The organism is Tatumella morbirosei, assembly GCF_000757425.2.
GTDB classification, from domain to species: Bacteria; Pseudomonadota; Gammaproteobacteria; order Enterobacterales; family Enterobacteriaceae; genus Tatumella; species Tatumella morbirosei.
Map to the genome: position 1 here is coordinate 173,015 of NZ_JPKR02000005.1, position 115,343 is coordinate 288,357.

Consider the following 115,343-nt stretch of genomic DNA (forward strand, 5'->3'; position numbering starts at 1 on the left):
AAGGTCGGTATAACCTCCCGCGCAAACCTAGTCTTATTGCCAGAGAAGGTTATGATCTCTTCCCTTTGTTCAGTCCCGGTGTAAAGTGGAGTTTCCGGCTTTTCTTTCTCTCATTAAATGAGGTCATCCGGCATGAAAAAGACACGTTATACGGAAGAACAGATAGCTTTTGCGCTGAAACAGGCAGAAACCGGCACCCGGGTCGAGGAAGTCTGCAGAAAGATGGGGATTTCTGAGGCGACTTTTACAACTGGAAGAAGAAATTCGGCGGCATGGGGGTGACTGAATTACGCCGTCTGAGGCAGCTGGAGGAGGAGAACCATCGTCTGAAACGTCTGGTTGCTGATCTGAGTCTGGACAAGGAAATGCTGCAGGATGTCATCCGAAAAAAGTTCTGAGGCCGGTGCAGAAGCGTGAGGCCGTGGAATATCTGCTGGCAGCGTACCGTATCGGGGTTCGCCGGGGATGCGAACTGATGATGCAGAGCCGTACGGTTTACCACTACCGCAGTTGCCGTGACGACCGGGCGCTGACGCAGCGAATAAGGGAAATTGCTGAGACCCGGATACGCTATGGCTGTGAGCGTATTCATATCCTCCTTCGCCGTGAGGGCTGGCGGGTTAACCATAAGAAAACCCACCGGATTTACTGCCTGGAAGGACTGAATTTACGGTCAAAACGTCCCCGCAGGCATGTCACCGCCAGGCACAGGAAATCACGGCCGGAAGCGGTTACTGTGGATCAGTGCCGGAGCATGGATTTCGTTGCTGATAATCTGTTCAACGGACGCCGGATCTGGGCGCTGACTGTAGTCGATAATTTTAGTCGTGAATGTCTGGCGATCGAGGTCGGCCAGGGGTCCCTCAGTGTCAGCATAGTTGTCACCCCTCCTGATAAATCTATCTGAGGGCATAGAGAGTGACACATGAAACGTATTTCACCGGAGCGTAAGACTGCAACACTGGCAAAACTGTTACCCCCCTACAATATGACTGTGGCCGCTGTTGCACAGATGGAGGGAATATCCGAAGCTACCCTGTATAACTGGCGTAATCAGGTTAAATCAGAGGGGAAACCGGTGCCCGGCGCAGAAAAAAACAGTGAACAATGGTCAGCAGAGGCGCGCTTTGCCGCGATAGTCGAAACCGCCACGCTTTCTGAAGCTGAAGTGGCAGAATACTGCCGTAAAAAAGGCCTTTATCCGGAACATCTGGTTCAGTGGCGGCAGGGATTTTTACAGACTGAAAATCCCGGTGATAAAGCGGCGCTGAAACAAAGTCTGAAAGAAAATAAACAGCTGAAAAAAGAGCTGGTACGCAAGGAAAAGGCACTTGCGGAGGCGGCAGCCATACTGGTGCTGCGAAAAAAGCTCAGGGACTACTACGGGGAAGCCGACGGGGACGACTGACCCCGTACAATGAGCGACAGCAGTTTATTCTGTGGATAAATGAAGCGGTAACGTCGGGTGCACGACGGGCTGTCGCCTGCCGGGAAGTCAGCATCAGTCTGCGTACCTGGCGACGATGGATGAATAATCTGCGTGACGGCAGACCTGAAGCCATCAGGGCGGAACCCTTTAACCGGTTATCTCCTGAGGAAGAACGCCGGATACGGGATATCTGCCATCAGCCGGAATATGCCAGCCTGCCGCCGTCACAAATCGTGCCACGGCTGGCGGATAAAGGTATTTACCTGGCAGGTGAATCCACGTTTTACCGGATACTGCGACGCTGTGGTGAAGTACACCGGAGAGGACGTCAGACTCGTCAGCAAAAGGCCGCAGCCCCGACAACCTGTACAGCTACCGGACCCTGTCAGGTCTGGTCATGGGACATCACATGGTTACCATCTGTGGTGCGTGGTCGCTGGTATTATCTGTATATGATAACTGACCTGTACAGCCGGAAAATCACCGGGTATGAAGTGCATGAAACAGAAAGCGGTGAGCAGGCTGCCGCCTTAATGCAGCGCAGTGTCATACGTGAAGGCTGCTGGCGGCATCCGCTGGTGCTGCACGCAGATAACGGCGCGGCCATGAAATCACAGACGCTACAGATGAAACTGCACGAACTGAATATCACGCCGTCCCACAGCCGTCCGCGGGTCAGTAACGACAATGCGTATGCAGAATCACTGTTCCGGACGCTGAAGTATGTGCCGCAGTGGCCGTCATCAGGGTTCAGAACACTGCCGGATGCGCGTCAGTGGGTGGAAAAGTTTACCCGGTGGTATAACGAAACACACCGTCACAGCGGAATACGCTATGTGACCCCGGCAGAGCGACATCGCGGAGAAGATCATGAGCTTCTGAGACAACGGGATGAACTGTATCGCCAGGCACAGAAAAGACATCCTGAACGCTGGTCAGGGAAAACGAGAAACTGGCAGCCTGAAGGAGCGGTAACGTTGAATCCGGAGCGGGAAAAACAGGCCGCTTAAATTAACCCGGGGTGCCAACTACCTTGACACTTACCGATAGCGATCTCCTTCAGGTAACCTATTCAGTAGGTCGGAAGATCTCTAAAAGCGAATGTTTCTTTTGCAGGGACGCTTATACGGGCAACCCGAAGCCACGACAAATGGCTTTAATGCTGAACTCAGCCCAATGCTTTTCGATAAAGATATACTTCATTTCAGGCGCTTCGCAAAGTATGTAGCAGTTTTTTGGAGGATGGCCAGCTCCTTGTCTTTTTCTGCCCATTGGTGTTTGAACCCGGTAACTTCCGCAACCTGTTCATTCTCACGTTTAGAAGTGGTGGCCTGATTCTGCTATCTGGCGCGCCAGTTGTAGAGCAGGGATTCGTATTGACTAAATTCACGGACAACAGAGGCCACACCGATGCGCTCATCAAGTCTCAGAACTACATTGCGAAATTCTGGGGAATGTTTCTTACCCAGTTTCTTACTGGTTGATACGGACTTTGACATATGAGTCACTTCTGGTTGAGAGTTTACTCATTTAGTCGCGTGCCAACTATCGGCGGGTAGGATCACTGACGAAGGCATGCAAGACAGAAAGCGTGTGTATCGCTTGGAATCTGATTCATTAAAAAAACCATGTCAAGTTAATTTTTAATAAATCATCAAATAGCCACAAACATAATAGCATGTTCACGAAATTCTTCCTTACTCATTAGGAATTGAACATGAAAATATCAACACTTGCCATTACCGCAATACTTATTTTCCCCAGTTTTAGTCTATTTGCTGCGCAGTTGGGTTCCGAACCCTCTGGTCCCTTTGGTAGAGAACTCGGTACTATCTCAATATCCGGTATTAGCGGGAACATGGATGATACTATTCATGTTCTTAAGATAAAAAGAACTGTGTTAGCTGCCCATCGAATAAACATCATCTCGCTGGATTCTCTAGGTAAATCTGATGCCTATTTAGGTGCTAAAAAATATTTTCAAGGTACTGCTGATGTCTGAAATGAAATTCACTTATCTGATAGTCCTGTGTGCTGCTTTGATGGGGTGCAAACAGGAGCAGGCATCATCTAGTAGCGAAAAAAAAACTGTTTTCGCTCAGTTAATCCACCTTCAACCCGTATCAACATCAGTAACATTGACTGGACGAACAAGTGAAACACTCATCTCACAGGTTAGGCCTCAGGTTACAGGTATTATTGAGAAACGGGCCTTCAGGGAAGGAGACTTTGTACACGCAGGCCAGGTACTCTATCTGGTTGATCCCGCGTCTTATAAAGCAGCGTATGATCAGGCTATTGCTGCTGTGGACAGTGCTAAAGCGGAACTGTTTTCTGCAAAACTGAAGTACCAGCGCTATGACCGCTTGCTAAGCAGCCATGTTATTTCCCAACAGGATGTTGATGATGCATGGTCAACATACAAGCAAGACACCGCAAATATTGAAGAGAAAAAGGCCGATCTTGAGACTGCTGCAATAAATCTTGATAGAACCACAATTCGCTCACCGATTTCAGGTATTGCGGGAGTATCGACGGTCACGCCCGGAGCACTAGTAACGGCTAATCAATCCGATTCATTGACCGACGTTCGCAAACTGGATCCGATATATGTCGATCTTCAGGAGCCATCAGACCAATGGCATAAGCTGAGAATGGATAATGGTGGTAAGGATGAACAGGTTAGGCTGATGTTGGGGAATAGCACTATTTATTCGCAGGCTGGAAAACTTGAACTTGCCGAAGCGGCAGTAGATCCTTCTACAGGTACCATTAAATTACGAGCCGTCTTCCCTAATCCTACACGTAGTCTGCTTCCAGGCATGTTTGTTCGCGCGATATTGCCAGGGATACATTATCAAAGTGCCGCCCTGGTACCTCAGAACGCTGTGACTTTTGATCACAATGGTCAGGCATCGGTGATGACTGTAACGCCTAACGGAAAAGTCAAAGAGGTAAATATCATCACGGATGGAGATTATAAAGGGAACTGGATTGTTACACAGGGCCTCCGAAATGGTGACCGTGTTATAACAGCTGGAAATAATCGTGTATCTCCTGGTGATAATGTCACCGTCAAAAAAGTAAAGGAGTCAGGGGAATCATGATTTCACGTTTCTTTATTCAAAGACCTATATTTGCATGGGTGATTGCCATCTTAATCATGGTGGCCGGAGCTATTTCTCTGCTTAATTTACCGATCGCTCAATATCCTGATATTGCGCCGCCTTCGATTAAGATCGCAATGACGTATCCTGGCGCTTCAGCTAAAACCCTAGAAGACAATGTTACTCAGGTCGTGGAACAGCAGTTAACCGGACTTGATGGCATGCTCTATTTCACCAGTACAAGTAGTTCGACTAGTGGGGTTGAGATTGACGTCTACTTTGACCAGAAAACCAATCCAGACATCGCTCAGGTTCAAGTACAAAACCAGGTCGCACGTGTGGAGTCTCGTTTACCGGCTGCGGTTGTTTCTCAGGGGATCGTTGTGATTAAACGCCAACCTGATTATCTTTTGATGATGGCTGTATATGATAAAACACGCAAAGCGACGGCTTCAGATCTTAGCGACTGGGTCGCCAGTAACATGCAGGATACTCTTTCACGTTTACCCGGAGTTGGGGATGTAAGAATCTTTGGCTCGCAACATGCAATGAGAATATGGCTCAATCCAGCCAAACTAGCTGAGTACAGCCTGATGCCGTCGGATATTAAAACGGCTGTGCAGTCAATGAATACTGATGTATCTGGCGGAAGCATTGGAGCACAGCCAGCGGCTCCCGGGCAGGCAATGACAGCAACCGTCAACGTTATGTCCCGCTTACAAACTGCGAATCAGTTTAAAAATATCATTGTTAAAACGAATTCCGACGGTTCGGTTGTCAGGCTTTCTGATGTGGCAAAAGTCAGTATTGGCAACGAACAGTACGGTACTCAGGCCGAAATGAATGGTTATCCGGCTGCGGGGATTGCGGTGATGCTGGCTCCGGGTGCAAATGCGCTCGATACTGCAACTCTGATTAAAAATAGGGTTGCAGAATATCAGAAAAATATGCCGCAGGGGTATACTGTTGTCTATCCCAAAGATAATACAAAGTTTATAAAAATTTCTGTAGAAGAAGTGGTCAAAACTCTCTTTGAAGCGATTTTATTGGTAGTAGTAGTGATGTATGTTTTCCTGCAAAACATCCGGGCTACATTAATCCCCGCTCTGACAGTACCTGTTGTATTATTGGGGACTTTCGGCATACTGGCAGCTTGTGGCTATTCTGTTAATACCCTGACTCTATTCGGTATGGTGCTTGCTATCGGCTTGTTGGTCGACGATGCAATTGTCGTGGTTGAAAACGTTGAAAGAGTCATGAAGTTCGAACATTTGTCGCCTAAAGAAGCAACAATTAAGGCCATGTCACAAATTTCAGGAGCACTTGTAGCCATTGCTGTGGTCCTTTCTTCTGTTTTTCTGCCGATGGTTTTTTTGGTGGGTCAACGGGGGTTATTTACCGTCAGTTTTCTGTCACTGTTATCTCAGCCATGCTGTTGTCTGTGGTGGTTGCGTTAATTTTCACACCTGCACTATGTGCAACATTTCTACGCCATGTAAACACACCATCAAAAGGTTTTTTCCATCTTTTCAATCGTGGATATAGCCGGTTGGAATCCCGTTACAGTCATCGTCTTGTTAAGCTATTTCGTAAACCAGCTAAACTGTGCGTGTTATACGGCGCGATCTTAGCTGGAGTTATTTTCATGTTCCACACTATTCCTACCAGTTTTTTGCCTGAAGAAGATCAGGGCTATCTTACAGTTCAGTACACCTTACCTGCTGGCAGTCTATTACCTCAGACACAGAAGATTGGCGATCAAATCCGAAACTATTTTGAAACCTCCGAAAAGAATAATATTACCAATGTTTTCAACGTTAATGGTTTCAACTATAGCGGTAGCGGTCAGAATGCTGGTATCGCGGTTATACGCCTGAAAGACTGGGATCTGCGTGAAGGTGAACATAATACTGCTGGTGCTGTTGCTGCACGAGCAAAAAGAATGCTGGGAAATATTATCAATGCACGAATTGTGGTCTCGACACCTCCGGCAGTAACAGGAATGGGGCAGGTAGATGGTTTCAGCTTCCAGCTTGAAGCAACCGATGGTACATCACGAGCCAAACTAGCTAGTCTGAGAGATATGTTGCTGAAAAAAGCACATCAGGATCCCCTGCTGTCCATGGTTAGAAGTAATTCTCTGCCAGATACTTCACAGCTCGATTTTAATGTCGATTTCACTAAAGCCCGTGTGCTCTCTCTAACAAACAGTGATGTTACCAGTACCATTAGTAATGCCTGGGGAGGGAGTTATATTGATGATTTTCTCGACCATGGAAGGGTTAAAAAAGTGTATATGCAGGGGCAGCCTGATTCCCGTTCAGGGCCAGATGACTTAAACAAATGGTTTGTTCGAGGCAGTGGCGGGAAGATGGCACCATTATCAGCCTTCACTACAGCGAAATGGACACGAGGCTCAGATTCTCTTGTAAGATTTAACGGTAACGCTGCTTATGAAATTGACGGAACCGGAGCTGAGGGGATCAGTTCTGGCCGGGCGATGGCGGAAATAGAGAAACTTCAACAGTCACTTCCTCCAGGTACCATCGGTGAATGGAGCGCACTTTCACTTCAGGAAAAAATTGCATCAGGAAGTGGGCCAGCGTTGTATGGAATATCTATTTTGGTTGTGTTTCTCTGTCTTGCAGCTCTTTATGAGAGCTGGAGTGTGCCATTTTGTGTCATGCTGGTAATCCCATTGGGTGTAGTGGGAGCATTATGCGCTATTTTTCTCAGGGGTCTTTATAATGATGTCTATTTTCAGGTCGCATTACTGACTATTATTGGTTTATCTTCCAAGAATGCGATCCTGATTGTCGAATTTGCTGAAAGTGAGTATCGCAGTGGAATGGACGCAGGTAAGTCGGCTTTGCGTGGTGCCTGTTCACGCCTTCGACCTATCCTGATGACATCGCTGGCGTTTCTGGCGGGTGTATTTCCGTTGGCGATAGCAACGGGTGCGGGAGCAAACAGTCGTATTGCTATAGGAACAGGTATTATAGGAGGGACGCTAAGTGCCACGATATTGGCTGTACTGTTCATCCCAGTGTTTTTCTGCCTGATGAAGAAATGGCTCCCAGGTAGAACCATGCTTTAATATATCGGCCCGCAGTTCACTGGTCTGTGAAGTATGGCAGCCCAGTGGCTGCTATGACTGACAGTATGGAGATAATTGATGAGTAGTGTACTTTGCGTCGAAGATGATGAGTTCTTCGCTCGTGAAATAATACATGCGTTGACTGAAGCAGGAATTTCGGCACAACATGTGATTACAGCAGCAGAGGCGATAAGTTGTCTTGAGAACGAAAGTTATGATCTGATTACTCTCGATCGTGTGCTGCCGGATCTCGATGGTATTGAACTACTGAAAAAAATTCGTGCTATCAAGAGTGATACGCCGGTGATCATGATAAGTGGTATGAATTCAGTAGATGATCGTGTTTCAGGTATTTCAGCTGGTTGTCAGGATTACATTGTCAAACCTTTCTCATCTGAAGAAGTTGTCGCACGAATTCTTGTTCATCTACGCTTCAGTAAAGTAATCACTGATACCAGTATTCTGAGCGTAGAAGGAATTCAACTTGATCTTATCGAGAAGACGCTCTGTTTTGGTAAGGTTTACATGCCACTCAAAAGTGTTGAGTTTAGGCTGATGAACATGTTAATGCGCAATCATGGTATTCTCATTACCCGACCGATGATCCTCGAAGCAGTCTGGGGATACAAATTCGACCCTGGTACGAAAGTGATCGATGTTCATATAAATAATCTTCGAAAAAAACTTGATGCGTTGTCTTCATCTCTGCAAATTATAAATCTTAGAGGTGCTGGTTTCGTTCTTAAATGCCCGGATGATAATGAAGAGTCTATTTAAAACCACATACTTTAGAATGTCATTTATTGCGCTTTTAGTCTCGGCGTTATGTATTGTTCTATTATCTCTTTCAGTTTACTACCAGGCAAGGAACATCCTCATTGTGCAGAACGATCAAGCCATATTTAATCAGGTGAATACAATTTCTATGCTGCCGATAGATAAGATGATTCAGGCATTGAATAATAGGTTAACGAACGATTATAGACAGGTTTTTTATGGAGGGGTTTTTGATGCGACGGGAAAATATATTGCTGGCAATATTACAACTGAACCTCCAAAAAATGAATACTCGATAAAGCCTTACCGAGCAAGAATAGCAGGGGTCCCCAATGAAATAAGAATGGTAAGGAAAGAACTTTCTAATGGTGATATTTTATTTTTCGGGGTGTATATAAAACTAATTTCAGAAATAAAACTTATTATTTTTACTGCTACATTAACATGTCTGGCATTTATGTCACTCGGTGCTGGGATAGTTGGGGTTATTCGTAGTGTAAAAACAGTTAGAGACCTAATGGATATTCAGGAGATTACCAAGGTTATTAGTCAGGGTGATTTTCGACAACGGATTCATAATATGACCGGTAATAATGAAATTGATACACTAGTAGAGCATATAAACATTATGCTGGAAGATGTTGAAAAGTTAACTGGAGAAATTTATGCCATTAATAAGAATATTTCCCACAACCTTTTTTCGCCTCTAATTAGGCTTCGAGGTGTGATCAGTGACATATCTCAGCTAGCAGCTATCAATACTGGTAAAAAAGAGCAGGAAGTCCTGAGCATCGCTGAAAGTGAAATAGAAATGATCCTAAAAAGATTTTCTGCACTTCAGAGAATTTCTTCCATTGAGAGTCGTACAAAATATTCCGGAATGTCCTTTTTTCATCTTTCTGAGCTAAAGAATGATATAGAGGAGATCTTCGAACCTTATAGTGTTGAGACAGGGACCAAATTTGAGGTTCTCGATAGTGATGGTTTTATTTATGCTGATAAGGGGTTATTATTTGAAGCAATATTCAACCTTGTGGAGAATTCCTTTAAATATTGCCCTTCTGGAAGCCTTATCACATTAATCTTTTCTTCCAGGGAGAATAAAACTAATATTGTTGTCCAGGATAATGGAAATGGAATAACAGATGAAAATCACCTTGATATTATTAACCGATATTCCCGTGCAGACGGAGGGTATGATGTATCAGGAACTGGTATCGGGTTGTCAATTGTAAGTTCTGTTGCCAGGTTGCATGGTTTCGAATTACAAATTGAAAATCTTCACCCAGGGTTAAAGGTTGCACTCATTGCTGAAAATAGTAATTATCGTCCTTCTGTGTGAAAAGGCAATTTTTCTCAATTATAATTTTTTTTCAAGGGTAATTCTTCGATATTCGGCTGGGGGGTAACCAGTAATTCGTTTGAATACACGTGTGAATTCCTGTTGACTGCTATAACCATATTTGATAGCAATGTCTAGTATTTTATATCTATTCTCTACAATATCCACTTTTGCCATTTCCAATCTCCGATGACGAATATAGGTAGCAAGAGAAATATCCATGTATTCTTTGAATATTCGCTGGAGAAACCAACGAGAGTAACCGGCACGACTAGCTACACTTTTAATGGAGAGATCATCACTAAGGTTATGCTCTATCCATACAATAAGATCTTCTATAACACTGGAATAAATATTGGTTGGCCTATGCATAGTAATACCTAGAAAAAATGATTATCTACAGATTAATACAACTTCCTTATTGACTGGGTTAATACTAATTAACTTGACAATCAGATTATTTACCCCGCAAGGGTGTGTAAGTATCCCTGCAAAAAGAACCATTCATTTTTAGAGATCTTCGGACATACTGAATATGTTCCCTGAAGGAGATCGCTATGCGTAAAGCCCGATTTACTGAACACCAGATTATCGCCGTTCTGAAGTCTGTTGAAGCCGGTCGAACGGTGAAGGATGTCTGCCGCGAGGCCGCAATTTCAGAAGCCAGCTATTACAACTGGAAAGCAAAATATGGCGGAATGGAAGCTTCTGATATCCGCAAAATCAAAGATCTGGAAGACGAGAACCGGCGTCTTAAACAGATGTTCGCTGATCTGAGTCTGGAATGTCGTGCCCTTAAAGACGTCATCGAAAAAAAGCTTTAAAACCAGTGATAAAGCGTGAGCTCGCCCATTATCTGATTTCGCAGTTTACAATGAGCACACGTCAGGCATGCAGGACATTATCACTGAGCAGGACGGTATTCTTCTACAAACCGGATACACGGCGTAATGACACTGTTATTGAAGCCCTCACAGAACTCGCTGAGCGCTATCCCCGATACGGTTTTAAGAAGCTTTTTCAGGTCGTTCGCCGGCAGGGTCATGTATGGAATCATAAGCGGGTTCACCGGATTTACTGCCTGCTGAAACTGAATTTCAGACGTAAAGGAAAGCAACGTTTGCCGGTACGCAACCCGGCGCGGCTGGCCACACCAGAGGCAATAAACCAGAGCTGGTCGGTTGATTTTATGCACGATGCTCTGGTCAGTGGCAGACGTTTCCGGACATTCAATGTGGTGGATGACTTTAACCGTGAAGCACTGGCCATAGAGATTGACCTGAATATTCCTGCTCAGCGGGTCATCAGAGTCCCCGACACACCGATGTTACTAACTAAAGTGTTCATTGATTTTCTCCACTTGTGACAGACACGGACATTACAAGTTGTAGAAAATAGCTGACTTAAACGCTAGCTGGATGCACTCAATAGGTATCACGGGCCGGAATTTATCTCACTGACGCTGGCTCAGTGGGCTGAAGATCATGGTGTACAGCTGGAGTTCATTCAGCCAGGAAAACCCACACAGAATGCTTTTATTGAACGATTTAACCGGATATACAGGACTGAAATACTGGATTTTTATCTGTTCAGAACACTGAATGAAGTATGGGAGATCACAGATCGCTGGCTGACGGAATATAACAGCGAACGACCTCATGAATCCCTGAATAACCTGACGCCGGAAGAATACCGGCTGATGGCTGAAAAACCGGAAACCTCAAAAAGTGTCTGGAACTAAAACAGGGATGCTTACAGTAAGAGCCGTTCTCTGGTTTTAGCATTAGGCTGATTGGTTCTAGAGTCACCCCGCTCATCTGCTCGCCTGACGATACGGATCCTGTTTGTACTAAAATCAACATCCTGTATTCTGATATTCAATAATTCACCACCCCGAATACCAAGATAAAACAGAAGCAAGATCATCAGCCGATTTCGGCGCTGAACTTCAATTGAAAAAGGATTTAATTTGGATCCAGGAAGGATAACTTCAAATAGTGAATCCAATTGAATATCACTCAGTGACCTGTCTTGTAGCTCACTGCTTCTGCGCTGTTTAGAAGGCCTGCGCTTCTTTATCTGCTGCCCCATAGCGTCGATCTGTTGGACTACTTCCAGTTCTGCCGTCTTTAAGATATGCATCGCATACCAGTGTAAATAGTTTGCACACGTTGTCAGCCTGGAATGCTGTGTTCCGTTATCAACAATATCGGACTCCGGTTCATCAAGCCAAAGGGTGGAGGATGTATTTAATGACTTCTTTGCTTGCTTACGCTGAGCAAAATCTCGCAGGTCGTCCAGCTCATGTGGTTTTAAGAAACTTTTGGTCAGAAAACGCTGTTCAAGGTCAATTCCACGAATATCTAAAAAGCGTAGCAAAACAATTAGGTTGCTAACCGCCGCTGACATCGTTGAAAAAGCATCCTCCCTATTGCGGAGTTGTGTTGTTAAATAAAAATAAAGAGTAGGGTAATACACGGGAAGGCCAGAAGAGCGATTCATCACCATGCAGTAGCGCTCGCCACTGTCCATAATAAATGTTGTAAGCCCGTCGAGATTCTTCATGCACCTACACCTCATAAACTTTACACAATTGCAAGGTACATAATATTTTAAGAGAGGGTCAGTAAAATTGACGGTTTTGAGATGTCGAATACAAAAAAGCCCCTGTATTAACAGAGGCCTGATAGAAAATTCATGACTAAATGTTCTTAGGTAAATCCTAGAACGGGATATCGTCGTCGAAATCCATTGGCGGTTCGCTGCTGGCCGGTGCACTGTTCTGTTGCGGACGTGCTGCCGGAGCACTGCCACCGCCGCTAAACTGGTTGCCGCCCTGAGGCTGCTGTGGCTGGCCCCAGCCATTGTTGTTGTTCTGTCCGCCTGCGGGTGCGCCACCGCCGTTGCCGCCCTGACGACCACCCAGCATCTGCATGGTGCCACCTACGTTAACCACGACTTCGGTGGTGTAACGATCCTGGCCACCCTGATCCTGCCATTTACGGGTACGCAGTTGGCCTTCGATATATACCTGAGAACCTTTACGCAGATATTCACCGGCGACTTCGGCCAGTTTGCCGAACAGAACCACACGGTGCCATTCGGTGACTTCTTTGTTCTCACCGGTCTGCTTATCACGCCAGCTTTCCGACGTGGCCAGTGTAATGTTGGCAACCGCACCACCATTTGGCATATAACGGATTTCCGGGTCCTGCCCCAGATTCCCGACAAGAATTACTTTGTTTACGCCGCGACTGGCCATATAGGTCTCTCCTGAAGAATAATTACTCTGAGTCTAAGCGGATAATCATACCACGTCACGTGTTGTTATTGATACTTTCGAACCGGCTTCCATCCGCATAGTCCCGGGTCTGTTATCTCCGGCCGCCGGGCGATTGTGATGGCCGTCACCCCGCACGTCTTAGCCGTTTTTAACCACGGATTAGCAGTATTTTTGTCTTTCACTGGAAACCGAAAATGACCAAAATAATATAACCCGACCTTTAATCCGGTAGCCTGCTTCCTTTCGCACCTTGCCTCGAAATGGCGCGGAGACCTTCACCGGATAACACACGGCCTTATCGTTTAAGCTTCCAGTCCTGGCAGACAGCCTTTTCTGTAAACCACTGGATATTTAATCAGTTTATTTTTTATGCCATAATGATGTGTTTGATTCTCCCCATGTCTCGTCCGCAGGCATGGACGACGCTGATAATCCGGGAAAGGTGAATGGATAAGATCGAAGTACGGGGTGCCCGCACCCATAACCTGAAAAACATCAATCTGATTATCCCCCGTGACAAGCTGGTCGTAGTCACGGGTTTGTCTGGTTCAGGTAAATCGTCACTGGCCTTCGACACGCTGTATGCGGAAGGTCAGCGTCGGTATGTTGAATCGCTGTCGGCCTACGCTCGTCAGTTTTTATCACTGATGGAAAAACCGGATGTCGATCATATCGAAGGTCTGTCTCCGGCTATTTCTATCGAACAGAAATCGACATCTCATAACCCGCGTTCGACGGTCGGTACTATTACCGAAATTCACGATTATCTGCGTTTGCTGTTTGCCCGTGTCGGTGAGCCTCGCTGCCCGGACCACGGTGTCCCGTTAGCGGCACAAACCGTCAGTCAGATGGTTGATCAGGTGCTGCAACAGCCCGAGGGTAACCGCCTGATGCTGCTGGCACCCATTATCAAAGACCGCAAAGGTGAGCACAGCAAAACCCTGGAAGGACTCGCCGCCCAAGGGTATATCCGCGCACGGATCGACGGAGAAGTCTGTGATCTCTCTGATCCGCCAAAACTCGAATTACAGAAAAAACACACCATCGAAGTGGTGGTCGATCGTTTCAAAGTTCGTGATGATCTGGCCACCCGGCTGGCAGAATCGTTTGAAACCACGCTGGAACTGTCCGGCGGCACGGCGATTGTCGCCGATATGGACGACAGTTCCGTGCCTGAGCTGCTGTTTTCCGCCAATTTCGCCTGCCCTGTCTGTGGTTACAGTATGCGTGAGCTGGAACCGCGGCTGTTTTCCTTTAACAACCCGGCCGGTGCCTGCCCGACCTGTGACGGCCTGGGCGTTCAGCAGTTTTTCGATCCGCAACGGGTGATCCAGAATGAGGAAATCTCGCTGGCCGGGGGGGCAATCCGTGGCTGGGACCGGCGTAATTTCTACTACTTCCAGATGCTGCGTTCACTCAGTGAACACTACCAGTTCGATATTGAAGCCCCGTTCAATACCCTGAGTGACAACGTCCGTAAAGTGATCCTCAACGGTTCAGGCAAAGAAAATATCGAATTTAAGTATGTCAATGATCGTGGCGACACCTCAGTAAGGCGTCATCCATTCGAAGGTGTGCTGCATAATATGGAGCGACGTTACAAAGAAACGGAATCCAATGCGGTGCGCGAAGAGTTGGCAAAATATATCAGTAATCGTTCCTGTACCAGCTGTGACGGCACCCGGCTGCGTAAAGAGGCCCGCAATGTGTTTGTTGCCGAGACCACCCTGCCGCAGATTTCGGAAATGAGTATTGGCCATGCCACGCAGTTTTTTGAATCACTGCAACTTAACGGACAGCGTGCCGCAATTGCCGAAAAAGTGCTGAAAGAGATCAGCGAACGTCTGAGTTTTCTGGTGAATGTCGGCCTGAATTATCTGTCGCTTTCCCGTTCGGCCGAAACACTGTCTGGCGGAGAGGCGCAGCGTATCCGTCTGGCCAGCCAGATTGGCGCCGGACTGGTGGGCGTGATGTATGTGCTGGATGAACCCTCGATTGGTCTGCATCAGCGCGATAATGAACGCTTACTGAATACGCTGATTCATCTGCGTAATCTGGGGAATACCGTTATCGTGGTTGAGCATGACGAGGATGCTATCCGCGCGGCTGACCATGTTATAGATATCGGTCCGGGTGCCGGTGTGCATGGTGGTCAGGTAGTCGCTGAAGGGAATGTTGACAGCATCATGGCCAACGAAGACTCTCTGACGGGTCAATTCCTGAGTGGCAAACGGAAAATTGAAGTACCGGCGGAGCGGGTCAAAGGCGACCCGGCCAAAGTCCTGAAACTGACCGGAGCCCGGGGAAATAACCTCAAAGATGTCACCCTGACCCTGCCGGTCGGCTTATTTACCTGCATAACCGGAGTTTCAGGCTCCGGTAAATCGACACTGATCAATGATACCTTATTCCCTATCGCCCAGCGCCAGTTGAACGGTGCAACACTGACAGAACCGGCTCCCTACCGTGATATCAAAGGTCTGGAGCATTTTGATAAAGTCATTGATATTGACCAGAGCCCTATCGGTCGTACCCCGCGTTCTAACCCGGCGACCTATACTGGCATCTTTACACCGGTACGTGAATTGTTTGCCGGAGTTCCTGAGGCACGCACCCGCGGTTATACCCCGGGTCGTTTCAGTTTTAACGTTCGTGGCGGACGCTGTGAAGCCTGTCAGGGTGACGGGGTGATTAAGGTCGAAATGCACTTCCTGCCAGATATCTATGTGCCTTGTGATCAGTGCAAAGGGAAACGCTATAACCGCGAAACCCTGGAAGTGAAATACAAGGGCAAAAACATCCATGAAGTGCTGGAAATGACTATCGAAGAAGCCCGTGATTTCTTTGAAGCCGTGCCTGCGCTGTCACGTAAGCTACAGACGCTGATGGATGTTGGGTTATCCTATATTCGTCTGGGACAGTCTGCCACCACCCTGTCAGGCGGTGAGGCGCAGCGTGTGAAACTGGCCCGGGAATTATCGAAACGAGGCACAGGTCAGACACTGTATATTCTGGATGAGCCAACCACCGGTCTGCACTTTGCCGATATTCAGCAACTGCTGGCGGTACTGCATCAGCTGCGCGACCAGGGAAATACCATCGTGGTGATTGAACATAACCTCGATGTTATAAAAACCGCTGACTGGATTGTCGATCTCGGTCCGGAAGGTGGCAGTGGTGGCGGTGAAATTTTAGTCGCGGGTACACCGGAAAGCGTGGTGGAATGTGCAGAATCACATACTGCCCGTTTCCTGAAGCCGTTACTTAAAACCAAATAAATTCATCTGGTTATATCTATCCCTGCGCCACCGTGAATGTTGCCTGTTTCTCTGAGAATTGCAGAAACAGGCAACATTCTGCGACAATCAGGTATACCTATTTTGCCGGTCAGGGGCTATCCTGAAGTTCAGGTTCACTCTCCCGCACGATCCCCGTGTGGGGGTGTTTGTTGTCTGTCTGACAGGAGAAATAATGAATATTATCCATGCTTACGCCGCACAGAACGAAAAATCCCCCCTCGCTCCGTTCAGCTATCAGCCACGTCAGCTTCGCGAACATGATGTGCAGATTGAAGTGCTGTTTTGCGGAGTCTGCCACTCTGACCTTCACCAGGCGCGCAACGAATGGCACAACACCATTTTTCCGGTCGTTCCGGGCCACGAAATTGTTGGCCGTATTACCGCCATCGGCAGTGCTGCCAGCAAATTTAAGACCGGTGATATCGTCGGTGTTGGTTGTATGGTCGATTCGTGCCGCAGTTGTCCAAGCTGCCAGGATGGTCTGGAGCAGTATTGTGAAAACGGTTTTGTTTCGACCTATAACGGCAAAGACCGGTTTGATGGCAAAGTCACCTTCGGCGGTTATTCCTCAGATGTCGTAGTCCATGAGGATTTCGTGTTACGGGTTCCGGAAAACCTGGATCTGGCAGGAGTCGCGCCGCTGCTTTGCGCCGGTATCACCACCTACTCCCCACTAAGTCACTGGAAAGTCGGCCCAGGTCAGAAAGTCGGTATCGTCGGACTGGGTGGACTTGGTCACATGGGGGTAAAGATCGCCCACGCAATGGGAGCCAAAGTGGTGCTGTTTACTACCTCTCCGTCCAAGATTGCCGATGGCAAACGTCTGGGTGCTGATGAAGTAGTAGTCTCTAAAGATCCGGAGCAGATGGCAAAACACGTCAACAGTTTCGATTTCATTCTGAACACGGTTGCGGCTCAACACGATCTGACACCGTTTATTAATCTGCTGAAACGCGACGGGAATATGACCCTGGTCGGGGTACCGGAACATGATCACCCGGCACCGAACGTTGCCAGCCTGATTTTCAAACGCCGCAGCGTTTCAGGCTCTCTGATCGGCGGTATTGCCGAAACTCAGGAAATGCTCGATTTTTGTGGTAAGCACAATATCATTTCCGACATTGAACTGATTGATATTGCCCAAATCAACGACGCTTACGAACGGATGCTGAAAAGCGACGTGAAATATCGTTTTGTCATTGATATCAATACACTGCGCAACAGCGCGGCGGCATAATCGTTGATCGCACACAGTAACGGCGGCTCCGGTCGCCGTTATTTTTTAGCGCCATCTTCGCTGGTCAGTCCTTAGCCGGCCAGCCGCTCACCCATTGCGGTAGCGATAAAAGTCGATAAATGCCCGTAACGCAAGATGCATCTGCCTCCAGACAGGTAATACAGGAAAAATCATTAAATTCCGGCACCAGACCTCCATCACTGACTTCAGCCCGTTCGCTCATTGATTTTTGGCCGGAACTATCACTCCCGCGGCAAAATTACCGCACGGGAATTTCAACGGCTGTTCTGAAACCCGTCTCTCAGCCAGTGGCTGAATACCGTAACGGCACGGGATACCTGTGCCGCATAGGGCCTGACCAGCCATATTTTATCCGCAAATCCGCCCACCACCTGCCACTCATCCAGCACCGGGATTAACTCCCCGTTATCCAGAGCCGCCCGGGCGCTGAAATCAGGCAGCATCGCAATTCCCAGCCCACTGATGGCCGCATCACGAATCGACTCACTGTTATTGGTGGCAAACCCTCCCTTAACCGCCACCGACCGGGTTTCACCGGTTTGTGGATGAGATAACCGCCATTGCGGTCGTTCATTACCGCGCGGATAGTAAAGGCAGCTATGCTCTGCCAGCTGACAAGGGTCGTCCGGTACTCCGTGGCCAGCCAGATAATCAGGAGCTGCCACCAGCAGGGTTCGGGTATTACAGAGCGGTAGCACCACATGGGTTTCCGGCAAACGATGACTGTGGCGTACCGCCAGATCGTATCCTTCACTGCTGAGGGAAACTAACTGATCAGACACTTCCAGCTGAATTCGGACCTCAGGGTACTGCTGCAGAAAACTGCGAATATGTCCCAGTAACTGCTGGCGGGCAAAGGCTACCGGGGCCGTAACCCTCACCACCCCACGCAATGGTCCACTGGCATCCCGCAGAGCATTAAAGCTTTGTTCTATCTGGTCAAAAGGCTGCCGGATATCTTCCACCAGCTTTTGCCCCTCATGAGTCAGGCGTACGCTACGGGTGGTACGTTGTACTAACGCGACACCGGCAATCGCTTCCAGCTCTTTTATCTTCTGGCTCATGGCCGCCTTACTCACCTCCAACTGCTCTGCGGCACGGGTAAAACTGCCTTTTTCGGCGAGTACCCTCAACCAGTGTAGATGGTTCCACAAGGCATCGGCATGGCTTTGTTTCATCATTATTGTTCACTCAGAAAAACAATCAATTCGCTGTCAGCGCTTTTTCTGCACCGGTTTACACGACAGAATAACAATAATTTCATCCCTCAGGAGCAGCATAATGCCATTATTACAATTTGATATGATTGAAGGTCGCAGCGAAAACGAGATCCAGACCTTACTGGATACCGCACACCAGGTGGTACTGGACGCATTTAAAGTACCGGAGCGGGATCGTTATCAGATTGTTCAGGAAAACAAAGCCCGCAATATGGTATTCCAGGACACCGGGCTGGGATTCAGCCGCACGGAAAAATTCGTCATGGTCAGGGTATTTACCAGCCCGCGCAGCGACGAGCAAAAACAGTATTTTATGAAGCGGCTGGCCGAAGAATTCCAGCGTGTTTGCGGGATTGAAGGCAATGACCTGATGATCTCTTTTATCAGTAACAACAAAGGTGACTGGAGCTTTGGCTACGGCGAAGCACAGTATATGACCGGGACGTTATAATCTCTGCCTCCCGAGCCCTCCCGGTCAGCCCGGACCGGGGAAGCTTCGGCAATTTATCGGCTTGCCGTTTCTCTGTGCCCACTCCCCCGCTATAATGTTTGTCAGCACTTCCCGTAATACTGAACGGGATTCCCGATGAATGCAGAAAGTGCTTTGGCATTCTGCTGATGACCTGAAGTCTGGTCTGATTTTCACAGCCTTTCTGCTGTCTACACATCACATTTCCCGTCAGTTCGCTGCCAGTTGATATTTTTGCACCCGGGTGCAAAAAGGCTTGCAATCACCGGGCAAAAAGAAACATAATTTAAACGTGACATTTACAATGACCAATAACGACGAATCTATAAAATCAGGTAAAGCCACAGCAAGCGACGTTGCTAAAGCAGCAGGTGTATCAAAATGGACGGTATCCAGAGCCTTCACTGAAGGGTCATCAATATCAGAAAAATCAAGAAGAAAAGTAAGAGATGCTGCGGAAAAACTCGGATACAAACCTAATCTGCTGGCACGTAGCCTGTCAAAAAAACAGACCAATATCATCGGCATCGTTATCGATGAAATGAAAAATCCGCACTGTCTGATGCTGCTGGATGAAGCAACAAAACAGTTACAAAATCGCGGCTGTATCGCCCTGTTGATTAATCTCTCCGGGGTCAATGATGCCGACGTGCTGTCACTGGCAGATCAGCTACAAGTAGACGGGATTCTGTTTTTGGGGACAGTACTGAGCGAAAACGTCATTTCGATGGCGGAAAACCTGCATCATGTACCTCTGGTACAGGTAGGCCGTAATAGTGAACTGGTTACATTCGACCGGATTTACAACAATGGTTATGACGCAGGGAAAGAGATTGCCCGACTGATGATCCCACAAGGTTTCACCCGTTATGGCTATATGAAAGGCCCGGATGCACCTTCTAACCATCTGTTTAGAATGCAGGGTTTTCGCGACGGTCTGGCGGAATACGATAAAAAATTATCAGTGATGTTAGTGGCTGGACACTATGACAGACATTCTGCGGCTAACGAATACGCCCGATATATTGAAACTACGCCGGCGACGGAACGTATAGACGCACTATTTTGTGAAAATGACATTTTGGCCTTAGGGGTGATGGATCAGCAGATGGAACTAGGATTACCCCCGCTGGGGATTGCCGGATTTGATGATATCGATGAATCCGGTAGTGTGACCCGGCAACTCACCACCGTGAGTCAGCGGGTCGACCGACTGATTCATGAAGCACTAAACCGTCTGCTGGATTCGACAGCCAGTGTAGAAGACACCTGGAGTACCGGAGAAATTAAAGTCCGTCAGTCACATTTAAAAAAATAAAAACAACACCTGATTCCGGATAATTTCGGAGTCAGGAATTAATTGAATTAATTTAAATATAAAAACCTCTATCCATGTTTCATCAGGAGGATTTTTTACGCCTCTCTGAAACTTAGCTCGTTATTATTTTATTCTGGAAGTAAGGAAAAAATATCATGAACCGCAGAGAAGCTTTATTCTCTCTCAGTTCTATGGTGGCAACACTTGCTGTTGCTCCGGAACTCAGAGCAAAAGAGTTAAAAAATGTTCCGTTAACTACCGAAATGACTCCGGACCATCTGCCGGTGGTTGCCTGGATAGATGGCTATCGTGTATTAACCAATGAAACTGACCGCAAAAATCTTGCAGCTATATTTGACCGGTTAATTCCCCACGACCAGCACGGTTTGTCTGCCAGCGAAGCCGGCTGTATCGAATTCCTCGATAATCAACTGGCCGGTGATTATGGCAGCGGCGCCGCACTGTATCTTAGCGCCCCCCTTCATCCAGACACTGAAGAAGAGATTATGGGCAGCCCACAATTTCTGAGTACTCCACGCCAACGTTATGCTGCCGGCCTGACTGCGTTAGAGGCATGGGCGCAAAATAAATATCATCACTCTTTCTTTAACCTGTCAGAAACAGAGCGCGATGACTTTTTGCAGAATATGGAAAACGGAAAAATTGATCTTGGCAGTAATATCGACAGCCAGGCATTTTTTGAATTAATGCTGCAAAACGTCAGAGAAGGATATCTGGCCGATCCGTTATATGGCGGAAATAAAGATATGACCGGTTGGAAAATGATTGGTTTTCCCGGCGCCCGCTATGACTACCGTCCATATATAGAAAAACGCAACCAGAACCTGGAATTAATTCCTGTCAGCCTGATCCCAAAAGATTAATAAGGTAAAACATGTCAAATATCAGAAAAAAAGCCGACGTGGTGATTGTCGGCCTGGGATGGGCTGGCTCCGTGATGGCGGAAGAACTGACCCGTTCCGGTTTAAATGTGGTTGCCATTGAAAGAGGAGCCTGGCGGGATACCTCAACAGATTTTCCACCTTCGGTCGATCCGGATGAACTGCGCTGGACTATTCGTCGCGAAATGTTACAGCCAATGAGTGTCGAAACCACTACGTTCCGGAATAAAGGCAGCCAGACGGCGGCACCAGTCAGAAACTGGTCAGCATTTCAGTTTGGTTGGGATGTCGGCGGGGCAGGAACCCACTGGGCTGGAATGTCCTGGCGGTTTACTCCTTGGGACTTTGAGGTTGCGACTAAAACCCGTGAACGATATGGTGCTGAAAAACTCAACGGGCTGCAGGTGCAGGACTGGGGAATTACCTACCAGGATATCGCCCCCTACTATGATCGTTTCGAACGTATTGCCGGAACTTCAGGGCTGGCCGGTAACCTGAATGGGCAGGTCAACCCCGGCGGTAACCCGTTTGAAGGCCCCCGTGACCGTGACTACCCCACTCCGCCACTGAAAGATACCCACTGGATGCAGAAGTTCCGTCAGACTTCAACCGGGATGGGTTATCACCCGTTTACCATCCCAGCCGGTAATATTTCGCAACCCTGGGTTAATCCGTTAGGAGTGACCATGGGCCCTTGTACATATTGCGGATTCTGCGATTTTCACGGTTGTGGTAATTTTTCCAAATCTTCACCTCAGGCCTGTATTTTACCGGCGCTGATGCGGCGACCAAATTTTACCCTGCTCTCTGAAACCGAAGTGCTACATGCAGTGAAACATCCTGACGGCAAGACCGTGCAGGGAGTGAAATTCATTACCCGCCAGGGTGAAGAAGGCTTTCAGCCGGCAGATATTGTCTGTATCACCGCCTATCAGATGGATAATGTACGCCTGATGCTACTATCGAAAGTCGGAACACCTTATGACCCACGGACCGGCAAAGGCACCATCGGCAGAAACTATAATTATCAGACCTGCGCCAGTGTCACAGGTTTCTTTGATAACGAGTATATGAACCCGTTTATTGGTGGTGGTGCGCTAGGTGTACAGATTGATGATTTCAATGGCGATAATTTCGACCATAGCGATCTCAATTTTATCGGCGGTGCGGGAATTATGGGCTATTCCACCAATGGCCGGCCAATTCAGAATATGAATAGCTTGCGACCGGGCACCAAACGCTGGGGAAGCGAATGGAAAGCCGGGTATGCACGGGATTATCAGACGGCTGCCTCTATCTTTTGTCAGGGCACTTCGATGCCAATGAAAGAAGCATTTCTGGACCTTGACCCCAACTATAAAGATCGCCATGGCCAGCCGTTACTGAGACTAACGTTTGACTGGAATCAGAACGATATCAATATGTCACGTTATGTCACTGGTCGTGCTATCGAAATCATGAAGGCCGCAGGTGGGAAAGATATCGTTGTTGATAATCAGACTGATCGTAGCTGGAATCCTTATATGCAGCAAAGTTCTCACACTATCGGTGGCGCGGTGATGGGTGCTGACCCTCAAACCTCTGCGTTGAATACCTTCCTGCAAAGCTGGGATGTTCACAATATGTTTGTGGTAGGTGCATCGGCATTCCCGAATAACGGAGGCTACAACCCGACGCTTACCGTCGGCGCTCTGGCTATACGTGCGGCACAGGCCATACACCAAAAATATATTAAGAACCCGGCGCCACTTACAGGGGTATGATCATGACGAATAGGAAAAAAGTAAGCAGCATCCTTGCGGCGCTGGCCGTCATTGTCGCCTTAGTGATCTGCTACCGGCTGTGGGTTTCACTGGAAACCTCACGGTCTGACGTTGCCGATAATAAGACGCCGTTGGCGGAAGTACATGCCACCGATGCGGATGCTATCCGTCGTGGGGAATATGTGATGCGGTTGTCTGATTGTGCCGCCTGCCATGAGTCTAACTTCGCCGGTGGCTACAAGATAGATACCCCATTCGGGGTATTGAAAACTTCAAATATTACCCCTGACCGTAACACAGGTATCGGCAATATGACCGAGCAGGCATTCTATAATGCCGTACGCCAGGGCAAAGGTCAGCATGGCTTCCTCTATCCGGCTATGCCTTACACCGCATATTCCCGCCTGAGTGATCAGGATATGCATGACCTGTGGCAGTATCTTTCTACTGTAACCCCGGTCAGCCAGAAAATTGATGAAAATGGCGAGATGAAATTTCCGTTTAACATTCGTCTGGCAATGGCAGGCTGGGATATGCTGTTCTTTGATAATAAAGGATTTGTGGCAGACACCACCAAAGACAGCCAATGGAATCGTGGTAAGTACCTGGTCGACGGGGCTGCTCACTGTAGCGTGTGTCACTCGCCGCGTAATATTCTGGGCGGTGAAATTCATTCTCAATATTTGCAGGGCGGTAGTCTGGGAGCCTGGTATGCCCCGGATATTACGCCTAATCCGGTGACCGGCATTGGCCGTATGAGCCAGCAGGATATTATCAGCTACCTGAAAACCGGTTCTGATGGTACTGCGGTTGCGGCCGGCCCGATGGCTGAGGCCGTGGAACATTCAATGCAGTACTTCACCGACAGTGATTTACATGCCGTTGCTGATTATCTGCAAAGTCTGCCCCCTTCACCGGGTAAAGCGCCTGCCAGTAAGTCACTAAGCCCTCAGCAAAATCAGCAAGCGGCACTGACTTATGAAGTGGATTGTTCGGCCTGTCATGGTACCAGGGGAGAAGGTATTTCCGGGATGGTTCCGGCTTTTGCCGGTAATCAGGGAATGCTGAACAACCCGACGAATATGATTACCGCCATTTTGAATGGTGCCCGGGCACCGCATACGCAGCAACGTCAGACTGCTGCAGGAATGCCTGCTTTTGCCTGGAAAATGGATGACCAGCAAATTGCCGGACTGCTAAATTACCTGCGTAACAGCTGGGGCAATAAGGCCGCAGAGGTGAAAGCTTCTGATGTTGAGAAACTACGAAAATCCACCGGAGCGTCATCTAAACTCACTGCGCCACCTGCGAAAGCCGCAGCTAATTAAACTCCCTGTCATCTCCGGTATATAAAAAGGGCCCGTTACCGGGCCCTTGAACATTTCAGACCGAAGTCAGCTTCTGTCAGAGTACTGCGGCAAAGGCTTCCGCGACCTGATGGATATTGCGGCTGTTAAGCCCGGCAACACACATCCGGCCACTGCTGATCAGGTAGACACCAAATTCTTCACGTAATCTGTCAACCTGCTGTGCACTCAGTCCGGTATAACTGAACATACCCCGTTGTTTCTCCAGGTAGCTGAAATCACGCCCCGGCAATGCATGGCTCAGAGCGGTCACCAGTGCCTGGCGCATATCCAGAATACGCACCCGCATCTGTTCCAGTTCGGCCAGCCAGTTGGCCCGTAATTCACTGTCATTCAGAATGGTCATGACCAGCGTAGCACCATGCGTCGGCGGGCTGGAATAGTTGCGACGGATAGCGGCCTTCAACTGACCCAGCACACAATCGGCTTCGTTGCTGCTTTCACACAGGACCGACAATCCACCCACCCGCTCGCCATATAATGAGAAGATTTTGGAGAAGGAGTTACTGACCAGCGCCGGCAGCCCAGCTTTCGCCGCAGCACGGATAGCGTAACAATCCTGCTCTGCTCCGGCACCAAAGCCCTGATAAGCGATATCCATAAACGGAATCAGCTTACCTGCTTTCAATACTTCAATCGTCTGATCCCATTGTACCGGCGTCAGGTCTGCACCGGTTGGGTTGTGGCAGCACGGATGCAGTAAAACGATGGTTTGTTCCGGCAGGCCTTTCAGTGTATCGATAAACTCAGAGAATTTTACGCCATGAGTTTCAGAGTCATACCACGGATAGCGGTTCACCTTGAAACCGGCACCGGCGAAAATGGCCACGTGGTTTTCCCAGGTAGGATCACTCACCCATACATCAGACCCCGGGAAATAGTTTTTCAGAAAGTCAGCACCGACTTTCAGGGCGCCAGAGCCACCCAGCGTCTGAATGCAGGCAATTCGGCCACTTTCTGCCAGCGGGTTATTTTCACCAAATAACAGAGTAACGATGGCTTTGCGGTATGAGGCAATACCCTCCATTGGCAGGTAGAGCGATGCCTGGCCAGGAGCACTTTGTAGTCGTTTCTCTGCCTCAGCCACGGCCTGTAACTGAGGAATGATCCCCTGTTCGTTATAATAGAGACCAATACTCAGATTAACTTTTGCCGGACGCGGATCTTCTTTGAATTTTTCCATCAGCGAAAGGATGGGATCGCCGCCATAGGCATCGACATGTTGAAACACGTTGTACTTCTCCATCATTATCTATGTTATTGGGCCGCAGCCTGTTCAGACCATATAGCGGCCAGGACGGTGGTTCATTGCAATAATCAGATTCAGTATTATGGCGCCACATACCGATGCCAGCAGCATAGGCAGTGATACCACCCACAGCGAGGCCAGTACCACACAGGTATCGACACACATTTGCAGTTTACCGGCACGAAGACCTATTCGTTTCTGCAGCCAGAGTGCCAGAATATTAATGCCACCCAGGCTGGCTTTATGGCGGAATAACACAATGAACCCCATGCCCATCACAATATTACCAAACAGGGCTGCATAGAAAGGGTTAAGCTGAGAAAAATGAATAAATAATGGATGCAGGTGCGTAAACAGCGATACCAGTCCTACCGCACTGAAGGTTTTCAGGGTAAATTCCCAGCCCATCTGGCGAACCGCCAGCCAGTAAAAAGGCAGATTGATCAGGAAAAACGCCGAACCGAAAGATAACGGTGTGACGTAGCTAATCAAAAAAGCAATCCCTGCAGTGCTTCCGGTTAATGCGCCTGCCTGTTTCAGCATAATGATGCCGAAAGACACCAGTAAAGTGCCAAATAAAATCGCCAGTGCATCTTCCACCAGACTGTGCGGCACGGACTCTGCCGCCGCAGTTTTCATAACTGTCATAGCCAAACCCTAATTGATCAATGAGTGCAAAGTGTTGTGTAAGCAAAAAACGCGCCACACTGATAACCATGGCGGGTTATCTGTGAGTGCGGGTTATTATCTTATTGATATTACAGATGTCAGGAGCCGACGCAGGGTTAATCCCCGGACAAGAGTTCAGCACTTCGTGCATCACGGTGAATCCTGATGCACTATTTATGCACTAATTTGCAAACAATGCACGACAATAGTTAACCGGTGTTGATTATTGATTGGTCAGTTCGCTGCCTTGCAGCATAATCCCGCCTTCCTTAATACGGTTAAGTATCACTGATGTCTTCACATGGGCAACACTCTGATGACCCGCCACCAGTTGACTGATCAAGGCACTCAGGGAGTTAAGATTGCCCACGGTCACTTTCAGCAAATAGTCGGCGTCTCCGGTGGTTTTATAGGCATCGGTAATGGCTGGATTAGCCGCAACATGTTGATGAAAATCATTTACGTAGGATGGGGTATGGTTCATCAACCGGACTTCGATGAGTCCGGTGATTTCCGGACCAATCGCGTCCGGCGACAGCCTGGCGTAATAGCCGAGAATTTTATCGGTTTGTTCCAGATGAATACGCCGCCTGGAGCACTGGGAAGCGGATAACCCCACCAGATCACTCAGCTCCTGATTAGTCAGCCGGCCATTCGACTGCAGCAGGGTGAGAATTTTAATATCGTAATCATCAATTCTGGTCATGCGTTATTCCGTGATGCTGTCAATATATCATCACAGATAACCGTATTTTTTAGGGGGTTGTCCAACACTATTTTTAATCAGTCAGCCCCGGAGTTTCGGTTACTCATCATCATACTGAGGGCCGGCATAGTTATCGAAACGGGACCACTGACCATTAAAGGTGAGTCTGACTGTACCAATAGGACCATTACGCTGTTTACCCAGGATGATTTCAGCAATACCTTTCAGGTCGCTGTTTTCGTGATAGACCTCATCCCGGTAAATAAACATGATTAAATCCGCATCCTGCTCAATCGAACCGGATTCACGTAAGTCTGAGTTGACCGGCCGTTTATCAGCACGTTGTTCAAGAGAACGGTTAAGCTGTGACAAGGCCACCACCGGCACATTCAGTTCTTTTGCCAACGCTTTCAGTGAACGGGATATTTCGGCAATTTCCAGCGTACGGTTATCAGAAAGCGAGGGTACCCGCATCAGTTGCAGGTAGTCGATCATAATCATGCTCAACCCGCCATTTTCCCGGAAGATACGTCGTGCACGTGAACGCACCTCGGTAGGAGTCAGACCGGAAGAGTCATCAATAAACATATTTTTCTTTTCCAGCAGAATACCCATGGTGCCGGAAATACGCGACCAGTCCTCGTCATCCAGTTGTCCGGTACGAATCCGGGTCTGGTCCACCCGCGATAAAGAGGCCAGCATACGCATCATCAGCTGTTCGCTGGGCATCTCCAGACTGAAAATCAGCACCGGCTTATCCTGCAACATCGCGGCGTTTTCACACAGGTTCATGGCAAATGTCGTTTTCCCCATCGACGGACGGGCTGCCACAATGATTAAGTCCGATCCCTGTAACCCGGCGGTTTTTTTATTCAGATCCTGATAGCCGGTGTCTACCCCTGTCACCCCATCGTGAGGAGTGCCGACCAGCGATTCAATACGGTTGATGGTAGCTTCCAGAACCTGTTCAATATTCTGCGGGCCATCGTCTTTATTGGATCGTTTTTCGGCAATTTTGAACACACTGGATTCGGCAAGATCCAGTAGATCCTCACTACTGCGCCCTTGAGGATCAAAGCCTGCATCAGCGATTTCGTTAGCTACCGAAATCATTTCACGAACTACGGCACGTTCACGGACAATATCCGCATAGGCACCAATGTTGGCTGCACTCGGGGTATTTTTCGCCAGTTCCGCCAGATAGGCAAATCCCCCAACCATTTCCAGTTCACCACGGGTTTCGAGGGACTCTGACAAGGTAATCAGATCAATCGGCTGTCCCAGTTCCAGCAAACGCTGCATCTCGGAAAAAATTAACCGATGCGGCCGGCTATAAAAATCTTCGGCGACCACCCGCTCGGAAACATTATCCCAGCGCGCATTATCCAGCATCAATCCCCCAAGCACCGACTGTTCGGCTTCAACAGAATGCGGGGGCATTTTTACCCCTTCCAGCTGACGGTCGCGGGTTTCATTGGATTTGTTCGTGGGTTTATTTCCTGCCATAGTGAATGTCATTACCAGTGTTAAACAAGGGGCGCCACAGTATACTTTTTTTTTCACTGGATTGTCGCCCTGTACTCCGGGCGTTCACCACGTTTTCACAGGAGCTGTTATGCCAAACCGTATTCAGTATGCCCGACATGGCGGGCCGGAAGTTCTGGAGTGGTCATCATTTTCTCTGCCGGAGCCCGGTGAGCATGAAGTTGTGGTAGAAAACAAAGCCATTGGTATTAACTATATCGATACCTATTTCCGCAGTGGATTGTATCCCCCACCCTCGCTGCCGGCAGGTCTGGGCACCGAAGCCGCCGGGATTGTGACCCGTACAGGTCACTCCGTCAGCCGCGTGAAACCGGGCGACCGTGTAGTTTATGCTCAGTCGACGGCCGGGGCCTACAGTGAAAGCCATATCGTAAATGAAGATCGTCTGGTGCGACTGCCGGACAGTATTTCCTATGAGCAGGCGGCAGCTTCTTTCCTGAAAGGACTGACAGTCCAGTATCTGCTACGCCAGACCTACCCGATCACCGCCGGTGAAACCTTTCTGTTCCATGCCGCCGCCGGTGGAGTGGGCCTGATTGCCTGCCAGTGGGCCAAAGCTCTGGGAGCCCGGTTAATTGGTACCGTGGGTTCAGCGGAAAAAGCCAAAATTGCTACCGATGCCGGAGCATGGGCAACCATTAACTACCGGGAAGAGAATATTGCGGAGCGGGTCCGTGAGTTGACTGATGGCAAAAAAGTGCCGGTTGTTTATGACTCGGTGGGTCATGATACCTGGGAGGCGTCACTGGACAGCCTGCAACGGCGCGGACTCATGGTCAGTTTCGGAAACTCTTCCGGCCCGGTCACCGGGGTCAACCTGGCAATCCTTAACCAGAAAGGCTCGTTGTTTGTCACCCGGCCATCGTTGTTCGGCTATATCACTAACGCCACCGAACTGGATGCCGCCAGCCACGAACTGTTTACCCTGCTGGCTAGCGGAGCGATCAAAGTCGATGTTCCGGCGAATCAGAAGTTCGCACTGAAAGATGCGGCAGAAGCCCATCGTCAGTTGGAAAGCCGCGCAACCCGTGGGTCCAGCTTGTTGATCCCCTGAGTTCTCTTCTGATATTTATTTCCGACAATGTAAAAGGGCTTCCCGATGGAAGCCCCTTTTTTATTTTTAGTTCGCGCTGGTGTAGGGTCAGAGCGATAAATTCCTGTGAACATCTGAGAATATAATCGCAGATTTTTTCAGTGAAAAGTTTGTTCTGATTCACATTTCCGAAGTTTGTCGGAGGAATGCCGGTAAATCATCCCGTGGTTACCAGCGTCGGTTTATCCTGTTGATTTTCGACATAGTTTTGTCAAACCGCCGGTTTCCAGTCTGTACGGGACGAGAACGGCCAAACGTCTGCCAGACCCAGGCAACCGCCACCGCCAGTAATAACCAGGGAAGCAGTTTCAGGGCAATAAGCAGGAAACCCGACAACAGCATCACCAGGGTTCCCACCAGCAAAGCAACCAGAACACCGATTACCGACACACCGGTCAGCAGCAACATAACAAAAAAACCGGCGACAAATAATAATTCCATGATCCACTCCTCAGCGAATAATGATCACTTTCAGACTGTGAGGAGTATTACAAGAATCGTGCCAGCCAGTAAAAAAATAACCCTCTGAAATTTAATAGTAAAATAATTCAGAGGTTCAGCCAGGGTGGTGAAAATCACTAAAGAGTGGTGTGAAAATCAGACTATGTTTGCCGGAACATCTCCGGCAAATCCTCAACGGTCAGCCACCAGCGATAATGCCTGCTCAACCACGCGAACATCGGCTCCGGGTTTATGTGCATTTTCACTTAAATGGCGACGCCATTGTCTTGCTCCCGGAATTCCCTGGAACAGCCCCAGCATATGGCGGGTAATGTGCCCAAGGTAAGTTCCCTGGCTGAGTTCAGCTTCAATATAAGGGTACATTGAGCGAACCACTTCCGCAGCATCAGGTACCGGGGTATTCACACCAAAAATTTGCTGATCCACCTGAGCCAGCAATCCGGGATTCTGGTAGGCCTCACGACCCATCATCACACCATCCATATGCTGCAAATGCATCTTTGCTTCTTCCAGCGTTTTTATTCCGCCGTTGATTCCCATTCGCAGTTGAGGGAAATCACGTTTAAGCTGATAAACCCGTGGATAATCCAGGGGGGGGATTTCACGGTTCTGTTTCGGACTCAGACCGGAAAGCCAGGCCTTACGGGCATGCAGAGTAAAAGAATCACAACCACCTTGTTCAGCTACCGTACCGATAAAATCACAAAGGAACTGATAGCTATCCTGAGAGTCGATCCCGATACGGGTTTTTACCGTTACAGGAATAGTCACAACCTCACGCATCGCTTTAATACAGCGGGCTACCAGTTCAGCTTCGGCCATCAGACAGGCCCCGAAACGACCATTCTGCACCCTGTCAGACGGGCATCCTACATTCAGGTTAATCTCGCTATAGCCCCGCTGTTCTGCCAGACGGGCACACTCCGCCAGTGCTTGCGGGTCACTGCCACCTAACTGCAAGGCTACAGGCTGCTCTTCCTGAGAAAAGGCCAGATAATCCCCTTTTCCATGGATAATCGCACCGGTGGTCACCATTTCGGTGTACAACAACGTCTCTGCCGTCAGCTTGCGATGGAAATAGCGGCAGTGCCGATCAGTCCAGTCCAGCATGGGGGCGACGGAGAAGCGATCTGCCTGAAAAACAGCATTCGCGTTTTCCGACGGGTGCGGGGTCTGAGCCAAAGGGGTATCGGTCTGAATATTCATGAAATCATCGTTAAATTGCTGTGGATTGCGATCAGGAGCAGGATAATAGCATAAATTAGCGTCAGGTCCGTCAACGAATACCCGACCAGTGGTTCAAAACGGAAGTAAGCCGGGCGTAACCAGATTCAGGGACGCAGTAAACAACTTGTTAATCTATTCCTCGTGGGCCCCTGCTCCCGACACACATCACCAACATTAAAACGCCAGTCATGCTAAGATGGTTGTTTACCGGAGACCATTTGTCGGAGAAAGCTATCATGCAAAAACAACTTCCTGCACAGATTATTGCTGAGGCTCAGAACCTTTGCCAGAAACGAGGAGTGCGTATGACTCCCCAGCGTGCTGAAGTGTTACGCCTGATGGCTGAGCAGTATGGTGCCATCAGTGCTTATGACCTGCTGGATAAATTACGTCTCAGTGAGCCACAGGCTAAGCCGCCAACAGTCTACCGCGCACTGGATTTCCTGCTGGAACAGGGCTTTATTCATCGGGTGGCCTCAAACAACAGCTATGTCGTCTGTCCGCATTTTGAACATCCTTCTCATACTTCAGTGATGCTGATTTGCGATCATTGCGCTTCTGTCAGTGAACGGCATGCAGAAGGTGTTGAAAAACTGATTGGCACCCAGGCCAAACTAGCGGGTTTTACGCTGCGTCATACGGTGATTGAAGTGCATGGTCTATGCGAAAAATGCGCAGAAATTGCTGCCTGTGAGAGCCAGGATCATTGCCAGCATGACCATACGATTGAGACGAAAATTCGCCCCGGACGATAGGCATGTGCCGGAAGATGTCAGGGAGTAAACCAACTCTGATGACGCTGATGATAGTTCCAGCGCCTCCACAACGTAATTCCGCGCAGTAGCATAAATACACATAACGCCAGCCATACTCCGTGGTTGCCCAGCCAGGGCACCGTACACAAGGTCAGACCGAAACCTGCAGCAGCCACAGCCATGCTGTTACGCATCTCTTTCCCCCGGGTAGCACCGACAAATAATCCGTCCAGCAGATAGCATCCTACGCCTGCAAGGGGGAGAATAATCTGCCAGATCAGGTAATGGTCGGCCAGTTGGCGCAATGAGGGTAAGGATGTCAGCATATCGATAATCCAGGGGCCTGCAAGGGCATAAATCAGTGAAAATGCCACTGCTACGATGCCTGCCTGTCGACAGGAAGCATGCCAGACTTCTGGCAACCGCCCTGCCTGCCGCGCACCATAGGCTTCACCGGATACCGCTTCTACCGCATAAGCAAACCCGTCAAGCGCATAGGAAGTAAACGACAGAAACATCATCAGTAAGGCATTCACCGCCACAATATCGCCCCCCAGCCTGGCCCCGGTCATAGTCAGCGAGGCGAAACAGAGTTGTAGCAACAATGAGCGCAGTAAAATATCGCGGTTCAGCCCCAGCACCCGTTTAATATCCCCCCGCCAGCCATTCAGCAGTGAACGCGGATCAATTCCCTGGCGAGCCAGCACACGCCACACCAGCACTATCCCGGTTAGCAATGTCACATATTCGGCTATCACCGTGGCTCCTGCCGCGCCCCGTACCCCCATGTGTAGGTGTAATACCAGCAATAGCTCCAGAATAATATTCACCAGATTACCAGCGACCAACAGGATGACAGGAGCTCTGGCATACTGAACCCCCAGCAACCAGCCCAGAATGACCAGATTAGCAAAGGTTGCCGGTGCACTCAGCCAGCGGACATCAATAAACTCACGGGCCTGATACAGGATGGCAGGGTCGCCGCCAATCACCCGGGTGGCAAGGTGGCTAAACGGTTGGCGAAACAATAAAAACAACAGACCTGCCAGCAGGCTGACAATCATCGGCTGCACCAGTGCCCGAACCAGTGCCGGGTTATTTTTTCCCCCCCACGCCTGGGCCGTCAGTCCCGTGGTACTCATTCGCAGGAAAAGCAATAACATAAACAGAAAACTGGTAATCGTGGTTGCCACAGCTACCCCACCCAGATATATCGCACTGTTCAGGTGACCAATCACCGCAGTATCGACCAATCCCAGTAACGGCACGGAGATATTGGACAGGATCATTGGCAGCGCCAGTCGCCAGAGCTGTTTATCGGTGCGGTTGAACAAAGACATGGGCTATCCTGCGGCTGTATACGGCAATAGGGGAGACGTTATTTTACAGAATGCTGATTAAGGCAGGCTGGCCTTAACCTTTCGGGCACGGGGCCGTTGCTTCAGAACGTCCCCGTATTGCCGCGATTGCAGTACCGGCCAGAAGCCGGAACAGATCCTGACAGTTTACAACCATTCACCATTGCGGATAACACCCACGGCGAGACCTTCTACTGTCAGGTTTTGCTCACGGACATCGACCACAATCGGGGAAAACTCACTGTTTTCTGGCAGAAGATGTACGGTATTCCCCTGTTTCTTCCAGCGTTTAACCGTCACTTCATCGTCAATTCTGGCGACCACGACCTGGCCGTTTCGAACATCCTGGGTCTTATGGACAGCCAGCAGATCTCCGTCCATGATACCAATGTCTTTCATCGAAGTACCGCTGACTCTCAGCAGAAAATCAGCAGCCGGCTTAAACAGGGCCGGGTCAACCTGGAAATGGCTTTCGATATGCTGCTCGGCTAATAATGGCTCGCCGGCGGCGACACGGCCAATCAGCGGTAATCCTTCTGCGGTCTCTTCTTCCATCAACAGTCGGATACCCCGTGAAGCGCCTGAAACAATCTCAATGACCCCCTTACGGGCCAGAGCTTTCAGATGCTCCTCGGCAGCATTTGGAGAGCGAAATCCCAGCCGGGAAGCAATTTCAGCGCGAGTCGGTGGCATCCCTGTTTGTTGAATATGGTCGCGAATCAGGTCATAGACCTGTTGCTGCCTGCTGGTTAATGCTTTCATCCCGCCCCCTGGTTGTTTATACAGTCGCTGTGAGTATATACAGGTATTTGGGAAATGAAAACTAAAAACCGTCATAAAACAAACAACTGTCGGTTACTATTCCGCCACTCACCACCATTGCCACAACACCGAAATCCAGACAAAGGCCGCCAGCAGTAAAGCGATAAACACTGCCGCTGACCCCATATCCTTCGCGCGACCGGACAACGGGTGAAGTTCCGGGCCAAAACGGTCGACCACCGCCTCGATGGCACTGTTCAGTATTTCGACAATAATCACCAGTACCACTGACCCAATCAGCAGAATACGCGAGACCGTATCCACTCTCAGACAGGCAGCAATAATGACCGCCGCTACCGCGAGCACAGTTTCCTGGCGGAAGGCGGCTTCATGTTGCCATGCTGCACGCAATCCCTGCCACGAGTAGCCTGCGGCCTTAATGACCCGTCTCCATCCTCCTGTTGCACCCGCCATCAGGGGTTACTCCTTTTCAGGATAAAATTTCCGTCAATCTCAGACATGTTTACTTGCATCCTCACAGATATTCTTTGCAGTTTCTGGTATGCTTGCGCCGCTTTGCTAACATAAGAGGCTGCAGATTTGTCTATGTCAGGTTGGCGTAAACTTTATTATAAATTACTGAGTTTTCCATTATCTTTGCTGGTGAAAAGCAAGGTGATACCGGGAGACCCTGTCTCCGAACTGGGTCTGGATCCCACACGTCCTATTATCTATGTATTTCCGTACGATTCCAAAGCCGATCTCCTGGCGATGCGGGAGCAGTGCCTGAAGCATGATCTTCCGGATCCATTGCTGCCCGTTGAAATAGATGGCCATTTCCTGCCACGTCATGTGTTTATCCATGACGGGCCACGGTTACTGCCCTATTTCACCCCGAATCAGGAAACCGTCAAAATTTTCCATGATTACCTGGATCTGCACCGCAATAATCCGTCACTGGATGTTCAGTTGGTTCCGGTATCCGTGATGTTCGGTCGTGCTCCGGGTAAAGAGACCCAGGGAGAAAATACCCCGTTACTGCGCGAGCTGAACGGGGTACAGAAATTCTTCGCTATCCTGTGGCTTGGCCGGGACAGTTTTGTGCGCTTCTCGCCAAAAGTCTCTCTGCGGCAGATGGCTGATGAACATGGTACTGATCAGTCCATTGCCCATAAATTATCCCGGGTGGCCCACATCCATTTTGCCCGCCAACGGCTGGCCGCTGTGGGTCCGCGGTTACCTGCGCGTCAGGATCTGTTCAATAAACTGCTGCAATCAAAAGCGATTGCTAAGGCCGTGGAAGACGAGGCTCGCAGTAAGAAGATTTCCTACGATATGGCCCAAAAGAATGCCGTGGCCATGATGGAAGAGATTGCCGCCGATTTCACCTATGAAGCCATCCGCATTACCGATCGCGTGATGGGCTGGCTCTGGAGCCGGTTATATAAAGGGATTAATGTCAGCGGTGGCGAGCGTATTCGTCAGCTGGCCCAGGATGGCCATGAACTGGTCTATGTTCCCTGTCATCGCAGCCATATGGATTATCTGCTGCTCTCCTATGTACTCTATCATCAGGGGCTGGTGCCCCCGCATATTGCCGCCGGGATTAACCTGAATTTTTGGCCGGCCGGGCCTGTGTTCCGTCATCTGGGTGCCTTCTTTATCCGTCGGACCTTTAAAGGCAACAAACTCTACTCCACGGTATTTCGTGAATACCTCGGTGAATTGTTCAGCCGTGGCTATTCGGTAGAGTATTTTGTTGAAGGCGGTCGTTCCCGTACCGGACGGTTACTTGAGCCGAAAACGGGTACCCTGACCATGACCCTGCAGGCGATGCTGCGCGGTGGAAACCGACCGATCACGTTAGTGCCCATCTACATTGGTTACGAACACGTGATGGAAGTGGCGACTTATGCCAAAGAGTTGCGTGGGGCGACCAAAGAGAAAGAGAGCCTGTGGCAGATGTTGCGCGGATTGCGCAAGCTGCGTAACCTGGGGCAAGGCTATGTTAACTTCGGCGAACCACTGCCGCTGGTTAACTACCTGAACAATAATGTTCCGGAATGGCGTGAAGCCATCGACCCGATAGAACCCCAACGTCCGGCATGGATGACCCCGGTCGTCAATGACATTGCCCGCCAAGTGATGGTGCGGATTAACAATGCTGGCGCCGCTAACGCCATGAATCTGTGTGTTACCGCGCTGCTGGCCTCACCGCAACGTTCACTGACCCGTGAACAACTGCTTGAGCAGTTAGAATGTTATACCCGGTTATTACGGAACGTGCCTTATACCAGCGGCACTACGGTTCCGGAGATGAGTGCTCAGGCATTAATCGAGCATGCCATGAGCATGAATAAATTCACCATCGAACACGACAACATTGGTGAAATGATCATCCTGCCGAAAGAACAGGCAGTATTGATGACCTATTACCGGAATAATATTCTGCATCTGCTGGTGATGCCTTCTCTGATTGCTGCGATTATTCATCAGCATACAACACTGAGCAGAGAGGCTTTACTGCATCAGGTCACGCTGATTTATCCGATGCTGAAGAGTGAATTGTTCCTGCGTTGGGAAACCGAAGAGCTGCCTGAGGTCATTGACAGTCTGTGCAATGAGCTGGTCAGTCAGCAACTGATTTCCCACCACAATGATCACTTCTCTGTCGTTCCGGAAAACGCCCGGGTACTGGGTCTGCTGGCTGCCGGTGTCAGAGAGACATTGCAACGCTATGCGATTACCTTCGGCATTTTGAATGCCAAACCATCGATTAACCGGGGAACGCTGGAAAAAGAGAGCCGGACCCTGGCACAGCGACTGTCAGTACTTCACGGAATCAATGCCCCGGAGTTTTTCGATAAGGCGGTATTTACCGGGTTAGTACTTACTTTGCGAGACGAAGGCTATATCAGCGATAAAGATGATGCTGACCAGGAAAAAACCGGGATGATGAGGAAGATTCTGCTGGACCTGACCACCCGCGACGTCCGTCAGACCATAGAAAATGGCATTGCCAGCGACAACGAATAACTGCCGGTTATTCTGCTGCCAGTAATAAGGGCGCCCCATGACAGGGGCGCCCTTTTATTTTTCTTATACCGGCTAGCTACATCAGATTAATAAATGGCAAAGTACTCAGGGCGATACCGCCAAAAATGACCAGCCCGACATAATTATTATTCAGAAAAGCCTGGAAGCAGGCATCTCTGTCACGCCCGGCAGCCAGACGTTGCTGATAAATAAAGAAACCGGCAGCCACCACCAGTGAAAGATAAAACCAGCCATTCAGTCCCAGCAGGCGGCCAACAATCACTAGCAGGACGAGGGTGGCTATCTGTAACAGACCAATAATCAGTTTGTCATGACGGCCAAACAGAATTGCCGTCGATTTGACACCAATCTTCAGGTCATCATCGCGATCCACCATCGCGTACAGAGTGTCATACGCCACTGTCCAGCAAACATTGGCCAGAAATACCAGCCAGCAGGCCAAAGGTAAGTACCCACTGACGGCCATCCACGCCATGGGAATAGCCCAGCCAAAAGCTGCCCCCAGCACTACCTGGGGCAGATGCGTATAACGTTTCATAAACGGATAAGCACTGGCCAGTAAGAGTCCCCCGACAGATAACAATACGGTTTTGCTACCCATGGTCAGTACCAGCAAAAAGGCTATCAGCACCAGGCTGATAAATAATATTTTTGCTTCTTTTTCCGTCACCAGTCCGGCCGGTAATGGCCGTAGTTTGGTTCGCTTGACATGGCCATCGACCTTTCTGTCGGCATAATCGTTAATGACACAGCCGGCAGCACGCATCACGATAACGCCCAGCACAAAGACCACCAGCACAGACAACGGTGGAAATGTCAGCCCGGCCAACCATAGCGCCCAGAGGGTCGGCCACATTAACAACAAAGTACCGATAGGTTTATCGATTCGCATCAGACGCTGGTACGCCCGGAATTTGGTGACTTTTGCGGTGTCCTGCACAGTTCCTGTCATTCTTTAACTCCATCCTGATACAGGGGAGATGACGGTAAAAAAATCTCGGTTAACATCAGGGGCTTTCCTGAAAGACGAAGTAGTGAATACCTGCCCCACAAATCATCATTTTTTCCGGGATGAATAAAATCACGACTTAGTAACGGCGAAGTAAATAAGTAACGACCTAACGGAGACTCCCCAAGGGAGGTCAGTGCGACCTCCCGCCCTGTCAGGGTCGATTCTGGCAGAACAGTTCGCCCCATCAGCCACGGACTGTTATCGCCGCTGAGTACGACTTCACGCAGCCAATAACGCTGTTCGTGGTTAAATTCGGAAACCTCTGCTTCATGCGGCAGTAATAACTGACTGTCGATAAATCCTTCCCGCAACACATCAACAGTCAACGACTGGCAATATGACTCCAGCCTGACCGTCATCGAATCTTCCTCAAACAGCCAGCTTCTGGCCCGGGGGGGCAACTCCGGCGAGCTCAGTGGCAGCCATTGAAGCTGGTAGAGTTTGAGAAGTTCCTGTACAGACATTCGGGTTCCCGGTAAATCAGTTGTTGTTGCTACGGCACACTGCTGACAGCGCCACAGAGTATTTCACTGCGGCACTATAGCAGACTCACACCTGCTGAGCAGGATCTTCTGTGTATAAAGCTCGGGTGAGTCTGCATAATCTGAATTCGAAGGGCTGACTATTCTCTTTTCAGTCGTTTAGAGTTCGCCAGCCACAGGGTTCCGACCAGAATCAGCAGCGCAGCGGAGTAGCATAACGTATCAAAGGGGTTTTTATGGTCAACAATAATTAAACGGATGATCGCCGTCACACCGATATAGATAAAATAGCGTAGCGGGAAATGAAATCCTGACTGAAAATACTTCACAATCAAAGCAATAAACTCAAAATACAGGAAGTAAATAACAATTCCTTCTATCAGCAAATAGGATGAAGATTCCTCTCCGGTATGAAACAATACGTTAGCCAGATGCAGCGTTTCTTTACCGAGAAAGATGACTAAAATAATTGCCAGCGCAATCAGGCCGATATTAAGTATCCACTGTAAAACAGAAGCGATAATTCCGCCTAACGATCTCTTATCTGCATTCTCTGATGTTGACATACAGCCCCCCAAAAAAAATAAACCTGCAAAACTACCAAACTTTCGATCCGCACAATAGCGTATCCCGGTACGGCTTGCAGTATTCCTTTGACGAGCACACAAAAAAAAGCGGCACTGCTGCCGCTTTGTTTTTAAACCGTTAATTATCTGTTAACGCCATTCTTTATAACGGTTAATCAGACCATTAGTAGAACTGTCATGGCTGCTGACTTTTTCATCTCCACCCAGTTCAGGCAGGATTCGATTAGCCAGTTGTTTGCCGAGTTCAACCCCCCATTGATCAAACGTGAAGATGTTAAGAATTGAACCTTGGGTAAATATTTTATGCTCATACAGAGCAATCAATGCACCCAGTGAGAAAGGCGTTATCTCACGCAGCAGGATTGAGTTAGTGGGGCGATTACCTTCAAACACTTTGAACGGCACAATGTGTGCGACTTCGGCGGCTGTTTTACCTGCGTCAGTAAACTCTTTCTCTACCACTTCACGTGATTTACCAAACGCCAAAGCTTCGGTCTGAGCAAAGAAGTTAGACAGTAGTTTCGGGTGATGATCGCTGAGTGCGTTGTGAGTGATGGCCGGAGCAATAAAATCACAAGGAATAATTTTGGTGCCCTGATGAATCAGTTGGTAGAACGCATGCTGACCGTTCGTGCCAGGCTCACCCCAGATAATCGGCCCGGTCTGATAATCGACAGCGTTGCCGGTACGATCAACATATTTACCGTTAGATTCCATATTACCTTGCTGGAAATAGGCTGCGAAACGGTGCATATACTGGTCGTAAGGCAGAATGGCTTCTGTTTCTGTACCGTAGAAGTTGTTATACCAGATACCAATCAGCGCCAGCAGCACTGGCAGGTTTTTTTCTGCCGGTGTATTGGCAAAGTGCTGGTCCATTGCGTGGGCACCGCTCAGCAACTGCTCAAAATTCTCAAAACCTACCGACAGAATTATTGACAAGCCGATCGCTGACCATAATGAGTAGCGACCGCCCACCCAGTCCCAGAATTCAAACATGTTGTCGGTATCAATACCAAATTCGGATACCGCTTTCGCATTGGTCGACAGGGCCGCAAAATGGCTGGCAACGTACTTTTCATCACCGGCACTGGCCAGGAACCAGTCGCGGGCGCTATGTGCGTTGGTCATGGTTTCCTGGGTCGTGAAGGTTTTCGAAGCCACCAGGAACAAAGTAGATTCCGGGCTCAGATCCCGCAATGTTTCAGCAATATGAGTGCCATCAACATTGGAAACGAAGTGCATATTCAGGTGGTTTTTATAGGGACGCAGAGCTTCTGTGACCATAAACGGCCCTAAGTCAGAGCCACCGATGCCGATATTAACCACATCAGTAATCGGTTTGCCGGTATAGCCTTTCCATTCCCCACTGATAATACGTTCAGAGAAGCTTTTCATCTTCTCCAGCACCGCATTAACTTCCGGCATAACATCTTTGCCATCCACAAGGATCGGGGTATTACTACGGTTACGTAACGCAACATGCAACACCGCGCGATCTTCGGTACGGTTGATCTTCTCACCAGAGAACATCGAGGCAATCGATCCACTCAGATCGGTTTCTTTCGCCAATGCCAGTAGTTTTTCCAGAGTTTCGGCATTGATACGGTTTTTCGAATAATCGATGAGAATTTGATCATCGAAAGTGGCGGAGAATTTGGAGAATCGTTGAGGGTCCTGAGCGAAGTGTTCAGCAATGCTCACATCTTTCATAGTGGAGAAATGCTGTTGCAGCGCCTTCCATGCATCAGTTTGTGTCGGATTAATATTTTTCATAACAACACTCTTATTGATTAATGAACTGTGAATCTGGCTTCAGCATAAATTCACTTCAGGATATGCTGACCGCAGTCATACATTGCCACAAAGTGAAGCTATGATTAAACAATTACCCCCGACGTGGCTGAAGTCAGCGGCCACCCCGGCGTAAAATTAGACTCAGTATGACGACTCTTGCTGTTGAAAGGAAAAAAATTTATGGCGTTATCGGCCCCGATATTATTAGTCATTATTGGCATCAGTTCGCTGGCTGCCCAGTGGCTGGCATGGTTGCTGCGTTTACCGGCCATTTTACCGTTGTTAGTCTTCGGTATTTTGCTCGGGCCTGTGACTCACGTTTTACAACCGGACCTGTTATTTGGAAATTTACTGTTCCCTTTGGTATCACTATCTGTAGCAATAATCTTGTTTGAAGGTGCGCTTACCCTGCGTTTTGAAGAAATTCGTGGTCTGGGCGGAGTGGTACGTAATCTGGTCACCATCGGAATGTTGATTACCTTCCTGGTGATTAGTCTTGCCTGCCTGTTTTTGTTACATCTGCCGGCGGGTTTGTCAGCATTGGTCGGTGCCGTCACCGTGGTGACCGGCCCAACGGTGATTGCCCCCCTGATGCGGGTCGTGCGTCCGAAAAATACCATCAATCAGGTACTGCGCTGGGAAGGGATAATTATTGACCCGGTCGGGGCAATCTTCACGCTGCTGGTCTTTGAATTTATCGTATTGCACCAGAAGTCAGAGTCCTACATTCATCTGTTTATGACCCTGGGTAAAACGGTAGGGGTAGGTTTAGCCATTGGCGCAATTGCCGGCTGGGTCACCGGAGTTGCGTTACGCAGAGTCTGGTTACCGGGGTATCTGCAAAACTTCGCGGTGCTGGCCATTATGCTCGGGGTATTTGGCCTGTCTAATCTACTGGCAGATGAGTCCGGGTTGCTCACCGTGACCGTGATGGGTATCTGGCTCGCGAATATGCGTGACCTGGACCTGACGGATATCATCGAGTTTAAGGAACAACTGTCGGCACTGCTGATCTCAGGACTGTTTATTATTCTGGCCGCAAGGGTTGATATCGGAGGGCTGTTCGCCATGGGCTGGCCGCTGGTCGGCGTGCTGTTAGTGATTCAGTTTGTCGCCCGTCCGTTATGTATTGCGGCATCGACTCTGGGTTCCTCACTGCACTGGCGTGACAGGTTGTTACTGTGCTGGATTGCCCCACGCGGTATCGTGGCCGCGGCAGTCAGTTCGCTGTTTGCCTTGACGCTGGCGAAAAATGGCTATCCCGGGGCGGAGAGGCTGGTGAGCGTCGTGTTCGCTATCATTATCGGTACGGTGGTATTGCAGAGCCTGACCAGCCTGCCGATGGCCCGCTGGTTACGGGTACAGAAAAAACAGCCGCGCGGCGTACTGATTGTCGGAGCAAATGCTGTCGCCCGCGCATTGGCACTGGCGCTACAAAAGCAGGACCTTCCGGTACAGGTGACTGATAACAGCTGGGAAAACTATCGTCAGGCGCGGATGGAAGGGCTCCCCGCTTACTTTGGTTATGCCTGGTCGGAACATGCAGAAAACTATCTGGACCTGAATACCACCTCCAGGGTACTGGCGATGTCTTCTAACCGGCATCAGAATGCCCTGGCCGCGTATCATTTCAGCCATATTCTGGGAAAAAATAAGGTCACCGCCATACGCTCGGGAAGTGGCATAACCAGCCGGGGTACAAATGACCGTGAAAGCCCCCGCTTCCGTCGTCAGGAAACCCTGTTCAGTCCGGAATATACTTTCGGCCATCTGAGCCGCTTAATTTCCTCGGGAGCGACCATTAAAGCGACCAGGCTTGGGGAAAACTTTGGCTGGGATGATTATCTGGAGAAAAATCAGGGAGCTATCCCACTTTTTAGTCTGGACGAAGAGAAAAAATTATATCCTGTCAACAGTGGTCAGCCACCGCAGCTTCCCTGCACCCTGATTGCTTTAGTACAAAATGACACCAGGGAGGCCGATAGCCGTTGACAGCCAGCGGATTAACGGCTATTTCTAAAGAAGTTCTTACGTATTTTACGTAGACCAGAAGAGGCGCGTCACCCAGGCAGTATGTCAGAGGAACCGTATCCATTGACGACATACCATGGGGAGTGACGCCGAGGCTGCAAACATGCGGTGTGTTTGTCTGTCGACTACAGGGGCTGAATCCTCTGGGTTGTCACTGTCGTAGCGTTTATAATGAACGTTTATCAAGGTGGGGCGCTTCTGGCTGACTCGTTGTTCTGTCACACCAGTCTGCCTGTTTCTGCTCTCCCTTGTGCTAAGGCTGAATTAAAGATCCTGACACGAGGCTGTTTTGAATGTCCCAATCCGCATTAATCGTTGCTAAATTTGGCGGAACCAGCGTTGCTGATTTCGAAGCAATGAACCGTAGCGCTGATATCGTATTATCCCGTTCTGACGTTAAACTGGTGGTGCTTTCTGCATCTGCCGGCGTGACCAATTTGCTGGTTTCGCTGGCTGAAGGTCAGCCAGCCGAAGGACGTCAGCAATTACTGGAAAAGCTCGGCCATATTCAGTATGCCATTGTGGATAAACTTCGTGCAGCCACAGTGATCCGTGAAGAAATTGCGCGGATTCTGGACAATGTTTCGCTGCTGGCAGATAAAGCAGCCCTCAGCCCTTCTGCCGAACTGACCGATGAATTAGTCAGTCACGGTGAACTGTTATCCACCTTGCTGTTTACCGAGATCGTCCGTGAACGGGATGTCCCGGTACAGTGGTTTGATGTACGCAAAGTCATGCGCACCAGTGACCGTTTTGGCCATGCCGAACCGGATGTGGCGGCAGTCGCAGAGTTGTCTCAGGCATCACTGCTTCCACTGGTTAACCAGTCACTGGTGATTACCCAGGGCTTTATCGGTCGTGAAGAGCGCGGTCTGACCACCACTCTTGGCCGTGGCGGCAGCGACTATACTGCGGCGTTACTGGGTGAAGCCTTAAAAGCTCAGCGCATTGATATCTGGACCGATGTTCAGGGCATTTATACCACCGACCCGCGCATTGTTCCCGCGGCCAGACGAATCGATGAAATTACCTTCGAAGAAGCCGCCGAAATGGCCACTTTCGGAGCCAAAGTTCTGCATCCCGCGACCTTGTTGCCTGCGGTCAGAAACGGTATTCCTGTGTTTGTCGGGTCAAGTAAAGCCCCGGATGCCGGTGGCACCATCGTTTACAATCAGACCAAACAGCAGCCGCTATTCCGTGCAGTCACACTGCGCCGTAACCAGACTCTGCTGACTCTGCATAGCCTGAACATGTTACATGCGCGCGGCTTTCTGGCAGAGGTGTTTGCCATCCTGGCACGGCATAATATTTCGGTAGATCTGATTACCACCTCGGAAGTCAGTGTCGCTTTGACCCTGGATACCACCGGCTCATCCACTCATCAGGGCAGCCTGCTGACTCAGGGATTGCTGACGGAGTTGTCTTCACTGTGTCGGGTAGAAGTGGAAGAAAATCTGGCGCTGGTCGCGCTGATTGGCAACCATCTGGCCCATGCCCGCGGTATTGGCAAAGCTGTGTTCGGAGTCATGGAGCAGTTCAATCTGCGGATGATCTGTTACGGCGCCAGTAGCTATAATCTGTGCTTCCTGGTTCCGGGTAACGACGCCGAGTTTGCCGTTCGTACCCTGCATCAGCATATTTTCGAATAATTCATCACCGGCAGGCCGTGGGGATACTCTGCGGCCTGCATCGTTCACTGGACCATACGCTGCCCTTTCCGGCATTCGCCTGATAATTCACTGCTTTTCCCGCTATTCAAAGCACATACGCTGAAGTTTTGCCTGCCCTCTGTTGTCACCAGATCGAAATGTTATGATAAATTTTCATCTGTAAGTACCCTTGTAGCATGTTTTCTGTGGCAATCATGCGTATACCCTTTAGTTAAAATAATAAGGAATTCTGGCTATGCTCGCCAAAATCACCCGCCTGTTCCCGCTTTGGGCGATCCTGTTGTCCGTTGCAGCCTACTACTCTCCGGGCACATTTCTGCCTGTCGGCCCCTGGGTCAGTGAGTTACTGATGCTTATCATGTTCGGAATGGGCGTGACGCTGAATATCGATGATTTTAAGCGGGTACTTACCCGCCCGGCCCCCGTGATTGCCGGTACATTTCTGCACTATTTCGTGATGCCGCTGGCTGCCTGGGGTTTGGCAAAACTGTTTCACATGCCCCCTGATTTGGCCGCCGGGATGATTCTGGTTGGGAGTGTGGCCAGCGGTACCGCTTCTAACGTAATGATTTATCTGGCTAAAGGTGATGTCGCATTATCAGTCACTATTTCATCAGTGTCTGCTCTGGTCGGTGTGTTCGCTACCCCACTGCTGACCCGTCTGTACGTTGATACCCACATCCAGGTGGATGTCGCTGGTATGCTGTGGAGTATTGTAAAAATAGTGCTGATCCCAATCGGACTTGGACTGATTGTTCACCACAGCCTGACCTCACTGGTGAAAAAGGTCGAGCCTTACCTGCCGGCGTTTTCGATGCTGTGCATTTTGCTGATTATCAGTGCCGTGGTGGCAGGCAGTCAGTCGTTTATCGGTTCGGTGGGACTGATGGTCATTGTCGCGGTTATTATGCATAACGCTATCGGGTTACTGGGCGGCTACTGGGGGGGCAAACTGTTCGGCTTTGATGAATCGACCTGCCGGACACTGGCGCTGGAAGTCGGGATGCAAAACTCCGGTCTGGCCGCCACCCTGGGGAAAATTTATTTTACCCCACTGGCAGCCCTGCCGGGTGCTCTGTTCTCAGTATGGCATAACCTGTCGGGTTCACTGCTTTCGGGCTACTGGTCAGGTAAGCCGATTAAAAAGAAATAATCGTTGATGAAGAGATGCCGGTGATCCGGCATCTCCTGTGGCATTAATCACGATGCTCATCCTCTTGCGGTTGTTCCAGTACACTGTAAGCCACCGCACAGAACAGCGAATTCAGACGTTTCATATCCCCTAACAAACCAAGATGTAATGAGCTGGTTTCGATGCTCTGTACATTTTGCTGATGAAGACGATTAACATGCGCCAGCGAATAGCGCTGATTAAGTATCCGGAAACGGTGTTTCGCCCGACGCAGCCGTTTTGCGGTAGGCATATCCCGCGAAATGAACACCGACAAACTCAGATGTAAATTGTTTAGCAACTGCTCCTGAAGGGTCTCCAGTTCCTGTACTCCGTCGGCAGAGAATGGCCGGTGTGCCGCCAGTGATTTCGCTGCCACATCCGCAGACATTCTTTCAATAATATCGCCAGCCTGTTCAAGATTCAGTGCCAGATCGATAATTTCCGCCCAACGACGTGATTCCTGCTCCGCCAGGTCTTCTTTTGGCATCTGTGCCAGATAGAGTTTGATGGCGGTATATAACACGTCGACATCATCATCCAGTCTGCGGATATTTCGGTCTTCACGCACTTCTCCGTGCAGTACTTTGGTCAGTGTTTCCAGCATCTGTTCGATGACATCCCCTATTCGCAGGGTTTCACGGGCAGCATTCACCAGTGCCAGAGCAGGCGTATCCAGAGCAGTGTAGTCCAGATGTTTGGGCTTCAGACGCTGGTCAGTTTCCACATCATCACTGATCAGCCGCGTACACAGTTTCGCCATTGTCCCGCTGAACGGTACCAGAGCAATACAGCGAATCACGTTGTAAAAAACGTGGAACGAGATCACCAGTTCTGCATCACTCATGGGAACATGAGCCAGTCCGCTGGCAATCAGATTCACAAACGGCAGAATAATCACGCAGCCGATCAGCTTAAACAATAGGCTACCCAGGGCAACCCGTTTACCGGCGGCGTTTGACCGGCTGTTGTTGATCATTGCCAGCAGTCCACTGCCAAAGTTGGCGCCAATCACCAGACAGAGTGCAACTTTGAACGAAATCACATCAGTGGCCGTCAATGTTGCTGTGATAAGCACTGCGGCCAGGCTGGAATAACTGATAATCGCAAATACGGCTCCCACCAGCGCATCCAGAATAATATCACCAGTCAGGGAGGAGAACAGTACCTGTACCCCGGCAGCCTGAGTGATAGGGTGTGAAGCCTGTACAATCAGTTGCAGCGCCAGCAGAATCAGTCCCAGGCCAATTCCGGTACGACCTATCTGGCCCAGCCTTGTCTGTTTACGGCTGAGGAAAAAAATCACTCCGACGAAAATAAACAGTGGCGACAACCAGGAGAGATCATACGTCAGAATCCGGGCCATCAATGCGGTCCCGACATCTGCGCCCAGCACCACGACCAACGCCGGGGTGAGGCTCATCAGATTCTGAGAAACAAATGAGGTGACCAGTAAGGTCGTCGCGTTACTGCTTTGTACCAGTGCAGTCACACCAATACCGGCCAGAAAAGCCAACGGTTTTTTTTCAACACTGCGACTAATGACGCGCCGCAGATCGGCACCATACACCCGCATAATCCCGGTACGGACAATATGTGTCCCCCAGACCAGCAAGGCGACGGCCGATAATAAATTAAGTAAAGTTAACACGTTAAGGTTGCTCCTTCTCCATCACACTCTCCATCCTGTTAGCAGAAAGTCCGTACTCTTCCTCCTCCGACCAGCGATACTTCATCATATCTGCCAGCCGTACCGGACAATCGGGTGATGACACCTTAACTTCGGCATCGCAAAGTGAAACCTTCACTGTTTCCTGTTCAGGCGACCTGGCGTACTGCGGAGAGATCCAGTTGCAGCCCCAACAGCTGGCCTGCAGGATAGAGATCCTTGTGACTGTGGTTGAGGATATCCACAGAAAGATCAACTCCCTGGCACTCGACGCGGTAACGAATCACATTCCCCAGCAGGCTGCTGCTGAGGATGCGTGCGGATAATCCCTGGCCAGTCTGGCAAAACCGAAGTGTCTCGGGGCGAATCGCTACATGAGAACTGAATGATTGTCCGGTCAGTTGCTTAGCCTGTTCGGCTGTTAATAAATTGTAGTTGCCGATAAAGCCTGCGGCAAACAAATCTGCCGGCTGAGTATACAGATCTTCCGCCGCTCCGTTTTGCACAATCTTACCTTTATTCATCAGAACGATACGGTCTGACAGGGTCAGTGCTTCTTCCTGATCATGCGTCACGAAGATCGTAGTCAGCTTCAGTTCCTGTTGTATCAGACGAATTTGATCACGCAGATGGCGGCGGATGCGGGCATCCAGCGCCGACAGAGGTTCATCCAGTAACAACAGCTTTGGCCGGGTCACCAGAGAACGGGCCAGAGCCACACGCTGGCACTGTCCACCGGAGAGCTGATGAGGATAACGCGAGGCAAACTCATTCAGTTCCACCAGCGCCAGTGCTTCTGCTACCCGCTGGCGGATTTCGCCGGTGGGTAGTTTCTGCATCTTCAGGCCAAATGCTACGTTCTTTTCAACGGTCATATTTGGGAACAACGCGTAGCTCTGAAACACCATGCCGACACCGCGTTGCTGGACAGGAACATTCACGATGTTGTTATTTTCCAGCAGGATCTCTCCACTATCGACCTCTGTCAGTCCCGCCAGACAACGTAATAGTGTGGATTTACCGCAACCGCTGGGCCCCAGCAAAGTGACAAATTCCCCCTCACTGGCAGTAAAGTCAATATCGTGGAATACCGGGGTCGTGCCATAGCTTTTGTTCAGTTTTCTGACATTCAGAGTGGCCATATTGCGCCTCATTTACGGTTAAGCAGATTGGCCAGCCAGGTAACCACCAGGATGACAATAAAGTAAGAGATCACTAATGCACTGGTAAAATGGCCACTGCCATTGCGCATATTGTAGAGATAAACCTGTAACGTCTCATAGCGGCTGCCGACCAGCAGGTTAGCAAATACAAACTCACCAATCAGAAATGAGAAAGACAGCAGTACGGCCACCAGTACGCCTTTGCGCAGGTTAGGCAGCACCACAAACAGCGCTGCTTTACTGGTTCCTGCACCTAATAAGTGAGCGGCATCAATCAGTTCTTTCAGATTCACCGACTGAATATTGTTAGAAATCGCCCGGTAGATAAACGGCAGGGCAATCGTGAAATAGCAGCCTATCAGAATCCAAGGCGAACCGGTCAGCATCAACGGTTCAGAGGAGTAAAGTTGCAGTAATCCGACAGAAGAGACCACCGGCGGAACAGCAAATGGCATCAGGATCAGTACATTCATAACCCCGTCGAGCTTTGGATAGTAGTAAGCAATCACAAACATTGCAGGCAGTACCAGTAGTAATGAAACCAGTAATGCTCCGATACAGATCAGTAATGAGTGCCCCAGCGCAGCAATAAAGCGCGGGTCTTGCCATAGCTGGATAAACCAGGAGAGTGTCAGCCCCTGCGGCAACACCGTATCGCTCCATTCACGTGACAGGGCATACAGCAGGGTTGCAACCAGTGGCAGAGCAAGGATTATCAGTAACAAGCTGCTGATAACCCGATGATAAATATTTTCGGCCCGGGACATAGTGACTCCCTTCAGGAACGTTTAGCGGTTAAGTAACTACGGCGAACCAGGTACTGCTGTACCACAGTGATTACCGTCAGCAGCACTACCAGCAACATAGCTAACGCGCTACCCATATACGGATCGAGGGAGATATCGCCGGACACCAGCGCCGCAATCCTTACCGGAACCACATTAAAGTTGCCGCTGGTCAGCGCGTAGATAGTGGCATATGCCCCTAAAGCATTTGCCAGCAAGATCACAAAGGTGCCGAGTAATGCCGGAGAAAGCACCGGCAAGCCAATTAAACGCCAGTAACTCCAGCGTCCGGCACCGAGCAGGGCCGCCGACTCCTGCCAGTCTTTTTTCAGGCCTTCAAAGGCCGGAAACAGCAGTAATACTCCGAGAGGAATCTGAAACCAGGTATATATCAGGATCATCCCGTCGCGCGAGAACAACCTAAATCCGTTGCCCATTCCGAAGTGACGCATTAATAGCGTCAGGCAACCGTTAAGCCCCAGTAAAATAATAAAGGCAAATGCCAGAGGGACTCCGGCAAAGTTACTGGTCATATTAGTGAACGACATCATAAAACGATGGAAGCGCCCGTTACCCAACTGATGCAATGAATACCCTGCCACCAGCGAAATAATTAAACCATAACAGCTTGACCAGAAGGAGATATCCAGCGAGAACCGCAGTGCCTGCTGATAAAAGGGTGAAGTCAAAATATCATGGTAGTTATCCAGACCCCAGCGGCTGTTAACATCACTCCAGAAACTGTTGCCGGCGACCCACACCAGTGGGGCCACCTGAAAGGCAATATAAAACACCGCAAAAGGCAGTAACCATAACAGAGCTATCCATTTAGCTTTCATTCCCCCGCCCCCGCGGCTGTTGACAACAGCGCCTGGCACACCGGTTTATCATGCACTATTCCAAGAATCTCACAGACTGATCCGCAGAGTTCTGTCTGACGTGGCTTTAGTCCGCTCTGTTTAGAAAATGCATCGCCAAACACGAACAACGGAACACGGACTTCTTCCTGTAAGTTGCCACCATGTGAACGGTCATCATTCATACCATGATCGGCTGTCACGATGACCTGGTAGCCTTCCTGTAACCAACCGGGCATCCAGTGCGATAAATAGCCATCAGCCATCCGTGCGCGGTTACGATACTGAGAGGAGTTGAGGCCGAATTTATGCCCGGCATCATCGACATTCATTGGATGAATCAGAAGAAAATCAGGATCATGCAACCGGCGCAGGCTCTCGGCATCTTCAAACAAATGAGAATCCGGATAACCATCGTCGGAATAGAAATGGCCGAACTGAATCGGCAACGCTTCGTCCCGGGTATGACGATCACGAACCGCATCGTAAGGACTGCGGTTGTAAAGCTCACTCACCCAGTGGTAGGCCGCCGCCGCAGTACGCAAACCGGCTGCCCGTGCATAATGGAAGATGCTACGCTGATTGCTCAGGCGGTTTACCCCGTTATGAATTATCCCGCTAAGCACCGGCGGAACACCGGTCAGAATACACTCGTACAATGGCCGCGACAGTGAGGGTAATTCACAGATCATGGGATAATACTGCCCATGACCCTGCGCACATTCAGCATGCAGATATCCCATAGCATGCTCAGCCACCACATCACTCAGACCATCAAGTACCACCAGGATTGTTTTCATCGTTTACCTCATGACTTCTAAAGACTTACTGCTGCATATTGATCATTACGTCCTGCTGCCACAGCGCAGGTAACTGTTTGGAAGATTTATCCCAGGCTGCCTGATCTTTAATTGGACGAGCATTTTTATATTCAGCGGCCGGCAGCAGTTTGGCCTGAACGTCAGCAGGTAATTTGATGTACTGAGCACGAATCGGACGGGCATAACCCCGGGCCAGATTGATCTGTCCCGCATCAGAGAAAATATACTCACGGGCCAGTTTGGCGGCATTCGGGTGTTTGGCATATTTGTTAATGATGGTGGTGTAACCGGAGGTTACTGAACCGTCAGACGGGATTACTACCTCGTAACGATTTTTGTCAATCTGATCGCGGTAGTTCAGACCATTAAAGTCCCAGACCACAGCCACCTGAATCTCGCCTTTTTCGATATTAGCAATAACAGGATCGGTCAGACCCAGGCGACCTTCTTTCGCCAGTTCACCAAAGAATTTCAGCGCCGGCGTCAGATCTTTTTCGGTGCCTCCCAGCGCATAGTTTGCCGCCAGCACGCCGTTAGCAGCCTGAGCAGCCACACCTACATCGCCGATAGTGACCACATACTTACCTTTTTTCAGATCGGCCCAGCTATGTGGAATATCCTTAACCTGCTGTTTATCAACTAAAAACGCAATGGTGCCGGTGTAAGCCAGCATCCAGTTACCCTGTTGATCTTTCGCCCAGTCAGGCACCTGGTCCCAGTGCGTGGGTTTGTAAGGCTGAGCCAGTCCTCTCGCAACAGCTATAGGACCAAAGGCCGCGCCGACATCCCCGATATCAGCACTGGCGTTCTCTTTCTCAGCTGCGAACTTTGCCAGTTCCTGAGCAGACGACATATCAGTATCGGTGTGTTTAATACCGTATTTGGTGGTGATGTCATGCCATGTGTCTTTCCAGTCGGCCCAGCTGTCAGGCATCCCCACACTGTTGACCTGTCCTTCACTACGTGCTGCTTTTTCCAGCGCGGCAAGGTCTGTATCTGCCGCATGTGCTGCCGGCAGAGCTACAAAAATGGCAGCGGATAAGAGAGTTAAAATACTGGCTTTCATGTCGGGCTCCTGCGATTAGGTTAAAGGACACTGGTCTAGTCCAGCAAAATCCAAGCCAATGTAGCGTCATCGTATGAAAATTTTATGACAGCGTTGTGATATCTGGATTTTTACAATACTCTGCGGGCAGGATTAACTGACTATGTCGGTGTTTTCGCCTGACTTTGGTTACTACAATGAATTCAGTGAGTGCAGATTTGCACCAATATGGGGCTGACACGTGACCACCAGCAGCATAAAAACTGTCGATATGATCGCGGAATCATTACTTAACCGGTTGAATAGTGGTGAGTTTAGTCAGGGCCGACTGCCTGCGGAACGACGGTTGAGTGAAGAATATTCCACCACCCGAATCACATTACGTGAAGCACTCGCACTTCTGGAAGCCCGAGGAAAAATCTACCGGGAACTGCGCCGTGGCTGGTTTATTGCGCCCCCCCGGCTGGTTTATAACCCGTTACTACGCAGTCACTTCCATGAAATGGCTGCATTGCAAGGTCGTGAAGCACAAACCGAAGTCATCAGTGCCGGCGAAACCGCGGCTACTCCCCTGCTGGCACAACAACTGTCAGTCGCCCAGGGAGACAATCTTTACTGCATCCGTCGTCTGAGGCGTATCGATGGCCGGGCGGTCCTGTATGTTGAACATTATCTTAATCCGGCCTTTTTTCCTGGTCTGTTGCAGGAAGACCTGACCCGATCACTGACCGAACTGTATGAAAAACTGTATAACATACGCTATGGCGGGGTACGTTTTACGGTATTACCTGGTCCGTTACCGGCATTTTCTGCCCCTGCACTGAATGTCGCTTCCGGCAGTCCTGGTATTTGCATTACCCGGATCAACCAGAACCAACACCGCCAGGTGATAGACTGCGATTATGAATACTGGCGTTATGATGCCCTGTGTGTTGATGTGGAGATTAACTGACCCCTCTACGATCGAGTGCGGGTAAAGTTCACCGCAATGCTCGTCTATTCCCCCTAAGTGACGGAGAACTTGCTATGATCTATCAACCTGATAATCAACGCTACGAAGGCATGACTTATGCCCGCTGTGGTGTGAGCGGCCTGCTGTTGCCGCGTGTATCTCTGGGACTGTGGCACAATTTCGGGGAAGAAACCCCCGGAAACAGCGGCAGAGAATTAGTATTGCATGCCTTTGACAAAGGGATTACTCACTTCGATTTGGCAAACAATTATGGTCCTCCACCGGGAGCGGCAGAAAGCTGTTTTGGCCGGATTCTGAAACAGGATTTACATGCCTGGCGTGATGAACTGATTATCTCCACCAAAGCCGGCTATACCATGTGGCCAGGCCCGTACGGTGACTGGGGTTCCCGCAAATATCTGATAGCCAGCCTCAATCAAAGCCTGAAACGTATGGGGCTGGATTATGTGGATATTTTCTACCATCACCGTCCGGATACCAATACCCCTCTCAGTGAAACTGTCGGGGCCCTGGCCGACATTGTTCGTCAGGGGAAAGCTCTGTATATCGGTATTTCAAATTACCCGGATGAGCTGGCAGCACGTGCTATTGAGATGCTGGAACAGCAAGGAATCCCCTGCCTCATTCATCAGACAAGATATTCGATGTTTCAACGCCAACCTGAGCAAGGGTTACTCCGTACTTTGCAACATAAAGGTGTAGGTTGTATTGCCTATTCACCTCTGGCCGGTGGTTTACTCAGTGATCGCTATTTACAGGGAATTCCTGCAGATTCAAGGATGGCGGGTAACAGTCCGTTCCTCACCCGTGAACGGTTAAACGAGGCAAAACTGGCTATTATTCATCAGCTCAATGCTCTGGCAATTGAACGTGGTCAGAGTCTGGCCCAGATGGCACAAGCATGGCTGTTGCGGGACGATTTAGTGACATCCGTACTGATTGGCGCCAGTAAAACCCGGCAAATTGACGATGCCGTCGCTGCCCTGAACAGCCCGGAATTTACGGTACAGCAACGGAAAGCTATCGACGAAATTCTGGCCCGCGACAGCGATTAAGCTACCCGGACCTTAAAGATTATTCCAGTGTCGGTGTCATATGCTTCAGATCATATGGCGTGATCTGGTAGACATAATAGTTAAGCCAGTTGGAAAACAGCAGGTTGCCGTGACTGCGCCAGCTGGCTTTTGGGGTCAGATGCGGATTATTGCCGGGAAAATAGTTATAGGGTAACGGTGAGTCAATACCCGCGCCAATATCTCTTAAATATTCACCCGCCAGGGTATCGGCATTGTATTCCGGATGACCGGTGACAAATACCAGCCGTTTGTCACGGCTGGCCATCAGATAGGCTCCGGTCTGCTCAGATACCGCAAACACATCCAGATCTGTATGCTTCTGGATGATATCGGTCGGAAAATCAGCGTACCGGGAATGCGGGGCGAGGAACTGATCATCGAACCCCCGGGTCAGCAATGCATGGGGTTGGACCACACTGTGTTCATACACCCCGGATAACTTCTGTTCACGGGTCATTTTTGGTAACCCGTACAAAATATTTAGCGCAGCCTGAACCGCCCAACAGACAAACAGTGTTGATGTGACATGGTCTTTAGCCCAGTGTAATACTTCACGAATTTGCGGCCAGTAAGCGACATCATCAAAATCTACTAATCCCAGGGGAGCCCCGGTCACAATCAGACCGTCATAGTTTTCATGCTGGATATCGGAAAAATTACAATAAAAAGTATCCAGATGTTCTGCCGGGGTATTTCGTGATTCACGATTATCTATCCGTAACAGCTGAATATCTAACTGAAGTGGTGAGTTAGACAGCAGCCGCAGAAACTGATTTTCAGTTTCGATTTTCTTCGGCATCAGGTTAAGGATTAAAATTTTTAACGGCCGGATATTCTGGACCAACGCACGGGACGAGGTCATCACAAACACATTTTCATTTCGCAGAAAATTAACTGCGGGTAAATCATCCGGCACTCTGATTGGCATTACCTGATACCTCAATTAACCATATAAACGTTTAGACATCCAGATAGCTAAGATTAACGTGCAGTGCCTGAAAAGTCGATACTGATCGGCCGATGATGAAAATCTTTCAGCTTAATTCTGAAAATAATTCAATGAACGCTTGTTGCGCCGGATTCAGCTCACTCTGCTGCCGGTAAAGCAGCCAGGTACAACTGTCAGCACCATGGCCTTCCAGACTCAGTGACTGACAAAACAATGAATCAGGCAGCGGCTGATACCCGGAGATAATGGCATACCCCAACCCGTGAACCACCATGGCCAGGCAGACTTCCAGTTTATCAACCTGCATAGCAATCCTGGGTGACAGCCGGTAATGAGCGTTCCACCATCGCTCGATCAACTGCGCAGTGTGACCGCCATGATTAATATAGATCTGCGGTAACTGAGGGAGCAATTCCATATCGATCGGTTTCGCACTGATCAACTGATACTGATCTTTACGGATCAGGCGTTTTTGTTCTTTCCAGCCATAATCATCTTTGGTGATCGCAATATCAATTTCATCACGCCGGAGTTTTTCATACATCTCTTTACTCAGTCCGCTCACCACGCTGACATGCAGATCACTGTGTTGCCGGCAAAAACCGGCCAGGATTTCCGGCAGGCAATAGGCCGCATAATTGCTGGTGACACCCAGTCGTAACTCTCCCGGCCCCGGATGGCGCAGTGCCTGAAGTGTTTGTCGGAGCTGTTGTGACTCTGTCAGCATTTTTGTGGCATGTTCTGCCAGATAGCGCCCCTGTGCGCTGAATACCAGTTTGCGCCCGCTGCCTTCAAATAACTGAATCGAGAGTTTCTGTTCAATCTGCTTCAGACGATAGCTGAGTGCCGGTTGAGTCAGATAAAGCTGTCGGGCTGCCCGGGTAATATTCTGTTGATGCCAGACAGTCGCGATAATTAACCAGTCTTTCTCATTCATCAGTCACCTCTTAACAGCGGCATCATTATCATAAAATAATTTTATTATAGTATCGTTGCTTAATAAAAAATCCGAATTGGGATTTTATCTGCGACAAGGATATACCTGTACTCTAATGAGTAGGTGATCAATGGGCGACAGAACCGGAGTATTCAGGATGGCAGCACTGTGAGTGATTTAAAAGATAAAATAATTTTATCCGTCGACCGTCTGGCTGGTGAGATGGGTAAGCTGGCAAAAGAGATACATGCTAATCCGGAGCTAAGTTTCCAGGAACATCAGTCTGCAGCACGGCTGATAGCGCCACTGCAGGCGGCAGGTTTTTCTGTGCAGCAGTCAGTAGCAGGGCTGGAAACGGCCTTTCGTGCCACACTCAATTCCGGTAAACCCGGTCCGCATATCGCCTTTCTGGCCGAATATGATGCTTTGCAGGGGCTGGGACACGCCTGCGGACATAATCTGATAGGTACAGCTTCGGTGACTGCGGCGCTGGCATTTGTGCAGGCTTGTCCGCAATTCAACGGAACGGTTGAAGTTATCGGTACGCCGGCAGAGGAAGAAGGTGGCGGTAAAATTATTATGGCCAATGCCGGTGTTTTTGACGGAGTGGATGCAGTCATGATGTTCCATCCGCGGGAAAAAAATATGGCTGTCCGTGGTGCTCTGGCCTGTGTCGATACCTGTTTTAAATTCTATGGTAAGGCAGCACATGCGGCATCTGCACCACATTTGGGGATCAGTGCTCTGGATGCGGTTATCCATACTTTCAACGGCATTAATGCTATGCGTCAGTTGTTCACTGATGACGTACGGGTTCATGGGATTATCACCCACGGTGGCAGCGCGACTAATATTGTTCCTGAATATGCCGAAACCTGTTTCCTGCTGCGTGCCGCCACCCGGGCAGGCCTGGAACAGGTCAAACAGAAGGTCTTCGCGGTGGCTAATGGCGCTGCAATGATGACCGGCGCCAGACTCGAAATAGAGGAAGGACTCACCTATGCAGAACGAAACAATAACCAGGCGCTGGCCGGGTTATTTGCAGACAATCTGGCATTGTTAGGACTGACCGTCGAAAATCCGCCTGAACAGGGTGGGGTTGGTTCATCGGATATCGGTAATGTCAGTCAGTTAACAGCGGCCATCCATCCCTACCTGAGGATTGGTGATGTTCGCCCACATACTCCGGAATTTGCCCTGGCGGCGGGTTCTGAACAGGGAATTACCGCCATGCTGGATGCAGCAAAAGCTCTGGCGATGACTGCCAGCGATTTGCAGCAGTCTCACCATTTACAGTCAGTACGTGATGAATTTAGTCACTGGCAGAAAAATAACGTTTAATTACCGGAGATTGCACATGAAAACCTCTCTGCTGCTGGCAGCCAGTTGTGCTTTATTACTCAGCACCAGCAGTTTTGCTGCTGAGAAGACCTTACGGGTCGCTGCAGATCTGTCTTACCCCCCGTTCCAGTTTCGTGATTCTTCAGGAAATCCTGCCGGGTTCGAAATCGATCTGACTAACGCGATCTGCGAGGCAGTTCAGGTTAAATGCACCTATGTCATCACCAGTTTTGATGCAGAGATTCCGGCGTTGCTTTCTAAAAAGTCGACTTTATCTCTCCGCTGGGGGCGACTATCAAACGAAAAAAATCGATAGCGTTCAGTGATTACCTGTACCACGCTCCTTCTAAGCTGGTTGCCCGTAAGAACAGCGGATTATTGCCGGATGTCGCCTCTTTGCAGGGTAAACATATTGGCGTCCTTCAGGGATCAATCCAGGAAATGCACGCTCGCCAGTACTGGATACCGAAAGGGATTGATGTGGTGACCTACCCGGATCAGGACTCGATTTATCAGGATCTGGAAGCGGGCCGTCTGGATGGTTCTCTGGTACCCGGAGCCGCAGTGACCTACGGCTTCCTGAATAAACCGGCCGGTAAAGACTTTGCACTGTTGGGACCAGAGGTTACCGATGACAAACTGTTCAGCGCGGGCTCGGCTTATGGCGTCCGGCAGGGTGACGCCCCGACACAGGCTCTGATAAACCAGGGGATAAAGAAAATTATGGCTGACGGACAATGGGAAAAAATTAAACAGCGCTATTTTGGTGATCTTGAAATGAAGGTCAACACAACGGCCCCTTAAACGTCCATCAGACACTGAATGGAGATTGTCGCGTTACCCCGGTGTTTATAAAGCCATCTGCCAGGATGGCTTTTTTTGATTTTTTTTCACGTAGCTTCAGCTATCACCGTATCTTTTACCCTAAGTCTGACCGGTATTTCAGAGTTTACTAACGCAAAAAGGCCATCCCTGAGGATGGCCTTTTTTGCTTGATTTGATGCCTGGCAGTTCCCTACTCTCACATGGGGAGACCCCACACTACCATCGGCGCTACGGTGTTTCACTTCTGAGTTCGGCATGGGGTCAGGTGGGACCACCGCGCTATTGCCGCCAGGCAAATTCTTTTATACCGAAATCATGTTTTTATCTGGTGCTGATACCCAGAGTCGAACTGGGGACCTCACCCTTACCAAGGGTGCGCTCTACCAACTGAGCCATATCAGCACACAAAATTGGATGCCTGGCAGTTCCCTACTCTCGCATGGGGAGACCCCACACTACCATCGGCGCTACGGCGTTTCACTTCTGAGTTCGGCATGGGGTCAGGTGGGACCACCGCGCTCTAGCCGCCAGGCAAATTCTGTGCTCGGAATGAATCTTTTATACAGATACTGCGTTACTTCCCTCGCGTTCCTCAGTCACATACTCTGTGTATGCTCCTTCAGACCGTCTCAGTCAGTGCCTTGTCTCTGCACAAAATCTTTCATTCCCGCTAATTCTTAAAACCGCTCTGCTCTTACGGAAAATACTCATGTCCGCAGGGCACTGCTAATTTTTTAATTTAACTATCAGGAACTCGCTGAAAATCTTTGCGTCTCTGCAAAACGCCTCTGGCGTTGTAAGGTTAAGCCTCACGGGTCATTAGTACCGGTTAGCTCAATGCATCGCTGCACTTACACATCCGGCCTATCAACGTCGTCGTCTTCAACGTCCCTTCAGGACCCTTAAAGGGTCAGGGAGAACTCATCTCGGGGCAAGTTTCGTGCTTAGATGCTTTCAGCACTTATCTTTTCCGCACTTAGCTACCGGGCAATGCCATTGGCATGACAACCCGAACACCAGTGGTGCGTTCACTCCGGTCCTCTCGTACTAGGAGCAACCCCCCTCAATTCTCCAGCGCCCACGGCAGATAGGGACCGAACTGTCTCACGACGTTCTAAACCCAGCTCGCGTACCACTTTAAACGGCGAACAGCCGTACCCTTGGGACCTACTTCAGCCCCAGGATGTGATGAGCCGACATCGAGGTGCCAAACACCGCCGTCGATATGAACTCTTGGGCGGTATCAGCCTGTTATCCCCGGAGTACCTTTTATCCGTTGAGCGATGGCCCTTCCATTCAGAACCACCGGATCACTAAGACCTGCTTTCGCACCTGCTCGAACCGTCACTCTCGCAGTCAAGCTAGCTTATGCCTTTGCACTAACCTCACGATGTCCGACCGTGATTAGCTAACCTTCGTGCTCCTCCGTTACTCTTTGGGAGGAGACCGCCCCAGTCAAACTACCCACCAGACACTGTCCGCAACCCGGATAACGGGTCCACGTTAGAATATCAAACATTAAAGGGTGGTATTTCAAGGATGGCTCCGTACGAACTGGCGTCCGTACTTCAGTGCCTCCCACCTATCCTGCACATCAAGGCTCAATATTCAGTGTCAAGCTATAGTAAAGGTTCACGGGGTCTTTCCGTCTTGCCGCGGGTACACTGCATCTTCACAGCGATTTCAATTTCACTGAGTCTCGGGTGGAGACAGCCTGGCCATCATTACGCCATTCGTGCAGGTCGGAACTTACCCGACAAGGAATTTCGCTACCTTAGGACCGTTATAGTTACGGCCGCCGTTTACCGGGGCTTCGATCAGGAGCTTCTCGCAGAGCGATAACCCCATCAATTAACCTTCCGGCACCGGGCAGGCGTCACACCGTATACGTCCACTTTCGTGTTTGCACAGTGCTGTGTTTTTAATAAACAGTTGCAGCCAGCTGGTATCTTCGACTGGCTTCAGCTCCGGGAGCAAGTCCCTTCACCTACGCGCCAGCGTGCCTTCTCCCGAAGTTACGGCACCATTTTGCCTAGTTCCTTCACCCGAGTTCTCTCAAGCGCCTTGGTATTCTCTACCTGACCACCTGTGTCGGTTTGGGGTACGATTTCGTGTTACCTGGAGCTTAGAGGCTTTTCCCGGAAGCAGGGCATTTGTCACTTCAGTGCCGTAGCACCTCGTCATCACGCCTCAGCCTTAAGAGATTCCGGATTTGCCTGGAATCTCAGCCTACACGCTTAAACCGGGACAACCGTCGCCCGGATGACATAGCCTTCTCCGTCCCCCCTTCGCAGTAACACCAAGTACAGGAATATTAACCTGTTTCCCATCGACTACGCTTTTCAGCCTCGCCTTAGGGGTCGACTCACCCTGCCCCGATTAACGTTGGACAGGAACCCTTGGTCTTCCGGCGAGCGGGCTTTTCACCCGCTTTATCGTTACTTATGTCAGCATTCGCACTTCTGATACCTCCAGCAGACCTCACAGTCCACCTTCAACGGCTTACAGAACGCTCCCCTACCCAACAACACATAGTGTCGCTGCCGCAGCTTCGGTGCATGGTTTAGCCCCGTTACATCTTCCGCGCAGGCCGACTCGACCAGTGAGCTATTACGCTTTCTTTAAATGATGGCTGCTTCTAAGCCAACATCCTGGCTGTCTGAGCCTTCCCACATCGTTTCCCACTTAACCATGACTTTGGGACCTTAGCTGGCGGTCTGGGTTGTTTCCCTCTTCACGACGGACGTTAGCACCCGCCGTGTGTCTCCCGTGATAACATTCTCCGGTATTCGCAGTTTGCATCGGGTTGGTAAGCCGGGATGGCCCCCTAGCCGAAACAGTGCTCTACCCCCGGAGATGAGTTCACGAGGCGCTACCTAAATAGCTTTCGGGGAGAACCAGCTATCTCCCGGTTTGATTGGCCTTTCACCCCCAGCCACAGGTCATCCGCTAATTTTTCAACATTAGTCGGTTCGGTCCTCCAGTTAGTGTTACCCAACCTTCAACCTGCCCATGGCTAGATCACCGGGTTTCGGGTCTATACCCTGCAACTTAACGCCCAGTTAAGACTCGGTTTCCCTGCGGCTCCCCTATACGGTTAACCTTGCTACAGAATATAAGTCGCTGACCCATTATACAAAAGGTACGCAGTCACACCCCAAAGGGTGCTCCCACTGCTTGTACGTACACGGTTTCAGGTTCTTTTCACTCCCCTCGCCGGGGTTCTTTTCGCCTTTCCCTCACGGTACTGGTTCACTATCGGTCAGTCAGGAGTATTTAGCCTTGGAGGATGGTCCCCCCATATTCAGACAGGATACCACGTGTCCCGCCCTACTCTTCGAACTCACAGTATGTGCATTTTCATGTACGGGACTTTCACCCTGTATCGTGCGCCATTCCGGACGCTTCCACTAACACACACACTGATGATGGTTCAGGGCTGCTCCCCGTTCGCTCGCCGCTACTGGGGGAATCTCGGTTGATTTCTTTTCCTCGGGGTACTTAGATGTTTCAGTTCCCCCGGTTCGCCTCGCAACACTATGTATTCATGTTGCGATGATGCACTGAGTGCACCGGGTTTCCCCATTCGGACATCGCCGGCTGTATCGGTTCATATCACCTTACCGGCGCTTTTCGCAGATTAGCACGTCCTTCATCGCCTCTGACTGCCAGGGCATCCACCGTGTACGCTTATTCGCTTAACCTCACAACCCACAGACGTCTTGCAACGACTATGAATCGTAAAAGTTTTTGAGAGACTCTGAATAACTCGCGTTATTCATTGTTTTCAAATTTTCAGCTTGTTCCGGATTGTTAAAGAGCAATATCTTAAACATGACTCGCAAGTCATCTTTAAGATAAATATTCAGTGAGCATACTGAATGATGGTGGAGCTAAGCGGGATCGAACCGCTGACCTCCTGCGTGCAAGGCAGGCGCTCTCCCAGCTGAGCTATAGCCCCATCGATGGGTAAACTTCTGATTACCTTAGTACCTTGAATTCTTTTTCAGACAAGGCATGGCTTCGCGACGCATAGTGTACTATGCGAGCCGGAGTCGTAACGCCGTATGAGAAAGAATTGGTAGGCCTGAGTGGACTTGAACCACCGACCTCACCCTTATCAGGGGTGCGCTCTAACCACCTGAGCTACAAGCCTGCAGAAGATTACTGCTCTCTTTATTTTCTATCAGACAATCTGTTGTGGACACTTCGCCGGAGTGTATCTTCAGGTAAGGAGGTGATCCAACCGCAGGTTCCCCTACGGTTACCTTGTTACGACTTCACCCCAGTCATGAATCACAAAGTGGTAAACGCCCTCCCGAAGGTTAAGCTATCTACTTCTTTTGCAACCCACTCCCATGGTGTGACGGGCGGTGTGTACAAGGCCCGGGAACGTATTCACCGTAGCATTCTGATCTACGATTACTAGCGATTCCGACTTCACGGAGTCGAGTTGCAGACTCCGATCCGGACTACGACGCACTTTATGAGGTCCGCTTGCTCTCGCGAGGTCGCTTCTCTTTGTATGCGCCATTGTAGCACGTGTGTAGCCCTACTCGTAAGGGCCATGATGACTTGACGTCATCCCCACCTTCCTCCGGTTTATCACCGGCAGTCTCCTTTGAGTTCCCGACCGAATCGCTGGCAACAAAGGATAGGGGTTGCGCTCGTTGCGGGACTTAACCCAACATTTCACAACACGAGCTGACGACAGCCATGCAGCACCTGTCTCAGAGTTCCCGAAGGCACCAGGGCATCTCTGCCAAGTTCTCTGGATGTCAAGAGTAGGTAAGGTTCTTCGCGTTGCATCGAATTAAACCACATGCTCCACCGCTTGTGCGGGCCCCCGTCAATTCATTTGAGTTTTAACCTTGCGGCCGTACTCCCCAGGCGGTCGACTTAACGCGTTAGCTCCGGAAGCCACGCCTCAAGGGCACAACCTCCAAGTCGACATCGTTTACGGCGTGGACTACCAGGGTATCTAATCCTGTTTGCTCCCCACGCTTTCGCACCTGAGCGTCAGTCTTTGTCCAGGGGGCCGCCTTCGCCACCGGTATTCCTCCAGATCTCTACGCATTTCACCGCTACACCTGGAATTCTACCCCCCTCTACAAGACTCTAGTCTGCCAGTTTCGAATGCAGTTCCCGGGTTGAGCCCGGGGATTTCACATCCGACTTGACAGACCGCCTGCGTGCGCTTTACGCCCAGTAATTCCGATTAACGCTTGCACCCTCCGTATTACCGCGGCTGCTGGCACGGAGTTAGCCGGTGCTTCTTCTGCGAGTAACGTCAATCACTGCGGTTATTAACCGCAATGCCTTCCTCCTCGCTGAAAGTACTTTACAACCCGAAGGCCTTCTTCATACACGCGGCATGGCTGCATCAGGCTTGCGCCCATTGTGCAATATTCCCCACTGCTGCCTCCCGTAGGAGTCTGGACCGTGTCTCAGTTCCAGTGTGGCTGGTCATCCTCTCAGACCAGCTAGGGATCGTCGCCCAGGTAGGCCGTTACCCCACCTGCTAGCTAATCCCATCTGGGCACATCCGATGGTGTGAGGCCCGAAGGTCCCCCACTTTGGTCTTGCGACATTATGCGGTATTAGCTACCGTTTCCAGTAGTTATCCCCCTCCATCAGGCAGTTTCCCAGACATTACTCACCCGTCCGCCACTCGCCACCCGAGAGCAAGCTCTCTGTGCTGCCGTTCGACTTGCATGTGTTAGGCCTGCCGCCAGCGTTCAATCTGAGCCATGATCAAACTCTTCAATTTAAAGTTTGATTTGCTTAAACGAGTTAAGCGATGCTCAAGTGTAAAACACTCATAATGAATTTCATTATGTGTTCACTCTTAAGACTTGATATTTTTTACGTCCGGAGACGTTTGATATCAATCCTGCGAGTGCCCACACAGATTGTCTGATAAATTGTTAAAGAGCGTTGCAACTCAACCGCTTAGGTTGTCGCTGCGAGGTGGCGTATATTACGCTTTTCACCTCAGGAGTCAACCACTATTTCGTGATTTTTTCCTCCGGACCAAATCACTTCAGTCCCTGTCCCGCCTTGGCGCATCGCGCTTTGCCGTGTCAGTGGTTGCGCATTATAGGGAGTTCATAAAAAGGCGCAACCGCTAATTTCAAAAAAAATTACTGTTTGCTGCAATACACAGCAAACAAGCCATTTATACCCTGTTATCCACAAAGTTACTCACAAAGCGCTATAAATCCAAATTTAGCCGGGCATCACGCAAACGTTTTCGCTACAATGCCGCCATGCAGAAACCCGGTCTGAGATGTTTGTGAAAGCAGATAAATGAGCAGTTTTGCTTTCAGAGATTTCTTTACGACTTCTTTCTTTCTATAAATGAAACCAATCCAGGGGATTACATTTACTATGCAACATCGTCGTCCTGTACGCCGCGCTCTTCTGAGTGTCTCTGACAAAACCGGTATTGTAGAGTTTGCCAAAGCACTGACTTCCTGCGGCGTTGAGTTGCTATCTACCGGCGGCACTGCCCGTTTGCTGGCCGATGCCGGCCTGCCTGTTACCGAAGTATCTGACTACACTGGTTTCCCGGAGATGATGGACGGACGTGTGAAAACACTGCATCCGAAAGTCCATGGCGGGATTCTGGGACGTCGTGGTCAGGATGATGCAATTATGGCAGAGCATCAGATAGCACCGATCGACATGGTCGTCGTGAACCTGTATCCGTTTGCTCAGACAGTGGCCCGTGAAGGTTGCAGCCTGGAAGACGCAGTAGAAAATATTGATATCGGCGGACCTACCATGGTGCGTTCAGCCGCAAAGAATCACAAAGATGTCGCTATTGTAGTGAACAGTAACGACTACTCTCTGCTGATTAAAGAGATGCAGGCCAACGATAACAGCCTGACACTGGAAACCCGGTTTGATCTGGCTATCAAAGCATTCGAGCATACTGCCGCCTATGACAGTATGATCGCCAACTACTTCGGTCAGTTGGTGCCGGCTTACTACAATAATGAAGAAAAAACTCCGTCCGGGCGTTTCCCACGCACCCTGAATCTCAACTTCGTGAAGAAGCAGGATATGCGCTACGGTGAAAACAGCCATCAGGATGCAGCCTTCTATATAGAAGAGAACGTTGCCGAAGCTTCAGTCGCAACCGCACAACAGTTACAAGGGAAAGCTCTTTCCTATAATAATATTGCCGATACCGATGCAGCCCTTGAGTGCGTAAAAGAGTTTGCAGAACCCGCATGTGTGATAGTCAAACATGCCAACCCTTGTGGCGTCGCCATCGGCAGCGATATTAAACAGGCCTATGAGCGTGCTTACACTACTGACCCGACCTCAGCGTTTGGCGGTATCATCGCGTTTAACCGCGAACTGGATGAAGAAACTGCGCAGGCCATTATCAGTCGTCAGTTTGTTGAAGTCATTATTGCCCCGTCCGCCAGCGAAGCCGCCTTGAAAGTGACAGCGGCTAAGCAGAATGTCCGCGTGTTGATCTGTGGCGAATGGCAGCAACAACGTAGCGCAGCGCTCGATTTCAAACGGGTCAACGGTGGCCTGCTGGTTCAGGACCGTGATCTGGGGATGGTCGATGAAACTCAATTGCGCGTTGTCAGCCAGCGTCAGCCAAATCCACAGGAAATGCGTGATGCCCTGTTCTGTTGGAAGGTCGCGAAATTTGTTAAGTCTAACGCGATTGTCTATGCGCGGGATAACCAGACTATCGGTATCGGAGCCGGACAAATGAGTCGTGTCTATTCCGCCAAAATCGCCGGTATCAAAGCCGGGGATGAAGGTCTGGAAGTGAAAGGATCGGCGATGGCTTCTGACGCTTTCTTCCCGTTCCGTGATGGCATTGATGCAGCCGCCGCCGTCGGAATCACCTGCGTCATCCAGCCAGGTGGATCTATCCGTGATGATGAAGTCATTGCAGCTGCCGATGAACATGGCATTGCGATGATCTTTACCGATATGCGTCATTTCCGCCATTAATTTACCCGGAGTTATAACGATGAAAATTTTAATTATTGGTAATGGCGGACGTGAGCACGCGCTGGCATGGAAAGCCGCCCAGTCACCGTTAACTGAGTCTGTCTATGTTGCGCCAGGTAATGCCGGCACTGCCCGGGAACCGGCACTGCAAAATGTGGATATTAGCGCGACAGATATTGAGGGACTGCTGGCATTTGCTCACCAGTACAAGATTGATCTGACGATTGTCGGCCCCGAAGCACCGCTGGTCACGGGTGTGGTTGATGCTTTTCGTGCTGCCGGGCTGAAAATCTTTGGCCCGACCCAGGCCGCAGCCCAACTGGAAGGATCAAAAGCGTTCACCAAAGACTTTTTGGCCCGTCATAAGATTCCGACAGCGGAATACCAGAATTTTACCGAAATCGAGCCGGCACTGAGTTACCTGCAGGAGAAAGGTGCACCGATTGTGATAAAAGCTGATGGTCTGGCCGCAGGGAAAGGCGTTATCGTCGCTATGACTCTGCAGGAGGCTGAAGATGCCGTCCGCGATATGCTGGCAGGTAATGCTTTTGGCGATGCAGGTCACCGCATTGTGATTGAAGAGTTCCTTGACGGCGAAGAAGCCAGTTTCATTGTGATGGTCGATGGTGATCATGTACTGCCTATGGCCACCAGCCAGGACCATAAACGTGTCGGTGATGCTGATACCGGCCCGAATACCGGAGGCATGGGGGCATATTCTCCAGCCCCTGTGGTCACCGATGAAGTCCATCAGCGGGTCATGGACCAGGTGATTTGGCCAACTGTCCGTGGAATGGCAGCCGAAGGCAATATTTATACCGGCTTCCTGTATGCAGGGCTGATGATTGATGCCGCCGGTCAGCCGAAGGTTATCGAATTTAACTGCCGTTTCGGTGATCCGGAAACTCAGCCCATCATGATGCGTATGCAGTCTGATCTGGTGACATTATGTCTGGCAGCCTGTGAAGGTCAGCTGGATCAGCAGGAATCCTTATGGGACCCACGCCCGGCACTGGGTGTTGTCATCGCGGCTGGCGGCTATCCTGATCAGTACCGTAAAGGTGATGTGATTTCCGGTCTGGAAGCGGCAGCAGCAGCGGAACCCGATGGTAAAGTATTCCATGCAGGAACCACCTTACAGGGTGACGATGTCGTCACTAATGGCGGGCGAGTACTTTGTGTCACTGCACTCGGTACTGACGTAGCAGAAGCTCAGAAAAATGCTTATGTACTGGCAAAAGCTATCTCATGGCAAGGAAGCTTCTACCGTAATGATATTGGCTACAGAGCCATTAATCGTTCGAAATAACCCCCCGCGACAAAAGTCATTACACAGCAGGCTTCGGCCTGCTTTTTTTATTACTGTACCGCACTCCTCCGGCTACAAGTCTTCGGCTGTCGGCTGGTTATGACATAAGTTATCAGGAGTGGCTTTCAGTAATTGTGTACCCTGCGGGCCCTGTAACCACGAGATATACAGCGGGGCTGTCCCTGAATCACTCCGGCGAATCACCCTCAGTGCTTCTGCCCCCAGTTCTGCCTTAACCTGTTGGTGATCACAGGTCATGACGGTGTTTCCCTGCTGCCATATTCCCTGTTGCAATCGTATTTTTCCTGCCTGCAATGCGTTACTGATACCCAATATCCTGCCAGCATCAAACTGATAAAGCTCAATCGCTTGCTGGCTAACGGGTTCACGGTGTTTTTCCAACTGACGTTGCATAAAGCTGACATTACCCTGCTGATCAAATCTCAGTGTCACATCGTCTGACGCGGCACCGCGGATATGTCGGCTGACCGAAGAGAGTTTGCCATCATGCCAGTGATACTCCGACTCTTCTGTCACCTTTTGGTCGAAAGGGGTATACAGAACACGTATCGTGACATCATCAGTATCGGTATTTTTCCGCCATAAACGTACGACGCCCCGATCGGCAAGATAACCTGAGGCACTGAACGGCGGATATTTCTGAGAAGAACTACAGCCTGCCAGCAGCAAACAGACCAGGCTAATAAGACTTTTCCGTCCGGTGAAATACATATTCTCTCCTTCATAATCATGACAACCGGTCAGAATAACGAATGAGATAATTATACAAAGGAAAACAGCAGACAGGGATGGGATAGAAGCTGAAGATAATAAACAGAAGGGGCAGTAATTTGCCCCTTCTGTTAACTAAACGTTTCGCACCCGGGGTGCAACGCTTATTTAACGGCGTCTTTCAGAGCTTTACCGGAAACGAACGCAGGAACGTTTGCAGCAGCAATTTTGATTTCTTTACCGGTCTGCGGATTGCGGCCAGTACGTTCTGCACGGTGGTTAACTTTAAAAGTACCGAAACCAACCAGCTGAACTGCATCACCTTCTTTCAGAGACTCAGTAATCGCAGCCAGAGTAGATTCCAGTGCAGTTTTAGCCTGGGTTTTAGACAGGTCCGCTTTTTCTGCGATCACATCAATCAGTTGAGTCTTGTTCATAAGTTATCCTTAAAGTGTATTTATCGCCTGCTAAGCAACGAATGCGAGTGAAAAGCCAAATGTTCCTACACCCTTCAGCCTGCACACACCGATAGCCACAATTTTTAGCCCCCCAAATGTAGACCAGACAGGGGGCTGATGTGAAGCCTTCTGATATGCTAAATCAGGCCTGAAATCACGTTTTATCGTCTTACTGGTTAAAACTTATACCGATATTGCTAATTCCGGCTTCCCGCAGGTCAGCACGCAGCCCTTTGATCAACTCCAGATCGCGTTCTTCACAGTCTGCCAGCAAGCGGAATATTTCCCATTGTAGGTCCCATTCGTCAATGACTGCCTGGTTCTCTCTGAGCTCTTCATCGGTCATCTCCCGGCCAGACTGAGTCATCTCCAGCATAGCAACGGTCGTGATAGATGTTTTACTCACTTCCACCGCATAGGTCAAACTTTCACCACTTAACAGGGAGTGCAGTAAATCACTCAGTGCCACACAAGCATCAATGGCCGGATAGACACCATAAACATCGAAGGCTTCTCCGTCAGGGATAGCCTCTTCAAGTTTCTCAAGCTGAGAATCAAAATTAACTTTAGCACCCTTCACCACCAGTGTTTCCCAGACCAGATCAAGAATACGCCGATAGAGATGTGGGTCTGCAAATTCAGTCTGCTGACAGAATGCCTGATAGTTCGGATACATGCGCTCACACAAACAGGCCATGAAGGTCACATGTTGCCAGCTTTCCAGTTTTTCCAGACGCAGGTGGATGGGGTTACGTAACATGACAGATACTCATTATAAATTAGCTGGCAGAAGTGTAACGCAAAAGCCGTCATTTCACAGCGTTATTGTGGTTCCAGCCAGCGCTGAAAGCCTTTGCGCTGTGAAGCAACCGCATCAGCAAGCCGGGTGGGCTCAGGCAAGCGATAGCCACGCAGGCATTGTTGAGTCCAGTAAAGTGCCATTTGAAGACTGACCCGATGGCCGACAGAAATAAATAACGGATTACAACGCTGCTTACTGCGCAGTACCCAGCCAGCCTGCTGTTGCTGGAAGAGCAGGGGCTGGCTGGCACCGGCCTCTTCCGCCAACGGCAAATAGTCACCGCATAACCGGCTTTTAGCGACACCTATCGTCGGTACATCGGCCAACAGGCCAAAATGGCTGGCCACGCCTAATCCCCTGGGATGTGAGACACCATGTCCGTCAATAAACAACAATTCCGGGCGATGTTCTAACTGCTGCCATGCAGCCTGTAAAGCAGGATATTCACGAAAGGAGAGAAAACCAGGAATATAGGGCAAGTTGACCGGAACCCGTGCAACGCGATGTTCAACCATTTGCAGAGACGGCCAGCGCAACACCACCAGCGCAGCCCTTGCCACAGTGCCCTGCTGCTCAAAGCCCACATCTCCCCCGCCGATAAATGACGGAGAGAAATCAGGGCTCAGCCCTTCACGGACAACTTCTGCTGCCCGTGAAAGTTGCTCAGCTTTAAGCGTCGCAACGTCGATTGGCATTATTTATGGTATGCCGCAGAAAGTCGGTGGACAGCTTCAACAAAAGCACCGGCATGTTCCGGAGGGACATCCTGATGAATCCCGTGCCCCAGATTAAACACATGCCCGTTACCCTGCCCAAAGCCTTCAAGAATGGTAGAGACTTCCTGCTCAATCCGCGCCGGCGGAGCATAGAGGATAGAAGGGTCCATATTGCCCTGTAAAGCTACCCGATGCCCAACCCGCTGACGGGCATTGGCGATATCGGTCGTCCAGTCCAGACCAATTGCATCACATCCGGTGTCTGCGATCTGTTCCAGCCACTGCCCGCCACCTTTAGTAAACAGAGTGACCGGGACCCGACGGCCTTCGTTTTCATGCAGCAGACCATCAACAATCTTATGCATGTAATAGAGTGAGAAATTCCGGTAATCACGACCGGTTAAAACGCCACCCCAGGTATCAAACACCATGACTGACTGCGCCCCGGCACGGATTTGTGCATTCAGATACAGAATGACACTCTCTGCCAGCTTGTCCAGCAAGGCATGCAATGCTGAAGGATCGCTGTACATCATTTTTTTGATTTTGGTAAAAGCCTTACTGCTGCCACCTTCCACCATGTAGGTCGCCAGCGTCCACGGGCTACCGGAGAAGCCAATCAGCGGAACCTCACCCTGCAGATTTTTGCGGATAGTCCGTACAGCATTCATCACATAACCCAGTTCCTGCTCCGGATCAGGGATGGGCAAATTTTTGATATCTGCCGCGCAGCTTATCGGAGAAGAAAAACGGGGCCCTTCACCGGTTTCGAAATACAGCCCTAACCCCATAGCATCCGGAATTGTCAGGATGTCAGAGAACAGAATGGCTGCATCCAGAGGATAACGGCGTAAGGGTTGCAGAGTCACTTCACAGGCCAGTTCAGCGTTCTTACACAGTGACATAAAATCACCCGCTTCTGCCCGGGTCTGCTTATATTCAGGCAAATAGCGGCCTGCCTGACGCATCATCCATACGGGAGTCACATCCGTTGGCTGCCGCAGCAAGGCTCGCAGATAACGGTCGTTTTTTAATTCGCTCATAATCAGGCTCTCTCGAAATCAGGCGCGTATTATATACGCAAACCCGCACTTGTTCTAATGCTGCGCCTGTGCGGTAGCGTTGCTGTCACTGCCGGTTATTCTTCATCCTGCCGGCATAATGCGACCGTGTCCTCAATCAGTCGCCGTGCAATTGTGCCCGGAGGCGGAAGCTTCGGTAATTCATCGTAACGATACCAGCCAGCATCCAGCAGTTCTTTAGGGTCGATATTGATCTCTCCGCTCTCATAGTCCGCCAGAAAAGCCATCATCAGCGATTGAGGAAACGGCCAGGGCTGCGAGGCGACATAACGCAGGTTTTTGATTTTTATATTGCTCTCTTCCATAACCTCACGGGCAACCGTCTGCTCCAGCGTCTCTCCAACCTCGGTAAAGCCAGCTAATGCCGTGTAAATTCCGTTACGGTGTCTGACATGCTGCGCCAGCAATAACTGGTCTCCACGCCGGATAACAACAATAATGCAGGGAGCTATCTGTGGATAATAACGCTCATGGCAATGTCCGCACAGGCAGGCAAATTCCGTCCTGCTACGATGCATCTCTTTTCCGCAATAGCCGCAATAACGATGTGAACGATAAAACTCCGCCAGCTGCACCCCTCTTCCAGCCATTCGGAATAACCCACCGTCAACCTGGAGTAACTGACGCAGCGAAGCCATATCCTGAGGCCTTGAGTCATCCACCAGCCAGACGGTTTCGCCCTGCCATTCGCCTATTATCTGTCCGCGGGATCCCGTAAGAGCGAACGCTTCAGCACTGCCGTGGGGTAATTCTCCCGCAGGTAACCAAAGTTTGTTTAACTGACTGACCACCCACCAGCCGCTGTCTGAAGCGGTTATTTCACGTTCCATCAATCATCACCTTATTATTTTTCTGATGCATCACGACGAAGCTGTTAACCCCATAGTACCACCCGCCAGACTAATGTCAGCGTCCGGGAGGAAAATGCAGCCATTCAAAACCAACCCGACAAACACCAGGGGCTTGTGCTTCACTCTGAACCCCTCTATGCTGAGAGAAGGTGACTTATCACCCAGAGCTGTATGATCTGAAAGGTCTGCAGCCAGTTTATCTTGTCGGAGTGCCCTTCGGGGCTGAGACCGTTAATTCGGGATCCGCGGAACCTGATCAGGTTAGTACCTGCGAAGGGAACAAGAGTACAGTTCAGCCTGAATGTGCCTGTCGGCATACCTTTCTGTCACTCCATCCGAACTCCGGACAAGCGTATTTCTTTGATTACAGGAAATAGAGCTATGTCTGAAAAATTATCCCGTCGTGAAAAACGTGAGCAAGCCCGCAACTTCATCAATTCACTCAGCAGTCAGTCGTTTCCGGCCTCACGTCGTCGTTGGCTGACCGGGTCACGCCCTGATATCCGCGTCCCTGTACGTGAAATACAACTTAGCCCGACCCGCATTGGCGGAACGTCGGAAAACCCGGTATTCGAGGAAAACGAAGCGATCCCGGTGTATGACACTTCAGGTCCGTTTGGCGATGAAACCGCTACCCCGGATATTCATCGAGGCATTCCTCGAATTCGCCAGGCATGGATTGAGCAACGCCAGGATTCGGCAAATATTCCGGCCACCAGCTCGGCCTATACCCGGGAGCGTCTGGCAGATGAAACGCTCGACGACCTGCGTTTCAGGCATTTACCGCAGCCACGTAAAGCCCTGGCAGGACGCTGTGTCACCCAGTTACATTATGCCCGTCAGGGAATCATTACCCCGGAAATGGAGTTTATTGCCCTGCGTGAAAATATGGGACGGGAGAAAATTTCCGGTGAAGTATTACTTCAGCAGCATCCGGGAAAACATTTTTTTGATCCCCTCCCGGCGACTATCACTGCCGAGTTTGTGCGCCAGGAAGTCGCTGCTGGTCGGGCCATTATCCCGGCCAATATCAACCATCCGGAATCTGAACCGATGATCATCGGCCGTAATTTTCTGGTAAAAATCAATGCCAACATCGGCAACTCTGCCGTCACTTCATCCATAGAGGAAGAGGTGGAAAAACTGGTCTGGGCTGCCCGCTGGGGGGCTGATACTCTGATGGATCTCTCTACCGGGCGAAATATTCATGAAACCCGGGAGTGGATCCTGCGTAACAGCCCGATCCCGGTGGGTACAGTACCGGTCTATCAGGCTCTGGAAAAAGTTAACGGGATCGCTGAAGATCTTAACTGGCCGATCTTCCGGGATACCCTGCTGGAGCAGGCTGAACAGGGCGTCGATTACTTCACCATCCATGCCGGTGTTCTGTTGCGCTATGTCCCGATGACTGCAAAACGCCTCACAGGGATAGTTTCCCGTGGTGGATCGATTATGGCGAAATGGTGCCTTTCGCATCATCAGGAAAACTTCCTTTATCGCCATTTCCGGGAAATTTGTGAAATATGTGCCAGCTATGACATTTCTCTGTCATTAGGAGACGGCCTTCGTCCGGGGTCCATTCAGGACGCGAATGATGAAGCACAATTTGCTGAACTACATACCCTGGGGGAACTGACCAAAATTGCCTGGGAATATGACGTTCAGGTGATGATTGAAGGCCCGGGTCACGTCCCGATGCATATGATTCAGCGGAATATGACTGAGCAGCTGGAGCATTGTCATGAAGCTCCATTTTACACCCTGGGTCCGCTGACCACGGATATCGCCCCGGGTTATGATCACTTTACCTCCGGTATCGGTGCCGCAATGATAGGCTGGTTTGGCTGCGCCATGTTGTGCTACGTCACCCCGAAAGAACACCTCGGCCTGCCGGATAAAGAAGATGTGAAACAGGGATTGATCGCATACAAAATCGCAGCTCATGCCGCTGACCTCGCTAAGGGACATCCCGGAGCACAAATCCGCGACAATGCCATGTCTAAGGCCCGTTTTGAATTTCGCTGGGAAGATCAGTTTAATCTGGCTCTTGACCCGGAAACTGCCCGTAACTATCACGACCAGACCCTGCCACAGGAATCCGGCAAAGTCGCCCACTTCTGTTCTATGTGCGGACCAAAATTCTGCTCAATGAAGATTAGCCAGGAAGTTCGCGATTTTGCCAGCAAAAACCCGCAACCGTCGGTGGTGATAGATGAAGGTATGCTGGAGATGTCTCAGCGTTTTCGCGATAGCGGCAGTGAAATCTACCAGCAGGTAGTGGCAGATGCGGAGGCAAAGTGATGACCCGGGAATTTCCGCCTGTACCTCTGCGCTGCGGGTTATATGCCGTAGTCGATAGTGTTGAATGGATAGCCCGGCTTCTGGATGCCGGGGTAATGACACTGCAGTTGCGAATGAAACAGGGCAGTGCCGCCGAAAAAGAGCAGGCCATCATCGACAGTATCCATCTGGCAGCTTCCCACCAGGCCCGGTTATTTATCAACGATGACTGGCAGTTAGCCATTAAACATGGTGCCTATGGCGTACACCTTGGACAAGAGGATTTAGAGACTGCCGATTTAGGCGCTATCCTTGAGGCTGGTCTGCGTTTAGGTGTATCGACCCATGACAGCAGCGAAATCGCCAGGGTATTACCGCTTAAGCCTTCCTATATCGCCCTGGGCCATGTTTTTCCGACCAATACCAAGCAGATGCCTTCCCTGCCTCAGGGGCTGGATAATCTGCGCCATCATGTCCGGCAACTGGCCGGAATACCCACCGTCGCTATCGGTGGGATCAGTATCGACAGAGCCGAAGAGGTGCTGGCGACCGGCGTTGGCAGTATTGCCGTCGTCAGTGCCATTACGGCAGCGACAGACTGGCGAGAAGCCGTGGCACAGTTACAGTCTCGGGTGGCGGAAGCAGACAGAGGTATCGCCGATGCTCAGTGACCAGGATTTTATGCGTTACAGCCGCCAGCTACTGCTGGAAGAAATTGGCCCCACGGGTCAGGAGCAACTGGCAGAATCCACTGTCCTGATTGTCGGGCTGGGTGGTCTGGGTTCACCGGCCGCCCTGTACCTGGCGGCTGCCGGTGTGGGTACACTGTTACTGGCTGATGATGATTCACTGCACATTAGCAATCTGCAGCGGCAAATTTTGTTCCGCAGCAAGGATACCGGTAAAGAGAAAGCGGTACTAGCAGCCGGGACATTGCACGAGCTCAATCCGTCAGTTCAGCTGCATGCCCTGACACAAAGGATAGATGCTGACCTGCTCAACCGTTTGCCGGCCAGACCCGGGCTTGTCCTCGACTGTAGTGACAATATGGCGACCCGTCATTTACTTAATAGCTGGTGTATTGAACAACGGATCCCACTGATCTCTGCCAGTGCGGTAGGGTTTAGTGGCCAGTTACTGGTACTGACACCGCCCTGGACGCAGGGATGCTACCGTTGCCTGTGGCCGGAACAGGATGAACCAGAGCGTAACTGCCGTAACAGCGGGGTCGCGGGGCCAGTCGTCGGTATGATGGGAAGCCTGCAGGCGCTGGAAGCAATTAAGCTTATCACTACCGGCCAGAGTGCTGCGTCAGGGAAACTGATTCTGTTCGATGCCCGTGAACTGCAATGGCGGCGCCTGCAACTCACCCCGGCAGCAGACTGCCCGGTATGCGGAGATGCCCATGCAAATTACGCTTAATGACAAGCTGATGTCTGTCAGTTCACCCTGCCCCCTCAGTCAGTTGCTGCAGCAGCTCCAGGTACGCCAGAAAGGTACGGCTTTGGCGGTCAATGGTCAGATTATCCCTGCCGGCAACTGGCCTGAGTATCTGCTGCAGGAACAGGATGATGTCGTCGTTTTTCAGGTCATTGCCGGAGGCTAACCATGTTAAAAATTGCAGATAAAACCTTCAGTTCCCGCCTGCTGACAGGCACCGGGAAGTTTTCTTCGCCAACGGTTATGCAGGCGGCTTTGCAGGCGTCAGGTTCTCAACTGGCTACCCTGGCAATGAAGAGAATCGATCTTAACAGCCAGCAGGACGATATCCTCGTCCCGTTGCAGCAATCCGGTGTCATGCTACTGCCAAATACCTCCGGCGCCAAAACAGCCGGTGAAGCGTTGTTCGCGGCACGCCTGGCCCGGGAAGCCTTAGGCACCCACTGGGTAAAACTAGAAATTCACCCTGACAGCCGCTACCTGCTGCCTGACCCGATTGAAACCCTGAAAGCCGCAGAACAGTTGGTAAAAGAAGGATTCGTGGTGTTGCCATACTGCGGGGCTGATCCTGTACTGTGCAAACGGCTGGAAGATGTCGGATGTGCCGCCGTAATGCCTCTGGGTTCGCCCATCGGCAGTAATAAAGGACTGCTCAGCCGGGATTTTTTACAGATTATTATTGAACAGGCTAATGTCCCGGTGATTATCGATGCCGGTATTGGTTTACCTTCCGATGCCTGTGAGGCCATGGAGTACGGTGCTGACGCTGTGCTGGTGAATACTGCCATTGCGACAGCTCGTGACCCTGTTGCTACCGCCAGAGCTTTTGCGTTAGCCACCGAAGCCGGTTATCTGTCCAGAGGGACGGCCTCTATTCAGCATCACGCCAGCCCAAGCAGCCCGTTAACGGCGTTTCTTGATGCAGGGCTGATTGAGGAGCACAGCCATGGCTGATTTCTCTGATTACTGGCAAACGCTGGATCAGAATGCATTACGTTTGCAAATTGACAGTCAAACACCGGCCCAGGTCGAGCGTGCACTCTCTGGCACGGTCAGCGGTATCACCGCGCTGATGGCATTACTCTCCCCTGCTGCGGAAGCTTATCTCGAACCCATGGCTGCCAGAGCACAACAACTGACACGCCAGCGTTTCGGCCATACGATTAACTTTTTCGCACCCCTCTATCTGTCTAACCTTTGTGCTAATGAATGTACTTACTGCGGTTTCTCGATGGGTAACCGAATTCGGCGTAAGACGCTCGACGGCCTGGAGATTAGCCAGGAATGTGAAGCGATACGCCGGCTAGGATTCAATCAGCTACTGCTGGTCACCGGCGAGCATCAGACCAAAGTGGGTATGGACTATTTTCGTCGGCATCTCCCGGATATCCGGCGCAGGTTCAGCTCACTGATGATGGAGGTTCAGCCGTTAAAGGAACAGGAGTACCGGGAATTACGTGGTCTGGGTCTGGATGGTGTGCTGGTATATCAGGAAACCTACCATGCTTCCTGCTATGCAGCACATCATCTGCGGGGTAATAAGCAGGATTTCTTCTTTCGGCTGCAAACCCCGGAAAGGCTCGGACGTGCAGGAATAGATAAAATTGGACTCGGTGTACTGGCTGGATTGTCAGGTCACTGGCGTACCGATTGTCTGATGATGGGCGAACACCTTAACTGGTTGCAGAAACACTACTGGCAGTCGCGTTATTCTGTCGCATTCCCCCGTCTGCGACCCTGTGCCGGGGGAATTACCCCTGCCTCTCTGATGAGTGAACGGCAGTTGCTACAGAGCATGTGTGCATTTCGCATTTTCTCTCCGCCAACGGATATCTCATTATCGACCCGCGAATCCCCGACATTCCGCGACCATGCGATTCCGATTGTGGTCACTACCGCCAGCGCCTTCTCAAAGACGGCACCGGGAGGATATGCAGAAAACAATGATGCACTGGAACAGTTTTCACCGGATGACCATCGCCGGCCAGAGATAGTGGCAGCAGCTTTACAGCGGGCAGGATTGCAACCGGTTTGGAAAGACTGGGAGTATTATTTCGGCAGAGAGTCCGCATGAATAAAGCCACGGGCAACAGTGCCCGTGACTTTTCCTGTGCATTATTCTTTGAAGCCCGGGGTCAGCCAGACAGAAGGCCAGTTACCCGGAGCACCGCCATCGCAGTCTGGTTGGTTGTGATAACTCATTAACTGAAAATCATGCCCGTCATAACGCCAGGCACCACTTTCACCACAATCCGCGATCCCTCTGCCACGTGCGATATGGGTCAGCATTGCCGTTTTAGGGTCATAACTGACATCGGTAAACCAACTGATCGTCTGAGGATCGCCCTGATCATCTTTCAACGGTAAAGTCAGCTCGACTTCCTTTGCCTGATCCGGATGATTACGTGGCGTCACAAATAAAATGCCTGATGACTGATAAGCCCCGGTGACACAGTTAATCATCACCAGTACATTTTTCTTATCTAAAGGTTCTACTTTACTGCGGGCAATATCATCGGCTTCTGGTGAGCACTCTTCATCATCCAGTACCGCTTGCTGAGTCTGCAGCACTTCATTAATCAGTGCATTGCCGTCACTGACCAGGTAAATTGCCGGAACTTTGGTCGGCGGAATTTCAAACGCATAACGTAACGGCACCTGCGCCGGGATACCGGCTCCAACACGCAGCAGAGCTGTCTGGTTATCTAACCGCCCCTGTATGTCATCAACAAACAGCAACGATGCATCTAAACCTTTTAACGATCCGGTATCGTCATCTTCATCCGGAGTCAGTGCAATGCGTTTCGCATTTTTGGCGGCCTGAATAAAGGCCTGAACATCCTGTAGTGAATCAGTATGGTAGCCCGCGTAATCATGTTCTTCATCAGAACTGATCGGGGTCAGGGAGTTTTTCCATAGTTGGCCGTCCAGCCAGATACCTGAGGGTTTATCGATATCAAACCCCATAATATCCAGCGAGATAGCACCCCGCGGACCGGCCTCATGTTTCAGAACTACCCGCATATTCTCATCTACATTGCGGATATCACAGTCATTAAGATTATTACAGGTAACCTGCCAGTCCTGAAACATTCTCTGAACTGGTTCCGAAGCATTGACTGTGGGTGTAGCCACCAGCATAGCCAACAACATGCCGGGCACACAAAAGATCCTCATGTTTTGCTCCATTTCCCTGTCTGACGACATATAAAAAAACCCTGCCGGAGCAGGGTTTTATATCATGATGTCATACGTTATTACTCGTCGCTGCCACCGAGGCCGGCATTCAGCAACTCAGCCAGGCTGGCAGACGCTTCGTCTGCAGTAACCTGAGGAGTTACCTGTGCTTCGCCTGAATGACGACGGCGCATACGATCCTGATGGTAAGCATAACCTGTACCAGCAGGGATCAGACGACCCACGATGACGTTTTCTTTCAGTCCACGCAGTTCATCACGTTTACCGGCCACTGCAGCTTCGGTCAGCACACGAGTCGTTTCCTGGAACGATGCCGCAGAAATAAACGATTCGGTTGCCAGTGAAGCTTTGGTGATACCCAGCAGGTCACGGTGGAAAGTCGCACCGATTTTGCCATTCGCTTCCAGTTCACGGTTAGCAATCAGAATACGTGACACTTCAGCCTGCTCGCCTTCCAGGAACTCAGAACTTCCGGCAGAAGCGATGGTCGCTTTACGCAGCATCTGACGAACGATAACTTCGATGTGCTTATCGTTAATCTTAACACCCTGCAGACGGTAAACATCCTGTACTTCGTTGGTGATATAACGGGTTACCGCATGAACACCACGCAGACGCAGAATGTCGTGCGGTGATTCTGGTCCGTCGGACACTACGTCACCACGTTCAACACGCTCACCTTCGAACACGTTAAGCTGACGCCATTTTGGAATCATCTCTTCGTAAGGTTCGCTGCCATCAACAGGTGTGATCACCAGACGACGTTTACCTTTGGTCTCTTTCCCGAAGGAAATAATACCGCTGATTTCTGCCAGAATCGCCGGCTCTTTTGGACGACGGGCTTCGAACAGGTCAGCAACGCGTGGCAGACCACCGGTAATATCTTTGGTACCGCCGGATTCCTGAGGAACACGCGCCAGGGTATCACCGGAACTGATTTGTACACCGTCATCCAGCTGAACAATCGCGTTGCCAGGCAGGAAGTACTGTGCAGGCATATCAGTACCTGGCAGCATCACATCATTGCCTTTGGCATCGACAATTTTCAGTGCCGGACGCAGATCTTTACCACCTGAGGTACGCTCAGCAGTATCCATCACCACGATTGAAGACAGGCCAGTCAGTTCATCCGTTTGACGGGTGATTGTCTGTCCATCGTTCATATCCACAAAGCGAACAAAACCGCTCACTTCGGTGATAACCGGCATGGTATGTGGATCCCAGTTAGCAACGGTTTCGCCGGCATTGACCTGCTCACCATCGCCTTTGGCCATCACAGAACCGTAAGGAACTTTATAGCTTTCCTTGGTACGACCGAATTCATCGATCATCTTCAGTTCAACGTTACGGGAGGTAATCACCAGCTTGCCTGCTGAGTTAGTTACCGACTTGGCGTTGATAAGCTTAATAGAACCTTTGTTTTTCACCTGGATGCTGGACTCAGCAGCCGCACGAGATGCCGCACCACCGATGTGGAACGTACGCATCGTCAGCTGGGTACCAGGTTCACCGATGGACTGTGCTGCGATAACACCGACAGCTTCACCTTTGTTGATGATATGACCACGAGCCAGGTCACGACCATAACAGTGAGCACAGACACCAAAGTCGGTAGCACAACCCACCACGGAACGCACTTTAACGCTGTCGACAGAGTTCTGCTCCAGCACGTCACACCAGTGCTCATCAAGCAGGGTGTTACGGGCCACCAGAATATCTGCAGAACCTGGTTTCAGAACGTCTTCAGCGGTCACACGACCCAGTACACGCTCACGCAGTGGCTCTTTAACATCACCACCCTCGATAACCGGAGTCATCATGATACCTTCATGAGTACCACAATCGTCTTCGGTCACCACCAGGTCCTGAGCAACGTCAACCAGACGACGGGTCAGGTAACCGGAGTTCGCTGTTTTCAGTGCGGTATCTGCCAGACCTTTACGGGCACCGTGCGTCGAGATGAAGTACTGGAGTACGTTCAGACCTTCGCGGAAGTTCGCCGTAATAGGTGTTTCGATGATTGAACCGTCTGGCTTCGCCATCAGACCACGCATACCCGCCAGCTGACGAATCTGAGCAGCAGAACCACGAGCACCGGAGTCGGCCATCATGTAGATACTGTTGAAAGAAACCTGCTGCTCTTCTTCACCATGACGGTTAATCACAGTTTCAGTTTGCAGGTTTTCCATCATCGCTTTAGAAACACGTTCGTTAGCGGCTGCCCAGATATCGATGACTTTGTTGTAACGTTCACCGGCAGTCACCAGACCAGACTGGAACTGCTCCTGGATTTCAGCAACTTCAGCTTCAGCTTCGCTGATGATCTCTGCTTTTTTCGCAGGGATGACCATATCATCAATACCTACTGATGCACCTGAACGGGCTGCATAAGCAAAACCGGTATACATGGTCTGGTCCGCAAAAATTACGGTAGGCTTCAGACCCAGGATACGGTAGCAGGTATTCAGCATCTTAGAGATTGCCTTTTTACCCAGTGCCTGGTTGATGATGGAGTACGGCAGACCTTTAGGAACGATCATCCACAGGATGGCACGACCGATAGTAGTATCGATCAGGCTGGTCTGAGGGATCAGTTCGCCCTGCTCATTTAAGCTGTATTCAGTAATACGGACTTTGACGCGAGCATGCAGCTCGGCCAGACCCGCACGGTATACGCGTTCGGCTTCTTTAGGTCCGGTCAGGACCATGCCTTCGCCTTTACCATTGACTCTGTCACGGGTCATGTAATACAGACCCAATACCACGTCCTGTGAAGGAACGATGATAGGTTCACCGTTCGCCGGAGACAGGATGTTGTTGGTAGACATCATCAGCGCACGCGCTTCCAACTGGGCTTCCAGCGTCAGCGGTACGTGAACAGCCATCTGGTCACCATCGAAGTCGGCGTTATAAGCCGCACAGACTAACGGGTGAAGCTGAATCGCTTTACCTTCAATCAGCACGGGTTCGAAAGCCTGAATACCCAAACGGTGCAGGGTTGGTGCACGGTTCAGCAGAACCGGATGTTCGCGGATCACTTCATCCAGGATATCCCAGACCACAGCTTCTTCGCGCTCAACCATTTTCTTGGCAGCTTTGATAGTCGTCGCCAGACCACGCAGTTCCAGCTTGCCATAGATAAATGGTTTGAACAGTTCAAGAGCCATTTTCTTCGGCAGACCACACTGATGCAGGTGCAGGTATGGACCTACGGTGATAACCGAACGACCGGAGTAGTCAACACGTTTACCCAGCAGGTTCTGACGGAAACGACCCTGCTTACCTTTGATCATATCGGCCAAAGATTTCAGAGGACGTTTGTTAGAACCGGTAATGGCACGACCGCGACGACCGTTGTCCAGTAATGCATCGACCGCTTCCTGCAGCATACGTTTTTCGTTACGTACGATGATGTCAGGGGCAGCCAGATCCAGCAGGCGTTTCAGACGGTTGTTACGGTTGATCACACGACGGTACAGATCGTTCAGATCTGAAGTCGCGAAACGGCCACCGTCCAGTGGTACCAGAGGACGCAGGTCCGGTGGCAATACTGGCAGTACTGTCAGGATCATCCACTCTGGTTTGTTACCAGACTGAACAAAGGCTTCCAGCAGTTTGATCCGCTTGGTCAGTTTTTTACGCTTGGTTTCAGAATTGGTTTCGTTCAGCTCTTCACGCAGCTGTTCGCATTCCTGCTCCAGATCCATACCTTTCAGCAGGGCCTGAACCGCTTCTGCACCCATTTTCGCATCGAATTCATCACCAAACTCTTCCAGTGCATCCAGATACTGCTCTTCAGTCAGGATCTGACGCTTTTCGAGGTTGGTCATGCCGCCTTCAATAACGACATAAGATTCGAAATACAATACGCGCTCAATATCACGCAGTGGCATGTCTAACAACAGACCAATACGGGATGGCAGTGATTTCAGGAACCAGATGTGTGCTGTCGGAGAAGCCAGCTCGATGTGACCCATACGTTCACGGCGAACTTTAGTCTGGGTAACTTCTACACCACACTTCTCACAGATAACACCACGGTGTTTGAGGCGCTTGTACTTACCGCACAGGCACTCATAGTCTTTTACCGGACCAAAGATACGCGCACAGAACAGGCCATCACGTTCCGGCTTAAAGGTACGATAGTTGATGGTTTCTGGCTTTTTAACTTCACCGAAAGACCAGGAACGGATCATATCTGGCGAGGCCAGAGCGATCTTGATCGCATCAAACTCTTCGGTTTTAGTTTGCGCTTTTAGAAACTTAAGTAAGTCTTTCACGGATTTGCTCCCGTCGGAGTGAGACTTCTCAGGGTATCCGGCAATTTACCGGACACCCTGTAACCAGTACAGCTGCGAGTGCTTACTCGTCTTCCAGCTCGATGTTAATACCCAGCGAGCGGATCTCTTTCAACAATACGTTGAAGGATTCCGGCATGCCTGGTTCCATCTGATGGTTGCCGTCAACGATGTTTTTATACATCTTGGTACGGCCATTAACGTCATCAGACTTCACAGTCAGCATTTCCTGCAGGGTATAAGCAGCACCGTATGCTTCCAGTGCCCACACTTCCATCTCACCGAAGCGCTGACCACCGAACTGAGCTTTACCACCCAGCGGCTGCTGAGTAACAAGGCTGTAAGAACCGGTAGAACGCGCATGCATTTTGTCATCAACCAGGTGGTTCAGTTTCAGCATGTACATGTAACCTACGGTTACCTGACGCTCAAACTGTTCACCGGTGCGACCATCAAACAGAGTGATCTGACCTGAAGTCGGGATACCACCCAGCGTCAGCAACTCTTTAATTTCACTTTCTTTAGCACCGTCGAAGACCGGGGTCGCAATAGGCATCCCTTTCTTCAGGTTTTCTGCCAGACGCATCACTTCGTCGTCGGAGAAAGTGTTCAGGTCGACATTCTGACGGGTATCTGAACCCAGGTCATAAGCACGCTGGATAAACTCACGCAGTCTGGCCACATCCTGTTGCTGTTTCAGCATGGCATTGATCCTGTCACCAATTCCTTTGGCTGCCATCCCCAGGTGGGTTTCCAGAATCTGACCGATGTTCATACGCGATGGTACGCCCAGTGGGTTCAGTACGATGTCTACCGGAGTACCGTTTTCATCGTAAGGCATATCTTCGATCGGGTTGATCTTAGAGATAACACCTTTGTTCCCGTGGCGACCTGCCATCTTATCACCAGGCTGGATCTGACGTTTAACCGCCAGGTAGACCTTAACGATTTTCAGCACGCCTGGTGCCAGATCATCGCCCTGGGTGATTTTACGGCGCTTAGCTTCAAGTTTTTTCTCAAACTCGTGCTTCAGCTCGTCGTACTGTTCAGCCAGCTGCTCTAACTGATTCTGTTTCTCTTCATCAGTCAAGCCCAGCTCCAGCCAGCGCTCACGTGACAGCTTGTCCAGTTTCTCGGCTTCAACACCGCCTGCAATCAGGACGCTGTGAATACGAGTGAACAAGCCAGCTTCGAGGATCTGCAATTCTTCAGTCAGGTCTTTTTTCGCCTGCTTCAGCTGCATCTCTTCGATTTCCAGCGCACGTTTATCTTTTTCCACGCCATCACGGGTAAAGACCTGAACGTCGATAACTGTCCCTGATACACCGTTAGGTACACGCAGAGAAGAATCTTTAACGTCAGATGCTTTCTCACCGAAGATAGCACGTAACAGTTTTTCTTCCGGAGTCAGCTGAGTTTCACCTTTAGGTGTCACTTTACCGACCAGGATATCGCCACCGGTCACTTCAGCGCCGATGTAAACAATACCGGATTCATCCAGTTTAGAGAGTGCAGCCTCACCCACGTTCGGGATGTCCGCAGTAATCTCTTCCGGCCCCAGCTTGGTATCACGGGACACACAGGCCAGTTCCTGGATATGGATAGTGGTGAAACGATCTTCCTGGACCACACGCTCAGAAACGAGGATGGAGTCTTCGAAGTTATAACCATTCCATGGCATGAATGCCACGCGCATGTTCTGACCCAGCGCCAGTTCACCTAAATCGGTAGATGGGCCATCAGCCAGCACATCACCACGTTCAATAGGCTCCCCCAGGTTGACACACGGCATCTGGTTGATACAGGTGTTCTGGTTAGAACGGGTATATTTGGTCAGGTTATAGATGTCGATACCTGCTTCGCCGGCATACATCTCGTCTTCGTTAACTTTGATAACGATACGTGATGCATCGACGTACTGAACAGTACCGCCACGCTTAGCGACTGCGGTAACACCGGAGTCAACAGCTACTGCACGCTCCATACCAGTACCTACCAGCGGCTTATCAGCACGCAGAGTAGGGACAGCCTGGCGTTGCATGTTCGCACCCATCAGAGCACGGTTAGCATCATCGTGTTCCAGGAATGGAATCAGAGACGCACCAACAGAAACAACCTGCTGGGTGGAAACGTCCATATAGTCAACCTGATCACGGCTGAACAGGCTGGACTCGCCTTTGTTACGGCAGGTCACCAGATCATCAACAAACTGACCATTCTCATCGAGGTTGGTGTTTGCCTGAGCGATAACGAAGTTACCTTCTTCAATCGCTGACAGATAATGAATCTCGTCGGTTACCTGGCTGTCTACCACACGGCGATATGGGGTTTCGAGGAAACCGTACTCGTTAGTCTGAGCATACACAGACAGTGAGTTAATCAGACCGATGTTTGGACCTTCCGGAGTTTCGATAGGACAAACACGACCGTAGTGAGTCGGGTGTACGTCTCGAACTTCGAAGCCTGCACGTTCACGAGTCAGACCGCCCGGGCCCAGTGCAGAAATACGACGTTTGTGCGTAATTTCATCCAGCGGGTTGTTCTGGTCCATAAACTGTGACAGCTGGCTTGAACCGAAGAATTCTTTAACCGCCGCAGAAATCGGCTTGGCATTGATCATATCCTGAGGCATCAGGGTATCCAGATCGCCTAAGGACAGACGTTCTTTCACCGCACGCTCTACACGGACCAGACCAACACGGAACTGGTTCTCAGCCATTTCGCCGACTGAACGAATACGACGGTTGCCGAGGTGGTCGATATCATCCACTTCGCCAATACCATTACGGATATCGATCAGTTTCTTCATCACCTGGATGATGTCGTCGTGGCTCAGGATGCCTGCACCTTCGATTTCATCACGCAGCAGTGAACGGTTGAACTTCATACGACCAACCGCTGACAGATCATAACGATCTTCAGAGAAGAACAGATTCTCGAACAGGTTCTCTGCAGCTTCACGAGTTGGCGGCTCACCAGGACGCATCATACGGTAGATCTCAACCAGTGCGCTCAGGCGATCATTGGTTGGGTCAACACGCAGCGTTTCCGAAATGTAAGGACCGTGGTCCAGATCATTGGTGAACAGCGTTTCAATGCGTTTGTGGCCTGCCTGGCTCAGTTTGGCCAGCAGGTCCATGGATAACTCCATGTTCGCCGCAATGATCAGCTCGCCGGTGCTCTCATCAATGTAATCACGCGCAACAACTTTACCGGCAATATATTCAACCGGAACTTCGATGTGCTGGACGTTATCTTTTTCCAGCTGGCGGATATGACGGGCAGTAATACGGCGGCCTTTCTCGACATAGACAGTCCCGTTTGACTCCAGGTCAAAAGAGGCCGTCTCACCACGCAGACGCTCAGGTACCAGCGCCATCTGCAGTTTGTTATCGCGAATTTCATAAACAACTTTATCAAAGAACAGATCGATGATTTGTTCAGTGGTGTAGTTTAATGCGCGCAGGATGATAGTGGCCGGCAGTTTACGACGGCGGTCGATACGGACAAACAGGTTGTCTTTCGGGTCAAACTCAAAGTCGAGCCATGAACCACGGTAAGGAATGATACGTGCGTTATACAGCACCTTACCGGAAGAGTGTGTTTTACCCTTGTCGCTGTCAAAGAAGACGCCCGGACTACGGTGCAGCTGAGAAACAATAACGCGTTCAGTACCATTGATAACAAAGGTACCATTGTCTGTCATGAGCGGAATTTCACCCATGTAGACTTCTTGTTCTTTAATGTCTTTAACGGTCCCTTCCGGCGCTTCGCGCTCGTAGATGACCAGACGGAGTTTTACACGCAGCGGTGCAGAGAACGTCACACCACGAATCTGACATTCTTTAACATCGAAAACAGGCTCACCCAAACGGTAGCTGACATACTGCAGCTCAGAGTTACCACTGTAGCTCTGGATTGGGAATACGGAACGGAATGCAGCTTCCAGTCCATACTGGCCTTCCGGATCTTGCTCGATAAACTTCTGAAACGAGTCAAGCTGGATAGACAGGAGATATGGAATGTCCAGTACTTGTGGACGTTTACCAAAATCCTTACGAATACGTTTTTCTCGGTATAGGAGTAAACCATCAGGGTTCCTCAGCTCGCTGACAAGTCGAACCACGCTGTCCGTTCTGAAGGACAGTTCATCATGCAACATTATTCTGTTTTGACCGTGAGATGAGCCCACGGTGCAATACGTCTTTCTATCACTCTTAAATCATTTCATTGCTCTGGCAGGACAGGGAGCCCCGCGGGAAAGCAGTATATTAAGGCGTCGATAGAAAAAGATATTGAAGAAACCACTGTGGACAAACAATGCGAAACCCCACAGAGTCTCTTTTAGCGCAAAAAGGCTGGTGACTATTATAGTCACCAGCCATCAGTCTGCAACCTTCTCAGACTGCAACCCAAAGGGTTGTCTTATTTGATTTCAACTTCAGCGCCAGCTTCTTTCAGAGCAGCTTCCAGAGCAGCTGCGTCGTCTTTGCTGATGCCTTCTTTGATTGCAGCCGGTGCAGATTCAACCAGATCTTTAGCTTCTTTCAGGCCCAGACCAGTTGCGCCACGAACGGCTTTGATAACTGCGACTTTGTTAGCGCCAACAGCTTTCAGTACTACGTCGAATTCAGTTTGCTCTTCAGCAGCTTCTGCAGGGCCAGCAGCTACAGCTACAGCAGCAGCAGCAGAAACACCGAATTTTTCTTCCATTGCAGAAACCAGCTCAACTACTTCCATTACGGACATAGCTGCAACAGCTTCCAGGATTTGGTCTTTAGTGATAGACATAACAATTGTTCCTAAGAATCAGAATAAGTTTATACGTAAGCAACGATGTGTAAAGTGCGATTAAGCAGCTTCTTTTGCATCGCGTACAGCAGCCAGAGTACGGACCAGTTTGCCAGCAGCGGCTTCTTTCATGGTCGACATCAGACGTGCCAGTGCTTCTTCGTAAGTCGGCAGCGTTGCCAGACGGTCAATTTGAGCGGCTGGGATCAGCTCACCTTCAAAGGCTGCAGCTTTAACCTCGAATTTTGCATTCGCTTTCGCGAATTCTTTGAACAGACGAGCAGCAGCGCCCGGGTGTTCCAAAGAATATGCAATCAAGGTTGGACCAACAAACGTGTCTTTCAGGCACTCGAAAGGAGTACCTTCAACGACGCGACGCAGCAGGGTGTTACGAACAACACGCATGTATACGCCAGCTTCACGACCTGCTTTACGCAGTTCAGTCATTTTATCTACGGTAACGCCACGGGAATCCGCAACAACCGCAGACAGCGCGCCTTTGGCTACTTCGCTGACTTCAGCAACAATCGCTTGTTTGTCTTGAAGATTTAATGCCATTAGCTTTTGCTCCTGGATTATTTTAGTCCGGAAAGTTACCTCACCGGAACTCACATCGCCTGTCGGCCAAAGCTGACAGACGCTAACACGGTGAGTAGAATCCAGAAAAGAATAGGTTCTTCAGGCTCTCTCACCGTCTACGCAGGAAATTAAGTTTGTGTCGAATTACAGATGACTCTGTTGTTCTGACACTCACACCTGCGGTCTTGGACGGAGGCCTGGATAAGGCCAGGCTCCAACCGAAAATTCTTACCCGGGAGGATAACTCTCTCCCGCGGTCTCTTCCCTCAGGAAGAATGGGCGAAAATTCTAGGTGAATTTTTCGCCCAAGTCAAGCCAGGTCTTAAGCCGCAGATGCGCTCAGGCCAGCCTGATCAACTGCAACACCTGCACCCATGGTAGTAGACAGGCTAACTTTCTTGATGTACACGCCTTTGGCTGAAGATGGTTTGGCTTTTTTCAGCGCAACCAGCAGAGCTTCCAGGTTTTCTTTCAGTTTGTCAGCGTCGAAGTCAACTTTACCGATAGTGGTGTGGATGATGCCGTTTTTGTCGTTACGGTAACGAACCTGACCTGCTTTAGCATTTTTCACTGCTTCAGCAACGTTCGGAGTTACAGTACCAACTTTAGGGTTAGGCATCAGACCGCGTGGGCCCAGAACCTGACCTAACTGGCCAACAACGCGCATTGCATCAGGAGAAGCAATAACAACGTCGAAGTTCATTTCGCCTTTCTTGATCTGATCAGCCAGATCTTCCATACCTACCAGTTCAGCACCAGCAGCTTTGGCAGCTTCAGCGTTTGCACCCTGAGCGAAGACAGCAACGCGAACGCTACGGCCAGTACCATGTGGAAGAACAGTCGCGCCACGCACGTTCTGGTCTGATTTACGAGCATCGATGCCGAGGTTTACAGAAACATCAACACTTTCAACAAATTTAGCTGTTGCCAGTTCTTTCAGCAGAGCTACGGCTTCGTTGATTTCGTACTGCTTGGTGACGTCTACTTTGTCACGGATAACGCGCATGCGCTTGGTAAGCTTAGCCATTGATTAATCCTCTACTACCAGGCCCATGGAGATCGCAGTACCTTCGATAGAGCGAGCCATCGCATCTACGTCTGCACCAGTCATGTCCGCAGCTTTAGTCGTTGCAATTTCATGCAACTGAGCACGCGTCACTTTACCTACTTTGTCTTTGTTCGGCTTACCGGAACCAGACTTGATACCAGCCGCTTTCTTCAGCAGAACTGCTGCCGGAGGCGTTTTGGTAACGAAGGTGAAAGAACGGTCGCTGTATACGGTGATAACAACCGGAGTAGGCAGACCTTTTTCCAGGCTTTCTGTTTTGGCGTTGAACGCTTTACAGAATTCCATGATGTTAACACCCTGCTGACCCAGTGCCGGACCAACCGGTGGACTTGGGTTAGCCATGCCTGCTGCAACCTGCAGTTTGACATAGGCTTGTACTTTCTTAGCCATGATATTTCCTCAATTGGGTATAGCGCCTTAAAAAGGCTTCCCGTGATAATTATTCCACGCACACTGTGCGTAAAAACAAAAGGCGCGAAATTATAGGTTAATTTCGCGCCTTGTGCAAGATGTCTCACGCTGGCGTGATTAGCCTTTTTCTACCTGACCAAAGTCAAGTTCAACCGGGGTTGCACGGCCAAAGATAGAAACAGACACTTTCAGGCGGCTCTTCTCATAATCCACCTCTTCCACCACACCGTTGAAGTCAGCAAACGGACCGTCACTAACACGGACCATTTCGCCTGGCTCAAACATGGTTTTCGGCCGTGGTTTATCACCCGCCTGCTGCAGGCGATTCATAATCGCATCAACTTCTTTATCGCTAATTGGCGCAGGGCGGTCAGAAGTCCCACCAATGAAGCCCATAACACGAGGTACACTGCGTACCAGGTGCCAGCTTGCATCTTCCATCACCATTTGAACCAGCACATAGCCCGGGAAGAATTTACGCTCACTCTTACGGCGCTGGCCACCACGGATCTCAACAATCTCTTCGGTCGGCACCATAACTTCGCCGAACAGCTCTTCCATATTGTGCAGTTTAATGTGCTCACGCAGTGAAACTGCTACGCGGCCTTCAAAACCGGAAAACGCCTGCACGACGTACCAGCGTTTTTTTGGAGCTTCAGACATTTCAGAACCTCAGTCCAGTGATAAACGATACCAGACGGACCAGAATACCATCCAGCCCCCACAAAATCAGTGACATTACGGCGGTAACCGCAGCTACGATTAACGTGGTCTGCAACGTTTCCTGACGAGTAGGCCATATGACCTTACGTACTTCAGTTCTGGCTTCACGAGCAAACGCGACCGCAGCCTTCCCTTTCGTGGTCAGCAGGGCTATCGCCCCGGCTACCGCGATAATGACAACCACAGCAAGAGCACGTAAAGGTAAGTTCACATTGCGATAATAGTAATTGCCGGCAACTGCCACAATTATCAGGAGAGCAACGACCACCCACTTAACTGCTTCCAGGCCGCGCCCGCTCCTCTGAGCTTCGGTATTTGCACTCATAAACCAACCTGCCAGAATAATCCAGAAACCATTAAACCCCGCTCGGCGAGGTATCCAAACCAGAAATACTTTACAGCACCTCTGGTATCTTACGCCAAACCAGAGCCTGTCTCAGCAATGATTTACATAAAAAAAATCACTGATGAGTCAGGTTCTATGTTTCGGCGTGCAAAAAGGGCATCAGATGATGCCCTTTTCATGTATATGTCGTCAAATATTATCGATGATTAAGCGATAACTTTAGCAACAACACCAGCACCTACAGTACGACCACCTTCACGGATTGCGAAACGCAGACCGTCATCCATCGCGATTGGGTGGATCAGGGTAACAACCATTTTGATGTTGTCGCCTGGCATTACCATTTCTACGCCTTCTGGCAGTTCGATGGTACCGGTCACGTCAGTAGTACGGAAGTAGAACTGTGGACGGTAGCCTTTGAAGAACGGAGTATGACGGCCGCCTTCATCTTTAGACAGAATATAAACTTCTGACTCGAACTTGGTGTGTGGCTTGATTGAACCGGGTTTGGCCAGTACCTGACCACGTTCGATTTCTTCGCGTTTGATACCACGCAGCAGAACACCAACGTTTTCACCCGCCTGACCCTGGTCAAGCAGTTTACGGAACATTTCAACACCGGTACAGGTTGATTTCGCAGTATCTTTGATACCCACGATTTCAACTTCTTCACCAACCTTGATGATTCCGCGCTCTACACGACCGGTAACTACTGTACCACGACCGGAGATGGAGAATACGTCTTCGATTGGCAGCAGGAATGGCAGGTCAATTGCACGCTGTGGTTCAGGGATGTAAGAATCCAGGTAACCAGCCAGCTCAACAACTTTAGCTTCCCACTCTGCGTCGCCTTCCAGTGCTTTCAGCGCTGAACCACGAACGATTGGAGTGTCGTCGCCCGGGAAGTCATACTGTGACAGCAGGTCACGGACTTCCATTTCTACCAGCTCCAGCAGCTCTTCATCATCAACCATGTCACATTTGTTCAGGAACACGATGATGTAAGGAACGCCTACCTGGCGGCCCAGTAGGATGTGCTCACGGGTCTGAGGCATAGGGCCGTCAGTAGCAGCAACAACCAGGATAGCGCCGTCCATCTGTGCAGCACCGGTGATCATGTTTTTAACGTAGTCGGCGTGGCCCGGGCAGTCAACGTGTGCATAGTGACGGGTCGGGGTTTCGTATTCTACGTGTGAAGTATTGATGGTAATACCACGTGCTTTTTCTTCTGGCGCGTTATCGATCTGGTCGAACGCACGAGCAGCACCGCCGTAGGTCTTAGCCAGTACGGTAGTGATTGCAGCAGTCAGAGTGGTTTTACCGTGGTCAACGTGGCCGATAGTACCGACGTTAACGTGTGGTTTGTTACGTTGAAATTGCTCTTTAGCCATTAGATAATAACCCTTTTAAAACACGGATAAGTCGGTGATATGATCACATCAACCAGGTGTTTGATTGCCTGATAAAAAATGAATTTATTAGATAACAGAAATTTCAGGGAGGAGATATAAGAAGTGGTGCTGATACCCAGAGTCGAACTGGGGACCTCACCCTTACCAAGGGTGCGCTCTACCAACTGAGCCATATCAGCACATCTGGAGCGGGCAGCGGGAATCGAACCCGCATCATCAGCTTGGAAGGCTGAGGTAATAGCCATTATACGATGCCCGCATCCTGGAACTCTGCTACCTGATATTTCTGTAGCTTTTGAACAATAAGATGGCTCTCTTATTATTCGAGTCTGCCAGATAAACTGACCGACTTTCGACCAATGCAACCGGTCTACACTCGGGGTGACTCTACTGCTTCACCAGGCTGTGATAGCGTTTTGCTTCACACCCACTCAATAAACAACATTGAGATGGTGGTGGGAGAAGGATTCGAACCTTCGAAGTCTGTGACGGCAGATTTACAGTCTGCTCCCTTTGGCCGCTCGGGAATCCCACCTTAACTTGATGGTGCCGACTACCGGAATCGAACTGGTGACCTACTGATTACAAGTCAGTTGCTCTACCTACTGAGCTAAGTCGGCATCAAGTTGAGGCGCATTTTAGGGGGCACCGCGTCAGGATGCAACAACAAATTTTAATTTTTTTTCTCTTCGCTTACTATTCACCCAAAATAGGGGTTTTCGCGGCATAACTGTTTAAATCAGCAACAAATTACGGTGATATTTTACCCGCCAGTCCGCAGAAGATGTTAGCATGGCAACCGTTCCTCGCGTTGAAAGCCCCCCTTTTTACTGGCAGTCGTGACAATATTTTTTGGAAAATAAGCGTTTAATTTTCTTACCTCGTTGCGACTGCTCAAAAATAGCACAGCCCGCTGGGCGAAAATCTGTACTCACTTACAAATCCCCTGTATGCCATAGCTTAAAAAATGTCTGGTAATATCTTATTGTCCGGGCTGGCACGCAAAAAAATCGTGGCGTGGCATCTTTTACTTTTTACTGATGCCCAACTGGTGTTAACCTCCAGCCTGATATTTTATAACTATTACATTTCACCACGGTTCTGCTGCCAACTAATGGCATTCAACCGGTACCGATGATGAACCGAATCACTCTGTCGTCAGATGCCTGAATATGAATAAAAACAATTTGTCACTGGCCACCTCTCCCTACCTACAGTTCACCCGTGAACAATGGGCGACCCTGCGTGACTCGGTGCCTATGACATTAACCCGCCAGGATATTGCCCGGCTGAAAGGTATAAATGAAGACCTGTCACTTGAGGAAGTGGCTGAGATTTATTTACCCTTATCCCGTTTACTGAATTTCTACATCAGTTCCAACCTGCGTCGTCAGGCTGTACTCGAGCAGTTCCTCGGCAAAAACGAGCAGAAAATTCCCTATATCATTAGTATTGCGGGAAGTGTCGCTGTCGGAAAAAGTACTACGGCCCGTGTATTGCAGGCTCTGCTCAGTCGCTGGCCCGAGCACCGTAAAGTGGAACTGATCACCACAGATGGTTTTCTGCATCCAAATGCTGTCCTCAAAGAACGGGGGTTAATGAAACGCAAGGGGTTCCCTGAATCTTATGATATGCATAAGTTGGTGCGGTTCGTTTCTGATCTTAAATCCGGAGAACAGCAGGTGACAGCACCGGTTTATTCTCATCTGATTTATGACGTGATACCAGAGGGTGATAAGCAGATTTCACAGCCTGATATACTGATTCTGGAAGGACTGAATGTTCTGCAGAGTGGTATGGATTATCCGCACGATCCTCATCGAGTCTTCGTTTCAGATTTCGTTGATTTCTCAATCTATGTGGATGCCCCGGAAGAACTACTGGAACGCTGGTATATCAACCGTTTCCTGAAATTCCGTGAAGGTGCATTTACCGATCCCGACTCCTACTTCCACCATTACGCAAAATTACCGGTTTCAGAAGCGACTGAAATCGCCGGAAACTTATGGCGGGAAATCAACTGGGAGAACCTGAAACAGAATATTTTGCCCACCCGCGAGCGAGCCAGCCTGATACTGACCAAAAGTGAAGATCATGCAGTTGATGCGGTTCGTTTACGAAAATAATCTGCTTTTACACTGGTTACGGTCAGAATTTATCTGACCGTAATTTCAATCAATTGTACCTTATTGGGCCCGTAGCGATATCTCGCCGCCCACCCAGGGTTTTATCTGTCCATCCTGTTCCAGTAACAACCCACCACGACTGTCAATCCCTCTGGCGATACCGTGGACTTCCTGTTCTCCAATAATTAGCTTCACAGGCCGGTTAATAAAATTATCCAGAGTTGCCCAGCGACTAACGAAGGGTGTCAGACCTTCGGCTTCAAACAATTGCAATGCTGAGCGCAACGTATTAATCAGTTCTGATGTGAGGGCATTGCGATCAATATCAATTCCCGCCTCCTGCAAACTGATCCATTGCTGCCCCACTACGCTACCGTCTACCTGACGCATCATTAGATTTATACCGGCACCGATCACAATATGCGCAACATCACCCGTTTTACCGCTCAGTTCTACCAGAATACCGGCAAGTTTTTTATCGTTCAGGTAAAGGTCATTAGGCCATTTAACCCGAACATCTTTTGCCCCCAGAGACTGTAGAGCTTCAGCCATGACAATCCCTACCACCAGGCTCAGCCCCATCGCAGCAGCGGGGCCCTGCTCCAGACGCCAGTACATAGACATGTATAGATTGGCACCAAAAGGAGAAAACCACTGACGTCCCCGTCTGCCGCGCCCGGATTGTTGGTATTCAGCAATACAGGTATCGCCGGGATAAAGCGTAGTCATTCGGTCCATCAGGAACTGATTAGTCGAATCAATAACCGGTATAACATTGACTTCACCACTGCCTGTGACATTCTGTCGGATCACTTCCGCATCCAGCAATTGCAGCGGAGCAGAGAGGCAATACCCTTTCCCGGTGACGGTATAGATGTCCAGGCCCCAACTTTTCAGGGTATTAATATGCTGATTTATCGCTGCTCTGCTCATCCCGCAAATATCGCCCAGTTGTTCACCTGAGTGAAACTCACCGTCTGCGAGTATCGCTGCAACTTTTAACGGTACTGTGTAATCTTTCATGATATCGCTCCGACCGCATCGCATTCCCCGAGTGCATCAATGAATCTCACTTCAGGCTCCAGCCACACATTGAATTTTTTACCGACGGTTTGCCGTACATATCCCGCCAGCCTGACAATATCCTGTGGTTGGGCATCACTGTGGTTAATCAGTACCAGTGCCTGCATACGATGTACCGCCGCACCACCAATTTGGTAACCCTTCAACTGGCATTGATCTATCAGCCAGCCTGCGGCAAGTTTTATCCTGCCATCAGGTTGCGGATAATGAGGTATCGAGGGGTAATCTTCCAGCAAATGTCGGCCTTGTTCCGCAGTAATCAGAGGATTTTTAAAGAAACTACCCACATTTCCCTGGATGGCAGGGTCCGGTAATTTACTTTTCCGCATATTGCAAACGGCGTCAAATACCTCTGATGGCGTCACTTTCTGTGCATCCAGACGAACGAGATCACCGTAGGTGAGTACCGGTTGCCACTGTTTACTGAGTCGAAGTCCGACAGCAATCACGGCATAACCTTCACGATATTGATGTTTAAAGATACTGTCTCTGTATCCAAACAGGCATTCCACGGTATTTAACCGGAATGTTTCTCCGCTATTCAGGTTCAGGATATCCACATAGTGGCATACATCTTTGAACTCTATTCCGTAAGCACCAATATTCTGAATCGGGGCTGAGCCGGCAACTCCCGGAATTAAGGCCAGATTTTCCAGTCCTGGAATATTGTGTTGTAGGCAGTACTGCACCAGTTCGTGCCAGTTTTCACCAGCACCTACATGTAAATCATAGCCAGTGTCATCCTCTTTGACGGTAATACCTTTGATCTGATTTACCGCGACCACCCCTTTAAAATCATTAATAAACAATACGTTACTTCCACCACCCAATAACAAAAACGGTTTTCCCAGAGCCTGACTATGCTGCCAGGCCTGCAGTAATTCTTCTGCTGTTGCTGCAAGAACGATTTCGTCAGCACTGATTTCAAGGCCCAGTGTATTGAAAGGTTTGAGTGAATGAGTAGGGCTTAACATATCCTGACCTTAACAAAATAATTAGGTTGATAGTTTACCCGATTCAGGCAACAGATAGATGCTTTTCAGACAAGTTACACAACCGGAAACTCAGATTAGGTGTTGATTTGCCCAGGGATAGTCACTGATTAAGCAATCTCACAGTATAGCTGTTTATACTGATGAATATTATCTCATCCGGATTAACAAACTGGCAGCGGTTATTTTGTGGAATAGTATTTGGATCTCTGTTCTGGTAGTACAAATGCAAAAAGGCCATCCGTCAGGATGGCCTTCTCGTCTTATTGGATGCCTGGCAGTTCCCTACTCTCGCATGGGGAGACCCCACACTACCATCGGCGCTACGGCGTTTCACTTCTGAGTTCGGCATGGGGTCAGGTGGGACCACCGCGCTCTAGCCGCCAGGCAAATTCTGTGCTCGGAATGAATCTTTTATACAGATACTGCGTTACTTCCCTCGCGTTCCTCAGTCACATACTCTGTGTATGCTCCTTCAGACCGTCTCAGTCAGTGCCTTGTCTCTGCACAAAATCTTTCATTCCCGCTAATTCTTAAAACCGCTCTGCTCTTACGGAAAATACTCATGTCCGCAGGGCACTGCTAATTTTTTAATTTAACTATCAGGAACTCGCTGAAAATCTTTGCGTCTCTGCAAAACGCCTCTGGCGTTGTAAGGTTAAGCCTCACGGGTCATTAGTACCGGTTAGCTCAATGCATCGCTGCACTTACACATCCGGCCTATCAACGTCGTCGTCTTCAACGTCCCTTCAGGACCCTTAAAGGGTCAGGGAGAACTCATCTCGGGGCAAGTTTCGTGCTTAGATGCTTTCAGCACTTATCTTTTCCGCACTTAGCTACCGGGCAATGCCATTGGCATGACAACCCGAACACCAGTGGTGCGTTCACTCCGGTCCTCTCGTACTAGGAGCAACCCCCCTCAATTCTCCAGCGCCCACGGCAGATAGGGACCGAACTGTCTCACGACGTTCTAAACCCAGCTCGCGTACCACTTTAAACGGCGAACAGCCGTACCCTTGGGACCTACTTCAGCCCCAGGATGTGATGAGCCGACATCGAGGTGCCAAACACCGCCGTCGATATGAACTCTTGGGCGGTATCAGCCTGTTATCCCCGGAGTACCTTTTATCCGTTGAGCGATGGCCCTTCCATTCAGAACCACCGGATCACTAAGACCTGCTTTCGCACCTGCTCGAACCGTCACTCTCGCAGTCAAGCTAGCTTATGCCTTTGCACTAACCTCACGATGTCCGACCGTGATTAGCTAACCTTCGTGCTCCTCCGTTACTCTTTGGGAGGAGACCGCCCCAGTCAAACTACCCACCAGACACTGTCCGCAACCCGGATAACGGGTCCACGTTAGAATATCAAACATTAAAGGGTGGTATTTCAAGGATGGCTCCGTACGAACTGGCGTCCGTACTTCAGTGCCTCCCACCTATCCTGCACATCAAGGCTCAATATTCAGTGTCAAGCTATAGTAAAGGTTCACGGGGTCTTTCCGTCTTGCCGCGGGTACACTGCATCTTCACAGCGATTTCAATTTCACTGAGTCTCGGGTGGAGACAGCCTGGCCATCATTACGCCATTCGTGCAGGTCGGAACTTACCCGACAAGGAATTTCGCTACCTTAGGACCGTTATAGTTACGGCCGCCGTTTACCGGGGCTTCGATCAGGAGCTTCTCGCAGAGCGATAACCCCATCAATTAACCTTCCGGCACCGGGCAGGCGTCACACCGTATACGTCCACTTTCGTGTTTGCACAGTGCTGTGTTTTTAATAAACAGTTGCAGCCAGCTGGTATCTTCGACTGGCTTCAGCTCCGGGAGCAAGTCCCTTCACCTACGCGCCAGCGTGCCTTCTCCCGAAGTTACGGCACCATTTTGCCTAGTTCCTTCACCCGAGTTCTCTCAAGCGCCTTGGTATTCTCTACCTGACCACCTGTGTCGGTTTGGGGTACGATTTCGTGTTACCTGGAGCTTAGAGGCTTTTCCCGGAAGCAGGGCATTTGTCACTTCAGTGCCGTAGCACCTCGTCATCACGCCTCAGCCTTAAGAGATTCCGGATTTGCCTGGAATCTCAGCCTACACGCTTAAACCGGGACAACCGTCGCCCGGATGACATAGCCTTCTCCGTCCCCCCTTCGCAGTAACACCAAGTACAGGAATATTAACCTGTTTCCCATCGACTACGCTTTTCAGCCTCGCCTTAGGGGTCGACTCACCCTGCCCCGATTAACGTTGGACAGGAACCCTTGGTCTTCCGGCGAGCGGGCTTTTCACCCGCTTTATCGTTACTTATGTCAGCATTCGCACTTCTGATACCTCCAGCAGACCTCACAGTCCACCTTCAATGGCTTACAGAACGCTCCCCTACCCAACAACACATACGTGTCGCTGCCGCAGCTTCGGTGCATGGTTTAGCCCCGTTACATCTTCCGCGCAGGCCGACTCGACCAGTGAGCTATTACGCTTTCTTTAAATGATGGCTGCTTCTAAGCCAACATCCTGGCTGTCTGAGCCTTCCCACATCGTTTCCCACTTAACCATGACTTTGGGACCTTAGCTGGCGGTCTGGGTTGTTTCCCTCTTCACGACGGACGTTAGCACCCGCCGTGTGTCTCCCGTGATAACATTCTCCGGTATTCGCAGTTTGCATCGGGTTGGTAAGCCGGGATGGCCCCCTAGCCGAAACAGTGCTCTACCCCCGGAGATGAGTTCACGAGGCGCTACCTAAATAGCTTTCGGGGAGAACCAGCTATCTCCCGGTTTGATTGGCCTTTCACCCCCAGCCACAGGTCATCCGCTAATTTTTCAACATTAGTCGGTTCGGTCCTCCAGTTAGTGTTACCCAACCTTCAACCTGCCCATGGCTAGATCACCGGGTTTCGGGTCTATACCCTGCAACTTAACGCCCAGTTAAGACTCGGTTTCCCTGCGGCTCCCCTATACGGTTAACCTTGCTACAGAATATAAGTCGCTGACCCATTATACAAAAGGTACGCAGTCACACCCCAAAGGGTGCTCCCACTGCTTGTACGTACACGGTTTCAGGTTCTTTTCACTCCCCTCGCCGGGGTTCTTTTCGCCTTTCCCTCACGGTACTGGTTCACTATCGGTCAGTCAGGAGTATTTAGCCTTGGAGGATGGTCCCCCCATATTCAGACAGGATACCACGTGTCCCGCCCTACTCTTCGAACTCACAGTATGTGCATTTTCATGTACGGGACTTTCACCCTGTATCGTGCGCCATTCCGGACGCTTCCACTAACACACACACTGATGATGGTTCAGGGCTGCTCCCCGTTCGCTCGCCGCTACTGGGGGAATCTCGGTTGATTTCTTTTCCTCGGGGTACTTAGATGTTTCAGTTCCCCCGGTTCGCCTCGCAACACTATGTATTCATGTTGCGATGATGCACTGAGTGCACCGGGTTTCCCCATTCGGACATCGCCGGCTGTATCGGTTCATATCACCTTACCGGCGCTTTTCGCAGATTAGCACGTCCTTCATCGCCTCTGACTGCCAGGGCATCCACCGTGTACGCTTATTCGCTTAACCTCACAACCCACAGACGTCTTGCAACGACTATGAATCGTAAAAGTTTTTGAGAGACTCTGAATAACTCGCGTTATTCATTGTTTTCAAATTTTCAGCTTGTTCCGGATTGTTAAAGAGCAATATCTTAAACATGACTCGTAAGTCATCTTTAAGATAATTTGGCCGGTGACTTTCACTCACAAACCAGCAAGTGGCGTCCCCTAGGGGATTCGAACCCCTGTTACCGCCGTGAAAGGGCGGTGTCCTGGGCCTCTAGACGAAGGGGACGTGAAATTTGCTGTCGCGAATCACTGATTCGCTAATTTCACGTAAGGGCGAGGTTTTTCTTCAGAAAACCGAGCGACAATGTTATTTGTCACCACCCCCAACGTGTAAACGCCTTGCTCATACTTTCTATCAGACAATCTGTTGTGGACACTTCGCCGGAGTGTATCTTCAGGTAAGGAGGTGATCCAACCGCAGGTTCCCCTACGGTTACCTTGTTACGACTTCACCCCAGTCATGAATCACAAAGTGGTAAACGCCCTCCCGAAGGTTAAGCTATCTACTTCTTTTGCAACCCACTCCCATGGTGTGACGGGCGGTGTGTACAAGGCCCGGGAACGTATTCACCGTAGCATTCTGATCTACGATTACTAGCGATTCCGACTTCACGGAGTCGAGTTGCAGACTCCGATCCGGACTACGACGCACTTTATGAGGTCCGCTTGCTCTCGCGAGGTCGCTTCTCTTTGTATGCGCCATTGTAGCACGTGTGTAGCCCTACTCGTAAGGGCCATGATGACTTGACGTCATCCCCACCTTCCTCCGGTTTATCACCGGCAGTCTCCTTTGAGTTCCCGACCGAATCGCTGGCAACAAAGGATAGGGGTTGCGCTCGTTGCGGGACTTAACCCAACATTTCACAACACGAGCTGACGACAGCCATGCAGCACCTGTCTCAGAGTTCCCGAAGGCACCAGGGCATCTCTGCCAAGTTCTCTGGATGTCAAGAGTAGGTAAGGTTCTTCGCGTTGCATCGAATTAAACCACATGCTCCACCGCTTGTGCGGGCCCCCGTCAATTCATTTGAGTTTTAACCTTGCGGCCGTACTCCCCAGGCGGTCGACTTAACGCGTTAGCTCCGGAAGCCACGCCTCAAGGGCACAACCTCCAAGTCGACATCGTTTACGGCGTGGACTACCAGGGTATCTAATCCTGTTTGCTCCCCACGCTTTCGCACCTGAGCGTCAGTCTTTGTCCAGGGGGCCGCCTTCGCCACCGGTATTCCTCCAGATCTCTACGCATTTCACCGCTACACCTGGAATTCTACCCCCCTCTACAAGACTCTAGTCTGCCAGTTTCGAATGCAGTTCCCGGGTTGAGCCCGGGGATTTCACATCCGACTTGACAGACCGCCTGCGTGCGCTTTACGCCCAGTAATTCCGATTAACGCTTGCACCCTCCGTATTACCGCGGCTGCTGGCACGGAGTTAGCCGGTGCTTCTTCTGCGAGTAACGTCAATCACTGCGGTTATTAACCGCAATGCCTTCCTCCTCGCTGAAAGTACTTTACAACCCGAAGGCCTTCTTCATACACGCGGCATGGCTGCATCAGGCTTGCGCCCATTGTGCAATATTCCCCACTGCTGCCTCCCGTAGGAGTCTGGACCGTGTCTCAGTTCCAGTGTGGCTGGTCATCCTCTCAGACCAGCTAGGGATCGTCGCCCAGGTAGGCCGTTACCCCACCTGCTAGCTAATCCCATCTGGGCACATCCGATGGTGTGAGGCCCGAAGGTCCCCCACTTTGGTCTTGCGACATTATGCGGTATTAGCTACCGTTTCCAGTAGTTATCCCCCTCCATCAGGCAGTTTCCCAGACATTACTCACCCGTCCGCCACTCGCCACCCGAGAGCAAGCTCTCTGTGCTGCCGTTCGACTTGCATGTGTTAGGCCTGCCGCCAGCGTTCAATCTGAGCCATGATCAAACTCTTCAATTTAAAGTTTGATTTGCTTAAACGAGTTAAGCGATGCTCAAGTGTAAAACACTCATAATGAATTTCATTATGTGTTCACTCTTAAGACTTGATATTTTTTACGTCCGGAGACGTTTGATATCAATCCTGCGAGTGCCCACACAGATTGTCTGATAAATTGTTAAAGAGCGTTGCAACTCAACCGCTTAGGTTGTCGCTGCGAGGTGGCGTATATTACGCTTTTCACCTCAGGAGTCAACCACTATTTCGTGATTTTTTCTCCGGACCGAATCGCTTCAGTCCCTGTCACACCTTGGCGCATCGCGCTTTGCCGTGTCAGTGGGAGCGCATTATAGGGAGATTAATTTTTCCCGCAAGGGTTTATTTTAAAATAATTTCTGAATGGCGCTTTTTTCGGCAAACCTGCCACTTTTACAGCGTTTTGCCGGTAATCTGTACAAAACCCCTGGCAAATTCAGCCACCTGCGGCCAGTCAGTATATTCAATTTCTTTCGAAGTATCGGTTTCGCCCCCCGTGATCTTCATAATCAAACGAATCATCATTTTGTCGAACCAACGATAACGTGGATAACGTAATGCTCCGGCAACTACCAGACAGCGGTCCGGTGTCCAGGGAGATTGTTCCAGGAATTTTCGGGTATAGACATTCGTCTCCGGCGTTCGTTTATCTGCTTTACGTGCCGTCAGGTTAACTGAGATAAAACCGCTGATCCGTGCCTGCAGTTCCGGCAGATATTCGACAACACAACTGTGTAGCTCCTGCGCAAAACGTCCGTAACGGATCGACGCAGCAATCAGCAGACGGTCATACTCCTGCCAGTTAACCCTGGCGACATCCCGGATATTCACCACATCACATTCATACTGCGGCCGGACTTCATCGGCGATAAATCGGGCAATACGTTCTGTTTGTCCATCCCGGCTGGAAAACAATATCAACATCTTCATTATTCTATATTCCTTACTCTCGCCAGAATGTCGGCGTGAACAGCACTAATAAGGTGAATACTTCCAGTCGACCAAACAGCATAGTCGATATCAGTATCCACTTTGCTTCATCATTCATAGAAGCAAAGTTATCTGCTACCACCCCCAGCCCCGGGCCAAGATTATTCAGAGTGGCGGCTACCGCAGCAAACGCAGAAAAGTTATCCACCCCTGTCGCAATAATTGCCAGCATACTGATAAGAAACACCAGCGCATAAGCGGAGAAGAACCCCCATACCGCTTCAAGTATCCGTTCCGGCAGTGCCCGGTTGCCCAGCTTAATGGTATAAACCGCATTCGGGTGAACCAGACGTTTTAATTCACGTGACCCTTGCTTGCACAACAGCAGGATACGGATAACTTTCAGGCCACCTCCCGTTGAACCGGCACAACCTCCGATAAATGCAGAACACAGCAACAGTATGGGCAGGAAGGAGGGCCAGTGGGAAATACTGTCGGTCGTAAATCCGGCGGTGGTGGCCATTGAGACCACCTGAAAAAAGGCCTGGTTAAAAGTCTGCCACAACCCATTATAAGTATGATGTATCCAGAGGATCAGGGTCGCTATCAGCACCAGAGTTAACTGTACTCCAATAAATACCCTGAACTCAGGATCCCGCCAGTACCCCCGTAAACTACGTCCACTTAATAATGAAAAGTGCAGACCGTAGTTACAGCCAGATATCAGCAGGAAGATCGCCACTATAGTGTTAATTGTAGAACTGTGAAAATAACCGATGCTGGCATCATGCGTCGAAAAACCACCAATAGCGATGGTCGAGAAACTATGGCCGATGGCATCAAACAGTGGCATTCCGGCCAGCCACAACGCCAGTGCACAGGCCACTGTCAGTAAGACATAAATGAGCCATAACGTTTTTGCGGTTTCGGCAATTCTTGGCCGCATCTTATGGTCTTTCAGTGGCCCTGGCATTTCGGCACGGTACAGCTGCATTCCCCCGACGCCAAGAATAGGTAAAATAGCCACTGCCAGTACGATAATCCCCATGCCCCCCCAGCCACTGCAACATCTGCCGGTAAAATAAGATGGCCTTCGGGAGGGAATCGAGTCCCACCAGCGTGGTTGCTCCGGTGGTCGTCAGGCCGGAAAAGGATTCAAAAAATGCATCAGTAATCGACAGGTGTGGTTGTTCAGCGAAAATAAACGGCATGGCCCCGACACTGCCCAGCACCGTCCAGAACAAAACCACGATGAGAAAACCTTCGCGGGGCTTCAGTTCTCCCTTTTGTTTACGGTTAGGCCACCACAATACCGAGCCTGTCAGCAGCGCCATAATAAATGTCTGGCTGAAGGCCCGGCCTGCACCATCACGATAAATCAGGGCCACCAGACCTGGCAAAATCATGGTGACCGAGAAAATAATAATTAATAAACCCACGATGCGGGTAATAGCACGAAAGTGCATTTGCCTGTCCTTAACAAGATAACGGTGGTTGATCTACCCGCTGAAGCAGCAATTTGCCCCGGCTGAAATCCGTGAGATGTTGTTCAAAATCGTCGACCTGGCCATAGGGTAATGCCAGCATCAGGGTAATATCTGCCTGATAATCACTGCGGATAATCTGTCCCCGGTGCAGTTCAAGCATTCTTTCAATCTCAGACAGTTGTCCGTAATCACAGCATAGTTTGAATTCCTGCATCGGAACTTTGGTCTGCCGACTAAGCACAGAAAGTCCTGTTCGTACCCCGCCACCATAGGCTTTTACCAGCCCCCCGGTGCCCAGCATAATACCACCGTAATAACGAACCACTACTGTGGTCACTTCACCCAGACCACTCCCCATTAACTGGGCAAGCATAGGTTTTCCAGCTGTTCCGGAGGGTTCACCATCATCCGAAAAACCCAGTTGCTGTGAATCGTCTGGAGCACCCGCTACCCATGCCCAGCAATGGTGTCGTGCATCAGGATGCAATTCTTTTATCTGCCGGACAAATAACCGCGCCGCCTCAGTGCCTTCAGTATGGGCGAGGTAGGTGATGAAGCGACTTTTTTTAATCGTTTCTTCCGTCACGCAGAGATCAGATGACGGAATTTCATAAGCATCCATCAGGCTAACTGCAGGTCACGGGTCATGTTTTCGATACCATCATCACGGATAACAACGTTATCTTCAATGCGGATACCACCGTACGGCCGCAGTTGATCAATACGCTGCCAGTTAAAGTGCTTACTGAAACTTCCTTGCCGCCAGGGAGATAACAATGAATCAATAAAATAGATCCCCGGTTCTATTGTCAGCACCATTCCGGGCGCCAGGGTGCGTGTACACCGCAGCCACGGGTAATGAGATGGCGCTGCCAAATGTGTCCCCTGATCATCCTGCATAAATCCGGCGACATCATGCACCTGTAAACCCAGCGGATGACCAACACCATGTGGCATAAAGACTGAAGTAATATTTTCACTCACCAGAGCTTCTTCGCTTAGTCCGGTCACCAGGTCAAATTCGCACAATACGCTGGCAATTCTCTGATTCATCTGCAGATGATAGTCTGCATAATTGGTGCCTGCCTGCAGTGTGTTGATCAATGCCTGCTGTTGCTGATCCATCCGGGTCACCAGATCAGCGTAATCAGACCCCACATCTGCGGCATAACTGCGGGTCAGGTCGGCAGCATAGCCATTGTATTCGGCACCGGCATCCAGCAGAAAGCTAAGGGAAACCTCAGGAGCACGGAAATCCAGTTGTGTGTAATGCAGGTAAGAGGCATGTTCGTTCAGTGCCACAATATTTCCATAAGGGACATCGGTATCACGCTGCCCTGTCGCCAGCAAATAGGCCGAATTGATCTGAAACTCACTCTGACCAGAGAAAAAAGCCTGTCTGGCGGCCCGGTGACCCGCAACCGCAATTTTCTGCGCCTCACGCATGCAGAACAGCTCATAATCAGTCTTAAAACTGCGGTAGTAATGAAGAAAATCAATAACAGCCTGTGGATTGATATGCGATTCAATAATACCTAATTGCCGGGCACGTTCGGTTACCGGCCCAATATAAGCCACCCGCGAGCGGTCAGTCGGTAAAAGCTGAGCGATATGCGCCTTGTCTCGCAGTTCAGTGATCTCAAATTCATCGGTCCAGAAACTTTCAGGGACCTGCTCCGGTTTATGCCAGTAATCCACCGGCGAATAAAACCATAATTTTGGTTTGCTGACCCCATCAATCCATAGCCAGCAGTTAGGATTCTGAGTGACAGGCAGCCAGGCTTTAAATTGCGGATTCACCTTAAAGGGATAAGTGTGATCATCAAGAAATACATTCTGCAATTCTCCGGAATGAATGAGTAAGGCTTCCAGATTACCGGCTGCCAGAACCTGCTGAGCATGCTGCTGCAATGTCATCAGATGCGATTTATACAGTTCATTTAGTGAATTCATCCCAAACCTCTTCGCCCTTCGCATTTTTGGTTATTTTAACACAGCTCTTATCCTGATGCCGTGCCTGCCACTGATGTGATCCTGATAACAAATAAGATTCAATTCATTTGCAAATAAACCACCAAAATTTCACACTCAACCATCTGGTACGACCAGATCCCTTTCGCAAATGCAGGAGGCTGACATGCTCTATCAGGGCGATACACTTACCCTAAGCTGGCTCGATGATGGCATCGCCATGCTGGAATTTAATGCCCGGGGTTCAGTTAATACTCTGGATACCGGAACAATCCTTAGTTTAAGTGCCGCACTTGACAGGCTTGAAGCCCTGCCAGAGCTCAGGGGGCTGATTCTGGCTTCGGCTAAACCTGCGTTTATTGTCGGTGCGGATATTAATGAGTTTTTATCTCTGTTTGCAGCCGATGATCAACAGATTCATCAATGGCTAATATTTGCCAACCAGACGTTTTGCCGTCTTGAAGACCTGCCAGTTCCCACCCTGTCCGCCATTAACGGTTACGCACTGGGCGGAGGCTGTGAATGCGTACTGGCCACCGATTTTCGTCTGGTCACTCCGGATGTCAGGATCGGCTTACCGGAGACCCGGCTGGGCATTATCCCGGGCTTCGGGGGGACTGTGCGGCTACCGAGGCTCATTGGCGCCGACAGCGCCCTGGAAATCATCACCGCGGGTAAAGATGTTGACGCAGAAACCGCACTACATCTGGGCCTTGCCGATGCTATCGTCCCTGCGGATAAACTTCGGGCTGCCGCTGTCACCATGCTGAATGAAGTCAGTACAGAAAATTACTGGCAGACTCGCCGCCGTCAGAAACTTGCGGCATTAAAATTAAGCCCCGTCGAGGCCGCAATGAGCTTCACCACAGCCAAAGCGCTGGTCCGGCAAAAGGCGGGACCTCACTACCCAGCCCCTCTGACGGCAGTAAAAACCATCGAGGCCGCTGCAGGTATGGCACGCGATGACGCATTAACCGCCGAAAGAGCCGCTTTTATCCCGTTGGCAAAATCGGAAACGGCACGGGCATTAATTGGCATTTTTCTGAATGACCAGTATGTTAAAGGACTGACACGGAAAAAAGCCACCCACACCACTGCCCCCACACAGGCTGCAGTGCTAGGTGCCGGAATTATGGGCGGTGGTATTGCCTGGCAATCTGCCCGTCAGGGGATTCCGGTCAAAATGAAAGATATTAATCAGCAGGCTCTGGATTCTGGAATCAACGAAGCGAACCGGTTATTAAGCGATCAACAGCAGCGCGGGAAAATTACTCCCCTGCAGTTTGCCGGCATTCTATCCGCGATTCATCCGACACTGGATTATACCGGTTTCGAACAGGTCGATATCGTGGTTGAGGCGGTCACAGAGAATCCACAGATTAAGATAAAAGTACTGACAGAGACTGAGCAACATCTTTCGGATCATGCTCTGCTGACCTCCAATACCTCGACTATCCCTATCAGCCTGCTGGCCCGGCAGCTCAGACGACCGCAGCAGTTTTGTGGAATGCACTTTTTTAATCCGGTTCCCAAAATGCCTCTGGTTGAAATTATCCGAGGTGAACAGACCGCAGAGCCCACTATCGACAGAGTCATTGCCTGGGCTATCGCCCTTGGCAAAACACCGATTGTGGTTAACGATTGTCCGGGATTTTTTGTAAACCGGGTGTTGTTCCCTTATTTCGCCGCCTTCAACCTGTTACTGCTGGACGGCGCAGACTACCGGCATATAGATAAAGTCATGGAATCAGAGTTCGGCTGGCCGATGGGACCCTCATGGTTACTGGATGTGGTGGGAATTGACACAGCATTCCACGCTCAGCAAGTCATGGCGAAGGGCTATCCGGAAAGAATGCAGATTCCTGACAAGGATGTGGTGAGTACACTGTTCCACGCCGGACGCTACGGGCAGAAAAATCACCAGGGCTTCTGGCTCTGGGAAACGGATCGCAAAGGCAAAATGAAGAAAACAGCCGATCCGCAAACTTCAGAATTACTGGCCGGGATTTGTGCCCCCTCCCGCTTATTTACCGATGAAGAAATACTGCAACGGATGATGATTCCGATGATCAATGAAGTGGTGAGGTGCCTGGAAGAAAATATCATCGCCTCTCCGGCAGAAGCTGATATGGCGCTGGTTTACGGTCTGGGATTCCCCGCATTTCGCGGCGGTGTTTTTCGTTATCTTGACAGCCTGGGATCAGACCATTTCCTGCAACAGTCAGCACAGTTTACCGGATTATCACCACTGTATCACGCGCCGGCATTGCTGACGGAAAAAGGCCGTCAGCAGCAAAGTTGGTATGCCCCTCCGGCGCCGATAGCAGGTCGCCTGAATTCTGACCAAGGGAGAGCGTAAATGGAAAACGTTGTGGTTGTAGAAGCGTTGCGAACCCCAATGGGCCGTTCAAAGGGCGGGGCATTCCGCCATTTACGGGCTGAAGACCTATCTGCGCACGTGATGCAGCAAATTCTGTTGCGCCATCCGGCACTGGATCCGGCATCACTGAGCGATATTGTCTGGGGGTGTGTGCAGCAAACCCTCGAACAGGGATTCAACATTGCACGCAATGCGGCTCTGCTGGCCGAAATTCCGGTGCAGGTACCGGCGACCACCGTCAACCGGTTGTGTGGTTCATCTATGCAGGCACTGCATGATGCCAGCCGCGCAATTATGGTAGGAGATGCCGACAGTTGCCTGGTGGGTGGTGTCGAACATATGGGACATGTCCCCATGTCCCACGGGGTCGATTTTCATCCGCAGCTTAGCAGAACCGTGGCAAAGGCTGCCGGTATGATGGGACTGACTGCTGAAATGTTGGCCCGGATGCACGGTATCAGCCGTGAACAGCAGGATAGTTTTGCGCTGCGCTCACACCAGCGGGCATGGCAGGCAACCGTCAGCGGGCAGTTCCTGCGGGAAATCACCCCGATTTACGCTCATGATGCCGGGGGCGTGTTGTTCCGGATGAGTTGTGACGAAGTGATCCGCCATGACACCAGTACGGAAAGTTTAGCCGCCCTGCCCCCGGCTTTTGACCCCGTCAATGGAAGCGTCACTGCCGGGAATTCTTCAGCACTCTCGGATGGTGCGTCAGGAATGCTGATAATGAGTGAAAGCCGCGCCCGTAGCCTCGGACTACCGATGCTGGCCCGGGTTCGTAGCATGGCTGTAACCGGATGTGACCCGTCCCTGATGGGCTATGGCCCCGTCCCGGCAACACGGTTGGCGTTGCAGCGTGCCGGACTGAGTATTGCTGATATTGGACTATTTGAACTTAACGAAGCTTTTGCTGCACAGACGCTGCCCTGTATCAAGGACCTCGGGCTGGCAGATCAACTGGATGAAAAGGTCAATCTGCGGGGAGGTGCAATAGCTCTGGGACATCCACTCGGCTGTTCCGGCAGTCGAATCTGCACTACGCTTATCCATCAGATGCAGGAACATGATGTCGAATTTGGTGTCGCCAGCATGTGCATCGGGCTCGGTCAGGGAATAACGACCGTTTTTGAACGGGTATAAAACGCCGCAGGCGTGACGGACATCTACCGCCACACCTGCGCTTATATCAAACCGACAACATCAGATAAACGCGAATGCATCACCATAAATCTGGCTGCTAACAGCTTCACGTTCAGCGCAGAAACGATCACGCGCGACTTTCGCCATTTCGAAACGACCGGCAATGTAGATATCGTAGTTTTTCAGAGAAGAGTAATCCTGAATGACTGCCGGTAACACTGTCCCGGTCCGACCCTGCCAACTGTCATCAGGCTGTTCGACCACCGGCACAACTTTCAGATTAGGATGTCGTACCGCCAGGGCGTTCAGTTCTTCCAGATCATAAATATGCTGGGGTTCACGTCCCCCCCAGTAAATAGCGATTTCGCGTTGTGGGTTCTGTGACAGGGCGGTCAGCAGGATAGAACGCGCATAAGAGAATCCGGTACCTCCGGCGACCAGAATAATCGGACGGTCACTGTCATTCCGCAATCCAGCATTACCATGTGGCATATCAACCGTAATTTTCCGCTGTTCACGAATACGGTCCATAACCGCCATTGCATACAGGTTATGGTCTGACGCCCCAATATGTAGTTCGATGATATCTTTTTCCATTGGGGTTGAGGCTAGCGAGAACGGACGTTTATCGTTCTCTTCCATCACGACCATCAGATACTGTCCTGCCTGAAAATCATAGTCGGACTCTGGAACTAACCGGACCCGATAGACAGTGTCGGTAATAGTTTCTACAGAAATTACTTTACAGCTTAATCTTGTCATGCATTCCCTCTGTCGGGTCATCAGCTAAATTGGGTGGTTGTCGGTTACCGTTTGGGTTGAGGTTCGAAAATCGCCAGCTCATCCCAGATTTCATCAATCCTTGCCGTTACACGGGGATCTTTGACGATTGGTCGTCCCCATTCACGATCCGTTTCTCCCGGCCATTTATTCGTGGCATCCATACCCATTTTCGACCCCAGCCCGGACACCGGTGAAGCAAAATCCAGATAGTCGATGGGTGTGTTTTCAACAATCACCGTATCTCTGGCCGGGTCCATCCGGGTGGTAATCGCCCAGATGACATCATTCCAGTCACGGGCATTCACATCATCATCGCAGACAATGACAAACTTAGTGTACATAAATTGTCGCAGGAACGACCATACCCCAAACATAACGCGTTTCGCGTGTCCGGCATATTGTTTCTTCATTGTCACTACCGCCAGCCGGTAAGAACAACCCTCCGGGGGCAGATAAAAATCGACAATTTCAGGAAACTGCTTAATCAGAATCGGGACCAACACTTCATTCAGCGCCACCCCGAGGGCGGCTGGTTCATCTGGCGGACGGCCGGTGTAGGTTGAATGATAAATGGCCTGCTGGCGTTTAGTAATATGCGTTACGGTAAATACCGGAAAGTTATCCACTTCATTATAATAACCGGTATGGTCCCCGTAAGGGCCTTCCGGAGCCATATCACCCTGTTCAATATAACCTTCAAGGATAATTTCGGCACTGGCTGGGACTTCCAGTTCATTCGACAGTGATTTGACGACCTCAGTCTTAGTGCCTCTCAGCAATCCGGCAAAAGCATACTCCGATAAACTGTCAGGGATAGGGGTTACCGCGGCCAGGATAGTTGCCGGATCTGCTCCTAAAGCCACAGAAACCGGAAAACGTTCCCCGGGATGAGCTTTACACCATTCCTGAAAATCAAGCGCACCACCACGATGAGACAGCCAGCGCATAATCAACCGGTTCCTGCCAATCACCTGCATACGATAGATGCCAAGATTTTGTCGTTCTTTATGTGGCCCACGGGTGACCGTCAGGCCCCAGGTAATCAGCGGGGCAGCATCTTCCGGCCAACAGGTCATGACAGGAACCGACGCCAGATTGACCTCATCTCCTTGTAAGACGATTTCCTGGCAAGGAGCATGACTGCGACGTTTGGTTGGCATGTTCAGTACTTGTTTGAAACGCGGCATTTGTTCAAATAAGTCACGAAAACCTTTCGGCGGGCTGGGTTCTTTAAGGAATGCCAGCAGTTCACCGACATCACGTAACGCACTGACGTCCTCCTGTCCCATCCCCATCGCCACCCGTTTGGCAGTACCGAACAGGTTACAAAGTACCGGCATGTCATAGCCTTTAGGATTCTCAAACAACAAGGCTGGCCCACCGGCCCGTAGCGTCCGGTCTGCGATCTCGGTCATTTCTAATGCAGGATCAACAGGATAACTGATTCTTTTTAACTCGCCACGCTGCTCAAGTTGTTGCAGAAAGTCTCTTAAGTCCTGATATTTCATGAGGTTTTTACTTTGTTGCCGGAGATAATCTGGTCATTATAGGGATGTTCGCATCAGGATGCTGAAATTTATTAACCCTCTATGCGGGTGAGTGATAAATTATCCGTGTTCACCGCCGGACGATCTGATGCAGCAACTCACGGGGTTCAGCACTGATTAAAAATAATTAAATATCCGCTAACAGCAAAGGCTACACCACAGATTTACGTTAATGAATAGCCTATAACTCTGTTACCGGTTTTGCTATTCTTGGCTGCCTGCTATCTGGAGCTGTTATGGAATCATGGTACTTACTTTTTTGCAAACGTGGTCAGCTGTTGAGGGCCCAGGAACATCTGGAACGTCAGGGTATTGCCTGTATGAGTCCGATGATTGAAGTAGAAAAAACAGTTCGCGGTAAACTCAGCAAGGTGAGTGAACCTTTGTTTCCCAATTACTTGTTTATCCGCTTCTCTCCTGAAGTCATTCACACCACGACCATCGCTGCTACCCGTGGCGTCAGCCATTTTGTCAGATTCGGCGCTTTGCCTGCGACGGTCCCGGAAGAAGTGATTGAGAGCATCTCCTGTCACGATTATCAGGCACTTCTGTCAGAAGAACTGCCCCGGCAGGGAGATGAAGTCGAGATTATCGCCGGGACATTCGAGGGCTTACGGGCGATTTTTGCCGAACCTAAGGGTGAATCCCGCTCAATATTACTGTTGAATCTGTTGAACAAGCAGGTCGTCCGCAGTGTCAGCAATCAGCAATTCCGGAAAATATGATCAGTTCAGCCGAAATAACTGCCGCGCATTATGATCAATCTGTTGTGCCAGTTGTTCAGTCTCTTCATTTCTCCAGCCAGCAACCTGCTGCACAATATGTGGCAGGAAGCAGGGTTCATTACGTCGTGAAGGTGGGCGGGGATGCATATCTCTCGGAATAAGGTACGGAGCGTCCGTTTCCAGCAGCAAACGACCACCCGGGATTGACGTCAACAACTCTCTTAACTCCAATCCCCTGCGTTCGTCACATACCCAGCCAGTAATTCCCACCGACAGACCTGCGGCCAGATACTCTTCCAGCTCCTGACGGTTGCCGGTAAAGCAATGCACTACCGCTGCCGGTATTTTGTCGAGCCAGGGGGATAACACTGCCATAAAGCGCTGATGGGCCTCACGACAATGCAGGAATACCGGTAATTGCAACTCAGCAGCTAACGCCAGTTGCGCATCAAATGCGTATTCCTGTTGATTGTGGTCAGAGAGATTACGGTTGAAGTCGAGTCCGCATTCACCGATTGCAACGACTTCGGACTGGCCAGCCAGCCGGCGCAGAGTTCCTGCCGTTTCCTGAGACCATTCACTGGCATGGTGGGGATGAACGCCAGCAGTGGACCAGCAATATCCGGAATGTTGTTTCGCCAGCGATAATGCCTGCTGGCTTTCCAGGGCGTTAGTCCCGGTGATAAGCATTCCGGACACCCCTGCCGCCCGTGCACGGGCTACCACCTGCTTACGATCCTTTGCAAACTGCGTACTGGTCAGGTTGACTCCAATATCAAACATAATTTTTCCCAAAAATCTCAACCACCCTGACGGGTGGTTTTAGTTAACCCTTCACGTAGTGACGGGACCTGAGTTGGGATCTCAGGAGTCTGTATCCTGATCCTGGTCCTTATCCCAACGTCCTTTTCCTACGTAGTAACGTGAGAAGAATACGCCGACTTCAAACAGGCAGTACATCGGAATAGCGAGCAAAGTTTGGGAAAAAACGTCTGGCGGGGTTAATAACATACCCACCACAAAGGCGCCTACCAGCATATAAGGACGTTTCTTTTTCAGATCATCTGGTGAGGTAATCCCGGTCCAGCACAACAATACAATCGCCACCGGCACCTCAAACGCTACGCCGAAGGCGAGAAACAACGCCATCACAAAGTCGAGGTAATTACTGATATCTGTAGCAATCTGTACGCCGTGCGGCACGGTTTTGGCAAAAAAACCAAACGCCAACGGGAATACCACAAAATAAGCAAAGCAAACACCGATGTAGAACAGTAGCGAGCTGGAAAACAGTAACGGCATAATCAGCTTGCGTTCGTGCCGGTAGAGCGCGGGAGCTACAAAGGCCCACAACTGGTAGAGAATCACCGGTACAGCCAGAAAAATCGAGACAATAATGGTAAGTTTAATCGGCGTAAAGAAAGGTGATGCA

Annotated in this window: 83 protein-coding genes, 8 tRNA genes, 7 rRNA genes, 7 pseudogenes and 2 riboswitches (1 of these 107 cut by a window edge); of the genes and pseudogenes, 37 read left to right on the forward strand and 68 right to left on the reverse strand. The window is 50.1% G+C overall.

The window, feature by feature from the left end:
• Nucleotides 1-132 precede the first annotated feature (132 nt).
• Both HA49_RS21515 and HA49_RS21300 read left to right on the forward strand, forming a co-directional pair.
• Nucleotides 133-859, forward strand: a pseudogene (locus HA49_RS21515) (transposase); the annotation flags it as partial.
• A 66-nt stretch (nucleotides 860-925) separates the two neighbouring features.
• A protein-coding gene (locus HA49_RS21300; protein WP_156994683.1) for an IS3 family transposase occupies nucleotides 926-2,439 on the forward strand; the annotation gives its coding sequence in 2 pieces (ribosomal slippage) (nucleotides 926-1,379 and nucleotides 1,379-2,439; 1,515 coding nt in all).
• Between the two features lie 133 nt (nucleotides 2,440-2,572).
• On the opposite strand, the pseudogene HA49_RS21880 reads toward HA49_RS21300, so the two are convergent.
• A pseudogene (locus tag HA49_RS21880) lies at nucleotides 2,573-2,928 on the reverse strand (transposase); the annotation flags it as partial.
• Between the two features lie 218 nt (nucleotides 2,929-3,146).
• Here HA49_RS21880 and HA49_RS16335 point away from each other — a divergent pair.
• The 5 genes and pseudogenes from HA49_RS16335 to HA49_RS16355 all read left to right on the forward strand — a co-directional run bounded on the left by HA49_RS16335 (nucleotide 3,147) and on the right by HA49_RS16355 (nucleotide 9,752).
• The gene (locus HA49_RS16335) at nucleotides 3,147-3,431 is read left to right on the forward strand and encodes a hypothetical protein (RefSeq protein WP_038023807.1); all 285 of its coding nucleotides are present in this window, start codon (nucleotides 3,147-3,149) and stop codon (nucleotides 3,429-3,431) included.
• The gene (locus HA49_RS16340) at nucleotides 3,424-4,536 is read left to right on the forward strand and encodes an efflux RND transporter periplasmic adaptor subunit (protein ID WP_052752537.1); all 1,113 of its coding nucleotides are present in this window, start codon (nucleotides 3,424-3,426) and stop codon (nucleotides 4,534-4,536) included. Before HA49_RS16335 ends, HA49_RS16340 begins: the two co-directional genes overlap by 8 nt.
• Nucleotides 4,533-7,633 (forward strand): annotated as a pseudogene (locus HA49_RS16345) (efflux RND transporter permease subunit). Before HA49_RS16340 ends, HA49_RS16345 begins: the two are co-directional and overlap by 4 nt.
• A 78-nt stretch (nucleotides 7,634-7,711) precedes the next feature.
• Nucleotides 7,712-8,410 carry a response regulator transcription factor gene (locus tag HA49_RS16350; RefSeq protein ID WP_038023809.1) on the forward strand — a complete coding sequence of 233 codons (699 nt, stop codon included), beginning with the start codon at nucleotides 7,712-7,714 and terminating at the stop codon, nucleotides 8,408-8,410.
• Between the two features lie 103 nt (nucleotides 8,411-8,513).
• Entirely contained in the window at nucleotides 8,514-9,752 is a 1,239-nt protein-coding gene (locus HA49_RS16355) for a sensor histidine kinase (RefSeq protein ID WP_169748783.1), read from the forward strand.
• An 18-nt stretch (nucleotides 9,753-9,770) separates the two neighbouring features.
• Here HA49_RS16355 and HA49_RS16360 read toward each other — a convergent pair whose 3' ends face one another.
• On the reverse strand, nucleotides 9,771-10,124 hold the full coding sequence (locus HA49_RS16360) for a helix-turn-helix domain-containing protein (protein WP_046791886.1): 354 nt from the start codon (nucleotides 10,122-10,124) through the stop codon (nucleotides 9,771-9,773).
• Between the two features lie 185 nt (nucleotides 10,125-10,309).
• Between HA49_RS16360 and HA49_RS21310 the strand changes: the two are divergent.
• A pseudogene (locus tag HA49_RS21310) lies at nucleotides 10,310-11,493 on the forward strand (IS3 family transposase).
• A gap of 11 nt (nucleotides 11,494-11,504) precedes the next feature.
• Here HA49_RS21310 and HA49_RS16380 read toward each other — a convergent pair.
• The gene (locus HA49_RS16380; protein ID WP_245610226.1) at nucleotides 11,505-12,317 is read right to left on the reverse strand and encodes a site-specific integrase; all 813 of its coding nucleotides are present in this window, start codon (nucleotides 12,315-12,317) and stop codon (nucleotides 11,505-11,507) included.
• A gap of 157 nt (nucleotides 12,318-12,474) precedes the next feature.
• A complete protein-coding gene (locus HA49_RS16385) occupies nucleotides 12,475-13,014 on the reverse strand; it encodes a single-stranded DNA-binding protein (RefSeq protein ID WP_038023818.1) in 540 nt (179 codons plus the stop codon).
• A gap of 467 nt (nucleotides 13,015-13,481) precedes the next feature.
• Here HA49_RS16385 and uvrA point away from each other — a divergent pair, with 467 nt between their 5' ends.
• Entirely contained in the window at nucleotides 13,482-16,313 is a 2,832-nt protein-coding gene (gene uvrA, locus HA49_RS16390; protein ID WP_038023819.1) for an excinuclease ABC subunit UvrA, read from the forward strand.
• A 193-nt stretch (nucleotides 16,314-16,506) separates the two neighbouring features.
• Nucleotides 16,507-17,571, forward strand: a complete 1,065-nt coding sequence (locus HA49_RS16395; protein WP_038023823.1) for an NAD(P)-dependent alcohol dehydrogenase — start codon at nucleotides 16,507-16,509, stop codon at nucleotides 17,569-17,571.
• A gap of 275 nt (nucleotides 17,572-17,846) precedes the next feature.
• On the opposite strand, the gene HA49_RS16400 is transcribed toward HA49_RS16395, so the two are convergent.
• Nucleotides 17,847-18,770, reverse strand: a complete 924-nt coding sequence (locus HA49_RS16400; RefSeq protein ID WP_038023952.1) for a LysR family transcriptional regulator — start codon at nucleotides 18,768-18,770, stop codon at nucleotides 17,847-17,849.
• Nucleotides 18,771-18,873: 103 nt separating this feature from the next.
• Here HA49_RS16400 and HA49_RS16405 point away from each other — a divergent pair, with 103 nt between their 5' ends.
• From HA49_RS16405 to HA49_RS16425, 5 genes are all read left to right on the forward strand, one after another.
• Nucleotides 18,874-19,263, forward strand: a complete 390-nt coding sequence (locus tag HA49_RS16405; protein ID WP_038023825.1) for a tautomerase family protein — start codon at nucleotides 18,874-18,876, stop codon at nucleotides 19,261-19,263.
• Between the two features lie 310 nt (nucleotides 19,264-19,573).
• The gene (locus HA49_RS16410; protein ID WP_245610227.1) at nucleotides 19,574-20,599 is read left to right on the forward strand and encodes a LacI family DNA-binding transcriptional regulator; all 1,026 of its coding nucleotides are present in this window, start codon (nucleotides 19,574-19,576) and stop codon (nucleotides 20,597-20,599) included.
• Nucleotides 20,600-20,754: 155 nt separating this feature from the next.
• On the forward strand, nucleotides 20,755-21,483 hold the full coding sequence (locus HA49_RS16415; RefSeq protein WP_038023831.1) for a gluconate 2-dehydrogenase subunit 3 family protein: 729 nt from the start codon (nucleotides 20,755-20,757) through the stop codon (nucleotides 21,481-21,483).
• A gap of 11 nt (nucleotides 21,484-21,494) precedes the next feature.
• On the forward strand, nucleotides 21,495-23,264 hold the full coding sequence (locus HA49_RS16420) for a GMC family oxidoreductase (RefSeq protein ID WP_038023833.1): 1,770 nt from the start codon (nucleotides 21,495-21,497) through the stop codon (nucleotides 23,262-23,264).
• A 2-nt stretch (nucleotides 23,265-23,266) separates the two neighbouring features.
• Nucleotides 23,267-24,592: a c-type cytochrome gene (locus tag HA49_RS16425; protein WP_038023836.1), complete on the forward strand. Its 1,326-nt coding sequence runs from the start codon at nucleotides 23,267-23,269 to the stop codon at nucleotides 24,590-24,592.
• Between the two features lie 76 nt (nucleotides 24,593-24,668).
• On the opposite strand, the gene HA49_RS16430 is transcribed toward HA49_RS16425, so the two are convergent.
• The 4 genes from HA49_RS16430 to dnaB all read right to left on the reverse strand — a co-directional run bounded on the left by HA49_RS16430 (nucleotide 24,669) and on the right by dnaB (nucleotide 28,761).
• Nucleotides 24,669-25,862: an amino acid aminotransferase gene (locus HA49_RS16430; protein ID WP_211259081.1), complete on the reverse strand. Its 1,194-nt coding sequence runs from the start codon at nucleotides 25,860-25,862 to the stop codon at nucleotides 24,669-24,671.
• Between the two features lie 45 nt (nucleotides 25,863-25,907).
• Complete coding sequence (locus tag HA49_RS16435) at nucleotides 25,908-26,519, reverse strand: YitT family protein (RefSeq protein WP_038023958.1); 612 nt, start codon at nucleotides 26,517-26,519, stop codon at nucleotides 25,908-25,910.
• Nucleotides 26,520-26,772: 253 nt separating this feature from the next.
• Nucleotides 26,773-27,255, reverse strand: a complete 483-nt coding sequence (locus HA49_RS16440; RefSeq protein WP_038023837.1) for an Lrp/AsnC family transcriptional regulator — start codon at nucleotides 27,253-27,255, stop codon at nucleotides 26,773-26,775.
• A 99-nt stretch (nucleotides 27,256-27,354) separates the two neighbouring features.
• A complete protein-coding gene (dnaB, locus tag HA49_RS16445) occupies nucleotides 27,355-28,761 on the reverse strand; it encodes a replicative DNA helicase (RefSeq protein WP_038023962.1) in 1,407 nt (468 codons plus the stop codon).
• 109 nt (nucleotides 28,762-28,870) lie between these two features.
• On the opposite strand from dnaB, the gene HA49_RS16450 reads away from it, so the two are divergent.
• Complete coding sequence (locus tag HA49_RS16450; RefSeq protein WP_038023839.1) at nucleotides 28,871-29,854, forward strand: quinone oxidoreductase; 984 nt, start codon at nucleotides 28,871-28,873, stop codon at nucleotides 29,852-29,854.
• Between the two features lie 207 nt (nucleotides 29,855-30,061).
• On the opposite strand, the gene pspG is transcribed toward HA49_RS16450, so the two are convergent.
• Both pspG and dusA read right to left on the reverse strand, forming a co-directional pair.
• On the reverse strand, nucleotides 30,062-30,334 hold the full coding sequence (gene pspG, locus HA49_RS16455; protein ID WP_245610228.1) for an envelope stress response protein PspG: 273 nt from the start codon (nucleotides 30,332-30,334) through the stop codon (nucleotides 30,062-30,064).
• Between the two features lie 192 nt (nucleotides 30,335-30,526).
• A complete protein-coding gene (dusA, locus tag HA49_RS16460) occupies nucleotides 30,527-31,561 on the reverse strand; it encodes a tRNA dihydrouridine(20/20a) synthase DusA (RefSeq protein WP_072055956.1) in 1,035 nt (344 codons plus the stop codon).
• Between the two features lie 257 nt (nucleotides 31,562-31,818).
• Between dusA and zur the strand changes: the two genes are divergently transcribed.
• Nucleotides 31,819-32,337 carry a zinc uptake transcriptional repressor Zur gene (zur, locus tag HA49_RS16465; RefSeq protein ID WP_038023841.1) on the forward strand — a complete coding sequence of 173 codons (519 nt, stop codon included), beginning with the start codon at nucleotides 31,819-31,821 and terminating at the stop codon, nucleotides 32,335-32,337.
• A 17-nt stretch (nucleotides 32,338-32,354) separates the two neighbouring features.
• On the opposite strand, the gene dinF is transcribed toward zur, so the two are convergent.
• From dinF to HA49_RS16480, 3 genes are all read right to left on the reverse strand, one after another.
• Nucleotides 32,355-33,677 carry an MATE family efflux transporter DinF gene (dinF, locus tag HA49_RS16470; RefSeq protein ID WP_038023844.1) on the reverse strand — a complete coding sequence of 441 codons (1,323 nt, stop codon included), beginning with the start codon at nucleotides 33,675-33,677 and terminating at the stop codon, nucleotides 32,355-32,357.
• 165 nt (nucleotides 33,678-33,842) lie between these two features.
• A complete protein-coding gene (gene lexA, locus HA49_RS16475; RefSeq protein WP_038023847.1) occupies nucleotides 33,843-34,457 on the reverse strand; it encodes a transcriptional repressor LexA in 615 nt (204 codons plus the stop codon).
• Nucleotides 34,458-34,565: 108 nt separating this feature from the next.
• A complete protein-coding gene (locus HA49_RS16480; RefSeq protein WP_038023850.1) occupies nucleotides 34,566-34,931 on the reverse strand; it encodes a diacylglycerol kinase in 366 nt (121 codons plus the stop codon).
• Nucleotides 34,932-35,063: 132 nt separating this feature from the next.
• On the opposite strand from HA49_RS16480, the gene plsB reads away from it, so the two are divergent.
• Nucleotides 35,064-37,493 carry a glycerol-3-phosphate 1-O-acyltransferase PlsB gene (gene plsB, locus HA49_RS16485; protein ID WP_038023852.1) on the forward strand — a complete coding sequence of 810 codons (2,430 nt, stop codon included), beginning with the start codon at nucleotides 35,064-35,066 and terminating at the stop codon, nucleotides 37,491-37,493.
• Nucleotides 37,494-37,569: 76 nt separating this feature from the next.
• On the opposite strand, the gene ubiA is transcribed toward plsB, so the two are convergent.
• The 4 genes from ubiA to pgi all read right to left on the reverse strand — a co-directional run bounded on the left by ubiA (nucleotide 37,570) and on the right by pgi (nucleotide 41,371).
• Nucleotides 37,570-38,466 carry a 4-hydroxybenzoate octaprenyltransferase gene (ubiA, locus tag HA49_RS16490; protein WP_425427742.1) on the reverse strand — a complete coding sequence of 299 codons (897 nt, stop codon included), beginning with the start codon at nucleotides 38,464-38,466 and terminating at the stop codon, nucleotides 37,570-37,572.
• Nucleotides 38,463-38,990 carry a chorismate lyase gene (gene ubiC, locus HA49_RS16495; protein WP_038023855.1) on the reverse strand — a complete coding sequence of 176 codons (528 nt, stop codon included), beginning with the start codon at nucleotides 38,988-38,990 and terminating at the stop codon, nucleotides 38,463-38,465. The genes ubiA and ubiC overlap by 4 nt, the downstream gene beginning before the upstream one ends.
• Nucleotides 38,991-39,148: 158 nt before the next feature.
• On the reverse strand, nucleotides 39,149-39,574 hold the full coding sequence (psiE, locus tag HA49_RS16500) for a phosphate-starvation-inducible protein PsiE (RefSeq protein ID WP_046791890.1): 426 nt from the start codon (nucleotides 39,572-39,574) through the stop codon (nucleotides 39,149-39,151).
• Between the two features lie 150 nt (nucleotides 39,575-39,724).
• Entirely contained in the window at nucleotides 39,725-41,371 is a 1,647-nt protein-coding gene (pgi, locus tag HA49_RS16505) for a glucose-6-phosphate isomerase (protein ID WP_038023857.1), read from the reverse strand.
• Between the two features lie 201 nt (nucleotides 41,372-41,572).
• Between pgi and HA49_RS16510 the strand changes: the two genes are divergently transcribed.
• The 3 genes from HA49_RS16510 (at nucleotide 41,573) to panS (ending at nucleotide 46,246) form a co-directional block, all read left to right on the forward strand.
• Complete coding sequence (locus HA49_RS16510; protein WP_038023859.1) at nucleotides 41,573-43,384, forward strand: cation:proton antiporter; 1,812 nt, start codon at nucleotides 41,573-41,575, stop codon at nucleotides 43,382-43,384.
• 50 nt (nucleotides 43,385-43,434) lie between these two features.
• A riboswitch (Lysine riboswitch) is annotated at nucleotides 43,435-43,629 on the forward strand.
• 87 nt (nucleotides 43,630-43,716) lie between these two features.
• Nucleotides 43,717-45,072, forward strand: a complete 1,356-nt coding sequence (gene lysC / locus HA49_RS16515; RefSeq protein WP_038023860.1) for a lysine-sensitive aspartokinase 3 — start codon at nucleotides 43,717-43,719, stop codon at nucleotides 45,070-45,072.
• Between the two features lie 256 nt (nucleotides 45,073-45,328).
• Nucleotides 45,329-46,246 (forward strand): ketopantoate/pantoate/pantothenate transporter PanS, encoded by a 918-nt coding sequence (gene panS / locus HA49_RS16520; protein WP_038023863.1) that lies wholly within the window; start codon nucleotides 45,329-45,331, stop codon nucleotides 46,244-46,246.
• 43 nt (nucleotides 46,247-46,289) lie between these two features.
• Here the strand turns inward: panS and HA49_RS16525 are convergent, their stop codons facing one another.
• The 7 genes from HA49_RS16525 to HA49_RS16550 are packed head-to-tail and all read right to left on the reverse strand — an operon-like array spanning nucleotide 46,290 to nucleotide 52,625.
• The gene (locus HA49_RS16525; RefSeq protein WP_038023864.1) at nucleotides 46,290-47,915 is read right to left on the reverse strand and encodes a Na/Pi cotransporter family protein; all 1,626 of its coding nucleotides are present in this window, start codon (nucleotides 47,913-47,915) and stop codon (nucleotides 46,290-46,292) included.
• A 1-nt stretch (nucleotide 47,916) separates the two neighbouring features.
• Entirely contained in the window at nucleotides 47,917-48,072 is a 156-nt protein-coding gene (locus HA49_RS21525; protein WP_156994685.1) for a hypothetical protein, read from the reverse strand.
• Nucleotides 48,073-48,082: 10 nt separating this feature from the next.
• Nucleotides 48,083-49,075 (reverse strand): ABC transporter ATP-binding protein, encoded by a 993-nt coding sequence (locus HA49_RS16530; RefSeq protein ID WP_038023866.1) that lies wholly within the window; start codon nucleotides 49,073-49,075, stop codon nucleotides 48,083-48,085.
• Nucleotides 49,076-49,083: 8 nt separating this feature from the next.
• The gene (locus HA49_RS16535) at nucleotides 49,084-49,863 is read right to left on the reverse strand and encodes an ABC transporter permease (RefSeq protein ID WP_038023867.1); all 780 of its coding nucleotides are present in this window, start codon (nucleotides 49,861-49,863) and stop codon (nucleotides 49,084-49,086) included.
• Between the two features lie 11 nt (nucleotides 49,864-49,874).
• A complete protein-coding gene (locus HA49_RS16540; RefSeq protein WP_038023869.1) occupies nucleotides 49,875-50,720 on the reverse strand; it encodes an ABC transporter permease in 846 nt (281 codons plus the stop codon).
• Nucleotides 50,717-51,538: an alkaline phosphatase family protein gene (locus tag HA49_RS16545; protein WP_038023872.1), complete on the reverse strand. Its 822-nt coding sequence runs from the start codon at nucleotides 51,536-51,538 to the stop codon at nucleotides 50,717-50,719. Before HA49_RS16545 ends, HA49_RS16540 begins: the two co-directional genes overlap by 4 nt.
• Before the next feature lie 25 nt (nucleotides 51,539-51,563).
• Nucleotides 51,564-52,625 carry an ABC transporter substrate-binding protein gene (locus tag HA49_RS16550; protein ID WP_038023875.1) on the reverse strand — a complete coding sequence of 354 codons (1,062 nt, stop codon included), beginning with the start codon at nucleotides 52,623-52,625 and terminating at the stop codon, nucleotides 51,564-51,566.
• A gap of 250 nt (nucleotides 52,626-52,875) precedes the next feature.
• On the opposite strand from HA49_RS16550, the gene HA49_RS16555 reads away from it, so the two are divergent.
• Both HA49_RS16555 and HA49_RS16560 read left to right on the forward strand, forming a co-directional pair.
• Nucleotides 52,876-53,556, forward strand: a complete 681-nt coding sequence (locus tag HA49_RS16555) for a UTRA domain-containing protein (RefSeq protein ID WP_038023974.1) — start codon at nucleotides 52,876-52,878, stop codon at nucleotides 53,554-53,556.
• A gap of 74 nt (nucleotides 53,557-53,630) precedes the next feature.
• Nucleotides 53,631-54,632, forward strand: a complete 1,002-nt coding sequence (locus HA49_RS16560; protein WP_038023877.1) for an aldo/keto reductase — start codon at nucleotides 53,631-53,633, stop codon at nucleotides 54,630-54,632.
• 19 nt (nucleotides 54,633-54,651) lie between these two features.
• Here HA49_RS16560 and metA read toward each other — a convergent pair whose 3' ends face one another.
• On the reverse strand, nucleotides 54,652-55,581 hold the full coding sequence (metA, locus tag HA49_RS16565) for a homoserine O-acetyltransferase MetA (RefSeq protein ID WP_038023880.1): 930 nt from the start codon (nucleotides 55,579-55,581) through the stop codon (nucleotides 54,652-54,654).
• A 106-nt stretch (nucleotides 55,582-55,687) separates the two neighbouring features.
• Nucleotides 55,688-56,539, reverse strand: coding sequence for a LysR family transcriptional regulator (locus HA49_RS16570; RefSeq protein WP_038023883.1), 852 nt, complete (start codon nucleotides 56,537-56,539; stop codon nucleotides 55,688-55,690).
• Nucleotides 56,540-56,707: 168 nt separating this feature from the next.
• On the opposite strand from HA49_RS16570, the gene HA49_RS16575 reads away from it, so the two are divergent.
• Nucleotides 56,708-57,880 (forward strand): M20 family metallopeptidase, encoded by a 1,173-nt coding sequence (locus HA49_RS16575; RefSeq protein WP_245610230.1) that lies wholly within the window; start codon nucleotides 56,708-56,710, stop codon nucleotides 57,878-57,880.
• A 16-nt stretch (nucleotides 57,881-57,896) separates the two neighbouring features.
• Nucleotides 57,897-58,684, forward strand: a pseudogene (locus tag HA49_RS16580) (transporter substrate-binding domain-containing protein).
• 198 nt (nucleotides 58,685-58,882) lie between these two features.
• Here the strand turns inward: HA49_RS16580 and rrf (HA49_RS16585) are convergent.
• The 7 genes from rrf (HA49_RS16585) to HA49_RS16615 all read right to left on the reverse strand — a co-directional run bounded on the left by rrf (HA49_RS16585) (nucleotide 58,883) and on the right by HA49_RS16615 (nucleotide 64,475).
• Nucleotides 58,883-58,998: ribosomal RNA gene (gene rrf / locus HA49_RS16585) — 5S ribosomal RNA — on the reverse strand.
• 33 nt (nucleotides 58,999-59,031) lie between these two features.
• Nucleotides 59,032-59,107 (reverse strand) — tRNA-Thr (locus HA49_RS16590).
• Between the two features lie 14 nt (nucleotides 59,108-59,121).
• Nucleotides 59,122-59,237 (reverse strand): 5S ribosomal RNA (gene rrf, locus HA49_RS16595).
• A gap of 266 nt (nucleotides 59,238-59,503) precedes the next feature.
• Nucleotides 59,504-62,409: ribosomal RNA gene (locus tag HA49_RS16600) — 23S ribosomal RNA — on the reverse strand.
• A 181-nt stretch (nucleotides 62,410-62,590) separates the two neighbouring features.
• A tRNA-Ala gene (locus tag HA49_RS16605) sits at nucleotides 62,591-62,666 on the reverse strand.
• A gap of 118 nt (nucleotides 62,667-62,784) precedes the next feature.
• A tRNA-Ile gene (locus HA49_RS16610) sits at nucleotides 62,785-62,861 on the reverse strand.
• 74 nt (nucleotides 62,862-62,935) lie between these two features.
• A 16S ribosomal RNA gene (locus HA49_RS16615) occupies nucleotides 62,936-64,475 on the reverse strand.
• The 16S, 23S and 5S rRNA genes sit together here with 3 tRNA genes alongside, the layout of an rRNA operon.
• Before the next feature lie 620 nt (nucleotides 64,476-65,095).
• Between HA49_RS16615 and purH the strand changes: the two genes are divergently transcribed.
• Together purH and purD are read left to right on the forward strand one after the other, a co-directional pair.
• On the forward strand, nucleotides 65,096-66,691 hold the full coding sequence (gene purH / locus HA49_RS16620; RefSeq protein WP_038023995.1) for a bifunctional phosphoribosylaminoimidazolecarboxamide formyltransferase/IMP cyclohydrolase: 1,596 nt from the start codon (nucleotides 65,096-65,098) through the stop codon (nucleotides 66,689-66,691).
• 19 nt (nucleotides 66,692-66,710) lie between these two features.
• Complete coding sequence (purD, locus tag HA49_RS16625; protein ID WP_038023997.1) at nucleotides 66,711-68,000, forward strand: phosphoribosylamine--glycine ligase; 1,290 nt, start codon at nucleotides 66,711-66,713, stop codon at nucleotides 67,998-68,000.
• A 72-nt stretch (nucleotides 68,001-68,072) separates the two neighbouring features.
• Here purD and HA49_RS16630 read toward each other — a convergent pair whose 3' ends face one another.
• From HA49_RS16630 to nudC, 6 genes are all read right to left on the reverse strand, one after another.
• Nucleotides 68,073-68,732 (reverse strand): DUF1481 domain-containing protein, encoded by a 660-nt coding sequence (locus HA49_RS16630; protein WP_038023999.1) that lies wholly within the window; start codon nucleotides 68,730-68,732, stop codon nucleotides 68,073-68,075.
• Between the two features lie 164 nt (nucleotides 68,733-68,896).
• Nucleotides 68,897-69,169, reverse strand: coding sequence for a nucleoid-associated protein HU-alpha (gene hupA, locus HA49_RS16635; protein ID WP_007886275.1), 273 nt, complete (start codon nucleotides 69,167-69,169; stop codon nucleotides 68,897-68,899).
• 190 nt (nucleotides 69,170-69,359) lie between these two features.
• On the reverse strand, nucleotides 69,360-69,950 hold the full coding sequence (locus HA49_RS16640; protein WP_038024001.1) for a YjaG family protein: 591 nt from the start codon (nucleotides 69,948-69,950) through the stop codon (nucleotides 69,360-69,362).
• 62 nt (nucleotides 69,951-70,012) lie between these two features.
• Complete coding sequence (gene nfi, locus HA49_RS16645) at nucleotides 70,013-70,681, reverse strand: deoxyribonuclease V (RefSeq protein WP_038024051.1); 669 nt, start codon at nucleotides 70,679-70,681, stop codon at nucleotides 70,013-70,015.
• A gap of 5 nt (nucleotides 70,682-70,686) precedes the next feature.
• Complete coding sequence (gene hemE, locus HA49_RS16650; protein WP_038024002.1) at nucleotides 70,687-71,751, reverse strand: uroporphyrinogen decarboxylase; 1,065 nt, start codon at nucleotides 71,749-71,751, stop codon at nucleotides 70,687-70,689.
• Between the two features lie 95 nt (nucleotides 71,752-71,846).
• Entirely contained in the window at nucleotides 71,847-72,620 is a 774-nt protein-coding gene (nudC, locus tag HA49_RS16655) for an NAD(+) diphosphatase (protein ID WP_038024004.1), read from the reverse strand.
• A 216-nt stretch (nucleotides 72,621-72,836) separates the two neighbouring features.
• Nucleotides 72,837-72,937, forward strand: a riboswitch (TPP riboswitch).
• Between the two features lie 85 nt (nucleotides 72,938-73,022).
• On the opposite strand from nudC, the gene thiC reads away from it, so the two are divergent.
• Genes thiC through thiH form a run of 6 tightly spaced genes read left to right on the forward strand, consistent with a single transcriptional unit; the run spans nucleotide 73,023 to nucleotide 78,435 of the window.
• The gene (gene thiC / locus HA49_RS16660; RefSeq protein WP_038024007.1) at nucleotides 73,023-74,942 is read left to right on the forward strand and encodes a phosphomethylpyrimidine synthase ThiC; all 1,920 of its coding nucleotides are present in this window, start codon (nucleotides 73,023-73,025) and stop codon (nucleotides 74,940-74,942) included.
• Nucleotides 74,942-75,592: a thiamine phosphate synthase gene (gene thiE, locus HA49_RS16665; RefSeq protein WP_038024010.1), complete on the forward strand. Its 651-nt coding sequence runs from the start codon at nucleotides 74,942-74,944 to the stop codon at nucleotides 75,590-75,592. Before thiC ends, thiE begins: the two co-directional genes overlap by 1 nt.
• On the forward strand, nucleotides 75,582-76,343 hold the full coding sequence (locus tag HA49_RS16670; RefSeq protein WP_038024012.1) for a HesA/MoeB/ThiF family protein: 762 nt from the start codon (nucleotides 75,582-75,584) through the stop codon (nucleotides 76,341-76,343). The genes thiE and HA49_RS16670 overlap by 11 nt, the downstream gene beginning before the upstream one ends.
• Nucleotides 76,327-76,527 (forward strand): sulfur carrier protein ThiS, encoded by a 201-nt coding sequence (gene thiS, locus HA49_RS16675; RefSeq protein ID WP_038024015.1) that lies wholly within the window; start codon nucleotides 76,327-76,329, stop codon nucleotides 76,525-76,527. The genes HA49_RS16670 and thiS overlap by 17 nt, the downstream gene beginning before the upstream one ends.
• A gap of 2 nt (nucleotides 76,528-76,529) precedes the next feature.
• Nucleotides 76,530-77,315 (forward strand): thiazole synthase, encoded by a 786-nt coding sequence (locus tag HA49_RS16680; protein ID WP_038024018.1) that lies wholly within the window; start codon nucleotides 76,530-76,532, stop codon nucleotides 77,313-77,315.
• On the forward strand, nucleotides 77,308-78,435 hold the full coding sequence (gene thiH, locus HA49_RS16685) for a 2-iminoacetate synthase ThiH (RefSeq protein ID WP_038024020.1): 1,128 nt from the start codon (nucleotides 77,308-77,310) through the stop codon (nucleotides 78,433-78,435). Before HA49_RS16680 ends, thiH begins: the two co-directional genes overlap by 8 nt.
• Before the next feature lie 41 nt (nucleotides 78,436-78,476).
• Here the strand turns inward: thiH and HA49_RS16690 are convergent, their stop codons facing one another.
• From HA49_RS16690 to HA49_RS16755, 14 genes and pseudogenes are all read right to left on the reverse strand, one after another.
• Nucleotides 78,477-79,538: a DUF1176 domain-containing protein gene (locus HA49_RS16690; protein WP_038024023.1), complete on the reverse strand. Its 1,062-nt coding sequence runs from the start codon at nucleotides 79,536-79,538 to the stop codon at nucleotides 78,477-78,479.
• A gap of 80 nt (nucleotides 79,539-79,618) precedes the next feature.
• On the reverse strand, nucleotides 79,619-83,839 hold the full coding sequence (gene rpoC / locus HA49_RS16695) for a DNA-directed RNA polymerase subunit beta' (protein ID WP_038024026.1): 4,221 nt from the start codon (nucleotides 83,837-83,839) through the stop codon (nucleotides 79,619-79,621).
• Between the two features lie 82 nt (nucleotides 83,840-83,921).
• A pseudogene (gene rpoB, locus HA49_RS16700) lies at nucleotides 83,922-87,949 on the reverse strand (DNA-directed RNA polymerase subunit beta).
• A 333-nt stretch (nucleotides 87,950-88,282) separates the two neighbouring features.
• Nucleotides 88,283-88,648: a 50S ribosomal protein L7/L12 gene (gene rplL, locus HA49_RS16705; RefSeq protein WP_038024029.1), complete on the reverse strand. Its 366-nt coding sequence runs from the start codon at nucleotides 88,646-88,648 to the stop codon at nucleotides 88,283-88,285.
• Nucleotides 88,649-88,708: 60 nt separating this feature from the next.
• Nucleotides 88,709-89,206, reverse strand: a complete 498-nt coding sequence (gene rplJ / locus HA49_RS16710) for a 50S ribosomal protein L10 (RefSeq protein ID WP_038024031.1) — start codon at nucleotides 89,204-89,206, stop codon at nucleotides 88,709-88,711.
• Between the two features lie 343 nt (nucleotides 89,207-89,549).
• On the reverse strand, nucleotides 89,550-90,254 hold the full coding sequence (rplA, locus tag HA49_RS16715; protein WP_038024033.1) for a 50S ribosomal protein L1: 705 nt from the start codon (nucleotides 90,252-90,254) through the stop codon (nucleotides 89,550-89,552).
• 3 nt (nucleotides 90,255-90,257) lie between these two features.
• On the reverse strand, nucleotides 90,258-90,686 hold the full coding sequence (rplK, locus tag HA49_RS16720; RefSeq protein ID WP_038024035.1) for a 50S ribosomal protein L11: 429 nt from the start codon (nucleotides 90,684-90,686) through the stop codon (nucleotides 90,258-90,260).
• A 138-nt stretch (nucleotides 90,687-90,824) separates the two neighbouring features.
• Nucleotides 90,825-91,370, reverse strand: coding sequence for a transcription termination/antitermination protein NusG (gene nusG / locus HA49_RS16725; protein WP_038024038.1), 546 nt, complete (start codon nucleotides 91,368-91,370; stop codon nucleotides 90,825-90,827).
• Nucleotide 91,371: 1 nt separating this feature from the next.
• The gene (gene secE, locus HA49_RS16730; RefSeq protein ID WP_038024040.1) at nucleotides 91,372-91,755 is read right to left on the reverse strand and encodes a preprotein translocase subunit SecE; all 384 of its coding nucleotides are present in this window, start codon (nucleotides 91,753-91,755) and stop codon (nucleotides 91,372-91,374) included.
• A gap of 227 nt (nucleotides 91,756-91,982) precedes the next feature.
• Nucleotides 91,983-93,167, reverse strand: coding sequence for an elongation factor Tu (gene tuf / locus HA49_RS16735; RefSeq protein ID WP_038016585.1), 1,185 nt, complete (start codon nucleotides 93,165-93,167; stop codon nucleotides 91,983-91,985).
• Between the two features lie 124 nt (nucleotides 93,168-93,291).
• Nucleotides 93,292-93,367, reverse strand: a tRNA-Thr gene (locus tag HA49_RS16740).
• Between the two features lie 5 nt (nucleotides 93,368-93,372).
• Nucleotides 93,373-93,447: transfer RNA gene (locus HA49_RS16745), tRNA-Gly, on the reverse strand.
• Between the two features lie 191 nt (nucleotides 93,448-93,638).
• A tRNA-Tyr gene (locus HA49_RS16750) sits at nucleotides 93,639-93,723 on the reverse strand.
• A gap of 9 nt (nucleotides 93,724-93,732) precedes the next feature.
• Nucleotides 93,733-93,808, reverse strand: a tRNA-Thr gene (locus tag HA49_RS16755).
• Nucleotides 93,809-94,360: 552 nt separating this feature from the next.
• On the opposite strand from HA49_RS16755, the gene coaA reads away from it, so the two are divergent.
• Entirely contained in the window at nucleotides 94,361-95,314 is a 954-nt protein-coding gene (gene coaA / locus HA49_RS16760) for a type I pantothenate kinase (protein WP_038024043.1), read from the forward strand.
• Between the two features lie 60 nt (nucleotides 95,315-95,374).
• On the opposite strand, the gene birA is transcribed toward coaA, so the two are convergent.
• The 10 genes and pseudogenes from birA to pepQ form a co-directional block, all read right to left on the reverse strand.
• Complete coding sequence (birA, locus tag HA49_RS16765; protein WP_038024045.1) at nucleotides 95,375-96,337, reverse strand: bifunctional biotin--[acetyl-CoA-carboxylase] ligase/biotin operon repressor BirA; 963 nt, start codon at nucleotides 96,335-96,337, stop codon at nucleotides 95,375-95,377.
• Nucleotides 96,334-97,371, reverse strand: coding sequence for a UDP-N-acetylmuramate dehydrogenase (gene murB / locus HA49_RS16770; protein WP_038024048.1), 1,038 nt, complete (start codon nucleotides 97,369-97,371; stop codon nucleotides 96,334-96,336). Before murB ends, birA begins: the two co-directional genes overlap by 4 nt.
• 290 nt (nucleotides 97,372-97,661) lie before the next feature.
• Nucleotides 97,662-97,777, reverse strand: a 5S ribosomal RNA gene (rrf, locus tag HA49_RS16775).
• Between the two features lie 266 nt (nucleotides 97,778-98,043).
• Nucleotides 98,044-100,950: ribosomal RNA gene (locus HA49_RS16780) — 23S ribosomal RNA — on the reverse strand.
• Between the two features lie 191 nt (nucleotides 100,951-101,141).
• A tRNA-Glu gene (locus HA49_RS16785) sits at nucleotides 101,142-101,217 on the reverse strand.
• A 173-nt stretch (nucleotides 101,218-101,390) separates the two neighbouring features.
• A 16S ribosomal RNA gene (locus HA49_RS16790) occupies nucleotides 101,391-102,930 on the reverse strand.
• A 408-nt stretch (nucleotides 102,931-103,338) separates the two neighbouring features.
• On the reverse strand, nucleotides 103,339-103,875 hold the full coding sequence (gene hemG / locus HA49_RS16795) for a menaquinone-dependent protoporphyrinogen IX dehydrogenase (protein ID WP_038015336.1): 537 nt from the start codon (nucleotides 103,873-103,875) through the stop codon (nucleotides 103,339-103,341).
• 13 nt (nucleotides 103,876-103,888) lie between these two features.
• Nucleotides 103,889-105,341: pseudogene (trkH, locus tag HA49_RS16800) on the reverse strand (Trk system potassium transporter TrkH).
• 10 nt (nucleotides 105,342-105,351) lie between these two features.
• A complete protein-coding gene (locus HA49_RS16805; protein WP_038015339.1) occupies nucleotides 105,352-105,984 on the reverse strand; it encodes an IMPACT family protein in 633 nt (210 codons plus the stop codon).
• Entirely contained in the window at nucleotides 105,984-107,315 is a 1,332-nt protein-coding gene (gene pepQ / locus HA49_RS16810) for a Xaa-Pro dipeptidase (RefSeq protein WP_038015341.1), read from the reverse strand. Before pepQ ends, HA49_RS16805 begins: the two co-directional genes overlap by 1 nt.
• 184 nt (nucleotides 107,316-107,499) lie before the next feature.
• Between pepQ and fadB the strand changes: the two genes are divergently transcribed.
• Nucleotides 107,500-109,692, forward strand: coding sequence for a fatty acid oxidation complex subunit alpha FadB (gene fadB / locus HA49_RS16815; protein ID WP_046791891.1), 2,193 nt, complete (start codon nucleotides 107,500-107,502; stop codon nucleotides 109,690-109,692).
• Nucleotides 109,693-110,856: an acetyl-CoA C-acyltransferase FadA gene (gene fadA, locus HA49_RS16820; RefSeq protein ID WP_038015343.1), complete on the forward strand. Its 1,164-nt coding sequence runs from the start codon at nucleotides 109,693-109,695 to the stop codon at nucleotides 110,854-110,856.
• Between the two features lie 60 nt (nucleotides 110,857-110,916).
• Here fadA and fre read toward each other — a convergent pair whose 3' ends face one another.
• Both fre and ubiD read right to left on the reverse strand, forming a co-directional pair.
• Nucleotides 110,917-111,618 (reverse strand): NAD(P)H-flavin reductase, encoded by a 702-nt coding sequence (gene fre / locus HA49_RS16825; protein WP_038015345.1) that lies wholly within the window; start codon nucleotides 111,616-111,618, stop codon nucleotides 110,917-110,919.
• A 44-nt stretch (nucleotides 111,619-111,662) separates the two neighbouring features.
• Nucleotides 111,663-113,147, reverse strand: a complete 1,485-nt coding sequence (ubiD, locus tag HA49_RS16830) for a 4-hydroxy-3-polyprenylbenzoate decarboxylase (RefSeq protein WP_038015348.1) — start codon at nucleotides 113,145-113,147, stop codon at nucleotides 111,663-111,665.
• A gap of 275 nt (nucleotides 113,148-113,422) precedes the next feature.
• Between ubiD and rfaH the strand changes: the two genes are divergently transcribed.
• Nucleotides 113,423-113,911, forward strand: coding sequence for a transcription/translation regulatory transformer protein RfaH (gene rfaH, locus HA49_RS16835; RefSeq protein WP_038015350.1), 489 nt, complete (start codon nucleotides 113,423-113,425; stop codon nucleotides 113,909-113,911).
• Here the strand turns inward: rfaH and tatD are convergent, their stop codons facing one another.
• Together tatD and tatC are read right to left on the reverse strand one after the other, a co-directional pair.
• Nucleotides 113,912-114,694: a 3'-5' ssDNA/RNA exonuclease TatD gene (gene tatD, locus HA49_RS16840; protein WP_038015353.1), complete on the reverse strand. Its 783-nt coding sequence runs from the start codon at nucleotides 114,692-114,694 to the stop codon at nucleotides 113,912-113,914.
• A gap of 81 nt (nucleotides 114,695-114,775) precedes the next feature.
• Nucleotides 114,776-115,343: the 3' portion of a Sec-independent protein translocase subunit TatC gene (gene tatC, locus HA49_RS16845; RefSeq protein WP_038015356.1), read on the reverse strand. It continues 191 nt past the right edge of the window; 568 of the gene's 759 nt are visible here — the last part of the coding sequence; the start codon falls outside the window, past its right edge; it ends in the stop codon at nucleotides 114,776-114,778.

Bases quoted from the DNA above. Each gene is read 5' to 3' on its own strand.
- HA49_RS16335 (WP_038023807.1), top strand. From the start codon at position 3,147: ATGAAAATATCAACACTTGCCATTACCGCAATACTTATTTTCCCCAGT.
- HA49_RS16340 (WP_052752537.1), top strand. From the start codon at position 3,424: ATGTCTGAAATGAAATTCACTTATCTGATAGTCCTGTGTGCTGCTTTG.
- HA49_RS16350 (WP_038023809.1), top strand. From the start codon at position 7,712: ATGAGTAGTGTACTTTGCGTCGAAGATGATGAGTTCTTCGCTCGTGAA.
- HA49_RS16360 (WP_046791886.1), bottom strand. From the start codon at position 10,124: ATGCATAGGCCAACCAATATTTATTCCAGTGTTATAGAAGATCTTATT.
- HA49_RS16380 (WP_245610226.1), bottom strand. From the start codon at position 12,317: ATGAAGAATCTCGACGGGCTTACAACATTTATTATGGACAGTGGCGAG.
- HA49_RS16385 (WP_038023818.1), bottom strand. From the start codon at position 13,014: ATGGCCAGTCGCGGCGTAAACAAAGTAATTCTTGTCGGGAATCTGGGG.
- uvrA (WP_038023819.1), top strand. From the start codon at position 13,482: ATGGATAAGATCGAAGTACGGGGTGCCCGCACCCATAACCTGAAAAAC.
- HA49_RS16395 (WP_038023823.1), top strand. From the start codon at position 16,507: ATGAATATTATCCATGCTTACGCCGCACAGAACGAAAAATCCCCCCTC.
- HA49_RS16400 (WP_038023952.1), bottom strand. From the start codon at position 18,770: ATGAAACAAAGCCATGCCGATGCCTTGTGGAACCATCTACACTGGTTG.
- HA49_RS16405 (WP_038023825.1), top strand. From the start codon at position 18,874: ATGCCATTATTACAATTTGATATGATTGAAGGTCGCAGCGAAAACGAG.
- HA49_RS16415 (WP_038023831.1), top strand. From the start codon at position 20,755: ATGAACCGCAGAGAAGCTTTATTCTCTCTCAGTTCTATGGTGGCAACA.
- HA49_RS16420 (WP_038023833.1), top strand. From the start codon at position 21,495: ATGTCAAATATCAGAAAAAAAGCCGACGTGGTGATTGTCGGCCTGGGA.
- HA49_RS16425 (WP_038023836.1), top strand. From the start codon at position 23,267: ATGACGAATAGGAAAAAAGTAAGCAGCATCCTTGCGGCGCTGGCCGTC.
- HA49_RS16435 (WP_038023958.1), bottom strand. From the start codon at position 26,519: ATGAAAACTGCGGCGGCAGAGTCCGTGCCGCACAGTCTGGTGGAAGAT.
- HA49_RS16440 (WP_038023837.1), bottom strand. From the start codon at position 27,255: ATGACCAGAATTGATGATTACGATATTAAAATTCTCACCCTGCTGCAG.
- dnaB (WP_038023962.1), bottom strand. From the start codon at position 28,761: ATGGCAGGAAATAAACCCACGAACAAATCCAATGAAACCCGCGACCGT.
- HA49_RS16450 (WP_038023839.1), top strand. From the start codon at position 28,871: ATGCCAAACCGTATTCAGTATGCCCGACATGGCGGGCCGGAAGTTCTG.
- pspG (WP_245610228.1), bottom strand. From the start codon at position 30,334: ATGGAATTATTATTTGTCGCCGGTTTTTTTGTTATGTTGCTGCTGACC.
- dusA (WP_072055956.1), bottom strand. From the start codon at position 31,561: ATGAATATTCAGACCGATACCCCTTTGGCTCAGACCCCGCACCCGTCG.
- zur (WP_038023841.1), top strand. From the start codon at position 31,819: ATGCAAAAACAACTTCCTGCACAGATTATTGCTGAGGCTCAGAACCTT.
- dinF (WP_038023844.1), bottom strand. From the start codon at position 33,677: ATGTCTTTGTTCAACCGCACCGATAAACAGCTCTGGCGACTGGCGCTG.
- lexA (WP_038023847.1), bottom strand. From the start codon at position 34,457: ATGAAAGCATTAACCAGCAGGCAGCAACAGGTCTATGACCTGATTCGC.
- HA49_RS16480 (WP_038023850.1), bottom strand. From the start codon at position 34,931: ATGGCGGGTGCAACAGGAGGATGGAGACGGGTCATTAAGGCCGCAGGC.
- plsB (WP_038023852.1), top strand. From the start codon at position 35,064: ATGTCAGGTTGGCGTAAACTTTATTATAAATTACTGAGTTTTCCATTA.
- ubiA (WP_425427742.1), bottom strand. From the start codon at position 38,466: ATGACAGGAACTGTGCAGGACACCGCAAAAGTCACCAAATTCCGGGCG.
- ubiC (WP_038023855.1), bottom strand. From the start codon at position 38,990: ATGTCTGTACAGGAACTTCTCAAACTCTACCAGCTTCAATGGCTGCCA.
- psiE (WP_046791890.1), bottom strand. From the start codon at position 39,574: ATGTCAACATCAGAGAATGCAGATAAGAGATCGTTAGGCGGAATTATC.
- pgi (WP_038023857.1), bottom strand. From the start codon at position 41,371: ATGAAAAATATTAATCCGACACAAACTGATGCATGGAAGGCGCTGCAA.
- HA49_RS16510 (WP_038023859.1), top strand. From the start codon at position 41,573: ATGGCGTTATCGGCCCCGATATTATTAGTCATTATTGGCATCAGTTCG.
- lysC (WP_038023860.1), top strand. From the start codon at position 43,717: ATGTCCCAATCCGCATTAATCGTTGCTAAATTTGGCGGAACCAGCGTT.
- panS (WP_038023863.1), top strand. From the start codon at position 45,329: ATGCTCGCCAAAATCACCCGCCTGTTCCCGCTTTGGGCGATCCTGTTG.
- HA49_RS16530 (WP_038023866.1), bottom strand. From the start codon at position 49,075: ATGGCCACTCTGAATGTCAGAAAACTGAACAAAAGCTATGGCACGACC.
- HA49_RS16535 (WP_038023867.1), bottom strand. From the start codon at position 49,863: ATGTCCCGGGCCGAAAATATTTATCATCGGGTTATCAGCAGCTTGTTA.
- HA49_RS16540 (WP_038023869.1), bottom strand. From the start codon at position 50,720: ATGAAAGCTAAATGGATAGCTCTGTTATGGTTACTGCCTTTTGCGGTG.
- HA49_RS16545 (WP_038023872.1), bottom strand. From the start codon at position 51,538: ATGAAAACAATCCTGGTGGTACTTGATGGTCTGAGTGATGTGGTGGCT.
- HA49_RS16550 (WP_038023875.1), bottom strand. From the start codon at position 52,625: ATGAAAGCCAGTATTTTAACTCTCTTATCCGCTGCCATTTTTGTAGCT.
- HA49_RS16555 (WP_038023974.1), top strand. From the start codon at position 52,876: ATGATCGCGGAATCATTACTTAACCGGTTGAATAGTGGTGAGTTTAGT.
- HA49_RS16560 (WP_038023877.1), top strand. From the start codon at position 53,631: ATGATCTATCAACCTGATAATCAACGCTACGAAGGCATGACTTATGCC.
- metA (WP_038023880.1), bottom strand. From the start codon at position 55,581: ATGCCAATCAGAGTGCCGGATGATTTACCCGCAGTTAATTTTCTGCGA.
- HA49_RS16570 (WP_038023883.1), bottom strand. From the start codon at position 56,539: ATGAATGAGAAAGACTGGTTAATTATCGCGACTGTCTGGCATCAACAG.
- purH (WP_038023995.1), top strand. From the start codon at position 65,096: ATGCAACATCGTCGTCCTGTACGCCGCGCTCTTCTGAGTGTCTCTGAC.
- purD (WP_038023997.1), top strand. From the start codon at position 66,711: ATGAAAATTTTAATTATTGGTAATGGCGGACGTGAGCACGCGCTGGCA.
- HA49_RS16630 (WP_038023999.1), bottom strand. From the start codon at position 68,732: ATGTATTTCACCGGACGGAAAAGTCTTATTAGCCTGGTCTGTTTGCTG.
- hupA (WP_007886275.1), bottom strand. From the start codon at position 69,169: ATGAACAAGACTCAACTGATTGATGTGATCGCAGAAAAAGCGGACCTG.
- HA49_RS16640 (WP_038024001.1), bottom strand. From the start codon at position 69,950: ATGTTACGTAACCCCATCCACCTGCGTCTGGAAAAACTGGAAAGCTGG.
- hemE (WP_038024002.1), bottom strand. From the start codon at position 71,751: ATGAGCGAATTAAAAAACGACCGTTATCTGCGAGCCTTGCTGCGGCAG.
- nudC (WP_038024004.1), bottom strand. From the start codon at position 72,620: ATGGAACGTGAAATAACCGCTTCAGACAGCGGCTGGTGGGTGGTCAGT.
- thiC (WP_038024007.1), top strand. From the start codon at position 73,023: ATGTCTGAAAAATTATCCCGTCGTGAAAAACGTGAGCAAGCCCGCAAC.
- thiE (WP_038024010.1), top strand. From the start codon at position 74,942: ATGACCCGGGAATTTCCGCCTGTACCTCTGCGCTGCGGGTTATATGCC.
- HA49_RS16670 (WP_038024012.1), top strand. From the start codon at position 75,582: ATGCTCAGTGACCAGGATTTTATGCGTTACAGCCGCCAGCTACTGCTG.
- thiS (WP_038024015.1), top strand. From the start codon at position 76,327: ATGCAAATTACGCTTAATGACAAGCTGATGTCTGTCAGTTCACCCTGC.
- HA49_RS16680 (WP_038024018.1), top strand. From the start codon at position 76,530: ATGTTAAAAATTGCAGATAAAACCTTCAGTTCCCGCCTGCTGACAGGC.
- thiH (WP_038024020.1), top strand. From the start codon at position 77,308: ATGGCTGATTTCTCTGATTACTGGCAAACGCTGGATCAGAATGCATTA.
- HA49_RS16690 (WP_038024023.1), bottom strand. From the start codon at position 79,538: ATGAGGATCTTTTGTGTGCCCGGCATGTTGTTGGCTATGCTGGTGGCT.
- rplL (WP_038024029.1), bottom strand. From the start codon at position 88,648: ATGTCTATCACTAAAGACCAAATCCTGGAAGCTGTTGCAGCTATGTCC.
- rplJ (WP_038024031.1), bottom strand. From the start codon at position 89,206: ATGGCATTAAATCTTCAAGACAAACAAGCGATTGTTGCTGAAGTCAGC.
- rplA (WP_038024033.1), bottom strand. From the start codon at position 90,254: ATGGCTAAGCTTACCAAGCGCATGCGCGTTATCCGTGACAAAGTAGAC.
- rplK (WP_038024035.1), bottom strand. From the start codon at position 90,686: ATGGCTAAGAAAGTACAAGCCTATGTCAAACTGCAGGTTGCAGCAGGC.
- nusG (WP_038024038.1), bottom strand. From the start codon at position 91,370: ATGTCTGAAGCTCCAAAAAAACGCTGGTACGTCGTGCAGGCGTTTTCC.
- secE (WP_038024040.1), bottom strand. From the start codon at position 91,755: ATGAGTGCAAATACCGAAGCTCAGAGGAGCGGGCGCGGCCTGGAAGCA.
- tuf (WP_038016585.1), bottom strand. From the start codon at position 93,167: ATGGCTAAAGAGCAATTTCAACGTAACAAACCACACGTTAACGTCGGT.
- coaA (WP_038024043.1), top strand. From the start codon at position 94,361: ATGAATAAAAACAATTTGTCACTGGCCACCTCTCCCTACCTACAGTTC.
- birA (WP_038024045.1), bottom strand. From the start codon at position 96,337: ATGAAAGATTACACAGTACCGTTAAAAGTTGCAGCGATACTCGCAGAC.
- murB (WP_038024048.1), bottom strand. From the start codon at position 97,371: ATGTTAAGCCCTACTCATTCACTCAAACCTTTCAATACACTGGGCCTT.
- hemG (WP_038015336.1), bottom strand. From the start codon at position 103,875: ATGAAGATGTTGATATTGTTTTCCAGCCGGGATGGACAAACAGAACGT.
- HA49_RS16805 (WP_038015339.1), bottom strand. From the start codon at position 105,984: ATGGATGCTTATGAAATTCCGTCATCTGATCTCTGCGTGACGGAAGAA.
- pepQ (WP_038015341.1), bottom strand. From the start codon at position 107,315: ATGAATTCACTAAATGAACTGTATAAATCGCATCTGATGACATTGCAG.
- fadB (WP_046791891.1), top strand. From the start codon at position 107,500: ATGCTCTATCAGGGCGATACACTTACCCTAAGCTGGCTCGATGATGGC.
- fadA (WP_038015343.1), top strand. From the start codon at position 109,693: ATGGAAAACGTTGTGGTTGTAGAAGCGTTGCGAACCCCAATGGGCCGT.
- fre (WP_038015345.1), bottom strand. From the start codon at position 111,618: ATGACAAGATTAAGCTGTAAAGTAATTTCTGTAGAAACTATTACCGAC.
- ubiD (WP_038015348.1), bottom strand. From the start codon at position 113,147: ATGAAATATCAGGACTTAAGAGACTTTCTGCAACAACTTGAGCAGCGT.
- rfaH (WP_038015350.1), top strand. From the start codon at position 113,423: ATGGAATCATGGTACTTACTTTTTTGCAAACGTGGTCAGCTGTTGAGG.
- tatD (WP_038015353.1), bottom strand. From the start codon at position 114,694: ATGTTTGATATTGGAGTCAACCTGACCAGTACGCAGTTTGCAAAGGAT.